Source organism: Paenibacillus pinistramenti (assembly GCF_005869875.1).
GTDB lineage: Bacteria > Bacillota > Bacilli > Paenibacillales > Paenibacillaceae > Fontibacillus > Fontibacillus pinistramenti.
The window spans coordinates 460,550-575,892 of the sequence record NZ_VAWG01000002.1 but is presented as its reverse complement, the minus strand read 5'-3'; the positions used below and the strand labels follow the sequence as shown (position 1 = coordinate 575,892).

110 protein-coding genes (2 of these 110 running past the window's edge) are annotated in these 115,343 nt (G+C 51.4%); 93 read left to right on the top strand and 17 right to left on the bottom strand.

Annotated features, from left to right (window positions below; translation table 11 throughout):
* The 48 genes from nusA to FCN15_RS05175 form a co-directional block, all read left to right on the top strand.
* A protein-coding gene (nusA, locus tag FCN15_RS05410; RefSeq protein WP_138493939.1) for a transcription termination factor NusA crosses the window boundary here: on the top strand, positions 1 to 189 show its end. Its footprint begins 909 nt before the window's first position; only the last 189 of its 1,098 coding nucleotides appear in the window; the start codon falls outside the window, past its left edge; its stop codon occupies positions 187 to 189.
* A gap of 26 nt (positions 190 to 215) precedes the next feature.
* The gene (gene rnpM, locus FCN15_RS05405) at positions 216 to 536 is read left to right on the top strand and encodes an RNase P modulator RnpM (RefSeq protein WP_138493938.1); all 321 of its coding nucleotides are present in this window, start codon (positions 216 to 218) and stop codon (positions 534 to 536) included.
* A complete protein-coding gene (locus tag FCN15_RS05400) occupies positions 526 to 852 on the top strand; it encodes a L7Ae/L30e/S12e/Gadd45 family ribosomal protein (protein WP_138494047.1) in 327 nt (108 codons plus the stop codon). Before rnpM ends, FCN15_RS05400 begins: the two co-directional genes overlap by 11 nt.
* Positions 845 to 3,481, top strand: coding sequence for a translation initiation factor IF-2 (infB, locus tag FCN15_RS05395; RefSeq protein ID WP_138493937.1), 2,637 nt, complete (start codon positions 845 to 847; stop codon positions 3,479 to 3,481). The genes FCN15_RS05400 and infB overlap by 8 nt, the downstream gene beginning before the upstream one ends.
* A gap of 118 nt (positions 3,482 to 3,599) precedes the next feature.
* Complete coding sequence (rbfA, locus tag FCN15_RS05390) at positions 3,600 to 3,950, top strand: 30S ribosome-binding factor RbfA (RefSeq protein WP_138493936.1); 351 nt, start codon at positions 3,600 to 3,602, stop codon at positions 3,948 to 3,950.
* 16 nt (positions 3,951 to 3,966) lie between these two features.
* A complete protein-coding gene (locus FCN15_RS05385; protein ID WP_138493935.1) occupies positions 3,967 to 4,944 on the top strand; it encodes a DHH family phosphoesterase in 978 nt (325 codons plus the stop codon).
* Positions 4,941 to 5,864 (top strand): tRNA pseudouridine(55) synthase TruB, encoded by a 924-nt coding sequence (gene truB, locus FCN15_RS05380; RefSeq protein WP_138493934.1) that lies wholly within the window; start codon positions 4,941 to 4,943, stop codon positions 5,862 to 5,864. Before FCN15_RS05385 ends, truB begins: the two co-directional genes overlap by 4 nt.
* A 93-nt stretch (positions 5,865 to 5,957) precedes the next feature.
* Complete coding sequence (locus FCN15_RS05375; RefSeq protein ID WP_138493933.1) at positions 5,958 to 6,902, top strand: bifunctional riboflavin kinase/FAD synthetase; 945 nt, start codon at positions 5,958 to 5,960, stop codon at positions 6,900 to 6,902.
* Positions 6,903 to 7,092: 190 nt separating this feature from the next.
* Positions 7,093 to 7,362, top strand: coding sequence for a 30S ribosomal protein S15 (rpsO, locus tag FCN15_RS05370; protein WP_138493932.1), 270 nt, complete (start codon positions 7,093 to 7,095; stop codon positions 7,360 to 7,362).
* Between the two features lie 209 nt (positions 7,363 to 7,571).
* Positions 7,572 to 9,674, top strand: a complete 2,103-nt coding sequence (pnp, locus tag FCN15_RS05365; RefSeq protein ID WP_138493931.1) for a polyribonucleotide nucleotidyltransferase — start codon at positions 7,572 to 7,574, stop codon at positions 9,672 to 9,674.
* Between the two features lie 155 nt (positions 9,675 to 9,829).
* Complete coding sequence (locus FCN15_RS05360) at positions 9,830 to 10,864, top strand: polysaccharide deacetylase family protein (protein WP_238996518.1); 1,035 nt, start codon at positions 9,830 to 9,832, stop codon at positions 10,862 to 10,864.
* Between the two features lie 164 nt (positions 10,865 to 11,028).
* On the top strand, positions 11,029 to 12,294 hold the full coding sequence (locus FCN15_RS05355; RefSeq protein WP_138493930.1) for a M16 family metallopeptidase: 1,266 nt from the start codon (positions 11,029 to 11,031) through the stop codon (positions 12,292 to 12,294).
* Positions 12,272 to 12,721 (top strand): dUTP diphosphatase, encoded by a 450-nt coding sequence (gene dut, locus FCN15_RS05350; RefSeq protein WP_238996517.1) that lies wholly within the window; start codon positions 12,272 to 12,274, stop codon positions 12,719 to 12,721. The genes FCN15_RS05355 and dut overlap by 23 nt, the downstream gene beginning before the upstream one ends.
* A gap of 257 nt (positions 12,722 to 12,978) precedes the next feature.
* Positions 12,979 to 13,878, top strand: a complete 900-nt coding sequence (gene dpsA / locus FCN15_RS05345) for a dipicolinate synthase subunit DpsA (RefSeq protein ID WP_138493928.1) — start codon at positions 12,979 to 12,981, stop codon at positions 13,876 to 13,878.
* Positions 13,875 to 14,468, top strand: coding sequence for a dipicolinate synthase subunit B (locus FCN15_RS05340; protein WP_138493927.1), 594 nt, complete (start codon positions 13,875 to 13,877; stop codon positions 14,466 to 14,468). The genes dpsA and FCN15_RS05340 overlap by 4 nt, the downstream gene beginning before the upstream one ends.
* 81 nt (positions 14,469 to 14,549) lie before the next feature.
* Positions 14,550 to 15,584: an aspartate-semialdehyde dehydrogenase gene (locus FCN15_RS05335; RefSeq protein ID WP_138493926.1), complete on the top strand. Its 1,035-nt coding sequence runs from the start codon at positions 14,550 to 14,552 to the stop codon at positions 15,582 to 15,584.
* 124 nt (positions 15,585 to 15,708) lie between these two features.
* Positions 15,709 to 16,926 (top strand): aspartate kinase, encoded by a 1,218-nt coding sequence (gene dapG / locus FCN15_RS05330; protein ID WP_138493925.1) that lies wholly within the window; start codon positions 15,709 to 15,711, stop codon positions 16,924 to 16,926.
* Between the two features lie 58 nt (positions 16,927 to 16,984).
* The gene (gene dapA / locus FCN15_RS05325) at positions 16,985 to 17,878 is read left to right on the top strand and encodes a 4-hydroxy-tetrahydrodipicolinate synthase (RefSeq protein WP_138493924.1); all 894 of its coding nucleotides are present in this window, start codon (positions 16,985 to 16,987) and stop codon (positions 17,876 to 17,878) included.
* A gap of 347 nt (positions 17,879 to 18,225) precedes the next feature.
* Positions 18,226 to 19,905, top strand: a complete 1,680-nt coding sequence (locus FCN15_RS05320; protein WP_138493923.1) for a ribonuclease J — start codon at positions 18,226 to 18,228, stop codon at positions 19,903 to 19,905.
* Positions 19,906 to 20,044: 139 nt separating this feature from the next.
* Complete coding sequence (locus FCN15_RS05315) at positions 20,045 to 20,824, top strand: ClpP family protease (RefSeq protein WP_138493922.1); 780 nt, start codon at positions 20,045 to 20,047, stop codon at positions 20,822 to 20,824.
* Positions 20,821 to 21,054 (top strand): YlzJ-like family protein, encoded by a 234-nt coding sequence (locus FCN15_RS05310; RefSeq protein ID WP_138493921.1) that lies wholly within the window; start codon positions 20,821 to 20,823, stop codon positions 21,052 to 21,054. Before FCN15_RS05315 ends, FCN15_RS05310 begins: the two co-directional genes overlap by 4 nt.
* Positions 21,055 to 21,119: 65 nt before the next feature.
* Positions 21,120 to 23,900 (top strand): FtsK/SpoIIIE family DNA translocase, encoded by a 2,781-nt coding sequence (locus FCN15_RS05305; protein ID WP_138493920.1) that lies wholly within the window; start codon positions 21,120 to 21,122, stop codon positions 23,898 to 23,900.
* A gap of 149 nt (positions 23,901 to 24,049) precedes the next feature.
* Positions 24,050 to 24,928, top strand: coding sequence for a spore cortex-lytic enzyme (sleB, locus tag FCN15_RS05300; protein WP_138493919.1), 879 nt, complete (start codon positions 24,050 to 24,052; stop codon positions 24,926 to 24,928).
* A 123-nt stretch (positions 24,929 to 25,051) separates the two neighbouring features.
* Complete coding sequence (yfmF, locus tag FCN15_RS05295) at positions 25,052 to 26,332, top strand: EF-P 5-aminopentanol modification-associated protein YfmF (RefSeq protein ID WP_138493918.1); 1,281 nt, start codon at positions 25,052 to 25,054, stop codon at positions 26,330 to 26,332.
* A gap of 3 nt (positions 26,333 to 26,335) precedes the next feature.
* Positions 26,336 to 27,619, top strand: coding sequence for an EF-P 5-aminopentanol modification-associated protein YfmH (gene yfmH / locus FCN15_RS05290; protein WP_138493917.1), 1,284 nt, complete (start codon positions 26,336 to 26,338; stop codon positions 27,617 to 27,619).
* Positions 27,620 to 27,654: 35 nt separating this feature from the next.
* Entirely contained in the window at positions 27,655 to 28,383 is a 729-nt protein-coding gene (gene ymfI / locus FCN15_RS05285; protein ID WP_138494045.1) for an elongation factor P 5-aminopentanone reductase, read from the top strand.
* 89 nt (positions 28,384 to 28,472) lie between these two features.
* Positions 28,473 to 28,727: a DUF3243 domain-containing protein gene (locus FCN15_RS05280; protein WP_138493916.1), complete on the top strand. Its 255-nt coding sequence runs from the start codon at positions 28,473 to 28,475 to the stop codon at positions 28,725 to 28,727.
* Positions 28,728 to 29,002: 275 nt separating this feature from the next.
* A complete protein-coding gene (locus FCN15_RS05275; RefSeq protein ID WP_138493915.1) occupies positions 29,003 to 29,773 on the top strand; it encodes a DUF3388 domain-containing protein in 771 nt (256 codons plus the stop codon).
* A 39-nt stretch (positions 29,774 to 29,812) separates the two neighbouring features.
* Positions 29,813 to 30,799: a helix-turn-helix domain-containing protein gene (locus tag FCN15_RS05270; protein ID WP_138493914.1), complete on the top strand. Its 987-nt coding sequence runs from the start codon at positions 29,813 to 29,815 to the stop codon at positions 30,797 to 30,799.
* A gap of 76 nt (positions 30,800 to 30,875) precedes the next feature.
* Positions 30,876 to 31,061: a hypothetical protein gene (locus FCN15_RS05265; protein WP_138493913.1), complete on the top strand. Its 186-nt coding sequence runs from the start codon at positions 30,876 to 30,878 to the stop codon at positions 31,059 to 31,061.
* Positions 31,062 to 31,209: 148 nt separating this feature from the next.
* Positions 31,210 to 31,701 carry a YajQ family cyclic di-GMP-binding protein gene (locus FCN15_RS05260; RefSeq protein WP_138493912.1) on the top strand — a complete coding sequence of 164 codons (492 nt, stop codon included), beginning with the start codon at positions 31,210 to 31,212 and terminating at the stop codon, positions 31,699 to 31,701.
* Positions 31,702 to 31,893: 192 nt separating this feature from the next.
* On the top strand, positions 31,894 to 32,478 hold the full coding sequence (gene pgsA, locus FCN15_RS05255) for a CDP-diacylglycerol--glycerol-3-phosphate 3-phosphatidyltransferase (RefSeq protein ID WP_138493911.1): 585 nt from the start codon (positions 31,894 to 31,896) through the stop codon (positions 32,476 to 32,478).
* A gap of 38 nt (positions 32,479 to 32,516) precedes the next feature.
* On the top strand, positions 32,517 to 33,779 hold the full coding sequence (locus tag FCN15_RS05250) for a competence/damage-inducible protein A (RefSeq protein ID WP_138493910.1): 1,263 nt from the start codon (positions 32,517 to 32,519) through the stop codon (positions 33,777 to 33,779).
* 260 nt (positions 33,780 to 34,039) lie between these two features.
* Positions 34,040 to 35,101, top strand: coding sequence for a recombinase RecA (recA, locus tag FCN15_RS05245; RefSeq protein ID WP_138493909.1), 1,062 nt, complete (start codon positions 34,040 to 34,042; stop codon positions 35,099 to 35,101).
* A gap of 105 nt (positions 35,102 to 35,206) precedes the next feature.
* Positions 35,207 to 35,926, top strand: a complete 720-nt coding sequence (locus FCN15_RS05240) for a regulatory protein RecX (protein ID WP_138493908.1) — start codon at positions 35,207 to 35,209, stop codon at positions 35,924 to 35,926.
* 273 nt (positions 35,927 to 36,199) lie between these two features.
* Positions 36,200 to 37,741, top strand: coding sequence for a ribonuclease Y (rny, locus tag FCN15_RS05235; protein ID WP_138493907.1), 1,542 nt, complete (start codon positions 36,200 to 36,202; stop codon positions 37,739 to 37,741).
* Between the two features lie 100 nt (positions 37,742 to 37,841).
* Positions 37,842 to 38,636, top strand: coding sequence for a TIGR00282 family metallophosphoesterase (locus tag FCN15_RS05230; protein ID WP_203232084.1), 795 nt, complete (start codon positions 37,842 to 37,844; stop codon positions 38,634 to 38,636).
* A 158-nt stretch (positions 38,637 to 38,794) separates the two neighbouring features.
* Complete coding sequence (locus FCN15_RS05225; protein WP_005550495.1) at positions 38,795 to 39,055, top strand: stage V sporulation protein S; 261 nt, start codon at positions 38,795 to 38,797, stop codon at positions 39,053 to 39,055.
* Positions 39,056 to 39,165: 110 nt separating this feature from the next.
* The gene (locus tag FCN15_RS05220) at positions 39,166 to 40,137 is read left to right on the top strand and encodes a dipeptidase (RefSeq protein WP_338044363.1); all 972 of its coding nucleotides are present in this window, start codon (positions 39,166 to 39,168) and stop codon (positions 40,135 to 40,137) included.
* A 216-nt stretch (positions 40,138 to 40,353) separates the two neighbouring features.
* Positions 40,354 to 42,141: a 2-oxoacid:acceptor oxidoreductase subunit alpha gene (locus tag FCN15_RS05215; protein ID WP_138493904.1), complete on the top strand. Its 1,788-nt coding sequence runs from the start codon at positions 40,354 to 40,356 to the stop codon at positions 42,139 to 42,141.
* Positions 42,128 to 42,994 (top strand): 2-oxoacid:ferredoxin oxidoreductase subunit beta, encoded by an 867-nt coding sequence (locus FCN15_RS05210; protein WP_138493903.1) that lies wholly within the window; start codon positions 42,128 to 42,130, stop codon positions 42,992 to 42,994. The genes FCN15_RS05215 and FCN15_RS05210 overlap by 14 nt, the downstream gene beginning before the upstream one ends.
* A gap of 169 nt (positions 42,995 to 43,163) precedes the next feature.
* Positions 43,164 to 43,736 (top strand): phosphate propanoyltransferase, encoded by a 573-nt coding sequence (gene pduL / locus FCN15_RS05205; protein WP_138493902.1) that lies wholly within the window; start codon positions 43,164 to 43,166, stop codon positions 43,734 to 43,736.
* Positions 43,737 to 43,972: 236 nt separating this feature from the next.
* Positions 43,973 to 45,523, top strand: coding sequence for a tRNA (N6-isopentenyl adenosine(37)-C2)-methylthiotransferase MiaB (gene miaB / locus FCN15_RS05200; RefSeq protein ID WP_138493901.1), 1,551 nt, complete (start codon positions 43,973 to 43,975; stop codon positions 45,521 to 45,523).
* A 74-nt stretch (positions 45,524 to 45,597) separates the two neighbouring features.
* Entirely contained in the window at positions 45,598 to 46,011 is a 414-nt protein-coding gene (locus FCN15_RS05195) for a YlbF/YmcA family competence regulator (RefSeq protein ID WP_420819547.1), read from the top strand.
* 134 nt (positions 46,012 to 46,145) lie between these two features.
* Positions 46,146 to 46,547, top strand: coding sequence for a PaaI family thioesterase (locus FCN15_RS05190; RefSeq protein ID WP_138493900.1), 402 nt, complete (start codon positions 46,146 to 46,148; stop codon positions 46,545 to 46,547).
* Between the two features lie 26 nt (positions 46,548 to 46,573).
* Complete coding sequence (locus FCN15_RS05185) at positions 46,574 to 47,356, top strand: NUDIX hydrolase (protein ID WP_138493899.1); 783 nt, start codon at positions 46,574 to 46,576, stop codon at positions 47,354 to 47,356.
* Between the two features lie 106 nt (positions 47,357 to 47,462).
* Positions 47,463 to 48,017 carry a cysteine hydrolase family protein gene (locus FCN15_RS05180; protein WP_138493898.1) on the top strand — a complete coding sequence of 185 codons (555 nt, stop codon included), beginning with the start codon at positions 47,463 to 47,465 and terminating at the stop codon, positions 48,015 to 48,017.
* A 29-nt stretch (positions 48,018 to 48,046) separates the two neighbouring features.
* Positions 48,047 to 49,504 carry a nicotinate phosphoribosyltransferase gene (locus FCN15_RS05175; protein ID WP_138494043.1) on the top strand — a complete coding sequence of 486 codons (1,458 nt, stop codon included), beginning with the start codon at positions 48,047 to 48,049 and terminating at the stop codon, positions 49,502 to 49,504.
* A gap of 330 nt (positions 49,505 to 49,834) precedes the next feature.
* Here the strand turns inward: FCN15_RS05175 and FCN15_RS05170 are convergent, their stop codons facing one another.
* Positions 49,835 to 50,353, bottom strand: a complete 519-nt coding sequence (locus FCN15_RS05170) for a MogA/MoaB family molybdenum cofactor biosynthesis protein (protein WP_138493897.1) — start codon at positions 50,351 to 50,353, stop codon at positions 49,835 to 49,837.
* A 181-nt stretch (positions 50,354 to 50,534) separates the two neighbouring features.
* Here FCN15_RS05170 and FCN15_RS05165 point away from each other — a divergent pair, with 181 nt between their 5' ends.
* The 6 genes from FCN15_RS05165 to FCN15_RS05140 all read left to right on the top strand — a co-directional run bounded on the left by FCN15_RS05165 (position 50,535) and on the right by FCN15_RS05140 (position 57,768).
* Positions 50,535 to 51,632 (top strand): CobW family GTP-binding protein, encoded by a 1,098-nt coding sequence (locus tag FCN15_RS05165; RefSeq protein ID WP_238996516.1) that lies wholly within the window; start codon positions 50,535 to 50,537, stop codon positions 51,630 to 51,632.
* A 215-nt stretch (positions 51,633 to 51,847) separates the two neighbouring features.
* On the top strand, positions 51,848 to 52,180 hold the full coding sequence (locus FCN15_RS05160) for a four-helix bundle copper-binding protein (RefSeq protein WP_138493896.1): 333 nt from the start codon (positions 51,848 to 51,850) through the stop codon (positions 52,178 to 52,180).
* A 368-nt stretch (positions 52,181 to 52,548) separates the two neighbouring features.
* Positions 52,549 to 54,000 carry a PTS mannitol transporter subunit IIBC gene (locus FCN15_RS05155; RefSeq protein ID WP_138493895.1) on the top strand — a complete coding sequence of 484 codons (1,452 nt, stop codon included), beginning with the start codon at positions 52,549 to 52,551 and terminating at the stop codon, positions 53,998 to 54,000.
* Between the two features lie 81 nt (positions 54,001 to 54,081).
* A complete protein-coding gene (locus tag FCN15_RS05150) occupies positions 54,082 to 56,151 on the top strand; it encodes a BglG family transcription antiterminator (protein WP_138493894.1) in 2,070 nt (689 codons plus the stop codon).
* A gap of 19 nt (positions 56,152 to 56,170) precedes the next feature.
* Positions 56,171 to 56,608, top strand: a complete 438-nt coding sequence (locus FCN15_RS05145; protein WP_138493893.1) for a PTS mannitol transporter subunit IIA — start codon at positions 56,171 to 56,173, stop codon at positions 56,606 to 56,608.
* Positions 56,608 to 57,768: a mannitol-1-phosphate 5-dehydrogenase gene (locus FCN15_RS05140; protein ID WP_138493892.1), complete on the top strand. Its 1,161-nt coding sequence runs from the start codon at positions 56,608 to 56,610 to the stop codon at positions 57,766 to 57,768. The genes FCN15_RS05145 and FCN15_RS05140 overlap by 1 nt, the downstream gene beginning before the upstream one ends.
* A 100-nt stretch (positions 57,769 to 57,868) precedes the next feature.
* On the opposite strand, the gene FCN15_RS05135 is transcribed toward FCN15_RS05140, so the two are convergent.
* The 6 genes from FCN15_RS05135 to FCN15_RS19115 all read right to left on the bottom strand — a co-directional run bounded on the left by FCN15_RS05135 (position 57,869) and on the right by FCN15_RS19115 (position 65,218).
* A complete protein-coding gene (locus FCN15_RS05135) occupies positions 57,869 to 58,720 on the bottom strand; it encodes an aldo/keto reductase (RefSeq protein ID WP_138493891.1) in 852 nt (283 codons plus the stop codon).
* A 25-nt stretch (positions 58,721 to 58,745) separates the two neighbouring features.
* Positions 58,746 to 59,729, bottom strand: coding sequence for an aldo/keto reductase (locus tag FCN15_RS05130; protein WP_138493890.1), 984 nt, complete (start codon positions 59,727 to 59,729; stop codon positions 58,746 to 58,748).
* Between the two features lie 134 nt (positions 59,730 to 59,863).
* Positions 59,864 to 60,793: an AraC family transcriptional regulator gene (locus FCN15_RS05125; protein ID WP_138493889.1), complete on the bottom strand. Its 930-nt coding sequence runs from the start codon at positions 60,791 to 60,793 to the stop codon at positions 59,864 to 59,866.
* Between the two features lie 263 nt (positions 60,794 to 61,056).
* Complete coding sequence (locus tag FCN15_RS05120; protein WP_138493888.1) at positions 61,057 to 63,132, bottom strand: ABC transporter ATP-binding protein; 2,076 nt, start codon at positions 63,130 to 63,132, stop codon at positions 61,057 to 61,059.
* A gap of 17 nt (positions 63,133 to 63,149) precedes the next feature.
* Positions 63,150 to 64,895 (bottom strand): ABC transporter ATP-binding protein, encoded by a 1,746-nt coding sequence (locus FCN15_RS05115; RefSeq protein ID WP_138493887.1) that lies wholly within the window; start codon positions 64,893 to 64,895, stop codon positions 63,150 to 63,152.
* A 29-nt stretch (positions 64,896 to 64,924) separates the two neighbouring features.
* Entirely contained in the window at positions 64,925 to 65,218 is a 294-nt protein-coding gene (locus FCN15_RS19115) for a hypothetical protein (RefSeq protein WP_162515292.1), read from the bottom strand.
* Between the two features lie 248 nt (positions 65,219 to 65,466).
* On the opposite strand from FCN15_RS19115, the gene FCN15_RS05110 reads away from it, so the two are divergent.
* On the top strand, positions 65,467 to 65,754 hold the full coding sequence (locus tag FCN15_RS05110; protein ID WP_138493886.1) for a HesB/YadR/YfhF family protein: 288 nt from the start codon (positions 65,467 to 65,469) through the stop codon (positions 65,752 to 65,754).
* 131 nt (positions 65,755 to 65,885) lie between these two features.
* Here FCN15_RS05110 and FCN15_RS05105 read toward each other — a convergent pair whose 3' ends face one another.
* Positions 65,886 to 66,392 carry an ADP-heptose synthase gene (locus FCN15_RS05105; protein WP_138493885.1) on the bottom strand — a complete coding sequence of 169 codons (507 nt, stop codon included), beginning with the start codon at positions 66,390 to 66,392 and terminating at the stop codon, positions 65,886 to 65,888.
* Positions 66,393 to 66,501: 109 nt separating this feature from the next.
* On the opposite strand from FCN15_RS05105, the gene FCN15_RS05100 reads away from it, so the two are divergent.
* Positions 66,502 to 68,280: an ABC transporter ATP-binding protein gene (locus FCN15_RS05100; protein WP_138493884.1), complete on the top strand. Its 1,779-nt coding sequence runs from the start codon at positions 66,502 to 66,504 to the stop codon at positions 68,278 to 68,280.
* A gap of 104 nt (positions 68,281 to 68,384) precedes the next feature.
* Here the strand turns inward: FCN15_RS05100 and FCN15_RS05095 are convergent, their stop codons facing one another.
* Positions 68,385 to 68,828 (bottom strand): DUF441 domain-containing protein, encoded by a 444-nt coding sequence (locus FCN15_RS05095; RefSeq protein ID WP_138494042.1) that lies wholly within the window; start codon positions 68,826 to 68,828, stop codon positions 68,385 to 68,387.
* Positions 68,824 to 69,852 carry a YpdA family putative bacillithiol disulfide reductase gene (locus FCN15_RS05090; protein WP_138493883.1) on the bottom strand — a complete coding sequence of 343 codons (1,029 nt, stop codon included), beginning with the start codon at positions 69,850 to 69,852 and terminating at the stop codon, positions 68,824 to 68,826. The genes FCN15_RS05095 and FCN15_RS05090 overlap by 5 nt, the downstream gene beginning before the upstream one ends.
* 165 nt (positions 69,853 to 70,017) lie before the next feature.
* On the opposite strand from FCN15_RS05090, the gene FCN15_RS05085 reads away from it, so the two are divergent.
* From FCN15_RS05085 to FCN15_RS19280, 4 genes are all read left to right on the top strand, one after another.
* Complete coding sequence (locus FCN15_RS05085) at positions 70,018 to 70,653, top strand: DUF2087 domain-containing protein (protein WP_138493882.1); 636 nt, start codon at positions 70,018 to 70,020, stop codon at positions 70,651 to 70,653.
* Positions 70,654 to 70,776: 123 nt separating this feature from the next.
* Positions 70,777 to 71,229: a DUF3939 domain-containing protein gene (locus tag FCN15_RS05080; protein ID WP_138493881.1), complete on the top strand. Its 453-nt coding sequence runs from the start codon at positions 70,777 to 70,779 to the stop codon at positions 71,227 to 71,229.
* A gap of 270 nt (positions 71,230 to 71,499) precedes the next feature.
* The gene (locus FCN15_RS05075; RefSeq protein WP_138493880.1) at positions 71,500 to 72,717 is read left to right on the top strand and encodes an MFS transporter; all 1,218 of its coding nucleotides are present in this window, start codon (positions 71,500 to 71,502) and stop codon (positions 72,715 to 72,717) included.
* Positions 72,718 to 72,980: 263 nt separating this feature from the next.
* Positions 72,981 to 73,124, top strand: a complete 144-nt coding sequence (locus FCN15_RS19280) for a hypothetical protein (RefSeq protein WP_203232082.1) — start codon at positions 72,981 to 72,983, stop codon at positions 73,122 to 73,124.
* Between the two features lie 62 nt (positions 73,125 to 73,186).
* On the opposite strand, the gene FCN15_RS05070 is transcribed toward FCN15_RS19280, so the two are convergent.
* The gene (locus FCN15_RS05070; RefSeq protein WP_138493879.1) at positions 73,187 to 73,426 is read right to left on the bottom strand and encodes a hypothetical protein; all 240 of its coding nucleotides are present in this window, start codon (positions 73,424 to 73,426) and stop codon (positions 73,187 to 73,189) included.
* A gap of 396 nt (positions 73,427 to 73,822) precedes the next feature.
* Here FCN15_RS05070 and FCN15_RS05065 point away from each other — a divergent pair, with 396 nt between their 5' ends.
* The 3 genes from FCN15_RS05065 (at position 73,823) to FCN15_RS05055 (ending at position 76,337) form a co-directional block, all read left to right on the top strand.
* Positions 73,823 to 74,671, top strand: coding sequence for a hypothetical protein (locus FCN15_RS05065; RefSeq protein WP_138493878.1), 849 nt, complete (start codon positions 73,823 to 73,825; stop codon positions 74,669 to 74,671).
* A 3-nt stretch (positions 74,672 to 74,674) separates the two neighbouring features.
* Entirely contained in the window at positions 74,675 to 75,349 is a 675-nt protein-coding gene (locus FCN15_RS05060) for a hypothetical protein (RefSeq protein WP_138493877.1), read from the top strand.
* A 181-nt stretch (positions 75,350 to 75,530) separates the two neighbouring features.
* Positions 75,531 to 76,337: an SDR family oxidoreductase gene (locus tag FCN15_RS05055; RefSeq protein WP_138493876.1), complete on the top strand. Its 807-nt coding sequence runs from the start codon at positions 75,531 to 75,533 to the stop codon at positions 76,335 to 76,337.
* 221 nt (positions 76,338 to 76,558) lie between these two features.
* On the opposite strand, the gene gluQRS is transcribed toward FCN15_RS05055, so the two are convergent.
* Positions 76,559 to 77,530 carry a tRNA glutamyl-Q(34) synthetase GluQRS gene (gene gluQRS / locus FCN15_RS05050; protein WP_138493875.1) on the bottom strand — a complete coding sequence of 324 codons (972 nt, stop codon included), beginning with the start codon at positions 77,528 to 77,530 and terminating at the stop codon, positions 76,559 to 76,561.
* 177 nt (positions 77,531 to 77,707) lie between these two features.
* Here gluQRS and hrpB point away from each other — a divergent pair, with 177 nt between their 5' ends.
* The 22 genes from hrpB (at position 77,708) to FCN15_RS04940 (ending at position 99,019) form a co-directional block, all read left to right on the top strand.
* Positions 77,708 to 80,236 (top strand): ATP-dependent helicase HrpB, encoded by a 2,529-nt coding sequence (gene hrpB, locus FCN15_RS05045; RefSeq protein WP_138493874.1) that lies wholly within the window; start codon positions 77,708 to 77,710, stop codon positions 80,234 to 80,236.
* 122 nt (positions 80,237 to 80,358) lie between these two features.
* Complete coding sequence (locus tag FCN15_RS05040; RefSeq protein WP_138493873.1) at positions 80,359 to 80,940, top strand: general stress protein; 582 nt, start codon at positions 80,359 to 80,361, stop codon at positions 80,938 to 80,940.
* A gap of 293 nt (positions 80,941 to 81,233) precedes the next feature.
* Positions 81,234 to 82,097: a PRD domain-containing protein gene (locus FCN15_RS05035; protein ID WP_138493872.1), complete on the top strand. Its 864-nt coding sequence runs from the start codon at positions 81,234 to 81,236 to the stop codon at positions 82,095 to 82,097.
* A gap of 64 nt (positions 82,098 to 82,161) precedes the next feature.
* Positions 82,162 to 82,665 carry a PTS sugar transporter subunit IIA gene (locus FCN15_RS05030; protein ID WP_138493871.1) on the top strand — a complete coding sequence of 168 codons (504 nt, stop codon included), beginning with the start codon at positions 82,162 to 82,164 and terminating at the stop codon, positions 82,663 to 82,665.
* 24 nt (positions 82,666 to 82,689) lie between these two features.
* Positions 82,690 to 84,147: an N-acetylglucosamine-specific PTS transporter subunit IIBC gene (gene nagE, locus FCN15_RS05025; RefSeq protein WP_138493870.1), complete on the top strand. Its 1,458-nt coding sequence runs from the start codon at positions 82,690 to 82,692 to the stop codon at positions 84,145 to 84,147.
* 166 nt (positions 84,148 to 84,313) lie between these two features.
* Positions 84,314 to 85,129, top strand: a complete 816-nt coding sequence (locus FCN15_RS05020) for a sensor histidine kinase (protein WP_138493869.1) — start codon at positions 84,314 to 84,316, stop codon at positions 85,127 to 85,129.
* A gap of 64 nt (positions 85,130 to 85,193) precedes the next feature.
* Positions 85,194 to 85,880, top strand: coding sequence for a response regulator (locus FCN15_RS05015; protein ID WP_138493868.1), 687 nt, complete (start codon positions 85,194 to 85,196; stop codon positions 85,878 to 85,880).
* Between the two features lie 260 nt (positions 85,881 to 86,140).
* A complete protein-coding gene (locus FCN15_RS05010) occupies positions 86,141 to 86,503 on the top strand; it encodes a replication termination protein (protein WP_138493867.1) in 363 nt (120 codons plus the stop codon).
* 143 nt (positions 86,504 to 86,646) lie between these two features.
* On the top strand, positions 86,647 to 87,273 hold the full coding sequence (locus tag FCN15_RS05005) for an FMN-dependent NADH-azoreductase (protein WP_138493866.1): 627 nt from the start codon (positions 86,647 to 86,649) through the stop codon (positions 87,271 to 87,273).
* A gap of 219 nt (positions 87,274 to 87,492) precedes the next feature.
* Positions 87,493 to 88,206: an MgtC/SapB family protein gene (locus FCN15_RS05000; RefSeq protein ID WP_138493865.1), complete on the top strand. Its 714-nt coding sequence runs from the start codon at positions 87,493 to 87,495 to the stop codon at positions 88,204 to 88,206.
* A gap of 71 nt (positions 88,207 to 88,277) precedes the next feature.
* A complete protein-coding gene (locus FCN15_RS04995) occupies positions 88,278 to 89,042 on the top strand; it encodes a DODA-type extradiol aromatic ring-opening family dioxygenase (protein ID WP_138493864.1) in 765 nt (254 codons plus the stop codon).
* Between the two features lie 109 nt (positions 89,043 to 89,151).
* On the top strand, positions 89,152 to 89,850 hold the full coding sequence (locus FCN15_RS04990) for a response regulator transcription factor (protein WP_138493863.1): 699 nt from the start codon (positions 89,152 to 89,154) through the stop codon (positions 89,848 to 89,850).
* Entirely contained in the window at positions 89,840 to 90,961 is a 1,122-nt protein-coding gene (locus FCN15_RS04985; protein ID WP_203232081.1) for a sensor histidine kinase, read from the top strand. The genes FCN15_RS04990 and FCN15_RS04985 overlap by 11 nt, the downstream gene beginning before the upstream one ends.
* 169 nt (positions 90,962 to 91,130) lie before the next feature.
* The gene (locus FCN15_RS04980) at positions 91,131 to 91,646 is read left to right on the top strand and encodes a sigma-70 family RNA polymerase sigma factor (protein ID WP_138493862.1); all 516 of its coding nucleotides are present in this window, start codon (positions 91,131 to 91,133) and stop codon (positions 91,644 to 91,646) included.
* A 48-nt stretch (positions 91,647 to 91,694) separates the two neighbouring features.
* Positions 91,695 to 92,372, top strand: a complete 678-nt coding sequence (locus FCN15_RS04975) for an MOSC domain-containing protein (protein ID WP_138493861.1) — start codon at positions 91,695 to 91,697, stop codon at positions 92,370 to 92,372.
* Positions 92,373 to 92,642: 270 nt separating this feature from the next.
* Positions 92,643 to 93,188, top strand: a complete 546-nt coding sequence (locus FCN15_RS04970) for an HD-GYP domain-containing protein (protein ID WP_138493860.1) — start codon at positions 92,643 to 92,645, stop codon at positions 93,186 to 93,188.
* A 147-nt stretch (positions 93,189 to 93,335) separates the two neighbouring features.
* Positions 93,336 to 94,178 carry an aldo/keto reductase gene (locus FCN15_RS04965; protein ID WP_138493859.1) on the top strand — a complete coding sequence of 281 codons (843 nt, stop codon included), beginning with the start codon at positions 93,336 to 93,338 and terminating at the stop codon, positions 94,176 to 94,178.
* Between the two features lie 215 nt (positions 94,179 to 94,393).
* Positions 94,394 to 94,930 (top strand): GNAT family N-acetyltransferase, encoded by a 537-nt coding sequence (locus FCN15_RS04960; RefSeq protein WP_138493858.1) that lies wholly within the window; start codon positions 94,394 to 94,396, stop codon positions 94,928 to 94,930.
* A 38-nt stretch (positions 94,931 to 94,968) separates the two neighbouring features.
* Positions 94,969 to 95,373, top strand: a complete 405-nt coding sequence (locus FCN15_RS04955; protein ID WP_138493857.1) for a hypothetical protein — start codon at positions 94,969 to 94,971, stop codon at positions 95,371 to 95,373.
* Positions 95,374 to 95,391: 18 nt separating this feature from the next.
* Positions 95,392 to 96,138, top strand: a complete 747-nt coding sequence (locus tag FCN15_RS04950) for an SDR family NAD(P)-dependent oxidoreductase (protein WP_138493856.1) — start codon at positions 95,392 to 95,394, stop codon at positions 96,136 to 96,138.
* A gap of 246 nt (positions 96,139 to 96,384) precedes the next feature.
* Positions 96,385 to 98,073: a glycoside hydrolase family 13 protein gene (locus FCN15_RS04945; RefSeq protein ID WP_138493855.1), complete on the top strand. Its 1,689-nt coding sequence runs from the start codon at positions 96,385 to 96,387 to the stop codon at positions 98,071 to 98,073.
* Positions 98,074 to 98,104: 31 nt separating this feature from the next.
* Positions 98,105 to 99,019, top strand: coding sequence for an NAD(P)/FAD-dependent oxidoreductase (locus FCN15_RS04940; protein WP_138493854.1), 915 nt, complete (start codon positions 98,105 to 98,107; stop codon positions 99,017 to 99,019).
* Between the two features lie 81 nt (positions 99,020 to 99,100).
* Here the strand turns inward: FCN15_RS04940 and FCN15_RS04935 are convergent, their stop codons facing one another.
* Positions 99,101 to 99,289, bottom strand: a complete 189-nt coding sequence (locus FCN15_RS04935) for a hypothetical protein (RefSeq protein ID WP_138493853.1) — start codon at positions 99,287 to 99,289, stop codon at positions 99,101 to 99,103.
* A gap of 179 nt (positions 99,290 to 99,468) precedes the next feature.
* On the opposite strand from FCN15_RS04935, the gene FCN15_RS04930 reads away from it, so the two are divergent.
* Positions 99,469 to 99,978 (top strand): GNAT family N-acetyltransferase, encoded by a 510-nt coding sequence (locus FCN15_RS04930; protein WP_138493852.1) that lies wholly within the window; start codon positions 99,469 to 99,471, stop codon positions 99,976 to 99,978.
* A 127-nt stretch (positions 99,979 to 100,105) separates the two neighbouring features.
* Here the strand turns inward: FCN15_RS04930 and FCN15_RS04925 are convergent, their stop codons facing one another.
* Positions 100,106 to 101,338, bottom strand: coding sequence for an MFS transporter (locus FCN15_RS04925; RefSeq protein WP_138493851.1), 1,233 nt, complete (start codon positions 101,336 to 101,338; stop codon positions 100,106 to 100,108).
* A gap of 182 nt (positions 101,339 to 101,520) precedes the next feature.
* On the opposite strand from FCN15_RS04925, the gene FCN15_RS04920 reads away from it, so the two are divergent.
* On the top strand, positions 101,521 to 102,966 hold the full coding sequence (locus tag FCN15_RS04920) for a hemolysin family protein (RefSeq protein WP_238996515.1): 1,446 nt from the start codon (positions 101,521 to 101,523) through the stop codon (positions 102,964 to 102,966).
* A gap of 70 nt (positions 102,967 to 103,036) precedes the next feature.
* On the opposite strand, the gene FCN15_RS04915 is transcribed toward FCN15_RS04920, so the two are convergent.
* Both FCN15_RS04915 and FCN15_RS04910 read right to left on the bottom strand, forming a co-directional pair.
* The gene (locus FCN15_RS04915) at positions 103,037 to 103,975 is read right to left on the bottom strand and encodes a TIGR03943 family putative permease subunit (protein ID WP_162515291.1); all 939 of its coding nucleotides are present in this window, start codon (positions 103,973 to 103,975) and stop codon (positions 103,037 to 103,039) included.
* Between the two features lie 29 nt (positions 103,976 to 104,004).
* Entirely contained in the window at positions 104,005 to 104,883 is an 879-nt protein-coding gene (locus FCN15_RS04910; RefSeq protein ID WP_162515290.1) for a permease, read from the bottom strand.
* Between the two features lie 407 nt (positions 104,884 to 105,290).
* Here FCN15_RS04910 and FCN15_RS04905 point away from each other — a divergent pair, with 407 nt between their 5' ends.
* From FCN15_RS04905 to FCN15_RS04880, 6 genes are all read left to right on the top strand, one after another.
* Positions 105,291 to 106,457: a glucose-1-phosphate adenylyltransferase gene (locus FCN15_RS04905; protein WP_138493847.1), complete on the top strand. Its 1,167-nt coding sequence runs from the start codon at positions 105,291 to 105,293 to the stop codon at positions 106,455 to 106,457.
* Positions 106,454 to 107,557, top strand: coding sequence for a glucose-1-phosphate adenylyltransferase subunit GlgD (gene glgD / locus FCN15_RS04900; RefSeq protein WP_138493846.1), 1,104 nt, complete (start codon positions 106,454 to 106,456; stop codon positions 107,555 to 107,557). The genes FCN15_RS04905 and glgD overlap by 4 nt, the downstream gene beginning before the upstream one ends.
* 33 nt (positions 107,558 to 107,590) lie before the next feature.
* A complete protein-coding gene (locus FCN15_RS04895; RefSeq protein WP_138493845.1) occupies positions 107,591 to 110,029 on the top strand; it encodes a glycogen/starch/alpha-glucan phosphorylase in 2,439 nt (812 codons plus the stop codon).
* Between the two features lie 241 nt (positions 110,030 to 110,270).
* Positions 110,271 to 111,338, top strand: a complete 1,068-nt coding sequence (locus FCN15_RS04890) for a FecCD family ABC transporter permease (protein ID WP_238996514.1) — start codon at positions 110,271 to 110,273, stop codon at positions 111,336 to 111,338.
* The gene (locus FCN15_RS04885) at positions 111,335 to 112,372 is read left to right on the top strand and encodes a FecCD family ABC transporter permease (RefSeq protein ID WP_138493844.1); all 1,038 of its coding nucleotides are present in this window, start codon (positions 111,335 to 111,337) and stop codon (positions 112,370 to 112,372) included. The genes FCN15_RS04890 and FCN15_RS04885 overlap by 4 nt, the downstream gene beginning before the upstream one ends.
* 88 nt (positions 112,373 to 112,460) lie before the next feature.
* Positions 112,461 to 114,500, top strand: coding sequence for a Na+/H+ antiporter (locus tag FCN15_RS04880; RefSeq protein ID WP_138493843.1), 2,040 nt, complete (start codon positions 112,461 to 112,463; stop codon positions 114,498 to 114,500).
* Positions 114,501 to 114,592: 92 nt separating this feature from the next.
* Here FCN15_RS04880 and FCN15_RS04875 read toward each other — a convergent pair whose 3' ends face one another.
* Positions 114,593 to 115,343: the 3' portion of an MDR family MFS transporter gene (locus tag FCN15_RS04875; RefSeq protein ID WP_238996513.1), read on the bottom strand. 704 nt of this gene lie beyond the right edge of the window; the window shows 751 of its 1,455 coding nt (coding positions 705-1,455); its start codon lies off the right edge, out of view; the stop codon is at positions 114,593 to 114,595.

Here is a 115,343-nt window from a genome sequence, read left to right as displayed (position 1 = left end):
GCCCGTGTCATCGTACCGGACTATCAGCTGTCTCTCGCTATCGGCATCAAGGGCCAGAATGCCCGCCTGGCAGCCAAGCTGACAGGATGGAAGATTGATATCAAGAGCGAGACCCAGGCAGAGCAGGAATTCGGCAGACCGATTTCAGCTGGCGAAGAAATGCCGCAGGATTCCGTCTCTGTAGATTGAGTTGTAGCAAGGACGGGGGCAGGAGTATGAAGACAAGAAAAGTACCGCTGCGCAAATGTGTGGCATGCCAGCAGATGATGCCAAAGAAACAGCTCATTCGTGTTGTGAAGACTCCCGAAGGTGAGGTCATGATTGATCTCACGGGCAAGAAGTCGGGACGGGGGGCTTACCTGTGCGGAAGTGCGGCCTGCTTCAAGCTGGCGCAGAAGAACCGTTCGCTTGACCGGGCGCTGAAATCCCCCGTACAATCCGAAATTTATGAGCAGCTGGCCAAGGATTTCGCAGCTGTAGAAGAAGAGTTTATCAGCTCCCGCAGGGGGAGTGAAGAAGATGACGATGAACAATAAAGCTTTGTCGCAGCTTGGGCTGGCCATGCGTGCCGGCAAAGTGGTGTCGGGAGATGAAATCGTCCTGAAAGCCATCCGTTCATCAGAAGCAAAGCTGGTCATTGTGGCCGGTGACGCTTCGCTCAATACCCGTAAGAAATTCCGCGACAAATGCGGAACTTATCGAGTTCCTTTACTGATTGGATTTGATCGGGAAAGCCTTGGATCCAGTGTGGGCAAGCCGGAAAGGGTGGTGCTCGCGCTGACGGATCAAGGATTCGCAAGCCTATTGCGTAAAACCGTGAGTATGACGTCGGAGGTGGAGTATATTGAGTAAACAAGAGAACAAAGATAAACTAAGAGTGTACGAATACGCCAAGTCGCTGAACATGAGCAGTAAGGAAATTATTACGATTCTTAAACGCCTGGACGTTCCGGTGAACAATCATATGAGCGTAATGGAGAACGATGCGGTCTCCAAGGTAGAACAATTCTTCAAAGATATCAAGAGCAGTGCCGCTGCTAAACATGACGGGGGCAGCGGGCATTCTAAAGCTTCTGTATCTTCTTCCGGCAGCGGAGAGCAAGCTGCAGCAAAGGCCCCTGTTGCATCAGCCAAAGAGCAGACACAAAGTATAAGTTCAAGCAATAACAAAAATCAATCGGAAAAGCAGGTAAGCATGAATAATAAAACACAAAACCATTCAAAGAGCGCCGGAGTGGCGACACAAAGCAGAAACAGCCAATCGAATAACTCAAATCAATCCCGTAACGGAAGCGGTTCTTCCGCACAGAACAGCGATCGTCCAGCTTCCTCCCGTCCTCAGGGACAAAGCAATCGTCAAGGCCAGGGAGGCCAGAACCGCGGGCCGCAAAGCGGAGGCGGACGGCCTTCACAACCACAAAACGGCGGTGCACGGCCTTCACAGCCGCAAAACGGCGGTCGTCCGCCGCAAGGTGGAGGACAAGGCGGCGCTCCTCGTTCGCAGTCCCAGCCAAACCGCGGAGGAGATTCAAGCCGTTCCACATTTTCTACAGATAATGACCGCAAGACCAGACGCGATAGCGGGAATAATAACAATAACCGCGGGCAGAAACGGTTCGAAGACGGCAAAGGCGGGTTCCGCGGCGGAAACAACAACAACCGCGGCGGCAAGGGACGCGGCGGCAGAGGCAATCAGCAGCAGCCGGAACGCCGGGAGAAGATCGACAATACGCCTAAGAAAATCATCGTTCGCGGTGAAATGACCGTTGGCGAAACCGCCAAGCTGCTTCATAAAGACGCTTCCGAAGTCATCAAGAAGCTTATCTCTTTGGGAGTAATGGCTACCATTAACCAAGAGCTGGATTTGGATACAATTCTCCTGATCGCAGGCGACTTCGGCGTTGAGGTTGAAGTGAAGATTCCGGTCGAAGACGATCGGTTTGAAGAAGTAGAAGAGAACGACGATCCGGCTGATTTGGAAGCTCGTCCGCCAGTTGTTACCATTATGGGTCACGTTGACCATGGTAAAACGACTTTGCTGGATACGATCCGTTCCACCAGCGTAACCGCTGGAGAAGCCGGCGGTATCACACAGCACATTGGTGCTTATCAGGTTGAGATCAACCACAAGAAGATCACGTTCCTCGATACTCCGGGTCACGAAGCGTTTACAGCAATGCGCGCCCGCGGGGCACAGGTTACGGATATGACGATTATCGTAGTAGCAGCCGATGACGGTGTCATGCCGCAGACGGTTGAAGCGATCAATCACGCGAAGGCTGCTGGTTTGCCAATCATCGTAGCCGTCAACAAAATTGATAAACCGGGTGCGAATCCGGACAAAGTCAAACAAGAGCTTACGGAATATGAGCTTGTTCCGGAAGAATGGGGCGGCGACACCATCTTTGTTAACGTGTCGGCGAAGCAGAAGATCGGTATCGAGGATCTGCTCGAAATGATTCTGCTTGTAGCGGAGGTTAACGAATACAAAGCGAATCCTAATAAACGTGCAAGAGGTACAGTCATTGAGGCCGAGCTGGATAAAGGCCGCGGACCGGTTGCCCGTATCCTGGTTCAGCACGGAACACTGAAGATCGGCGATGCTTTTGTTGCCGGCAACTGCTTTGGTCGCGTCCGTGCCATGGTGAACGACAAAGGCCGCCGTCTGAAGGAAGCCGGACCATCTACGCCGGTTGAAATCACCGGTTTGACTGAAGTGCCTGGAGCCGGCGATCCATTTATGGCCTTCGAAGATGAGCGCAAAGCCCGGTCCATTGCCGATAAACGTGCGATTACTCACCGCCAGTCCGAGCTCAGCAGCAATACTCGTGTTACGCTGGATGATTTGTTCAACGCAATCAAAGAGGGTGAAATCAAAGACCTGAACGTCATTATTAAAGGTGATGTTCAAGGTTCGGTGGAAGCCTTGAAGAGCTCTTTGGCTAAAATTGAAGTTGAAGGCGTGCGTGTAAAAATCATTCACAGCGGCGCTGGTGCTATTACAGAATCGGATATTATCCTGGCTGCGGCATCCAATGCGATTGTAATCGGTTTTAACGTTCGTCCGGAAGCTCAGGCGAAGGCTACCGCCGATCAGGAGAAGGTGGATATCCGCCTGCACCGCGTCATCTATAATGTAATCGAAGAGATTGAGCAGGCAATGAAAGGGATGCTGGATCCGGTCTTCAAGGAAGTCGTTATCGGTCATGCTGAAGTCCGCAGCACGTTCAAGATTAGTAAAGTCGGCACCATTGCAGGCTGTATGGTTACTTCCGGCAAAATTTCCCGTTCTGCCGAAGCCCGCTTGATCCGTGACGGAATCGTAATCTTTGAAGGCAAAATAGATTCCTTGAAACGCTTCAAGGATGATGCCAAAGATGTTGCACAAGGTTACGAATGCGGCATCACGCTTGACGGGTACAATGATGTTAAGGAAGGCGACGTGATTGAAGCCTTCATTATGGAAGAAGTTAAGCATTAATTTGGTTTCCCTGTAAGGGGCCGAGTTAAATCGCAGAGATCGCGGTTCTGACCGCATTGATAAGCACCGGCAGGCAGTATGGCCGGTGCTTTCAAGATAAATAAAGAGGTGTTAATCTATGGCAAACAATCGGCCAGGCCGAGTCGCTGAACAAATCAAGAAGGAGCTCAGTCTGCTTATCCAGAATGAGCTTAAAGACCCGAGAATCGGTTTTGTGACCATTACCGGCGTCGATGTGACAAACGATTTGTCCCAGGCAAAGGTGTACCTCAGTGTATTTGGAAGCGAAGAAGAGAAGCAGGCTTCTCTTAAAGGCATTGAAAGAGCAAGCGGCTTTCTGCGCAGCGAACTTGGGAAACTGATTCGTCTGCGTCATACGCCGGATCTCATTTTCAAATTCGATGAGTCCATTGCTTACGGAAGCCGCATTGAGAAGCTGCTTGGAGAAATTTCGAAAGAAGATAAATAGAACAAAGGAGACGGCTATGCAAATCAGCGGATCGGAGTTTCAGAGTGCTGTAGATTACATCAAAGAGCACGACGATTTTCTAATTGTTTCGCATGTACAGCCGGACGGAGACGCAGTCAGCTCAACTCTTGCAGTGGGCTGGCTTCTCTCATGTCTGGGTAAGAAATACACTATGGTCAATGAAGGCCCAATTCCGCGGCGGATGTCTTATTTGTGGAATGCCGATCAAATCGTTGATCTGTCCAGCACGCCGCTTGAGCGTACATATAAATTTGTGATTTGTGTGGATTGTGCGGATTTTAAGCGGGTCGGGAGAACTAAGGAATATTTTGCGGAAGATGCGGTGCTCCTCAATATCGACCATCATCCAACAAACGATGCATACGGTTCGATTAACCTCATCATTCCTCATGCTGCGGCAACAGCCGAAATTTTATTCGATTTGATCGCATGTGCCGGTGTGGAGCTGGATAAGGAATCGGCGACGGCATTATATACAGGCATGCTGACCGACACAGGCGGTTTCCGTTACTCTAACACTTCGCCTAAGGTAATGGCTGCTGCTTCCAAGCTGCTGGAGTTCGGGATTGACGGACCGTGGATTTCTGAACATTTACTGGAGCAGATGACTTACCCCCAAATGCGCATATTGTCTATAGCTTTAAACAAGCTTCAGCTGACCGAAGACGGCAAAATCGCCTGGGTAATCATTACGGACGAAGATATGCGGGAAGCAGGAGCAATTCATGAGGACCTTGAGGGAATTGTGAATTATCCCCGCAATATTACAGGGGTGGAAGTCGGCATGCTGTTCAAGGTGATTCATGACCAAGCGGTCAAAGTCAGCATGCGTTCTGCAGGAAAGGTAGATGTTGCTGACGTGGCTCAAAGCTTTGGCGGCGGCGGGCATGTTCGGGCAGCCGGTGCCCGGCTCGAAACAACACCTGATGAAGCAGTGACTGCAGTTGTAGAACGGGTGAAGCAGGCGTTATGATGGAATATGAAGGCATTTTGCCGGTCATGAAACCGGCGGGATTTACCTCCCATGACGTAGTAGCTAAGATCCGGGGAATCTTAAAAATGAAGCGGATCGGCCATACGGGCACTCTTGATCCTCAAGTAACAGGCGTTCTTCCGCTGTGCCTGGGCAGAGCCACAAGAATGGTGGAATATCTGCAGGAGCTGCCGAAGGAGTACGAGGCCACCCTGGTGCTCGGGATCGCGACCGATACGGAAGATTTGACCGGGACGGTAACCGAGAGGCTTGAAGAAGGGGTTCAGGTGAACAGGGAACAGGTTCTGCGCGTCCTGGAACGGTTTCATGGCACGATTTCGCAGATTCCTCCCATGTATTCGGCGCTGAAGCAGGACGGCAAACGGCTTTATGAGCTGGCCCGCGAAGGGATAACTGTAGAGCGCAAAGCCAGGGAAGTGACGATCCATGAGCTGGAGCTCACCGGATTAAAGCTTGAGCAGACCTATCCTGAGATTTCGCTGCGGGTGCTCTGCTCAAAAGGCACTTATATTCGCACCCTGTGCGTCGATATTGGCCAGGCGCTCGGGGTTCCGGCCTCGATGTCCGTGCTGAAGCGCACCGTTTCGGCAGGCATTTCTGCAGAAAGCTGCCTGACCTTTGAGGAGATCACCCGCCTTGCGGCTGACGGAACCTTGCAGGATTATTTAATTCCTGTCGATAAGGCTGTTCATCACTTAAGCGCCGTACAGGTTTCGGACGAGAAGGCCAAAGCGGCACTGCAGGGACAGCGGCTGTCGCCATCTGCCGTGCATCCCGTTCCGGAGCGGCAGCAAATCATCAGGCTCTATGATTCCGGGGGCAGATTCCTGGGCATCTATAAGCGGGAAGCTGATTCAGGTGCAATAGCCCCCGTGAAGGTTTTTGCCCAAAATGAATAGATAAAGGCTGTCCAGCCTATTTCCGGATTGCCGGTTTAATAGATTCCTTGCCGGCATACCGGGACAACTTATTGGAATGCAGGTGAGAGGTTTATGGAAACCGTAAATTTATCTTATCCGTTATCGGAGAACGTGGTGAAGCGTTTTGCGGCGCCGCAGGTTTTGGCCCTGGGCCAGTTTGACGGGCTGCACTTAGGCCATCTCAGCGTAATCAAAGCAGCAGCATCCGCTGCTGAGGAGGCCGGTTTGCCTTTGGCCGTAATGACTTTTTACCCTCATCCTAAAGAGGTTATGAAGAAAGGCGATTACGATGGTTATCTGACCCCGCCTGCTGAGAAAGAGCGCATTCTCCGTGAGCTTGGGATTGACTATTTTTATGTGGTGGAATTTAATGAGGAATTTTCGCGGATCAGTCCGGAGGACTTTGTATCCGGTATGCTGCTTCCGCTGAATATACGGACGGCTGTTGTCGGTTTTGACTTCCATTTCGGCTATAAAGGAGCCGGAGATGCCGATATGCTCCGGGAGCTTGGCAAAGCCCAATTCGACGTTCATACAGCACCTCCTTTTCTCATTGAAGGGGAGAAGGTCAGCAGCTCGGGAATCCGGAAATGGCTGCACGAAGGCCGTGTCGATCTCGCAGCCGGCTGGTTCGGGCGGCCGTATAGGTTAAGGGGCACTGTTGTTAACGGAGAGAAGCGGGGCAGAAAAATCGGCTTTCCAACAGCAAACGTTGAGCCTTCTGAACATTTTGTCCTGCCGACAGCCGGCGTATACGCTGTGAAGGCGAGGCTTGAAGGGAATGAGGAGTGGCTGCCGGGTGTGATGAACATCGGAGTGAAGCCAACTTTTCATGAGGGGGTTACCAAGCCTTCCTTGGAGGTTCACCTGTTTGACTTTAATTCCGATATCTATGGAAATGTGCTGACTATTCAGCTCATCTCTTACATCCGGCCCGAGCAGAAATTCTCTTCGATTGATGACTTAATTGCTCAAATTGCCCGCGATGCGGAAACGGCCAGAAAGCTGCTAATCTAGTTTCCGATCTAGTTTCCGGCTTCGGATCAGGAAGAGTTATTATATTATACGAGGTGTGAGTTTACTTTTGCTCCCGGAATATGATATACTTTTCAAAGTGTTCTCCGGAACACATTAACCTTAGCTTGGTTGTCCGTTCTCACCGGCGGCTACGAGGCTATTGGCGATTATATCTAAGGAGGTGAACAGGATGGCATTGACTCAAGAACGTAAATCTCAACTGATCGAAGCGCACAGAACTCATGAGTCCGATACAGGATCCCCAGAGGTGCAAATTGCTATCCTTACTGAGAACATCGTTAACTTGACTGACCACTTGCGTACACACAAGAAAGACCATCATTCCCGTCGCGGATTGCTGAAAATGGTCGGACAACGCCGTAAGCTTTTGGCTTACCTGAAGAACAAAGACGTTAAACGTTACAGTGCTTTGATCGAGAAACTCGGTCTGCGCCGCTAATTTTTAACCTTGCCTGGAAGCAGCCTGGTTGCCGCTGTTACCTTTCGTATGAAAGCGAACGGCGGATTGCCTGGTTGCTTTTTAGTGTAAGTATGAATGCCTTTTAGTGTAAGTTGAATGCTTTTTGTTTAAGTATGAATTGCGCCGACTTTGCAGGAAATAATGGTATAGAACCGAATATAAATTGTAACCTTTGAAGGAGGGATTTCATGGAAAAGCAAGTGACAATGCAGCTTGGAGGAAGACCTCTGGTGCTGGAAACCGGTCGATTGGCCAAACAAGCGAACGCTGCGGTTATGGTTCGTTACGGCGAAACGGCTGTGCTTTGTACGGTAACGGCATCTTCGGAGCCGAAAGACCTCGACTTTTTCCCACTTACAGTTAACTATGAAGAGAAGCTGTACGCGGTTGGTAAAATTCCAGGCGGCTTCATTAAGCGCGAAGGACGCCCAAGCGAGAAGGCGATTTTGGCGAGCCGTTTGACGGACCGTCCGATCCGTCCGCTGTTTCCTGAAGGTTTCCGCAACGACGTTCAAATCGTTAACCTGGTTATGAGTGTGGATCAGGACTGCGAGCCGGAAATTGCGGCTATGATCGGTACTTCTGCGGCACTGAGCATTTCTGACGTTCCGTTTAACGGACCGATCGGCGGCGTAGCGGTTGGACGCGTGAACGGCGAATTTGTCATTAACCCGGATGTTGCCCAGCAGGAAGCAAGCGATATGTATGTCGTTGTAGCGGGAACGAAGGACGCCATCATGATGGTTGAAGCTGAAGCCGATGAAGTGCCTGAAGAGCAGATGCTCGAGGCCATTATGTTCGGCCATGACGAAATCAAGAAGATTGTAGCGGTCATTGAAGAGTTCGTGCAAATTGCAGGCAAGGAGAAGATGGAGGTTAAGCTGCATGCAGCGGATCCTGAAGTCAACCGTGCCGTCCGCGAGTTTGCGGCTGAACGTCTGATTGAAGCTGTTCGAATTGCTGAGAAGCACGCCCGTCAAGATGCCATTGACGCGATTAACGATGATGCGGTAACTTTCTTTGAGCAAGAATACATAGAGTCTCCAGAACTCTTGAACGACGTCAAAGAAGTGCTGCATGATATTGTTAAAGAAGAAGTGCGCCGTCTGATTACCCATGATAAGGTACGTCCAGATGGACGCAAATTGAACGAAATTCGTCCTATTGAATGTGACATCAACCTGCTGCCTCGTACGCACGGCTCCGGTCTGTTCACACGTGGACAAACCCAGGCGCTTAGCATTTGTACCCTTGGAGCACTTGGTGATGTACAGATTCTGGACGGAATTGATCTGGAAGAAACCAAACGGTTCATGCACCACTATAATTTCCCTCCGTTCAGCGTAGGCGAAGCGCGTCCGCTTCGTGCACCAGGCCGCCGCGAAATCGGCCACGGGGCTTTGGGTGAGCGCGCGCTCTCGAAAGTCATCCCGTCTGAAACGGAATTCCCTTATACCATCCGCCTTGTTTCCGAGGTGCTCGAGTCGAACGGTTCGACGTCCCAGGCAAGTATCTGCGCCAGTACGCTGGCCATGATGGATGCAGGCGTACCGATTAAAGCTCCGGTTGCCGGCGTGGCAATGGGTCTCATTAAAGACAAAGAGCATGTTTCGATCCTGACAGATATTCAGGGGATGGAAGACCATCTTGGCGACATGGACTTTAAAGTGGCCGGTACTAAAGAAGGCGTAACAGCCATCCAAATGGATATCAAGATCGACGGCATCGACCGCAATATCTTGAATGAAGCGCTTGAGCAGGCAAGAGAAGGCCGGATGTTCATTTTGGACAAGATGACCGCTCTTATTGCGAAACCAAAAGAAAATCTTTCTCCTTACGCCCCTAAAATTACCGTTATGCAGATTAATCCGGACAAAATCCGCGATGTGATCGGCGCCGGCGGTAAGGTCATCAATAAGATTATTGAAGACACCGGCGTGAAGATCGATATCGAGCAGGACGGACGCGTATTTATCGCTTCCTCCAATCCGGAGATGAACGATAAAGCCCGTTCGATTATCGAAGGGATCGTGAAGGAAGTCGTTGTCGGAGAAATTTACACCGGTACGGTGAAGCGCATCGAGAAATTTGGCGCGTTTGTTGAAATTTTACCGGGCAAAGACGGCTTGGTGCACATTTCCCAATTGTCCACGGAACGTGTTGGCAAGGTAGAAGATGTGGTTGCCATCGGCGACGTCATCACGGTAAAAGTAACGGAAATCGACCAGCAGGGCCGCGTTAACCTTTCCCGCAAAGCGACGCTGACTCCTGAAGCGGTAAAACAAGACTAAAGATCCAGGCCAGTTATCCGCAGGGTGACCGGGAAAGAAAGAGGCAGAATAAGATTCTGGCTCTTTTTTTAATGCTGTTCTCTGCTCCTGCCCACTCATAATCAGTTCTCCATGGACATACTAATGGGACATACAGGCGAAAGGGAGTATGATCCGTGGAGCGCAGCAAAACAAAACTGGTAGTCGTTGCAGCCGGTATCGGCGCCGTCATTCTGCTTGGACAGGTTGGGGGCGTGAAGGAATTCCGGGATATGGCGGTGCTGCTTAATGGAGGACAAGCGGTTCAGCCCGTGTTTGCCCTGCAGCCGGAAAATGGACAAGAAGGCGGGGATACCGCCCTCAGAAGCCAAATACAGATACAAGCAGAGAAACTGAACGAGAAGCCGGTTGACGCTGTAATAGACCGTGTCTGGAAAGCTATCCCCGGATATAACGGGCGCGAAATCGATGTTGAAGCCACTTTCACCAAGACGCTTGAGAAGCGCAAACAGGCCGCCCCTGGCAGTCCGGAAGCTTCTAAGATCTTTTACGTCTACAGGGAGATCAAGCCTTCTGTTGCCTTAGAGGATCTGGGCCCCCAGCCGATTTACAAAGGCAATCCGAATAAGAAAATGGCTGCCCTCATGATTAATGTGGCCTGGGGCAACGAGTACATAAAGCCAATGCTTGATACGCTTGATGAGGAGAAAGTGAAAGCTACCTTTTTCTTTGACGGAAGCTGGCTGAAGAAGAATCCTGATTTGGCTAAAGAAATTCAGGCCAGAGGCCACGAATTGGAGAATCACGCGTACTCGCACCCGAGAATGAGCCAGCTGAGCCGGGAACGAGCCACGCAGGAGATTGTAAAGACGAAGCAGCTGCTCAAAGACACGCTCGGCGTTAACAATACCTGGTTTGCTCCGCCCTCCGGAGATTTCAATCAGCGGACGGTCGAAATTGCGGCTGCCCAAGGATTGAAGACTGTCCTGTGGACGGTGGATACTGTCGACTGGAAAAATCCCGATCCCGCATCCGTAATCGCCAAGATCTCCAGAAAGGCAGGACCCGGTTCCCTGATTCTGATGCATCCCACCGCCTCATCTAAGGCTTCTCTGAAAGGCATTATTGAAGTGCTGAAAGCGAAAGGGCTGAAGCTTGGCACCGTTGCGGAAACCCTGTCTGCGGACCGGACAGATGATCCGAATGGTTGAGCGCATCGATTTTTTTTGATACGATCAGAAAGACTCGCAGCACCGGTGGAAATTCTTAGATGGGAGATAAAGCCGGCGGCGACAGTGGCGGGTGCATGAATGAACTAATACGATGATAATTTGCCGCTGAGGACAGCAGGCAAGGAAGTCTGGGAGGTCCTTTTGTGATCAAGATGCAGCTTAAAAACGGCCTTAGAGTCGTAATGGAGAAAATTCCGTCCTTTCGATCCGTTTCTTTCGGAATTTGGGTGAAGACAGGCTCCCGCAACGAAAAGGCAGATGAGAACGGGATTTCTCATTTTATCGAACACATGCTTTTTAAAGGAACAGAACGTTTCACAGCGAAAGAAATTGCAGAGCAGTTTGATGCGATCGGCGGTAACGTTAATGCGTTCACGTCCAAAGAATACACCTGTTATTATGCGAAGGTGCTGGATCAGCACCTGGAAATCGCGATGGATGTTCTTGCAGATATGTTCTTCCGTTCCAAGCTGGACGGAGAGGAACTGCGCAAAGAGAAGAACGTCATCCTTGAGGAAATCTCGATGTACGAAGATACGCCGGATGACATGGTGCACGATCTGCTTGCAGAGGCTGCGTACGGCAGCCATGCTCTGGCCTTCCCGATTCTGGGCACGGAGGAGCGCTTGCAGCCTATGGATTCAGCCCGGCTGAAGCAGTATATGCAGGATCGTTACACTATAGAGAATACGGTCATCAGCATTGCAGGCAACTACAACGACAATATCATTGAGCTGGTGGAGAAATACTTTGGCGGATTTGAGCTGCAGGGTACTCCGCAGGAGCTGTCTGCACCCGATTTTATGGGGGATATCCGTTTTTATAAGAAAAAGACGGAGCAGAACCACATCTGCCTCGCTTTCCCCGGCCTTCCTTCCGGCCATGAGAAGCAGTATGCTCTGCTGCTGCTGAACAATGCGCTTGGCGGCGGGATGAGCTCCCGGCTGTTCCAGGAAATACGCGAGAAACGGGGCCTTGCTTATTCGGTCTATTCCTATCACAGTTCTTATTCGGACAGTGGTTTATTTTCCATTTATGCGGGTACTGCGCCCAAGCAGACCAAGGAAGTGCTGGATCTCACCAAAGAGCTGCTTTTTGAGATCCGGGATAAAGGCCTGACTGAGGATGAGCTTCAAAAAGGCAAAGAGCAGATGAAGGGCAGCCTCATTCTGGGCTCCGAGGGCACAGGCAGCCGGATGAATCGTCTGGGGAAAAATGAGCTTATGCTCGGCAAGCATTACACGCTGGATGAAATGATCAGCCGGATTGAAGCCGTTCAGATGGAGGATGTGCAGGCTGTTATTGCCAACATGTTTAAGCAGCCTTTTGCGCTCGCCATGGTAGGTTCTTCAGATAAAGTAATATCAGGAATAAGGAGAGATGAGCTTGTCTTATCAAGTACAAATTAAACGCCTTCCGGGCAATGAGGATATTGAGCTGCCTCGAAAAATGTCTGAGCTGGCGTCAGGCTTTGACCTATACGCTGCTGTTGAAGAGGACGTACCTTTGGAGCCGGGCCAGCGCGGCCTGATTCCGGCCGGTTTTGCCTTAGCCATGCCGGCAGGGCTGGAAGCCCAAATCCGTCCGAGAAGCGGCCTTGCCCTGAAAGCGGGGATTACCTGTCTGAATTCCCCGGGAACGATTGATGCGGATTACCGCGGAGAAATCAAGGTGCTCTTGATTAATCTGGGACAAGAGGCTTTTGTCATCAAACGCAATGAGCGCATTGCTCAGATGGTGTTCCAGGCCGTTCCGTCCGTTGAGCTGGAACAGGTAGATGAACTGTCCGACACCGTCCGGGGAAGCGGCGGCTTTGGCCATACAGGAAGAAACTGAACATACGGATAAGGATTGAGAGTTACTGATAAGGATTGAGAGTTAGAGATCAAAGAAGGGCTTTGAACGTTGAACCGTCTTTTGCGCGAATGCATCATTCGTGCGGAAGACGGTTTTTTTTGCTGGACAGCCGGTAGAATGCCTGGACCAGCGGTCAATAGGCAGCAGCTGATGGAACCGGGCTTTTTCACCCTTGAGCCCTGAACTGCATAAGATACATCCATAACAGTAGTCACTGAAGGGAGTGACATCCTATCATGCTTACCGGACAGACGATTGTTTTTCTGGGAGGCGATGCGCGCCAGCTGGAAGTCATCGGAAAATGCACGGAATTGGATGCTAACGTCAAGCTCTCCGGCTTTGATCAGCTGAAGACACTGCCTCAGGGAGTGTCCAGCGAAAGGCTGACCGCGGAGCTGCTGTCTGAAGCGGATGCGCTCATACTGCCTGTTCTAAGCTGCAATGACGGCGGCGTTGTCAGCTCTTCTTTTTCCGAAGAGAAGCTGGTGCTGAAGGAAGAGCTGATTGCTGCGCTCCCCAAGCATGCCTTGATCTATACAGGTGTGGCGAAGCCATACCTGCTTAAGCTGTGTGAAAAGTACGGCATAAAGGTCATTCAGGTGCTCGACCGGGACGAGGTGGCGATTTATAACTCCATTCCAACGGCTGAAGGAGCGCTGATGATTGCCATACAAAACACCGATATCACCATACACGGTTCTGTATGTGCAGTGCTTGGCATGGGGAGAACAGGCTTTACCATGGCGAGAACGCTCCAGGGAATCGGGGCGAAAGTCAGGATGGGCGTGAGGAGGAAAGAGCAGTATGCAAGGGCGGAGGAGATGGGCTGGAACCCTTTCCTGACGCAGGATTTGGCCGATGAGGCGAGCGGCTTTGACTTGATTTTTAATACAATTCCGAATATGATTATCACAGCACAAGTCCTATCAAAACTATCTCCAAAGGCGGTTATTATCGACCTTGCTTCAGCTCCTGGAGGAACGGATTTCCGTTTTGCCGAGAAGCGCGGAATCAAGGCGATCCTGGCCCCTGGTCTGCCCGGAATTGTCGCTCCCCGTACGGCTGGAATAATTATGGCTAATTGCATTTGCCAGTCAATGGAAGAGGAGTTTATGACACGGGGGGATGAACGGTGAATTTTGAAGGCAAAACAGTAGGCTATGCGCTTACAGGTTCGCACTGTACGCTTGAAGAGGTTATGGAGCAGGTTTCGCGTTTCGTACAGCTGGGTGCTAAGGTAATTCCGATTGCTTCGCAGTCGGTAATGACGACGGACACACGCTTCGGCACCTCGGAACATTGGCAAAAGCAGTTGAAAGAATTGACGGGGAATGATATCATTTCTTCAATTGTAGATGCCGAACCTCTCGGACCTTCCGGTAAGCTTGACATTATTGTCATCGCTCCCTGCACAGGGAACACAACCAGCAAGCTGGCTAATGCCATGACGGACAGTCCTGTATTAATGGCAGCCAAAGCCATGCTCCGCAACCATAAGCCCGTTGTTATCGCTGTATCTACAAATGACGGCCTGGGGCTTAACGCGGCCAACATTGCCAAACTGCTCGTAGCGAAGAATTTTTATTTCGTACCGTTTGGGCAGGACAATCCGGCCGGCAAGCCTAATTCGCTGGTTGCGGATATGAGTTTGATTCCTGAGACCTGTTATGCAGCTCTGCAGGGCAAACAAATGCAGCCGATGATTATCCAGCATGTCAAGGCCTGACGGAGACGAAAGGATTATTTTCGAACACTGCAATTAATTATAGAACTATAAACAATAGATCTTTGAGGGGAGACGCACCAGATGAGCAAAACGAAATGGAATGTCGCTGTAGTTGGGGCGACAGGAGCCGTTGGAGAACAAATATTAAACCTACTAGAGAAACGGGATTTTCCGATCGACAAGCTTAAGCTGCTGTCATCCGCCCGTTCCGCGGGAACTGTCGTTACCTTTAAGGGACAGGAAGTTGTCGTAGAAGAAGCTCGTCCGGAAAGCTTCGAAGGAATCGATATTGCGCTGTTCAGCGCTGGCGGCGATGTGTCCAAGGAGCTCGCTCCGCACGCGGTTCGTCACGGTGCTGTATGCATTGACAATACGAATGCTTTCCGCATGGATGAAAATACCCCGCTTGTTGTTCCGGAAGTGAATGCCGAGAAGATTTGGGAGCATAAAGGCATCATTGCCAACCCGAACTGTTCCACCATTCAAATGGTTGCGGCCCTTAAGCCGCTCTATGATAAATTTGGCATCTCACGGGTTATCGTATCCACATATCAAGCCGTTTCCGGCGCAGGTGCCAGAGCGATTGATGAGCTGAAGCGCCAGACCCGGGATATCCTTGAGAACAACGAAACAAACCCGGATATTTTGCCGGTCGGATCCCTTCCGGTTAAACATCAGATCGCGTTTAATGCGATTCCTCAAATTGATAAATTCCAGGATAACGGATATACGCTGGAAGAAATGAAAATGGTTCGGGAAACCAAGAAGATCCTGGGCGACGATTCGGTTGAAGTAACAGCAACATGCGTGCGCATCCCTGTCGTCTACGGGCATTCCGAGTCAGTCTATGTTGAACTGAAGCAGGATTATGATCTAGGCGAAGTGAAACAGCTGCTGGAGGAAGCGCCTGGAATAACCGTCATTGATGATCCTGCCCAGCAGGCCTATCCGCTTGCTGCTGATGCAGCTGGCAAAAATGACGTGTTTGTCGGCCGGATCCGCCGTGATCTGACAAACAGCCGCGCACTCAACCTGTGGATCGTTTCGGATAATCTGCTCAAGGGAGCCGCTTGGAACGCCGTTCAAATCGCAGAACAATTTGTTGCCAAATCTTAATTTGGATTAAACAAACAGACGGCCGAGAAATCGGCCGTTCTTTTCTTAAATACGAGCTTCATAAGCTTGTTCCGTATTTTTATGAGGCTGCATAGCAGTTTTAATTTTTATGGAGGTTAGATCCATGCGCATTTTGGTACAAAAATTCGGCGGCACCTCTCTCGCTGCACCGGAAGCCAGGGAACATGTAATTAGCCATATCAAGAGAGAGCTTGCCGACGGCTTTCGCCTGGTTGTAGTTGTGTCCGCCATGGGGCGTAAAGGCGATCCCTATGCGACCGACACGCTGCTGGACTTGGCTGCTGCTAATGGAGACGCGCTTCCGTCTCGGGAGAGGGATTTATTGATGTGCTGCGGGGAAATGATTTCGGCAGCCGTCCTTTGCAGCCTGCTGGAAGCCCGGTCTATTTCCTCTGTTGTTCTGACCGGTGCGCAGGCCGGGTTCAAGACAGATGAACATTACGGCAGCGCCCGTATACTGGACGTCGTTCCGGACCGCATTTTTAAAGAATTCGAAAGCAAGCAGGTTGTGATCGTAACCGGGTTCCAGGGCGCAAGCCCGAACGGAGATTTTACAACCCTGGGCCGGGGAGGCAGCGATACTTCAGCTACAGCACTCGGTGCTGCTCTGCATGCAGAAATCGTAGATATTTATACCGACGTAAACGGTATTTTGACTGCGGATCCAAGAGTTGTTGAAGATGCCAAACCGCTGGCTTATGTCAGTTATGCCGAGATTTGCAACATGGCTCATCAAGGAGCCAAGGTTATTCATCCGAGAGCGGTCGAGATTGCTATGCAGGCCGGTATTCCGGTACGGGTAAGATCTACGTTCAGCGAAAGCAAGGGGACGCTTGTTGCGAATCCGGAAGGTTTTAAGGATGTGCAGGCCGGTATTGTAGACCGTTTTGTAACCGGAATTGCCTATGTAGGCAATGTGACCCAGATTGTGGTGGAGTCCGGCGAGGGGAGTCACAGACTGCAGCTGCAGGTTTTTAAGGCTATGGCGGAGAATGATATTAGTGTAGACTTTATTAATGTTACCCCTGGCGGAGTCGTCTATACCGTATTCGACTATGAAGCGGACAGAGCGGTAGAGAAGCTGAAGGAGCTCCATCTGCAGCCCCGCATTTTGAGCGGATGTGCTAAAGTGTCAGTTATCGGAGGAGGGATCAACGGTGTGCCGGGCATTATGGCCAAGATCGTGGAAGCCCTGGCTGAACAGGACATTCAGATTCTGCAGTCCGCCGACTCCAATACGACCATTTGGGTGCTTGTTCATAAAGAAGACATGGTGCAGGCGCTAAGAGCGCTGCATAAGAAGTTCGAGCTTCACGTTTAAAGGGTTTAACAGCTACAGCTAAAGCCGCGGGAACAAATTACAGTTAGGAGGAAGTAGTGTGGATTTCGGAAGATTAGTAACGGCAATGGTCACGCCATTTGATGAGAACGGGCAAATTGATTGGGACCAGACTGCCAAGCTTATAGATTATTTAGTGGAAAACCAGAAATCCGAAACGCTTGTCATTAGCGGAACTACAGGTGAATCACCAACGCTGTCTACAGAGGAGAAGCTGAATCTGTTTGACTTTGCTGTCAAGCATGCCGCCGGCCGCTGCAAAATTATCGCCGGCACGGGCAGCAATTCCACTGAGGCGTCCATCAAACTGACGAAAGAAGCGGAGAAGCTAGGCGTGGATGGGGCCCTTATGGTCGTCCCGTATTATAACAAACCGAATCAGGAAGGCATGTACCAGCACTTTAAAGCGATTGCCTCTTCAACCTCTCTGCCGATCATGCTGTATAATGTTCCAAGCCGTACGGTGGTGAGCTTAAATGCGCAGACCATCCTTCGTCTGGCACAGATTCATAACATTGTGGCCGTGAAGGAATGCGCACCGCTGGATCAGGTTGCTGCTATTGCCGCAGCTGCTCCTGCTCATTTTAAAGTGTATTCGGGTGAAGATTCCGTTACGCTGCCGACGCTTGCCGTGGGAGCTTACGGTATTGTCAGCGTAGCCAGCCATATAGCCGGAACGGACATGAAAGCGATGATTGATGCTTATTTAGCCGGAGACGTTCTCACTGCAGCCAAGCTTCACCAGAAGCTGCTTCCGGTCTTTAAAGGTTTGTTTGAATGTCCTCATCCTGTACCGAATCCGGTAGCGGTAAAATACGCTTTGAATGAGCTTGGAATCAAAGTCGGCTCCGTCAGACTGCCGCTGGTTCCAGCCACGGAAGAAGAGCAGAGCCACATCCGTTCCCTGCTTACAGCTCAAGCTGTCCAAGGTTAAAGGACTCATTTGTTCGTTTAACAGGTCTTGATTGAACCGGTGTCCCTTTGGGGCGCTGGTTTTTTTACATACGAGCGGTTCAGCTGGAAATGTAAGCGGCGCGCTTGACTTGTTTTTTGACAAAATAATCATGTATAATGGGTTCAAGTGACTGGGTGCGGTTTATTTTTAAATTTAATATAAGAACAAACTTCCAGAAGAAAGTGATACATGCGCATTGGGGACGCCAGCAGCGGAAGTTTATTCTTCAACTGCGTTTATGTTGTCTTTTTGGGGAGTAAGTCCTTTTCTTATATCGTTAAATCAAAAAAATATGACGTCCAAAATTATAGGAGGGTTAGATCGTCTTGTCCAAAAAAAATAATAATGACAAACTAAGTATCTTCGCGCTAGGCGGCGTAGCCGAAATCGGGAAGAACATGTATGTAATTCAGTATGCCAATGACATTGTTGTCATTGATGCAGGTCTTAAATTCCCTGAGGAGGACATGCTGGGTATTGATATCGTCATTCCAGACATTTCCTATTTGTCCGAGAACCGCGACAAGGTCAGAGGGATTGTATTGACCCACGGCCACGAAGACCACATCGGCGGTTTGCCGTACGTACTCAAGAACTTGAATGTTCCGGTCTACGGAACAAAGCTGACACTCGGACTTGTTGAGAATAAATTGAAGGAAGCGAACCTGCTCGGGGAAACAAAGCGGATTCTGATTGATGCGGATTCCGAGATCCAGCTGGGCAGCACGCTGAAAGTTAGCTTTTTTGCTACAAACCACAGTATTCCGGATTCCGTCGGCGTCTGCGTAGAGACACCTGAAGGGAATGTCGTTCATACCGGTGACTTCAAATTTGACCATACGCCTGTCAACGGACAATTTGCTGATTTGCAGCGAATGGCCGAAATCGGCTCCCGCGGCGTTTTGGCCCTGCTGTCAGACAGTACGAATGCCGAGAAGCCGGGCTTTACCCCGTCCGAGAAGAATGTCGGTGTTGTGCTTGACGACATCTTTAGAAAGGCCGACCAAAGAGTAGTGGTTGCAACCTTTGCTTCCAACGTTCACCGGATTCAGCAGGTTATGGATGCCGCTTACCATACAGGGCGCAAAGTAACGATCATTGGACGCAGTATGGTTAATGTGGTAGGCATTGCTTCCGATCTTGGCTATCTGGATATTCCGGACGGTTTGATCATCGAACCGGAAGAAGTGAACAAGATGGCTGCCGACCGGGTAGTCATTCTGTGCACGGGCTCACAGGGCGAACCAATGTCTGCCTTGACGCGGATGGCGCGTTCCACGCACCGCAAAGTGGATATTTTGCCGGGAGATACCGTAATTATTGCTGCAACACCGGTTCCGGGGAATGAAAAATATGTCGGACGGACAATCGACGAATTGTTCCGCCTTGGCGCAAATGTTATTTACAGCGGCTCCAATTCCGGTGTTCACGTATCCGGACACGGCAGTCAGGAAGAGCTGAAGCTGATGCTGAACCTGATGAAGCCGAAATATTTCATTCCGATCCACGGTGAATACCGGATGCTTCGCAGACATGCTTTGCTCGGTGAAAGCGTAGGCGTTGAGCATGAGAACATTTTCCTTGTAGATATCGGAGATGTAGTAGAAATTCAAAATGGTGTCGCACGCAAAGCCGGCAAAGTTCCGGCAGGCAATGTGCTGATTGACGGTCTCGGTGTAGGCGATGTAGGGAATATCGTCCTGCGTGACCGCAAGCTGCTCAGCCAGGACGGCATTTTGGTTGTTGTCGTAACACTGAGCAAGCAGGATGGCAAAATTGTCTCCGGCCCGGATATTATCTCTAGAGGATTTGTATATGTTCGTGAATCTGAGGGACTTCTGGATGAAGCGAACCGCATCGTCAGCAGTACGCTTGAGAAGCTGATGATCGAGAAAGTGAACGAGTGGGCTTCGCTGAAGACGAATGTTAAAGATGCGCTTGGACGCTTCCTTTATGAGCAAACCCGCCGCAGACCAATGATTCTTCCGATCATCATGGAAGTTTAATCTGCTTGTAACAGTCACACAGTCGCCTCTTCTCCCTGGAAACATTGGACGGTTTCTAAGGGAGGAGGGGCTTTTTTGCATGCTGTGACAGGTTTGTCGGCATACTACTTGTCAAAGAGAAGCCGAAAGGAATGAGAGCATGAGCAGACGTTCTTTGATACAGGGGCCGGACAATGAAACACCGGAGACGATTCCTAACCCAGCTCCGGGGCCTGGCGGTCCGGAGGCAGCCGGGTCACAGGCTATTGAATCCATTCAGCAGCTGGGGCAAACTTCGGTTCCAACTGCAGAAGCATCCGACATTTATTGCTTGACCATCATCGGTCAAATTGAAGGCCATATTATGCTGCCGCCGCAGAACAAAACAACGAAATATGAGCATTTGATTCCCCAGCTTGTTGCGGCAGAGCAGAATCCGAAAATTGAAGGCATTCTAGTTATGCTGAATACAGTGGGAGGGGATGTGGAGGCTGGGCTTGCAATTGCTGAAATGATCTCTTCTCTTACGAAGCCGACAGTCACCGTAGTCATCGGGGGCGGTCACAGCATTGGTGTGCCGATTGCCGTCTCATCTGATTATTCCTTAATTGCCGAAAGTGCCACAATGACCATACACCCCATCCGAATGACCGGACTGGTCATTGGTGTTCCGCAAACCTTTGAATACATTGAGAAGATGCAGGAGCGTGTCGTCAAATTCGTGACCAGCCACTCTTCCATTACGGAAGAGAAATTCAAGGAGCTGATGTTTAAGACCGGCGAACTGAATCGGGACATCGGGACGGCTGTCGGCGGGCATGACGCTGTTAAATTTGGTTTAATTGATGCGGTTGGCGGCATTGGGGAGGCCATGCTCAAATTGAACAGCCTGATTCAGGGCAAGAAGACCTTATCGGATCAAGGAGGTCTGACTCAATGAGCAGTATCTATACCATCGTACCGGAGGAAGCGCTTTGGGAAGGGTATGATCAGCAAGAGCAATTTATGGAGATGGATCTTAACGGAATATTGATGCAGGTGCGGATGGATGCCAATCAGAAAGCTACGATTGTCCGTCTGCTCCGCTGCGGATTAAATGATTATTTGAACCCTGCTCTGGCTCCGGGACAAGAAATTGCCTTTATGCCCATCCTCCTGAATAAGCAATAATGATGCGGGTTTTGTCTAGGTAGCCTCCAGAGAATATGGTATAATATTCATCTGGAGGTGTTCCTGTGGCCGCAAAGAAACGCAAGAAGAAGAAGACAGCCTTAACCCGGACTTTAAAGTATGAAATCTACGGGATCATCCTGATTACCTTGTCTATTATTGCTTTGTCGGGGGAAGCGGCGGTCGGCAGGTCGTTGTCCAAAATGGCGGCTCTGCTGCTTGGTAAATTTTATTTTGTTATTCCTTTAATCGGCATATACGCCGGTCTTACAGTAATGATTCAACGTCACTGGCCAAATAAATGGAGCAGCAGAAAGAGCGGTCTGGTGCTAGCCGTATTGTCTTTTGTGCTGATGAATACCATCACAACCATGGAATTAAAGCAGTCTCCGGCGGGTAATATGACTCCAGGCTGGATTCTAAGCAGAACAGGCTCTGATCTTCAGCAGGCTTTGAGTATGCCGGATTATGGAGGCGCTGTTTCCATTTATAAATTGGATATCAGCGGCGGATACATAGGTGCGGGCGAATTTGCTCTACTTAATATGCTGTTTGGACTGACTGGCAGCAAATTAATCCTGATTGTGATGTTCGCAATCAGTTTTATGCTTATTACGAATTTATCCTTTGTAGAACTGGGAAGACTGGTTCGATCAAGATTATTAAATATGGGTGAGCTGATCGCCGGCAGGCTGCGGACGCTAAGGGCGGTTCCAGCAGGCGGAAAAGTTAAAGCAAAGCCAGCATCAAACAAAAAGACGGGTCCGGCGCCGGTAAATCCGGTTTACGATGATGACGACGATGAAGATTTTGAGGCATCGAGCGAGTCTTTGGCGGATGCAGCGGCTTCCGGGACTGGACGGAAGAAGCCGATCTTTTTCCAGCTGCTGGGTTATAAAGGCAATCAAGAGCTGACAGAAGAGCAGGAAGCGGCTGATTTCGACGAGCCTTTTGAGGCAGGCAGTTCCCCCGCCATTGCTGCGGGCCCTGCTTATGGTAGAGGGGAGTTTAGAGATAAAGAGATAAGCCTCTCCGGGCTTGGAATGGACAGGCCTGCTCCTGCAATCGTAATAAATCCTAAAGAGCAGGAAGAGCGCGGACTTATCATTCGCGACTTCTTCGACCATATCCGTAAGGAAAACGGCGGGTACATTGACGAACAGGAAGACCGCGATTTCTATTCTGCTGATGCTGATGAGGACGCATTGTCCGATGAGGATGAGGATCACGGCTATAGCGGCTCTGAAGCTTCGCGGAGTGATGCAGGCAGTCTGACAGATCAGGACAGCGAAGAAATGGAGCACGCGTTCCATGCTGGCGAGAATACTTCGGCAGGGGAAGAAGGGGGCGGAACCCCGGCCGCTGCAGCTGCTTCTGCTGGGCAGAATGCCGCGGCCGCGGCACCGCCTAAACCTCAGCCTAAGCCGTACAAGCTTCCTCCATTCCGTCTGCTGGCAAGGCCTAATAACGGGAATAAATCCGGTGATCAGGCCGACTATATGGGCACTGCCCGCAAGCTGGAAGCGACGCTGGAGAGCTTTGGCGTTAGAGCGAGGGTGCTTGAGGTTGTACGGGGACCTGCGGTCACCCGTTATGAGATTCAGCCGGATATCGGGGTGAAAGTCAGCCGGATCGTGAGTTTGACAGATGATATTGCTCTCGCGCTTGCTGCTAAGGATATTCGCATGGAAGCTCCGATTCCAGGCAAATCTGCGATTGGTATTGAGGTGCCGAACAGCGAGGTTTCCGTTGTTACGATGAGAGAGGTTATGGAAACCTCGACCTTCCAGGAAGCCGAATCCAAACTATCCATCGCCTTCGGCCGGGATATTTCCGGACAGACGATCGTCGGCAATCTGGCCAAGATGCCCCATTTGCTTGTTGCGGGCGCTACGGGCTCGGGCAAATCCGTATGTATTAACGGCATCATTACCAGCATTTTGTTCAAAGCAAAGCCGGATGAAGTGAAGTTTATGATGGTCGATCCCAAAATGGTCGAGCTTAACGTGTACAACGGGATTCCGCATCTGCTGGCGCCGGTAGTAACAGATCCGAAACGCGCTTCTCTTGCTTTGAAGAAGATCGTTGTTGAAATGGAAAAGCGTTATGAAAAATTCTCCAAATCGAGTACCCGGAACATCGAGGGCTACAACAATTTGATGAAGGATAATCCGGACGCCATCCTCCCTTATATTGTCGTGATCGTGGACGAGCTTGCAGACCTCATGATGGTGGCTGCGAACGATGTAGAGGATGCAATTGCCCGTCTGGCCCAGATGGCCCGGGCTGCCGGTATTCATCTGATCATAGCAACACAGCGTCCTTCCGTTGACGTTATTACGGGGGTTATCAAAGCCAATATCCCGTCCCGTATTGCGTTTGGCGTTTCGTCTCAAGTCGATTCCAGAACGATTCTGGATATGGCGGGAGCGGAGAAACTGCTGGGCCGGGGCGATATGCTCTTCATGCCTATGGGGGCGTCCAAGCCGGTGCGGGTTCAGGGGGCGTTTATGAGTGACCAGGAGGTCGAGACGATTGTTCACTATGTGAGCAGCCAGGGACAAGCTGAATATGACGAGTCTCTTGTTCCTGAAGTCGATGACACCCAGCAGGAGCTGGAGGAGGTGCTTGATGAGCTTTATGATCAGGCCGTGCAGATAATCCTCGAGGCCAAGCAGGCATCCGTATCCCTGCTTCAGCGGCGTATGCGGATCGGTTATACCCGCGCCGCACGTCTGATTGATTCCATGGAGGCGCGGGGGATAGTCGGCCCTTATGAAGGCAGCAAGCCGCGAGAGGTGCTGGTGTCCATGGAGCAGTACAATCAGAACCGAATTAGTTCATAACGTTTAAGAGAAAGGCGTCCTGCTGTTGTGCCGGGACGTCTTTTTTGCTATTCTGCCTTCCTCAAAAGATGCATAGGAACGGAATGTGGTTGTCATACTAAAGTTACCCACACTTGGTTAAACCACAGAGAAAGGTAGAGCTAAAGCGTATGACAAATATGAGAAACTGGATTTCAGCCGGTTTAATGCTTACACTGGTCAGCATGGTTGTCGGATCGATTTATTTCCATGAGCCGGAAGACCAGGGACAGGAGAGCAGCCAGTCCTCAGCAGAGCTGTCCACGCCTGCGTTCTCTTCCCAGATCATGCAGGTCGGTGCCTATGGGCAGGATGTGTATGAACTGCAGGGACGGTTAAAGTTTCTTGGTTACTACAATGGGGATCTGGACAGCCATTACGGTACGACAACCCGGGATGCGGTCTACACTTTTCAGAAGAAGTTTGGAATTAAGCCGGACGGCGTTGCCGGGGCAAAAACAAAGCTGAAGCTTTATAATGCCACTAAGAACTGGAAGCCGCAGGCCTCCTCTTACAATCCGAACCCCGATACTGCAGCCGGTAAAGCGGGCAATGCTGGAGCCCATACCGGAACCACTGCCGGAAATACCGCAGGCAATGCGGGCGGAGGTGAAGAGAAAGCAGCGTCGCTTGGTTCAGCAAATGCTTTGAACTTAACTGAAAATGATCTGAACATAATGGCCAATGCAGTCAACGGCGAAGCGCGCGGTGAGCCTTTCGAAGGGCAGGTGGCAGTAGCGGCGGTCATTTTGAACCGTGTCAAATCGCCTGATTTTCCGAATACTGTCTCCGGCGTTATTTTTCAGCCCGGTGCCTTTACAGCGGTTGCAGACGGACAGATCTGGCTGACGCCTAACGAATCTTCTAAAAAGGCTGTACGCCAAGCCCTGAATGGCTGGGATCCTACCGGCGGCTGCATCTATTACTTTAACCCTGAAACTGCAACCTCCAAATGGATCTGGAGCCGGCCTCAAGTGAAGACAATCGGGCAGCATATCTTCTGCATGTAATGAGGCTTAAAGAAGCAGCCGAGCGTTCGTCTTGGTTGCTTCTTTCGTGTTAATTGGTATAGAATGGAACTACATTTTTCTGGGCATAAATGAATTTCAGTCTTTTGAAAAGGGGTTTTGACCTTGACAACAACTCTGTTTGAACGGGGACAGGTGAACCAGATTCGGGTGCACGTGCTGCCCACCAAACGTTTCAAAACGTTTGCCGTTTCGCTTTATGCCGGCGTGCCGCTTAAGGAAGAGACCGTGACCAAGGCCGCATTAACGCCGTTTGTGCTTCGCAGAGGGACGGCTTCTTATCCGGAGACCACGCTTTTCCGAGAACAGCTTGAACATATGTACGGGGCCGGCTTCGGCTTTGATATTTATAAACGGGGAAATTACCAGATCGTCACGTTCCGGATGGATACCATCAACGACTACTTTGTTCAATCGGCCGATTCGCTGCTGCAGCAGACCTTCTCATTCCTGGGTGACGTGTTCACCAATCCGCTGACCGAGAACGGGGGATTCCGCAGCTCCTACGTGAAAGCGGAGAAAGACAATGTGCGCAAGAAGCTTGAATCCATTATTAATGATAAAGCCCGGTATGCGGCAGAACGCTGCATGGAAGAGATGTTTAAAGGGGACGTTTACCGCCTGAACCCGCTTGGCAGCAGAGAGCAGCTGGAGGGGATCACCGAGCAGAGTTTGTACCAATCCTACAGCGACTGGCTGCAAAACGCCCATCTCGATCTCTATGTGGTAGGCGATACCACGCTTGAGGAAGTCACAGCTCTAGTTGAAAAATACTTCCGGCTGAGCCGAACCAGCTCTCCTGAATACAGCCATGACGCAGTTGAGTTCCGCAAAGGGGAGGTAAACAGCGTCATCGAACGCCTGAACGTTAACCAGGGCAAGCTGAATATGGGCCTCCGGACTGAGATTACGTATGGGGATGACCGTTATGCCTCGGCGCTCATGTACAGCGGTATTCTCGGCAGCTACCCGCATTCCAAGCTGTTTGTCAATGTGCGGGAAAAGGCCAGTTTGGCTTATTACGCCTCATCGCGCTACGACGGCCACAAAGGTCTGGCAACTATTCAGTCGGGCATTGAAATCCAAAATTACGAAAAGGCGCTTAACATCATCAAGGAGCAGCTGGAGAGCATGCGCCAGGGTCAAATCAGCGAACTTGAAATGAGCCAGACCAAAGCGATGATTCGTAACCAGCTGCAAGAAATGCAGGATTCCGCTTTTGAGATGATCGCCTATGATTTTAACCGTGTGCTGTCAGGTAAAGACCGGCCGGCTGAAGAGCTGCTGGCCCAGGTTGAAGCGGTAACCCAGCAGGATATAGTGGATGCGGCTCAAACCTTCCATTTGGATACGATCTATTTCCTGACGGGCCAGAAGGAGGAATAACCGGTGGAGAAAATTACTTACGACAAGCTGCAGGAGACACTCTATCACGAGAAAATGGATAACGGGCTTGAGGTGTATGTACTGCCGAAGCCTGGTTTTTCCAAAACGTACGCTACCTTCTCGACGAAATACGGGTCCATAGATAACCACTTTAAAGTCGAAGGCCAGGACGAAGTGAAGGTTCCCGACGGCATTGCTCATTTCCTTGAGCACAAAATGTTTGAAGAGCCGGAAGGAGATATTTTTTCAACTTTCGCATCAAACGGTGCCTCGGCAAACGCCTTTACCAGCTTTAACCAGACTGTATATCTGTTCTCGGCAACCGATCACGTTTATGAGAATATCGAAACGCTTGTTAACTTTGTTCAGAATCCTTACTTTACCGATCAGAACGTAGAGAAGGAGAAAGGTATCATCGGACAGGAAATCAATATGTATCAGGACAATCCGGACTGGCGCGTCTATTTCGGGCTAATTGAAGCCTTCTATAAGGTGCATCCTGTGCACATTGATATTGCCGGAACGGTTGAATCCATCGGCACGATCACCAAAGAGACGCTGTACACGTGCTATAACGCTTTTTACCATCCAAGCAATATGCTTCTGTTTGTTGTCGGCGGTGTAGAACCGGAACGGGTGCTGGAGCTGGTGAGAGAGAATCAAGTCAAGAAGGATTACAAACCGCAGGGCAGTATCGAGCGTATTTTTGATCAGGAGCCGAACGCCGTCGCCGAAGCCAAGAAAGTCATCAAACTGCCTGTGTCCCTGCCGAAATGCCTGTTTGGCTTCAAGGACACCCGTGTCGGGCTTGCCGGCGAACAGCTGATCCGCAGAGATCTGGTGACGAAGCTGATGCTTGATCTGCTGTTTGGCTCCAGTACCAAGCTGTATCAAAAGCTGTATGATATGGAATTGATCTCGGACAGCTTCGGCCATGAGTTCAACAGTGATACTAACTATTCCTTCTCGGCGGTTGGCGGGGATACAAGAGATCCGGACCTGCTGATTTCCACAGTGAAAGAGGAAGTGACAAAGCTTGCTGAAGCCGGTTTCGAACGTTCTGATTTTGAACGGGCCGTGAAGAAGAAGATCGGCGGCTACCTGCGGATGCTGAATTCCCCGGAAAATATTGCCCATGAGTTTACGCGCTACCGCTTCCGCGGCGGCGACCTGTTCTCAATTGTTCAGTTGTATGAATCCATAACACTTGATGAAGTGAATGAGCGGCTTAAGGAGCACACGGACTGGAATCAGCTGGCCGTATCGCTTGTGGTAAGCCCTGAGTGACAGCATTGAACGGGAGAGAGAAGACGATTGGAGAAATGACCGTCTTAGTGACGGGAGCCAGCAGGGGAATTGGCGCTAAAATCGCGGAGCGGTTTGCTTCAGTCGGCATGAATATTGTCATTCATTACAGCAAATCGCATGAAGCGGCGAATGAAGTGGCAAGACAGTGTATGGAGTTAGGGGCTAAGGTCTACACCGTTTCAGCGGACCTCAGAAAAACCGGGGAAATCGCCAGAATGCGGGCAAGACTCGAAGACCATGGCATTTATCCGGATATTCTGGTGAACAATGCCGGTGTCGCGAAGTATGGAATGTTGACCGACGTTACTGAGGAAGAATGGGACGAAGTGATGGACGTCAATTTGAAGGGCGTATTTTTGTGCAGCCAGGCGTTTATGCCTTACATGGTCAGCCAGCGGTTCGGGCGGATCATTAATGTTAGTTCCGTTTGGGGAATCTCGGGGGCTTCCTGTGAGGTTGTCTACTCTGCCGCCAAAGGCGGGGTTAATGCCTTCACCAAAGCGCTTGCCAAGGAGCTTGCGCCTTCTGGAGTAACGGTAAATGCGGTCGCCCCCGGGGCTGTTCAGACGGATATGATGAGCGGATTCTCGGCTGAAGAGATCCGGCAGCTGGAAGAGGAGATCCCTGCGGGCAGACTGGCAGCGCCTGATGAAATATCTTCGCTTGTTTATTTTCTGGCTTTGCCGGAGTCCGGCTACATTACAGGACAAATCATCAGTCCGAATGGAGGATGGGTGACTTAGCCGGATTGATCTGAATAAATAAGCCCTCTTTATCACATATTACGAGTGTTAATCAAATTCATTCGCTAAGTGATGGGAGGAGTACTGACATGTCATCCGTATTGAATAACTTTGATTCCTGGAAGAAGTTCCTTGGTGAACGTATCCAACACGCTGAGAATTCCGGGATGAGCGAAGAGACCATTGCAAATTTGGCATATGAAATTGGGGGCTTTCTCGAAGATAAAGTCGATCCGCAGAATGCTTCCAACCGTGCGCTCAAAGAGCTTTGGGAAGTCGGCGACGAGAACGAGCGCAGAACGATTGCCAGGCTGATGGTCAAATTAGCGAAGAAAAACTCATAAGCAAGCGGCAGCCTTCGAGTACTACTCCGCTTCCAAGCTGGGCAGAAGTAATTGTCCTAAAGGTACTGCAAGCATGAGTGGCGGAAAGCTCCCGGAAGGGAGCTTTTCGTACTTTTTGCATGTCTTCCCCGCTTGCCCAACTTGCCATTCAATATCATTTTTTATATCATTAAAAATGATGTGTTGTTCGTGATCAACGACGACTTTGATCGAATTTGAAGGAATTATGCCTGAAGTTGTCGAATAATTCATGAAGGAAAGAAAGGGTGTGCGTTTTGGGAGATAAACAACAGTGGTATCTGGAATATACCATACATAAGAACCGTCCGGGCCTGCTGGGGGATATTGCCTCCATGCTGGGGATGCTAGAGGTTAATATTTTAACCATTAACGGGGTTGAGGGGAAAACCCGCGGCATGCTGCTTGAAACAGACGATGAACGGAAAATTAAGCTGCTTGGGGATATGCTGGACACGGTTGGCAGCATTACCGTTTCGGCTTTGCGGCATCCAAAGCTTGTCGATATTTTGGCTGTCCGGCATGGCCGCTACATCGACCGGGATTCGGATGATTTGAAAACTTTCCGGTTTACACGGGATGAACTTGGGTTGCTCGTTGACTTTTTGGGTGAATTATTTAAAAGGGAAGGCCATCAGGTGATCGGTTTGCGCGGCATGCCGAGAGTGGGCAAAACGGAATCGATTATTGCCGGCAGCGTTTGTGCAATGAAGCACTGGACCTTTGTTTCTTCGACGCTTCTTCGGCAGACGGTACGCAGCCAGATGTCTGAAGAGGAGTGTAATCCTTCAAATGTGTTTATTATTGATGGAATCGTGAGTACACTGCGTTCAAATGAGAAACACTACCAGCTGCTCCAGAACATTATGTCCATGCCTTCTACGAAGGTTGTGGAGCATCCGGATGTTTTTATGAAGGAATCTGATTACGGATATGACGATTTTGACATTATTATTGAACTGCGAAACAATCCGGATGAGGAAATCGTTTATGATACGTTTGTTACGGTCTACAACGAAGATGTGTGACTTATAAACAGCCAAAATTAGTAATAGGAGGTGATGGTTATGTCAGATTTAGGCCAGCAATTGAGAGAAGCGCGTATGGCACGCGGCTTATCGCTGGATGATGTACAGGAAATGACAAAGATTCGCAAAAGATACTTGGAGGCCATCGAGGCCGGTGACTATAAAGTTCTTCCAGGAAGCTTCTATGTCAGGGCATTCATTAAGACCTACGCAGAGGCTGTCGGGGTTAATGCAGATGATCTGCTGACCGAGCATCAGAGCAATGTGCCTTCCGCAGATCCGGAGCCGGTGATGGAGCCGGTGCTTCAGCGAAGAAGGACAAAGCCGGCATCTGAAGGAAATTCCAAATGGCTGCCTACTTTGCTCATGTGGTCATTTTTAGTTGTCATTGTTGCGGTGATCTACTTAGTTGTGATTAATAACAACAAAGGTGACGGGAATCAGGCCGCTGATCCAACGCCGGTTACAAGCGGAGAGATAGATCCCAGTTCCGCAGCAGGAGGGGCGGTTCAGGCAAGTTCAGTGCCTTCTGCGGCTGTCAGCAGCGATGCTTCAGCTACTCCTTCAGTCTCTCCTTCGCCGGATCCTTCCTCCAGCGAAGCTGCAAGCAGTGCGGACAGCTCGGCGGCGCCGGCTGTGGACGGCGTTGTAGTGACCCAGGATGGCAAAACAGGCAGCGCGCTGCAGTTTAACGTTCAGAGCCCTAACCAGGCTCCCGTCCCGGTTCAAATTACGGCCAGCGGCGGAAGAAGCTGGGTAGAGGTCCGTCAAGGCGATAAGAACGGCGACAAGCTCTTCTACGCAACGATGGAGGACGGAGATACGATCAGTTATAACCTGGACAGCCAGGGGATGTACATTAAATCCGGTGCTTCTCCTTATACAACGATAACGGTTGGGGGACAGCCGGTTGTTGATGACCGGAATACAGCCAAAATCCAGCTCAGCCTGGTTTCCGGGGATACTGCGGGAACAGATGGCGGGAACTCCCTGAATACAGGAACGGAGGAGTCTACGCAGCCATAGCTGCCGTATAATGCCTGTCTTTATGGGAAAGAATAACCTTGCTGCTGCTTAGAGTCAGAGTTAAGGTATTCTGGAATTGAAGAGAGGTGTGAACATCGTGACTACAAGCTGGATTGTAGCCGGACTTGGGATTATCGTATCTTTGATCGGTTATTACCTGACGCCCAGTGCATGGGGATACGGAATTTTAGGTTTTGGTTTGGCTCACATCGTGCTTGGAATTTTGAATATGTTCAGAACTCCTGCACGAAACACACGTTAGAATCGGATGCCAAGAGCAGGCCCTTTCCCTTCAGAAAGAGGCCTGTTTTATTTTATACCCTGGTGGTTAAATAAGGTGGGAAATGGACTTGGCAGGCCGTTTTTTCTATAATAGATAACATTACTATAGAGAAAAGGAAAGTGATCGCATGGCTTCTGAAAGTTCATTTGACATTGTTTCAAAATTTGACATGCAGGAATTAACGAACGCTATTCATCAAACAGAACGGGAGATCGAGACACGCTTTGATTTCAAGAACAGCAAGAGCAGCTTGACGCTTGAGAAGGATGCGCTAGTTATCGTTTCAGATGATGACTACAAGCTTGGAGCCGTGATCGATATTCTGCAGTCCAAGATGATCAAACGCGGGCTTCCGATCAAAAATCTGGACTACGGCAAGGTTGAACCTGCTTCCTTGGGAACCGTGCGCCAGCGCATAAAGCTTAAACAGGGAATTGAGCAGGATATTGCCAAGAAAATCAATGTGCTGATCCGTGATTCCAAATTAAAAGTGAAAAGCCAGATTCAAGGAGACTCCATCCGGGTGACGGGCAAAAGCAAAGACGATCTTCAATCGGTCATGGCTTTGCTTCGAAACGCTGACCTTCAACTTGACCTGCAGTTCACGAATTTCAAGTAAAGGCTCGTGTAGGCATTCCTGGAAAATCCCTCAAAATGGATATTTTGACTCTTATTTTGCCGTATATTATACTTGTTAAGATCTATTGGCTAAACTATAGTCTGCATTTATTGGGGGAAATATGGTGAACGGCTTATTAAAGAAAGAAGCAAGCAGAGGCAGAGTCCGGAACGGCTGCAGGGAGGAAGAAGCGTGAATTTACCGAATAAAATTACATTGTCCCGGATATTTCTAATACCGCTTATGCTGGTGTTTTTGCTGATCGACGAGAAGAATTTCAGCACCCTTCATTGGGGAGCTTATACGCTGCCTTTAAATCAGCTGATTGCTGCGCTTTTGTTTATTCTTGCGGCAAGCACGGACGGTATTGACGGTTATCTTGCCCGCAAGAACAATATGGTGACTAACTTGGGCAAACTTTTGGATCCGCTGGCGGATAAACTGCTTGTAGCAGCGGTTCTTATTTCGCTGACTGCGATGGGCAAGTGCAACGCGTGGATTTCGGTTATTATTATCAGCCGTGAATTTGCTGTTACAGGCCTGCGTGAGGTTGCTCTGCTTGAGGGCTCCGTAATTGCTGCGAGCAAATGGGGTAAAGCGAAGACTATCACTCAAATTATTGCCATCAGTGCATTGCTGCTGAATAATTTCCCGTTTGAATGGCTGAATATCCCGTTTGATGACATCGCGATCTGGCTCGCTGCGGTGATTACGATTTACTCGGGTATTGACTATTTTGTGAAGAACAAAAACATCCTTTCCCTGTCCAAGATCTGATTGAATCCATAGCGAATGCAGCAAAGGGAGTGAAGTGTTTGAAAGCCGAAATTATTGCTGTGGGAACCGAGCTGCTGCTTGGTCAGATTGTTAACAGTAACGCGCAGTATTTGTCGCAGGAGCTTGCGGCGCTTGGTATTGACGTTTTTTTTCAGACCGTGGTTGGTGATAATCTGGACCGTCTGAAGCAAGCGATTCTTACGGCGCAGGAGCGTGCGGATATTCTCCTGTTTACCGGTGGTTTAGGACCGACCTTGGACGACTTGACTAAAGACGCAGTAGCCGCTGTCTTGGGACGCTCGCTTCATATCGACCGTGTGGCTATGGATCATGTGGAGCAGTTCTTCAAAGAGCGTTCTCGTCCTATGACGGAGAATAACAAACGCCAGGCTTTGTCTATTGATGGAGCGGCACCCCTGCCGAATGCTACGGGCCTTGCGATCGGCAACGCCTTATCGGAGAATGGCAAGCATTACATACTTTTGCCTGGCCCGCCCAAAGAAATGATCCCGATGTTTGAGGAGCAGGCCAAAACCTGGATTATGCAGCATGTGCTGACAGAGGAGAAGCCGCTGTACTCACGGATGCTTAAGTTTGCGGGAATCGGCGAATCTGCACTGGAAACCGAACTCTTAGATCTGATAGAGGGACAAAGTGATCCGACAATAGCTCCTTATGCCAAGGAAGGCGAAGTTTCGGTCCGCATCTCTACCAAAGCATCTTCAGTTAGTGAAGCGGATGAAAGGCTTGATGCTTGTCAGCTTCAAATCCAGAAGAGACTGCCGGACAATTTGTATGCAAATGAAGATGTTCCGATTGAAAAAGCAATTGTTGATCTGCTTACGGAACTTGGGTTGACAGTCGCAATCGCAGAAAGCTGTACTGGCGGGCTGCTCATGGGCAATATGACATCGGTACCCGGCTGCGCTACTGTTTTTAGAGGCGGCATCGTTTGTTATTCCAATGAAATGAAGGAGAAGCTGCTCAATGTCCCTCGCGATTTGCTGGAGGGGGAGAATGCGCCGGGAGCGGTCAGCAGTGAAACGGCCGAGGTGCTTGCCGAGCAGGTAAGAATGGTGATGGATGCGGATTACGGGCTGTCCGTCACGGGAGTTGCCGGGCCGGCTTATTCAGAACGGAAACCGGTTGGTCTGGTCTACATCGGAATATCCGAACGGGACGGACAGACAACCACCCATGAACTGCACTTTAAGGGGAATCGGGATACCATCCGGATCCGTTCGGCTAAGACGGTTCTCTACCATCTATGGCTGAAATTAAAGGAACGGTCTCAAAGCTGAGGTCGGTACCGGGATCACAGTTTGTTTTGCATACCGAGAGGTTATCATTTATAATGAGGTCAGCGGAAGAACCGCAGCAACTTTAATGAGATTGCTGCGGTTCTTTTTTTGTATATTTGGCAGATCCTGGAGGTGCATCCAACCCAAAACCCCAAGAAAAACGAATGTATGTTCGAAAAATGCTTGGCAAAAGCACTAAAACGAGGTATAATTTAAGTAGTAAGAACAGTAAGGTTACTCTTATTAAGGATGTGAGCTGATTGTCAGATCGTCGTGCAGCGTTGGAAATGGCGCTTCGTCAAATAGAAAAACAATTCGGTAAAGGTTCCATTATGAAGCTGGGTGAATCCACGCATATGCAGGTGGAAATTGTCCCTAGTGGATCTTTGGCTTTAGATATCGCTCTTGGTACAGGCGGGTTCCCTCGCGGACGTATCATCGAAGTGTACGGACCGGAATCCTCCGGTAAAACTACGGTAGCACTCCATGCTATTGCTGAGGTACAGAAAATCGGCGGACAAGCTGCATTTATTGACGCAGAACACGCTCTCGATCCTTCTTATGCCAGCAAGCTTGGCGTAAACATCGATGAACTGCTGCTCTCTCAGCCGGATACAGGCGAGCAGGCTTTGGAAATCGCTGAAGCACTTGTGCGCAGCGGTGCTGTAGATATTATTGTCATTGACTCTGTTGCGGCCCTGGTTCCGAAAGCGGAAATTGAAGGCGAAATGGGCGATTCCCACGTAGGTCTTCAAGCGAGACTGATGTCTCAGGCTCTCCGTAAATTGTCCGGTGCAATCAGTAAATCGAAGACGATTGCGATCTTCATCAACCAGCTGCGTGAGAAGGTCGGCGTTATGTTCGGCAACCCTGAAACAACTCCGGGCGGCCGGGCTTTGAAATTCTATTCTACAGTCCGTCTTGATGTACGTCGTGTGGAGACGATCAAAATGGGTAACGACATGGTCGGTAACCGTACGCGGGTGAAGGTCGTCAAGAATAAGGTAGCTCCTCCTTTCAAACAAGCCGAGCTCGATATTATGTATGGTGAAGGCATTTCGCGTGAAGGCAGTATTGTCGATATCGGGGTTGAGATGGATATCGTGGACAAGAGCGGCGCCTGGTATTCTTATGCTGGCGAACGTTTAGGCCAAGGCCGTGAGAATGCTAAGCTGTTCCTGAAGGAACATAAAGAAATTGCGGATGCGATTGAACTGAAGATTCGTGAGGCAAGCAGTTTGACTACGGTTGTCCCACCTGCTTCGTCGGAAGAGGAAGAAGCGGAGAAGATGGAAGAGCAAGCGCTGTTTGAAGCTGAATAAGGTTTAATATTAGTGGATGAGCGCTCTGTAGCAGATCAGAGCGCTTTTTTTCGTATGAAATCGATAGAAATGTCTAAGTTATAGGTAACGGGGAGAGATGGTGAAATGCGGGGTCAACATGAAGAGCGGCCAGCCGATTCGCTGGCTTCCTTTCCCGAGCAGCAGCTTGAAATCACAAGTGTAAAGCAGCTGCAGGGCTGGAAGAACCGTCAGCGTTACCAGATATGCTTCTCGGATCATTGCCTGGAAGTGCATGAAAACACAATGATTAAGTTTCGAATGCTCAAGGGGAGCCTATTCTCAAAATTGGAACTGCAGGAAATTGTCCAGACGGATGAGAAGCAGCAGGCTTATGCGGCTGGACTTGGCTTTTTGGGACGAAAGCCCCGGACGAAATACGAGATGCTGGCCCGTTTGAAGGAGAAAGGCTGGGAAGAAACGGTAGCTGAACAAACAGCGGAGCGTTTAGAGCAGGAAGGATATATTAACGACGCCCAGTACGCCAGGGAATGGACGCAGCAGCGCCTGGAGAGCAGAGGCAAAGGGAAGATGTGGATCAGGCAGGAATTGCGGCAGAAGGGCATCTCCAAGCCTCATATAGAGGCAGCCCTGAATCAGGTCAATGAAGATGCGGAGCTTGAAAGCGCAAGAATGCTGGCCCAGAAGCGGTGGGAACGTTCTGCCGGCGAAGAAGAAGGAGCGCGCAAACGCAAAATTGCGGCTTTCCTGCTGCGGCGCGGATACAGCGGAAGTATTGTATCAAGTGTAGTACGGAATTTGGGAGAGCTTGACGAGTGGATGGGGCAGGAAGAAGAGTTCTTCTGAGGAACATGCTGGAATAAACGGTCTATAACGTGTCACAGCTTGACAATTTCTTTGGCGGAATAATAAAATGGACAAGAATCCTATAGACATTTTTCTTTCCGAAATGTACTTTCTATAATGATTCTAATTGTGCCTCAGCCTGCGGGTTCAGTTTCCATCAGGAGAGGACAAATAGCACATGAGCAGTATGTGAGAGAACTAAAGGGAAAAGTAATTTGAAAACTGCACACTCCCAAGGAATGCCTTGGAGAAAACAACGGGGAGGTGAAAGACATGCCAACGTGGCTTTCGATCATTCTCGTTGTCGCCGCTTTATTCTTTGGGTTCGGGATTGGATATTTTATCCGCAAATCTCTTGCAGAAGCTAAAATTTCCAGTGCAGAACAGGCCGCACTCCAGATTGTGGATAACGCGAAGAAAGAAGCAGAAGCACTGAAGAAAGAAACGGTCTTGGAAGCAAAGGATGAAATCCACAAGCTTCGGACCGAAGCTGATAAAGACATTCGTGAACGTCGGAATGAAGCCCAACGACAGGAAAGACGATTGTTGCAAAAGGAAGAGTCGCTGGATAAGAAGATTGAATCATTAGAACGCAAAGAAGAACAGATGGCCGGCAAGGAGAAGCGTATTGAAGAAACGCAGCAGCAGATTGAACTGCTGTATAAGAAACAGGTAGCTGAGCTTGAACGGATCTCCAATCTTACGATGGAGGAAGCCCGCAGCGTTATTCTGAATAACGTTGAGCAGGAAGTCCGTCATGAAACTGCCCAAATGATCAAAGATATTGAGCAGCAGGCGAAAGAAGAAGCAGACAAGAAATCCCGCGAGATTATTACGCTTGCTATTCAACGCTGTGCGGCGGATCATGTGGCTGAAACCACAGTATCTGTTGTAACACTGCCAAATGAAGAGATGAAGGGCCGGATTATCGGCCGTGAGGGCCGCAATATCCGCGCTCTCGAAACGCTGACTGGTATTGATCTTATCATCGATGATACGCCTGAAGCGGTTATTTTGTCAGGATTTGATCCTATTCGCCGTGAGATTGCCCGCAATGCGCTGGAGAAGCTGGTTGCGGATGGCCGGATTCATCCGGCTCGTATCGAAGAGATGGTCGAGAAGTCCCGCCGCGAGGTGGATGAACGGATTCGGGAGTACGGGGAACAAGCAACCTTTGAGGTTGGTGTTCACGGTCTGCATCCAGATTTGATCAAGATTCTGGGTCGCTTGAAATTCCGGACAAGCTATGGTCAAAATGTGCTCAAGCATTCGATGGAGGTCGCATACTTGGCAGGATTGATGGCCGGCGAGCTCGGGGAAGATGTTGTTCTGGCAAAACGTGCCGGTCTGCTCCACGATATCGGCAAAGCGCTTGACCATGAAGTCGAAGGTTCCCATGTGGAAATCGGCGTTGAATTGGCCAAGAAATATAAAGAACATCCTGTGGTTATCAACAGTATTGCTTCCCACCACGGCGATGAGGAAGCAACTTCCGTTATCGCTATGCTGGTTGGAGCAGCGGATGCGCTGTCTGCAGCACGTCCGGGAGCCCGTCGTGAGACGCTTGAGACTTATATCCGGCGGCTCGAGAAGCTGGAGGAAATTTCCGAATCCTTTGAAGGTGTTGAGAAATCCTATGCGATCCAGGCCGGCCGCGAGGTCCGTGTCATGGTTCAGCCGGAGAAGATTGACGACGCTGAAAGCTTCCGTCTTGCCCGCGATATTACCAAGACGATTGAAAATGAACTGGATTATCCAGGACATATTAAAGTTACGGTTATTCGCGAAACACGGGCGGTTGAATACGCCAAGTAAAGGAAATTGCCCAGGCGGCCCTTCAGGGCCGCCTTTTTCTTTTTGTCATAGGCATCCTAAAAATAACACCAATAACCAGAGATTAGAGGGGGACAACACGTTGAAAGTGCTGTTTATCGGGGACATCGTTGGCCAGACAGGGCGGAAGGCACTGAAGGAATCGCTGCCTCAGCTGAAGAGTAAATACAACCCGGACATTATCATTGCCAATGGTGAAAATGCAGCATCAGGGCGCGGGATTACCGCTTCCATTGCCAAGGAATTTTTCGACTGGGGCATTCATGGGCTGACGATGGGGAATCACACTTGGGATAACAAGGAAATATTTGATTTTATTGATGATGAACCAAGAATGATCAGACCGGCGAACTATCCGCCCGGAACACCAGGAAGAGGCTATACCGTGATCAAGAACGGAAATAAGGAGCTGGCGATCGTCAATCTGATGGGCCGCACCTTCCTGCCTCCGCTGGATTGCCCTTTCCGGGCGGCGGATGACATCGTGGACCAGCTGCGGAAGAAGAACAAGTTTATCCTTGTGGATTTTCATGCAGAGGCTACCTCTGAGAAGATCGCTATGGGCTGGCATTTGGATGGACGCGCATCCATGGTCGTCGGAACACATACTCACGTTCAGAGCAATGATGACATTGTGCTGCCGGAAGGAACGGCTTATATAACGGATGTTGGTATGGTGGGGTCCAGAGAAGGCGTGCTCGGTATGGAGCGTGATGCAGTCCTCCGTAAATTTAAAACTCAGCTTCCGGTAAGATTTCAGGTGTGCAGCGGTAAATGGCAGTTCCATGCGGTCGTGGCAGACCTGGACAACCAAACCGGCAAGGCCAAGTCGATCACCAAGATCCGTCTTCTTGAGGATCAGTGGACGATGAATTAGCCTGTTAAGATTCTCTAGTCAGCTGGGGCGGAGTTGAGATTGTTTTTTGCAGGTGCTTCCCAAAAGCAGGAATTATTCCGTATCTCCCGAATATGATCTAACAGATCATCTGTCAAGGTAGTGGAAACCAAACTATTAATCACAGGGAGGTACTTACCATGGAAGTATTAAAAGTTTCAGCAAAATCCAACCCCAACTCCGTTGCCGGCGCGCTAGCCGGTGTGCTTAGAGAGCGCGGCGCTGCTGAACTTCAGGCGATCGGGGCAGGTGCGCTTAATCAGGCGATTAAAGCGGTGGCCATTGCCAGAGGCTTTGTGGCTCCAAGCGGAGTCGATTTGATCTGTGTTCCTGCGTTTACGGATATTGTGATTGACGGAGAAGACCGGACTGCAATCAAGCTGATTGTGGAACCGCGGTGAATGAATTTTTGACAGCACCTGTTTGCCATGAGGCAGACAGGTTTTTTGCGTTCCTCCCTTGAGGGACGTTCGTTAGCCGGCAGCAGGCAGTTTTTTTATCAGAAAGGTGTGTGAATAGTTTGAAATTTGGCGTTATTGATTTTCATTGTGATGCATTGGGCAAGCTCCAGCAGCATCCGGACATCTGTTTTGAGGAAGATGAGAGACTGGATGTTTCGCTTCACAAGCTTAAACAAGGCAGTGTGGGGCTGCAGTGCTTTGCGGTGTTTATAACAGATGACCCCGAACAAGCGCGGATTGGGCGCGTGCTGGAACAGCTCAGCTTGTTCCGTTCCAGGGTGGAGAAGGCCGGAATAGCCCTGGTAGCCAGCCGGCAGGAGCTTGCGGCGTTAAATGCAGCCGGAGGGATCGGAGGCATGCTGTCCCTGGAGGGCGCGCACGGCCTGGAGGGCAATCTGAACTACCTGCAGAGCTGCTATGATCTGGGGGTCCGGTTTCTGGGCATCACCTGGAATCATGCCAATTGGGCTGCCGACGGGGTGATGGAGCTGCGGGGCGGCGGTTTTACAGAGAGGGGCAAAGAGCTGATCCGGCGATGCCATGAGCTCGGTATTGTACTGGACGTGTCGCATTTGTCGGTAAAGGGGTTTTGGGAACTGACAGAAGCCGCTGAGCAGGCAGGAAGGCCATTTATTGCTTCTCATTCCAACAGTATGGCGGTGTGCAGCCATCCCAGAAACTTATCGGATGAGCAGATAAGGACGATTGTCCGCCTGGGCGGCCGGATCGGCCTGACGTTTGTACCGCCGTTCGTTAAACCATCCGGTCCGGTGAAAATGACGGATTTGCTGCCTCATTTGGAGCATTTGTGCTCGCTCGGAGCTGAGAACCACATCATGTTTGGGTCTGACTTCGATGGTATCGAAGAGCATATTCTCGGCTTGGAGGATGCATCCAAATATGCTGCCTGGAAAGAGCTGCTGCTGAAATACTACTCCGGGCAGCTTGTAGACAAGTGGCTGAGCGTGAATGCACTGCGATTTTTGCAGACTTGGCTTCCAGCAATAAAGAAAGCGCTTTAATTAATCACAAACCGAGAACGGTTTAATCGAAAACTACTATATGATTTGGGCGCGAAAACGCTTGCTTTTTACCCTGTACGGACATAAAATTGACATGATTATGAAACAGATCTTTCATATTTTTGCGAGGGATTGTCCTTTCGCACCTTGATTTTTTGAAATATTCATGCAATTTTATCATTCTTCTGATGCGATACGATTAAAGGGGTGGGCGGTTTGATTAGTCAATTGTCATGGAAAATCGGCGGGCAGCAGGGTGAAGGCGTAGAAAGTACAGATCGTATTTTTTCAACAGCATTAAATCGTTTGGGGTATTATTTGTACGGTTACAGACATTTTTCATCCCGTATTAAAGGCGGTCACACGAATAACAAGATTAGAATCAGCACGAGTCCGATCCGGGCCATTTCTGATGACTTGGACATTTTGGTTGCTTTCGATCAGGAAAGCATTGATCTTAACGCGCACGAGCTTTGTCAGGACGGTGTGATTGTGGCGGACGCCAAATTCAATCCTACCGTACCGGAAGGCAGCAGCGCAAAGCTGTTTGCGGTTCCTATTACAGCTATCGCAGAAGAGCTTGGTACTTCCCTAATGAAGAATATGGTGGCTTCCGGCGCATCCTGGGCACTTCTTGGACTGCCGCTGGAAGTGTTTAATAAAGCGGTTGAAGAAGAATTCGGCCGCAAAGGCCAGGCAATTGTAGACAAGAACGTAGAAGCTGTTAAGCGCGGTGCAGAATATGTGCTCGAGCTGGCCGGAGGGCCGCTTGAACGCTTCAAGCTGGAGCCTGCTGACGGCAAAGAGAAGCTGTTTATGATCGGCAACGACGCGATTGGCCTTGGGGCAGTAGCTGCAGGCTGCCGGATCATGAGTGCCTACCCGATTACTCCGGCTTCGGAGATCATGGAATATCTGATCAAGAAGCTTCCAAAGTTCGGCGGAACGGTCGTTCAAACAGAAGATGAGATCGCAGCGATTACGATGGCGATTGGCGCGAACTATGCCGGTGTGAGAACGATGACGGCATCCGCCGGCCCGGGACTTTCGCTCATGATGGAGGCGATCGGCCTTGCGGGAATGACGGAAACTCCGGTGGTCATTGTAGATACGCAGCGCGGCGGCCCAAGTACGGGGCTTCCGACCAAACAGGAGCAAAGTGATATCAATGCTCTGATTTATGGCACACATGGTGAAATTCCAAAGATTGTGCTGGCTCCAAGCTCCATTGAGGAATGCTTCTATGACACGATTCAGGCCTTCAATCTGGCGGAGAAATATCAGGTGCCGGTCATTCTGGCCACGGATCTTCAGCTGTCGCTGGGCAAGCAGTCCTGTGAACTGCTGGATTACAGCAAAATTGTGATCGACCGCGGAACGCTGGTGGATGAAGTGCCAGAGCGGGAAGACGGCAGCTTGTTCAAACGATATGAACTTACGGAAAATGGGGTATCACCCCGGGTTATCCCCGGCGTGAAGAACGGCATCCACCACGTTACCGGTGTTGAGCATGATGAATCCGGCCGTCCTTCGGAAAGTCCGGTAAACCGCCAGAAGATGATGGATAAACGCCTTGGCAAGCTGGATAAGATTCAGGTAGATAATCCGATTCATGTTCAGGCGCCCCATCAAAATCCTGATCTGCTGATTGTCGGCATGGGTTCAACCGGCGGCACGATTGACCAGGCCCGTGAAAGACTGGAAGATGAAGGAATTACGACCAACCATATTACGGTCCGTTTGATGCACCCGTTCCCGGTAGAGGAGATCCAGCCTTATCTGGAGCAGGCGAAACAGGTCGTGGTTCTGGAAAATAATGCAACCGGGCAGCTTGCAGGTCTGATCAAGCTGAATGCCGGATACAGCGATAAGCTTGTTAACATGCTTAAATACGACGGCACACCATTCCTGCCATCTGAAGTTTACAGCAAATGTTTGGATGTGCACAGCCAGGCAGCATTAGAGAAACAAAGCGGGGAGTTGGTTAAACATGGCAACTTTTAAAGAATTCCGCAACAATATTAAACCGAACTGGTGTCCCGGATGCGGGGACTTCTCCGTACAGGCAGCGATCCAGCGGGCAGCAGCCAACGTTGGCCTTGAGCCCGAGCAGCTTGCAGTGATTTCGGGGATCGGCTGCTCCGGCCGGATCTCCGGATACATCAACGCTTACGGCCTGCATGGCATTCACGGCCGCGCACTGCCGATCGCCCAAGGCGTTAAGCTCGCCAACCGTGAGCTGACTGTAATCGCCTCCGGCGGTGATGGAGATGGATTTGCCATTGGCATGGGCCATACCATTCATGCGATCCGCCGCAATATTAATATCACCTATATTGTTATGGATAACCAAATTTACGGCTTGACCAAAGGTCAGACCTCTCCCCGCAGTGCGGAAGGCTTTAAGACGAAGAGTACGCCGGAGGGCTCCATTGAGTCAGCATTGTCACCGCTGGAACTGGCCCTTTCATCCGGCGCAACATTCGTAGCCCAGTCGTTCTCCAGCGATTTGAAGCAGCTGACGGCACTGATTGAAGAAGGTATTAAACATGAAGGCTTCTCCTTGATTAACGTGTTTAGTCCTTGCGTAACGTTCAATAAAGTCAACACTTATGACTGGTTCAAAGAGAACATCACCAACCTGGATACTGTTGAGGGCTATGATTCCAGCAACCGGATTCAGGCGATGACCAAACTGATGGAAACCGGCGGCCTGCTTACAGGTCTGATCTATCAGAACAAGGAACGCAAGAGCTACGAGGATCTCGTGCCTGGCTTCCGCAAAGAAGCACTTGCCGGACAAAATCCGGAGATCACGGCCGAGCAGTTCAACCAGCTGGTGGCCGAGTTTAGATAAGGCTGACGGATAATAGGTCATTTTGGTATAGAAGCTGGTCATACTGGCTATAACAAGATTGTCACAAGGCACCCTGGCGGGTGCCTTTGCCTTTTGTGTCGAAAGTTGTATAATGGGTAAGGATATTTTCGTGAGTGAAAAAAAGAACCGTATAGGAGTGAACTTCACGATGAGTAAAATCGTACCTGTAGGCGTCTCCGGACGTCATATTCACCTGACTCAAGAACATATTGAAGCTTTGTTTGGCGAAGGCTATCAGCTTACGGAGTTTAAACCGTTGTCCCAGCCGGGACAATTTGCTTCAAACGAGCAAGTTGCCGTAATCGGACCGAAGGGTGAATTTTCCAAAGTCCGCATTTTGGGACCTGCCCGCCCAGCTTCCCAGCTTGAAGTTTCGCGTACGGATTCCTTTGCGATCGGCGTTCCGGCTCCAGTCCGGGAATCCGGCAATATTGAAGGAACACCTGGCATCAAGGTTAAAGGCCCTAAAGGCGAAATTGAACTGGATAAAGGCGTAATCGTTGCTGCCCGACATATTCATTTCCATACCTCGGACGCTGAGAAATGGGGAATCAAGGACAAGCAGCTGCTGAAGGTGCGTGTCGGCGGCGAACGCGGCGTTGTTTTTGAAAATGTTATTGCCCGTGTATCGGATTCCTTTGCACTGGACATGCATATTGATACGGACGAAGCGAATGCAGCCGGTGTGAAGAACGGCGACAGCGCTGAAATCGTTGAATGATAAGATTTACCTGCCTGTTTTAATCTGATCAGAGCAAGCGGCAGCGTATAATAGCGGCGGTTCGGAATTCCGGACCTGCCGCTTTTTTATTATCCGGATTTGGAGATAACAGCCGGAACTGCAGCACGGCCATGCGGCTAGAAATAGCAGGTCAGGCATGTTATAATTTGATGTAATGCATTTTTAAACTATTGTCCGCTTTCGGATAAAGATAGAAGTTAGGAGTGAGCCGCAACATGGCTAAGGAAACTAAGGATTACTCCAAGTATTTTGATTTCTCGGATGCGAAAATTCTGCATGAAGATGAGAACGGGAAGAAGATCCGCATCCGCGGGCGCGAGATTCAAATCTTCTCTGAACCGAATCATAAGCAGGAGAAGCAGCGCGGCAAAGAAGCCGTGCAGGTTCATTATGATACAGCAGTGCCGGAAGAGCTGCGTCTGATCGGTGCCGGCAAACATTATATCGTGTACACCTTTGGCTGCCAGATGAACGAACACGATTCGGAGACCATCAAAGGTCTGCTCGAGCAGATGGGCTACAAGCCGACGGAAGACCGCAAGGAAGCCGACATTATTCTGCTGAACACATGCGCAATCCGTGAGAATGCGGAAGACAAGGTGTTCGGGGAGCTTGGCCACCTCAAGCATCTGAAAACGGAGAAGCCGGATATGCTGCTTGGCGTATGCGGCTGTATGTCACAGGAAGAGACAGTGGTGAACCGGATCCTGCAGAAGCATGGGTTTGTGGATTTGATCTTTGGCACCCACAACATTCACCGTCTGCCTTATCTGATTCACGAATCGCTGATGAGCAAAGAAATGGTCGTGGACGTCTGGTCCAAGGAAGGCGACATTATTGAGAACCTGCCGAAGAAGCGGGAAGGCATGCGCGCCTGGGTAAATATTATGTACGGCTGTGATAAGTTCTGTACGTACTGTATCGTTCCGTTCACCCGGGGCAAGGAGCGCAGCCGCCGTCCGGAAGACGTAATCGCCGAGGTCCGGGAATTGGCGCGCCAGGGCTTTAAGGAAATTACGCTGCTCGGGCAAAATGTGAATGCTTATGGCAAGGATTTTACAGATATTACGTATTCTTTCGCCAATTTGATGGATGATATCCATAAGATTGATATTCCGCGGATCCGGTTTACGACTTCACATCCACGTGATTTTGACGACCATTTGATCCAGGTGCTGGCTCAGGGCGGGAACCTGGTGGAGCATCTTCACCTGCCGGTGCAGTCCGGAAGCACAGAAGTTCTGAAGATGATGGGACGCAAATACTCCCGCGAGCATTATCTGGAGCTGGTCCGCAAGATCAAGGCGTCCATTCCGAATGTATCGCTGACCACAGACATTATCGTGGGATTCCCGGGCGAAACGGATGAACAGTTTGAAGAAACATTGTCGCTGGTCCGTGAAGTGGGCTACGATTTCGCTTATTCGTTTATTTATTCACCGCGTGAAGGAACGCCAGCAGCATCGATGAAGGACGACATTCCGATGGAAGTGAAGAAAGATCGGCTGTACCGGCTGAACAATGCGATCCAGGAAAGCAGCCGCGAAAGCAATGAACAGTTCAAAGGCCAGGTCGTTGAAGTGCTTGTTGAAGGGGAAAGTAAAAACAATGCTCAAGTACTCGCAGGGCGCACACGCACCAACAAGCTTGTCCATTTTGAAGGCGGGCCTGAACTGATCGGGACTTTTGTGCATGTGGAGATTACAGATTCACTGTCCTGGTATATTAAAGGCAAGATCATTAATGCACCAATGGCTGCCGTATAAGATAAACAGGCAAGGATACGAAGGGAGGAATTCTGGTGGCAGAACTTTATGACATGTCTGACGCTAAAGGCGGAATGCCGAATTCTGCTCCGCAGCGTATGTTTGCAAGAAATGAGATCCTGCAGAAATCGAAAGAGCTCGCTGAGCTGATCGGTGAAAGTGAAGAGGTACGGGTCTTTAAACAGGCTGAGCAGCAGATCGAGAATCACGAACGGATTCAATCGCTTATTTCGCAAATGAAGAAGAAGCAGAAAGAAATCGTGGCTTTTGAAAGCATGCGTAATCAAGATATGGTCACCCGAATTGAGAAGGAAATCGATGAGCTGCAGGCTGAAATCGATGCGATTCCGCTAGTGACCGAATATCAGCAAAGCCAGGCGGATATCAACTATTTGCTTCAGTTTGTAGTGTCCGCGATTCAGGATACGGTTTCTCAGAAGCTCAATGTGGAATCCGGTACGGAGGCACCTCCTAGCCGGTGTGATTAACAGCAGGCGAAGTGCGGGAGGAAGCCTTCCGCACTTTTTGCTGTATGCATCCGAACAAGGTCAAACTTCAGCCCATAAAATATTTGAAGTACATACATCTGTGAAGATATTCATATAAGCAAGGAGGCAGAGAAATGGATTGGACAGATTTGCTGAACCGTAATAACCAGACCTTTTGGGGCTTCCTTGGGATGGAGCTGCTGCATGCCGATGCAGCGCGTGTAGAGCTCGGCCTAGAGGTGAAAGAACATCACCTGAACTCCAAGGGGATCGTGCACGGAGGGGTGCTCTCCTCCTTAATGGACCAGGCAATGGGAGTCCTGGTTTCGGCTGCCCGGAACGGAGTTGAGGGAGTGACTACCCATCTGAATGTTAACTTTGTAACGGCGATGGGAACAGGCCGGCTGGTCGCCAGCGCTTATCCGGTGCATGAAACCTATCGTACGATGACTATGCGGGCGGAGATCCGTAACGAGCAGGGAGAGCTTGGCTGTGTGGCAACCGCCACTTTCCGGCTTCCCAAGCAGCAAGCTTAAGATAAACATAAACGACAGTGTGGGTGATGGAAATGAACGATGACCAGGATAAAGCCAACAATTATAACCCTAAAAAATACCGCACACCGGATGGAGTTCCTGCCGATATCGTGATGTTTACTTTAACCAAGCAGGAACGCCGTTCCTCGACCAAATCGCTGCCGCTGTTTGAGCTGAAGGTGATGCTGATCCGCCGGAGAAGCTGGCCGTTTGCAGGGGCCTATGCGCTGCCGGGAGGCTTTTGCCAGGAAAATGAATCGCTTTATGAGACGGCAAGCCGGGAGCTGGAAGAGGAAACGGGAGTGGACGGCGGCCATCTGGAGTATTTGGGGGTTTACAGTACGCCGGGGCGCGATCCCAGAGGGTGGATTATCTCGCACGCTTTCTACTCACTGGTTGAAGAATGGGTGCTGGAGAAACGAAAGGCGGCGGATGACGCCCAGGCCGTCGGCCTGTTTACGATCCAGGAGGCGCTGGAAGAGCTTGAGCTTGCCTTCGACCATCGGGAGATTATCAAAGATGCTTACCAGCGGATTCAGGAGCAGATGCTGCAGACGACGATCGCCAAGCAGTTTCTGCCGCCGCATTTTACACTGAGCGAGCTCTATCAGGTTATACGGACTGTGGTGCCTGATTTTGAGGAGCTGAATTTTATCCGTAAGGTTACATCAACTAGAAGCAGGCAAGGTATACTGGAAGAAGTATTTGACGAGAACGGTAAAAGGCTGCTGTCCAACCAATATTCGCAGCGTCCGGCACAGCTTTACCGGTTCACAGATTTTACGCCCCGATTGAGTATTTATACTTAACGGGATGAAATAGTTTGCAGGAGAACAGTTTGCAGAAGAACAGTATGAGAATCACAGCATGAGAAGCACAGCAGCCTGTCATTTATTGAGAGAGGAGCTGAAGTGAATGAATGCTTTAATCGTGATTGATTTCACGAATGATTTCGTGGATGGAAGTCTGCCGGTAGGTGAACCAGGTATTCAAATTGCGCCGGTTGTTGCGCGTTTGACCGAAGCTTTTGCAAGTAAAGGCGAATATGTCGTGATGGCTGTGGATCTGCATGAGAAGGGGGATCCGTATCATCCGGAAACAAAGCTTTTTCCCCCGCATAATATCAGAGGGACGCAGGGAAGAGAGCTGTATGGTGAGCTTCAGCCGGTTTATGAGAAGCATAAAGAAGACATTTATTGGATGGACAAGACAAGATACAGCGCATTCTGCGGGACGGATCTCGAGCTTAAGCTTAGAGAAAGAGGTGTCAGCGAGATCCACCTGATTGGGGTATGCACGGATATTTGTGTGCTTCATACCGCAGTAGATGCTTATAATAAAGGGTTTAAAATCACGGTTTACGAGGACGCCGTAGCCAGCTTCAATCCGGCAGGACATGAGTGGGCATTGGGCCATTTTTCAGGGAGTTTAGGGGCAAGGGTGATAAGCAGCTCCGAAGTGCTGAAATGAGGAACGCGGCAGAGAGAGGAATGAACGAGATGCAAACGACTGGCTTGGCGCTGCATACGGATAAATATCAAATTAATATGCTGTACGCGCATTGGATGAATGGGAGTCACTTACGAAAGGCAGTGTTTGAAGCGTATTTCCGCAAGCTGCCGTTTGGCAACGGTTTTGCCGTGTTTGCCGGGCTTGAACGGATCGTTAACTATTTGGAGAACCTGCATTTTACGGAGGAAGATCTAGCCTATTTGGCCAAGCAGGAAGAGAATTATAAGCCTGAATTCTTAAGAATGCTCCAGGAATTCCGTTTCCAAGGAAACCTGCTGTCGATGAAAGAAGGGGCGATCGTCTTCCCGAACGAACCGCTGATCCGCGTGGAAGGGACAATCATGGAGGCGCAGCTCGTTGAAACGGCTCTTCTTAACTTTATGAACTTTCAGACCTTGATTGCAACGAAAGCCTCACGGATTAAACAGGTTGCCCCCAATGACGTACTGCTGGAGTTTGGAACAAGACGTGCCCAGGAGGCCGATGCCGCAATTTGGGGAGCGAGAGCGGCTTATATTGCCGGTTTTGACGCGACTTCGAACATGCTGGCGGGTGAGTATTTTGGCATTCCGACCAAGGGAACGCATGCGCATTCCTGGGTTCAGGGCTTTGAATCCGAGGAGGAGGCCTTTGAGCTGTATGCCAAAGCGCTGCCGGATCAGGTAACGCTCCTGGTCGATACGTATGATACCCTGAAGAGCGGCGTACCTAACGCGATCAAGACCGCCAAATGGCTGGAGACTCAGGGCAAACGGATGAGCTCCATCCGGCTGGACAGCGGCGACCTTGCGTATTTGTCCATACAGGCACGTAAGATGCTGGATGATGCCGGTTTGTCTTATGTAAAAATTGTGGCCTCAAACGATCTGGATGAACACACGATCTTTAACTTGAAGGCCCAAGGCGCGCGGATTGATATCTGGGGTGTAGGAACCCAGCTGATTACGGCAGCGGATCAGCCTGCTCTCGGCGGCGTCTACAAGCTGGTTGAGCGGCAAAGAGGCGACGAGATGGTGCCGACGATTAAAATTTCCGGCAATCCCGAGAAGATCAGCACGCCTGGCAAGAAAGAAGTATACCGTCTGATCAGCCGAAATGATCATAGGGCGCTGGCAGATTATATTACCTATCCGGCGGAAGTCATTTCAGAGGACCGGAATAACAAGCTTCGCCTGAAGCACCTGCTGAATTCTACGCTGCAGAAGACCGTCAAGAATTTCGATGCAATGAGAATGCTGGAGCCGGTTTATGTGGACGGCAAACTCGTATACGAGCTGCCCGGGCTTGATGAGGTCAGAAAATATCATCAGGCACAGCTCTCCTTGTTCTGGCCGGAATACCTGCGCAAGCTGAATCCGGAAATTTACCGCGTCAGCTTGAGCGAAGAGGTCTGGAACAAGCGTCAATCGATGATTGAAGCTTATCTTGAGCAGCATGAGGAATAGAAGGGAATAGATGGAATAGACCGGAATTGATGGAAGAGATGCGGACAGAGGAAGCTGGATAAGAATCGAAGTCCGATACAATACAAAGTCCGATACAAAACAAAGTCCGATACAAATAGTAGCCAGATAAGAATACGAGTCAGATAAAAATACAAGAGCTGCCGTTCTGGAACCCAGGGCGGCAGCTCTTGCTTTTGCTTTGGTTCGTACACGCCGCCCAGATCAAATTATTTCTCGGGAAAGCGCAGAAGGCGATAAGATTTGACGATGGTTGAATAAATTCGACACCAGCTTTAAACTGCCGCCGGTTCGGCCCGGAATGCTAAGCTTTTAGGCTTTGTACAGTTCACGCATAATATGGCGGAGCTCCGGCAAAATAATCCGTTCCATGGCGAGCTTAACAGCACCGCTGGAGCCGGGCATCGAGAAAATGGCGGTTTCGCCGATCACTCCGGCCATTGCGCGGCTTAGAATGGCGGCAGAGCCAATGTCCTCGGTAAAGCTCAGATAGCGGAACAGCTCCCCGAAGCCCGGCAGTTCCTTGCCGAGACTGAGCATGCTTCGCACCGCTTCATAGGTCGTGTCCCGCGGAGAAATGCCGGTGCCGCCGGTGAGCAGCACGGCCTCAATCTTCTTGTCCTCGGAGGACTCATGCAGCAAGTTCCGGAGCGCTTCGTAATCGTCCTTGACGATCCGGTAATCAACGACACTGAATCCGCCGTTTTCCAGAAGCTCCATCATGAGCTTTCCGCTTGTATCGTTGTCCGGTGAGCGTGTGTCCGAAACCGTAATAACCTGACAGGCGACGGAGGCCGGCGCCTGCTGCTTATGTTCATCTACAGATCTCATAACGATAACCTCGCCTTCCATAACAGTTTTTTACTCTATCTTTATATTCTATCTTATTATTCTATCTTATTATTCTATTATACCTTAAACCCAATTCCATTTGGTTGCATCCGCCCGGCTGCTATAGTACACTCGCTTTCAGACTAGTCATAACGTACAGATTTCTAAGGAGGACCAGAAATTGCAGGCTGCAGAAGAAACATTTGTAACCCCGGTATACCTGTTGTCGGGTTTTTTGGGAAGCGGTAAAACAACCTTGCTGTCAAAGCTGATTGATTATTGGCAGCAAGCCGGCATGAAGCCGGCCGTTGTCATGAACGAATTGGGAGAAGTGAATCTTGACGGGCTGCTTGTGAAGCAGGAGGTGCCCATGGAGGAAATGCTCGGGGGCTGCATCTGCTGTTCCAGCAGAGGCGATCTGGGCTATACGCTGGCTTCCCTCATTCAGAAAGAGCACCCGGATGTCATAGTAGTCGAAGCTACAGGCGCGGCGAATCCGATGGAGGTGCTGGATGCGGTAACCGAAACAGCTCTCTATATGAAGCTTGAGATCATGCCGGTCATTACCGTGGTAGATTCAGCCTATCTGATGGAGCTGTTCGAGAGCCAGCAGGGAAAGACCTACCGGCTCATGCAGGAGCAAATCCGCTGCGCTTCGGTTCTGATCATGAACAAGACGGATCTGCTAAAGGCCGGCCAGGAGCAGCAGCTGCTGGAGCTTTTAAATAAATCGAACCCTTATGCCAGAAAAATTCCGGCGGTGAAATGCGAGGTTGATTTGGCCGCATTGCTGGGTAACAGTGAGACAGCTGCTGACACCCAAACTGCTCCTCACAACCACAACACGGATCATGAACAGGAACGAGGAGAATCTCAGACAACGGCTGATGAAGAGCATCCAGGCCATCCAGGCCATGCTGATCATGCAGCCCATGCTATTCATGCTCCTCATGCTCCCCATGCTCCCCATGCTGCTCATAGTCACGTCATGGTTTATACCCATTATCTCAGCTCCCCGGTTGACAGCCAGGAATTCGAGGATTTTATCGCGGGGCTGCCCCGGGACGTATACCGTGCTAAAGGCGTCCTCAGTTTCTCTGATACGAGCAGCCGGTTCCTTTTCCAATACGCATATCGGGAACCTGACTTTATGAAGATTACGCCGCAAGGGGATATTCCGGACGTGGTAGTGTTTATTGGCGAGCATTTTAATAAAGAGGAGTTGACATGCAAGCTTCGCAGGCTTGAGGAGAAGACAGAGCTCTCCCGCGAAAAATAGTCCCTTAGAGCCTTATACATCGGCTCATCGGTTTGTGTGATTTTACTGACTATTCAGCGCACGCGTATCTATTCATATTCATTGGATCTGCAGCCGGCAGGCATTCTTTGCTTGTTTCAAAATCAATTGAACAAGGTAATTAGACTACGATAAGGTTTACCGTTTCATGATGAGAACAATCCGAGAATCCCTGACAGGAGGAGATCATAATGATAATGAGTCACCAGGAATACCGCAGCTGTATTGAAGCCTGCCTCGAATGCATGAATGCCTGCAACTACTGCTATGTATCCAGCTTGAAAGAATACGATCTGGCCATGCTCCGCGACTGCATTCGGCTGGATCGTGAATGTGCGGACATCTGCATGTTTGCAGCCGACGCGCTGTCCCGAGATACGATGTTTGCTGCAGAAATCTGCGAGCTGTGTGCGAAAGCCTGCGAGGCTTGTGCGGAAGAGTGCGCCAAACACGAACATGATCACTGTCAACAATGTGCTGAAGCCTGCCGGCGCTGCGCAGAAATGTGCCGCTCGATGACCGCAGCTTAAATCGTTATTTAGGTGAACTATTAACTAGATAAACAGATAATGAAGCAAGCAGCAATGAGGTCAGCACATAAGCTGGATGATGCGCAGCATGCTTTGCTTTAATCCGGTTGATGACTGTTAACAGCAGGTCGTTGACCGGTTTTTTTGTGCGAAGGGGATCGCTGCAGCTGCACTTAAGAGGTGAAAATGCTGATCTGCCAAGGGGAATTACAGCTTATTAATATTTTTAAAACCTGTCAACAATATTGATGACGAAAGCGAATTTTCATTTGATTGAGAAAGAAAGCGCTTTGAATTACCATTAAGTCAAGGATAAGACAACAAGACATTCGCAAATTATCCTATTAGTTATAAAGGGAGGCTCCAATATGGCAGCAGCAGTTACTGAAAATAATTCCGGAGGATTACGGGTTGGTGTTCAAAAGTTTGGCCGTCTTCTGAGCGGTATGGTTATGCCAAACATTGGCGCTTTTATCGCGTGGGGCCTGATTACGGCTCTCTTTATCCCGACTGGCTGGATTCCTAATGAGTATCTGGCAAAGCTGGTCGATCCTACGATCAAATATTTGCTTCCGCTTCTGATCGGTTATACCGGCGGTGAAATGATTCACGGGAAACGCGGTGCCGTAATCGGTGCGATTGCAACGATGGGCGTTATTATCGGTTCCGATATTCCGATGTTCCTCGGTGCGATGATCGTAGGTCCGATTGCCGCATGGATTCTGAAGCAGTTTGACCGTGCGATTGAAGGCAAAATCCGCGCCGGTTTCGAAATGCTGGTCAACAACTTCTCGATCGGCATCATCGGCGGCTTGATTATGCTGGGAACGTATTCCGGTATCGGGCCAGCCGTTGAAGGATTGACAACCGTTCTTGCGAACGGCGTTGAAGCTCTTGTGAACGCAAATCTGCTTCCACTGGTTAACATTATTATTGAACCGGCAAAAGTCTTGTTCTTGAACAATGCTATCAACCATGGCATCTTGAGCCCGATTGCGGCTGAAGAATCAGTTCGTACAGGTAAATCCATTCTGTTCATGCTTGAATCCAATCCAGGCCCTGGCCTTGGCGTATTGCTGGCCTATTGCTTGGTTGGCAGAGGTTCCGCGAAACAGTCTGCTCCAGGCGCTGTAATCATTCACTTCCTGGGCGGTATTCATGAAATTTATTTCCCTTACATTCTGATGAACCCTCGCCTGATTCTGGCTGTTATGGCCGGCGGCGTATCCGGTACGTTCATGTTCCAATTGCTTGGCGCAGGTCTTACAGGCCCAGCTTCTCCAGGCAGTATCATCGCTTACTTCCTGGTAACGCCAAAAGGCGGTTACTTCGCAATGCTCGCCGGTGTAATCGTCGCCGCGGTGGTTTCGTTCCTTCTGTCTGTACTGCTCCTTAAAACTTCGAAACAGAAAGAAGAAGAAAGCATTGAAGAAGCAGCAGCAAAAATGAAAGACATGAAAGCAGCAGGAATGACCAAAACAGCTGCAGCAGTTACTGGCGCAGATCAAGCAATCAGCGATGCAGCCGTTCAACTGAAACCTGAAGATGTTCACAAAATTGTATTTGCCTGCGATGCAGGTATGGGTTCGAGTGCAATGGGTGCTTCGGTGCTGAGAAAGAAGATGCAGCAGGCTAACGTTAATGTAACGGTCGTCAACTCTGCAATTAGTGAGATTCCGTCCGATGCGGATATCGTCATCACGCAGAAGACTTTGACAGACCGCGCCAAAGGTAAAATTCCTACAGCCGAGCACATCTCTATTGATAATTTCTTGAAGAGCCCTGAATATGACAAGCTTGTCGACCGCCTCAAAGGGTAAGATATAGTAAGGGTAAAAATAGAGAATGAGAAAGCGCCGGCGCCAGCCGGCGTTATTCTCCTTTCTCAAGGGAGGTGCGGAGTGAACAGACTCACCGCTAGGCAAAGGCAAATCCTTACCTTCCTGCTGGATAGGAAAGAAGAGACCACTGCTGCCGAAATCGCGGAAGAAGCCCAGGTGAGTGTCAGAACCGTCCACCGGGAAATGGATGGGATCGAGTCCTACTTGGAGGCATTCGATCTCCGGCTCAAGAAGAAATCCGGCAAAGGCATTGAGCTTGAAGGCTCATCCGAGTCCATGAATAAATTGTCTGCCGCGCTCAAAGAAGAAAGGCCAGCCGAATATTCGGGTGAAGAACGAAAGCTATATATTCTTCTGTCTCTCCTGCAGGCGGATGAGCCGGTGAAGCTGTTTGCGCTTGCCCATTCCCTGAGAGTGACGGTACCGACGGTTTCGAATGATCTTAACGAGCTTGAACCCTGGATCGGCAGATTCCGGCTGGAGCTGATCCGCAGGCGTGGTTATGGAGTTGAAATTGAAGGACGTGAAGAGAATAAACGGAGGGCAATCTGCCAATTGGCGGAGGAAAATCTTGATCCTTCCGATCTGCTTGGAGCGACTGAGAATCAGCCCCCTCTTCTGCAGCGGCTGCTGAAAATCGCCGGTAAGGATTATTTTATGGCCGTGGAAAGCGCTCTGTGGAATAAGGGCTCAGAATGGCTGGATGAGCTGAGTGAGAAGGCCTACACGCATCTGCTGCTTTCTTTATCCGTCACCGTTTCAAGGATTATTCAGAACAAACGGATCACGGAGACAGATGATGAATCTGGCCTTTACGGTTTTCGGCCCCGAAATGTGGAGGATGCCAGAAACATCGTGAAGGAGCTCTCCGAGCTGCTGGACATTCATTTTTGTGAATATGAGATTGTCTATATCGCCTTAATGCTTGATGCCCTTGAGGACTCAGCGACCCAGAATTATTTGGCCCAGGTTGATCTGGTGCATACGGAAATCGTGAACCAGCTGATTCTGAAGGTTGCCCAGAAGACCGGGTATCCGCTCCAGGGCGACAAATCGCTCAGGGAAGGGCTGCTGCAGCATATTGATCCCGCATTAAAACGGTTAAGGGAAGGATCGCGGATCCGCAATCCTCTGTTAACCTCGATCCGCAAGGATTATGAACCGCTGTTCCAGTCGGTCAAGGAAGCGGTAATGGAAATGGAGTCCGCGCTGGAAGTGCCTGATGAAGAAATCGGCTTTCTGGTGATGCACTTTGGGGCTTCGATCGAAAGGCTAAAGCGGCTGCAGCGTGATGTCCGGGCGATTCTGGTCTGCAGCAGCGGAATCGGCTCGGCTAAACTGCTTGCGACCAGGCTGGCCAAAGAAATTCCGCAGATCAAAGTGATCCGGAACAGCTCCTGGTATGAAGCCGCCAGAATCCCGGAGGAAGATTACGATCTGATTATTTCAACCATTGATCTTCCGCTTCCCCAGACCCGTTATATCCGCCTGAGTCCCCTGCTTACCAGAGAGGACATCGAGCGGTTAATCGACTACATCAAGAATACAACCCTGAAGCAGGGGGAAGATTCTTCTGCAGCCGTTAAGAGCTCCAACAAAAATGAAGAGGAACCGGGCTGGGCCGTGGGACGGATCAGATCGCTGCACACCATACTTACGGAAATTCTGGTCATCGTTGATCAATTCCGGCTGCAGCCTATTGATACGAAAGGGAAGGGGCTGGAGCAGGTGCTGCTTGAAGCGTGCCGCTCTCTGGCCGAGGCTTCTGTGCTGATCCATCCGGAGAAGATCACAAATCTCTTGATTGAGCGGGATCTGTTGGGAAGTCTGGTCATCCCTGATAGCTCGCTGGCGCTGTTCCATACGCGGAGCACCGACATTTTGCAGCCTTCGTTATCGCTGTACCGCCTTAGTCAGCCAGTAAAAATGGATCAGCAAACGGACATCACCGTTATTCTGATTATGCTTGCCCCTTGGGAGCTGCCGAAGGAATCGCTCGAGGTGCTGAGTGAAATCAGCGCCCTCCTGCTTTGGCCGGAGCTGATCCGGTTGATGGAGCAAGGCAGTGAACAAGAGGTGAAGCAGTTTCTATCCTCAGAGCTGATGGGGTATTTTAAGAATAAAATATAGAGAAAAGGTGGAGTTTACCATGAGTATACTGTCAAAAGATAAAATTCTATTGTCTGCAACTGCTGCTGATAAAGTTGAAGCGATCCGGATTGCCGGAGAGCTGCTTGTTAAGGCGGGTCATGTCGAGCCGGTTTATGTTGACCATATGATCGAACGGGAAAATATTGTCTCCACTTACATGGGCAATGGGCTTGCCATTCCGCACGGCACCAAAGAAGGCAAGGACGTGATTCATTCAACGGGTTTGTCGATCGTCCGCTTCCCGGAAGGCGTGGATTTCGGAGGAGATGAACCTGCGTTCGTCGTAATCGGCATTGCGGGCGCCGGCGGCGACCATATGCAGATTCTGACCAACGTGGCCATGATCTTCAGCGAGGATGAAAGCTTGGAAATGGTCATGAATGCGCCGACGGAAGAGGCAATTATGGCGATTTTTGAAGGAGGCCTTGAAGACTAATGAAAGCTGTACATTTTGGAGCAGGGAATATCGGCCGCGGGTTTATCGGATTGCTGCTGTCTCAGGCAGGTTATCAAGTGACTTTTCTGGATGTGAATGAAACGCTTGTGAATCATTTGAAGGAACAAGGTGAATATCCGGTGGTGCTCGCGGGTGAGCAGCGGGAAACCCTCATCGTCCGCAACGTCACCGGAATAAACAGCGCAGCAGAAGCAGAGGCGGCGGTTCAGGCTGTAGCGGAGGCGGATATTGTAACCACTGCGGTCGGCGTTAATATTCTTAAGCATATCGCCCCAACGATCGCTGCCGGGCTGAAGGAACGGCTGAAGGCAGGTTCTCCAGCTCCGCTTCATATCATTGCCTGTGAAAATGCGATTGGCGGCAGCACCCAGCTCAAAGAGCATGTGTATGCCCTGCTGGATGAGGAAACCCGCGGGAAAGCGGACAAACTCGCGGCCTTCCCGGATGCCGCTGTTGACCGGATTGTTCCGCTGCAACAGCATGAGAATCCGCTGGAGGTGGAAGTGGAGCCCTTTTTCGAGTGGGCTGTCGATGCTTCGCAAATGATTCCTGGCTATCAGAAGATTGAAGGCGTACATTATGTGGACCGCCTGGAGCCATACATTGAGCGCAAGCTGTTTACGGTTAATACCGGCCACTGTTCGGCTGCTTACCGCGGATACCTGAAAGGGTATGAAACGATTCAGCAGTCTATGGAGGATGCGGGAGTTGCAGATGAGCTCTACAGTGTGCTCAAAGAAACCGGTGCTGTTCTTGTTGCCAAGCACGGTTTTGATGCGGCCGAGCATGAAGCTTATATTCAAAAAATCATGCAGCGCTTCCGCAATCCTGCGCTGAAAGATGAGGTCGCCCGGATTGGCAGATCGCCAATCCGCAAGCTTTCGCCAAATGACCGGCTGGTGTCGCCGGCCCTGCAGGCTTTTGACCGCGGGTTGTCTTATGAAGGCTTAGCCAAGTCCATGGCTGCAGCGATGCTGTTTGATGTGCAGGAGGACCCGGAAGCCGTTCAGATTCAGCAGTCTCTGAAGGAAAGCGGCGTAAGCAAAACGTTAACTCATTTTACCGGCATTCCTGCCGACCATCCGGTTCATCAGGCTGCTATGAAGCATTATGAGCAGCTGAGCAGCTCAACCAAATAGAACAAAACAGGCTGTCCGTTTCTTTCATGGGCAGCCTGTTTATTAGGGGATTTTTATTAAAGTGACCACACTATATGACCACACGAAATTACTACATTACTTAAATATCAAGTTTGCGCGTACCAATCCATTTTACCATTTCCGGGTCCCGATGGGAGAAGAACAGGCTTTCCTTTGTATCCATTGCAGCGATCGAGCTCATATCCTCCTCACTCAATTGGAAATCAAAGATATTGAAGTTCTCCTCGATTCTTTCCTTACGAACTGATTTCGGAATGACAACCACTTCCCTTTGAGTTAACCAGCGCAAAACCACCTGAGCCACGGATTTGTTATGTTTCTCAGCAATGGTTGTAAGCACTTCATTCTGGAACATGTTGTTTCTGCCTTCCGCAAAAGGACCCCAGGATTCAATCTGCACCTGATTCTCCTTCATAAATTGGGCAGATTCAATTTGCTGACAGAACGGGTGGGTTTCGACCTGATTGACTGCAGGTGTAATTTCATTATGAAGAATGAGGTCAATCAGGCGGTCGCTGTGGAAGTTGCTGACGCCGATTGCCTTAACTTTTCCTTCCCGGTACAGCTCCTCCATGGCTCTCCAAGAGCCGTGAACGTCCCCAAAAGGCTGATGGATTAAATACAAATCCAGATAGTCGAGCTGAAGTCTTCTCAGCGAAGCCTCGAATGCTTTTTTGGTGCGCTCATATCCGGTATCCTGTACCCAGAGCTTGGTTGTAATGAATAGTTCTTCTCTCGGCACGCCGCTTTGTTTGATTGCTCTTCCTACAGCTTCTTCATTAAGGTAGGAGGCCGCTGTATCAATCAGCCGGTAGCCGGCGGAAATGGCATCAAGCACACTTTGCTCGCATTGATTCAAATCTTGAATTTGGTAAACACCGAAGCCAAGGATTGGCATTTTAACACCATTGTTTAAAGTTACATATTGCATAAGAATTCTCCTTTTCTAAATAAAATTATTTGCCCACGCGATTTGCATATTCAGCCGGATAACGATCTCCGGCAATCTCAATTTTAGAGAGAGCTTCATTTAAATCAGTGAGTTCTAGAGCGGAGAGGTTAACTTCTGCTGCCCCTAAATTTTCTTCAAGCCGCATCCGTTTTCTTGTACCCGGAATAGGAACGATCCACGGCTTTTGGGCCAGTACCCAAGCCAATGCCACTTGAGCCGGTGTTGCTTTTTTTTCTTTAGCTATTTGTCCAATTAAATCGATTAATACTTGGTTGGCCTCCAGATTCTCTGGCTGGAAACGGGGAACAATATGGCGGAAGTCAGAGTTATCAAAAGTAGATTCTTTATTGATCGTTCCGGTAAGAAATCCTTTGCCAAGCGGACTGAAGGGCACAAAGCCGATCCCGAGTTCTTCCAAGACGGGCAGCAGCTCGTCCTCCGGATTTCTCCACATCATGGAATACTCACTTTGGATGGCAGTCAGAGGAAGAACGGCATGAGCCCGGCGAATGGTTGCAATTCCGGCTTCGGAGAGTCCCCAATGCTTCACCTTACCTTCACGAATTAGGTCTTGTACAACTCCGGCGACCTCTTCGATGGGTACGTGCGGATCAACGCGATGCTGATAATAAAGATCAAGGGTTTCGACTTGAAGACGTTTGAGCGACCCTTCAACGGATTGTCTAATGGTTTCGGGTCTGCTGTTAAGCACTTGTTTGCCGTTGTCCATTTGAATGCCGAATTTTGTAGCAATGACTACTTTGCCCTTAAGAGGGGCCAGAGCCTCGCCAACAAGCTCTTCGTTCACATAAGGACCGTACACTTCAGCGGTATCAAAGAAGGTTACTCCGCGGTCGAAGGCTGCATGAATCAGAGCGATCATCTCTTTCTTGTCAGAAGCAGGACCATAACCATGACTCATTCCCATACAACCGAGACCAATGGCGGACACTTCCAGACCATCACTGCCTAATTTGCGCTTTTGCATTCCCTGGTTCACCCTTTCGTCAGTTACATTAGCCATTAAATCGTTTAGCTATTCCTTCTTCCTAGATCTATTATGCTACGAACATGCAGACGACCGGTATCCTGATTGTATTGAATGATTGCCTATTTATATCATCAGTCTGCCAGGAAAGCCATACTTTTGGATGTATCGTAAATCTCCTTGATCTGCTTGATATCCGATTTGGGAGGAGCACCGAACAAACGGGAATACTCCCGGCTGAACTGGGAGGCACTTTCGTACCCGACCCGGAAGGCAGCCTCTGATGCTTCAGCGGATTCCGACAGCAGTAGACGGCGTGCTTCCTGCAGCCGGAGCTGCTTTTGAAATTGAATAGGACTCATGCCGGTCACCTGTTTGAAGTTCCGATGAAAGGAAGGGATACTCATATTGGCAGTTTCGGCAAGCTCCTCCACACGGAGGGGTTGATCGAAATTTCGGGTGATATGTTCAATCGTTTCCATGATCCGGTAATTGTTACTGCCTTCCATTGCGATTTGTCCCAGGACTGCGCCGTACGGACTTTGAAGAAGGGCGTACAGCACTTCTTTTGTGATCAATGGAGCAAGAAAGGGAATATCGCTTGGCCGGTCAAGTAATTTGACCAGTCGAAGTGTTGCATCCATAAGAAAAGGCTCCATCTGACCCACAAACAGGGCACGGTTTGATTGATCTTTTGGCCTGATGATCAGGTTTGCCTCGTTGATGATTTCCAGGATCTGTGAATGTGTAAATTCCAGTTTGATGCTCAAATACGGAAGCTCAGGCGCAGCTTTAATAATTTTCCCTACAACAGGAAGATCCATAGAGGCAATGAGGTAATCGGCAGGTCCGTACTCAAAACGCTCCTGGGCCAGATATACCTCTTTCAATCCTTGTGCAATGACGCAATAACACGGTTTAAAAACCCGGTGGGAAGGCTCGGCCAATCTCGAGTTTTGAATGATATGTAAAGAGGGAATGGGGGTTTCGTGCACTCCGTCCTTGATGGAATACTTTTGTATAAGCTCAGCCAGTTCCCTTTGCTGCTTGAAAATATTGTCCATTCCAGCACCCCTTTCTTAGTTCTGTTTAATTATAAACGATGGAGGGCATAACGGCAGTGTCAGTGACAGGAATAGAAAAAGCTGCAGCCCATCTTAAAAATACTGAAGGCAAGCCCCTTTGGCTTGCCTTCTTGCGCATATGCAGCTGCTGACGATACTATGATTCAAAGATTTCTTTTAATCAATACCTTTTATTCAATACCTTTTTATTCAATACTTTTTTAATCAACACTTGAGTCCGATGCTTTATTTTCACCAAATTACTACGACAAATTCGGCAGCATGGCCGCAGGTACACCGCCCGCTTCGCCGCCTGCTTCCGGTGAATCCGTCAGCCCGCCTTGGAGGCGGTACATTTGATAGTAGCGGCCGCCTAAAGCAAGCAGCTCGTCATGACTGCCGCGTTCCACGATTTCGCCTTTATGCAGCACCAGGATCTGGTCTGCACTGCGGATCGTTGACAGGCGGTGCGCAATGATAAACGTGGTGCGCCCTTTCTTGAGCACCTCCAGCGCGGACTGGATCAGCGCTTCCGTCTCCGTATCGATGTTGGCGGTCGCCTCATCGAGAATAAGGATGGCCGGATCGAACGCCAGCGCCCGGGCGAAAGAGATCAGCTGCCGCTCGCCGGCGGAGAGCGTGCTGCCTTTTTCCACGACAGGCTCATCAAGGCCGCCCGGCAAATGGGCGAGGATGCGGTCCGCTCCGACGTCCTTCAGCGCTTTCTCAACCGTTGCACGGGAGATCCGGCTGTCGCCGAGACTGACGTTGCTGGCAATGGTACCGGTGAACAGGTACGGATCCTGGAGGACAATGCCCATATGTTGGCGGATCCACTGCTTCGGCAGGGTGGTCACCTCCTGGCCGTCGATGCGGATCGTGCCTTTCTGCGGATCATAGAACCGGAACAGCAGGTTGATGATCGAGCTTTTTCCCGAGCCGGTGTGGCCGACCAGAGCAACGGTTTCACCCTGCTTCGCGCTGAAAGTGATATCTTTCAATACATAATCCTTCTTGTAAGCGAAAGAAACGTGGTCAAATTCAACATCGCCCTTGTAGCGCGGCATGCCGCCGTCTGTTACGTCAACTCCCGGTACATCCATCAGCTCAAATACGCGCCCGGCGGATACGAGGGAGGAATCAAGAGCGGCCAGCTGGTTGACCATGCCGGTGATCGGCTGGAATAAGCGTCCCAGCACATCTACAAAGGCATATAATACACCCAGCGAAACGATACCTGTGCCGGACAGATAGGAACCGCCGAAATACCAGAGTACAACTGCAAAGGCTAGGTTCCGGATTACGTTAACCAGGTTATGGGAGGTCAGCGCGTTCAGGTTGAGCATTTTGTTCTGATGTTTCATATAGTCGTCGTTCAGGGCTTCAAACTCTTCGCTCGTCTGCTTCTGGCGTCTGAAGACGCGGATCACAGGCATGCCCTGGATCGATTCATTAATAATGGCATTGATTTCACTCAGTCTGGAGCGGATGATGGTGTTGTATTTGGTCGCGAATTTGCGGTACAGCACAACCCAGCATACAATGACCGGAATGACGAACAAGCAGATGAGGCCCAGCCGGTAATCCAGTAGGAACAACGCAACGTAGACGCCGAGCATATTAATGATCCCCGAGAAGAAGTTGGATAAGACCGCGATAAACAAATCTTTGACAGCTTCGGTGTCGTTTGTCACCCGGGATACAACCTTGCCGGCCGGCAGATTGTCAAAATAGTTAACCGATAGCTTCTGGATATGACCGTACACGTCGATCCGCAGCTTCTGTATGACTTTGTTAGCCGAGGACTGGAGCCAGTAGGTCTTGCCGAATTCCATCACGATGGAGACGAGAAGGAAGCCGAAGTAGGCGAGAACCAGGGTCCGGATGCCCGGGAGCTCCGGTTTGTAGAAGGCATACAGCTCTTTGGCGGACAGCTTCACGGCTGGATATTGCACGCTTTCTCCGCCTTTTGTAATCGTCAGCACGCCGTTCTCATAGGAGCGTTCGCCAGAGGTGTCCGGCACGGCGGCACTGACGAAGTAGAACGGGTGGCCGGCCTGCAGAAGATGCACCTCTGCGCCTTTGGCCTCGTCCGGTTCAAAACGGTCGCCTCTCTTATACAAGCGGCCGTTATAGCTGACGGCTTCGTCCGAAGCCTGGGTGGTCTCGTAAAAAGACTTCTCAATCGCCAGCATGTGATTGTCGATCATGTTCCTGGCGATAAACGGGCCGGCCAGATCGGCCGCCACGCCGACCGCCAGCATGATAAGCGCCAGAATAAAAGTCTTCTTGGCGGTTAATGCGTATTTAAACAAGGCTTTGCCTGTCTTTGTTTTCATTGGGGGTAAACACCTCTCTAATCTGTCAGGTTGGATTCGACCTGCTGCCGCTCGTACTGCTCGCGGTACCAGCCGCCTTTAGCCAGCAGCTCTTCGTGTGTCCCTTCCTCGGCGATCCGGCCTTTCTCCAGCACGATGATGTGGTCGGCGTGTTCGATGGCGGAGAGCCGGTGCGTAGCGATCAGGGTCGTCTTGCCGGAGCGCTTGCTCCGGATGTTCTCGATGATCCGGGCTTCGGTTCTGGCATCGACGGCCGACAAGGCGTCGTCGAGAATCAGAATCTCCGGATCGGCGATAAAGGCGCGGGCCAGCGACACGCGCTGCTTCTGGCCGCCCGAGAGGGCGACGCCTTTTTCACCGACCAGCGTATCCAGCCCGTCAGACAGCGTATGAAGGTCGCCGTCGAAGGAGGCGGTGCGGATGGCGTCCATAATCAGCCCGTCATCAGCGTCTGGACGGCCGTATTGAATATTCTGCCGGACGGTTTTGGAGAACAGGATCTGCTCCTGCGGCACATAGCCGATCCAGCTGTGCAGCTCATCCTTGGCAATGGACTGGATGGGCACTCCCGACACCAGCAGTTCACCCGTGCCAAGCGGGTATTCGTGCAACAGCTGCTTCAGCAGCGTCGATTTGCCGGCTCCGGTCCGGCCGACAATGCCCAGTGTTTCCCCGCGTTTCAGCGCGAGCCGGACATGCTCCAGATTGTTCAGGGTTGACGTCGGGTACCGGAAGGTGACGTCTCTGAACGCAATGGAATCCGGACTTTGCACATGGACTGGAGCAGCGATGTCCTCGACGTCGGGCTTCACGTTCAGTGTTTCATTCACCCGGTCCAGCGAAGCGCCGCCGCGCTGCATAATGTTGATCAGCTCACCGATCGCGAACATCGGCCAGATCATCATCCCGAGATACATGTTAAAGGATACGAGACTGCCCAGCGTCAGCTCATTGTGAAAGACAAGATACATGCCGTAGGTCAAGCTGATAACATAGCTCAGGCCTACGAACAGGCGGATCGTCGGTTCAAAGTAGGCGTCTACTTTGGCTACCGCAAGATTTTTCTGATAGACATCATTCGTAATCTGCTCAAACCGGGCCTCGTCGTTCCGTTCCTGCACATAAGCGCGGATTACGCGCACACCGGCAACCGACTCAAGCACCTGGTCGTTCATATCGCCGAAGGCGTCCTGGGCCAGCGTGTAGCGTTCATGGATGACCTTGCCGTATATCTTCATGGCCAGCGCAATAAAGGGAAGCGGAATAATGGCAGCCAGCGTCAGCTTCCAGCTGATCAGCGTCGACATCGCGATAAAAATAACGGCCAAGAACGCCGTAGAGTCCGTCAATGTGAGCATCCCGAACCCGGCCGTCTGCGCGACAGAGCGCAGGTCGTTGGTGGCGCGCGCCATCAGGTCGCCGGTCCGGCTGCGTTCAAAGAACGGCGGAGTCATCCGCAGCAGGTGGTTCATAAAGCGGGTTCTAAGCAGCCGCTCCACCAGGTTGGAGCCGCCGAACAGCTTGTGCATCCAAACGTAAGTGATCAGATAGATCAGAACCAGCAGGCCCAATATGGATAAAATATAAGCCGTCAGGGACTGCCAGGTGATGGAGCCGCCCACAATATCGTCAATGGCGCTGCCGAGCAGCCGTGGGGGAGCAAGCTCCAGAATGCCTACACCGATCAGAAGGATAAGCCCGATCGTGTAGCGCTGCTTCTCCCGGCGGAAGAACCAGCCTAAATTTTTCAATACCGAAAACATGAAGTGTAACCCTCCTCATTAAGTCGTTCTCATCCAAATTCTCTTTCGCCAGCACCTTGGACAAATACTCCGGCCCGGCAGCCGCCTAACACGGCCCGGACCTTGAAATAAATAAAGGGACACATCGTCCATTGACGATATGTCCCTGAATAACCAAACATATGCCGGAGCGCGATTGGAAGCAATCGTGTCCGCTGATACAGCCGGGTAATGGCGTGATGGTTAAAGGAAGCGCAGTAATCTATGGCTTTCTTAACCTCTTGCATGCGGGATTGCTTCGATATTTGGTTGCTTGGTCCGATAAGCCAGATCATGGTTATCATTCATGAGATAAATAAACATCGAGCGCACCCTTTCTTCCGACTGGAAATATTTGATAATGGTTACTGACACAAGAATCTTAACACCGGCTTTTCAACCTTGTCAAACGTAAAAAACGATTATAATCAATTTGGCCTGTTTGGCAAACAGGAGGTTCATAGGCTAAAATAAGAAGGAAAGAGAACCTGATTTAGAAGAGACAGCCTGATCAGTATAGCAGCAAGGGCTGGTTGAGAAGGAGAGAGACGCCATGATTCATGTTGCTCAAGACGCTGCCGAATGGTACAAGAAAGAACTGGAACTCACGGAGGGGCAGGCGGTCCGTTTCTTTCCCCGCTACAGCGCCGGCGGGCATGTTCACCCCGGATTTTCCCTCGGCATTGATACAGCAGAGCCAAAGAAGCCGGGATTGTCCGCGACGGTCGGCGGCATCCTTTTTTATATGGAGGACCAGGATTTGTGGTATTTGGACGGCTATGATTTGAAAGTGAGCTATGATGCGGAAGCTGATGATATTGTTTATGAGTATGTTCAATAAGGACAACTGAAACAGACAAGGCAGAGCCGAACTGGCAGAACAGCTGTAACATTCATTGGAGAGTATCAGGCAGAAGTGGAAAAGCCCGCGCTGGCGCGGGCTTTTGCTGTACCGGCAGGCAAGAGCCTATCCTAGCTGAACACGTTATGTTCCATTGCAAACTCGAAATCCTGGATGTCAAACACCTGAACCGGAACCTCGGCCTCAATGATTCTGCGGATCAGCTCGAATTGGTCAGTCAGAATCGGGGCATTCTCTCTTTGGGCAGTTAATATGATTTCCGTTTCGATTGGGTCCAGGTATTCTCCGTACTGCTCATTGTCAACGGCGTTGACAACCGTCCAGGTAATATGCTCATCAAGCAGGATGGAAGAGGTCTTTCCCCATGGCATAATTAAAATTTTATCGATCCGTTTCCGGTTTAAGGGCTCTTCCATATAAGCAATCAGCTCATTAATTTTGCCTTTGACGTACCTGTCGTCGTCCGGGTCGTTCATGAGCGGTTCAGTGCTGCTGCTGAATTCGTACAATTCCATGATCGTATTGTAGGGCACAATATATTCAACAGGTCCGGAAGGTGCCAGCAATTCACCGTAGATCGCGACCATTACAGCTTCAATGACAAATCGGCGTGTCATGGTTACCCTCCTAAAGCGATTACATCGTTATTCGGCTGACGCCGCTGCTCACAGCCTGCTGCTGCAAGTTTTTATTATGGAGTATAACACACAAGGGAAGTGCACTCAATTGAATCCGTTTAGAGCCTATTTTGTATTTGTTAAGCCTTATTGGAAGTGGATTGTTCTTACGCTGCTGATCGGCCTGCTGAAATTCGGCATTCCTTCACTGCTCCCGCTGCTCTTGAAATATGTGGTCGACGACCTGCTTATGAACGGGCAGCTGACAGCCGCCGAGCGGATCCACGGACTTGCGCTTGCGCTCGGGGCAGCCATGTTCCTGTTTGTTGTGGTAAGAGGGCCGGTTGAATATTTCCGCCAATATTTTGCCCAGCTGATTACAGCCCGAATTCTGTTTGACCTGCGCAGCAGACTGTATGAGCATCTTCAGAAGCTCTCGCTGCGTTATTATCAGAGCACCAAGGTCGGTGAAATCATTTCACGGTTCATTAATGATGCCGAACAGACCAAGAACATCGTGGAAGTCGGCATGATGAACGTCTGGCTCGATATGTTTACCCTCCTGTTTGTGCTTGGATTTATGTTTTATCTGGACCCGGTCTTGACGCTTGTGTCGATTTCGGTGCTGCCGCTCTATGCCATATCCGTAAACCTGCTTTATAAACGCTTGAAAAAGCTGACCAAAGACCGCTCCGCAGCGCTCGCCGGCATTCAGGCCTACCTTCATGAACGGATTCAGGGCATTGCCGTCATCCGCAGCTTTGCGCTTGAGCGCCATGAGGGCACCCGCTTCCGGGGCATCAACGGACGGTATCTGGACAAAGCGCTCAATCAAAGCAGATGGAATGCCTGGACTTTTGCCATTACCAACACCTTAACGGATATCGCGCCGCTGCTGGTGATCGGGTATGGCGGCTATCATGTGATTCAGGGCGGCTTGACGCTAGGCACCTTTGTAGCCTTCTTCGGCTATTTGGACAGGCTGTATGCGCCGCTCAGACGGCTGATTAACTCCTCGTCGGTCTTGACGCAGGCATCAGCTTCCTGGGAGCGGGTTCAGGAGCTGCTCAACCAGCCTTATGACATGGATGATGCTCCTGAAGCAGAAGAGCTTAAGGCGGGTCCGGCCGGCATCGCCTTTGACCAGGTCTGGTTCAAATACCAGGACGAGAACGACTGGGTGCTGAAAAATATCTCTATGGAGATCAAGCCCGGACAGACTGCCGCGTTCGTCGGCATGAGCGGCGGCGGCAAGTCGTCTCTCGTTGGCCTGATCCCGAGATTCTATGATATCCAGAAGGGCCGGGTAGCCGTCGGCGGGAGAGATGTAAGGGAGCTGACGATGCACAGCCTGCGCAGCCGGATCGGCATGGTGCTGCAGGAGAATTTCCTATTCAGCGGCTCAGTGAGAGACAATATTCTCTTTGGCAGACCCGGCGCCAGCGATGAAGAGATCATTGCCGCAGCCAAAGAGGCCAATGCGCACGATTTTATTATGGAGCTGTCCGGCGGCTATGACACCGAGGTCGGGGAGCGGGGCGTGAAGCTGTCCGGCGGCCAGAAGCAGCGAATTGCAATCGCACGCGTCTTTCTGAAGAATCCTCCGGTGCTGATTCTGGACGAGGCCACCTCGGCACTGGACCTCGAGTCGGAGAATCTGATCCAGCAGTCGCTGCAGCGGCTTACAGAGAGCCGGACAACGCTGATCGTTGCCCACAGGCTGTCGACGATCACCCACGCTGATGTGATCTATGTGATGAACCATGGCGAAATCGCGGAACAAGGAACCCACGCGGAATTGATGGAGCTGGATGGGATTTATGCCCGGTTATACAAGATTCAGCATTTGAATCTGGGCCAGCAGGAGGGGGACGAGCAGCAGGATTAGAGTAAACAACAATAAAGCAGCGGCAGTCTTGGACGGAAAATAAGTCCAGGACAGCCGCTGCTTCTTTATTGGAGCGGGCTTTGCTCTTCATTCTCTTAAGGCCGCTAACTCCGGCCAATGAGCAGGGACAGGATGCCGGCGGCGATCAGCGGGCCGACCGGCACACCTTTGAAGAAGGCGACCCCGATGATGGTGCCGACCAGAAGGCCGGTCACGACAATCGGCTGGCTGGCCATCAGCCCGGCGCCCCGGCCGCCCAGATAAGCAACCAGAATGCCCACGCCGATGGCGAGCAGGGATTTCCAGTTCAGAAAGGACTGCCAAACCGATTCCATCGGGATTTTTCCGCTTGCCAGCGGAGCCATCACCCCGATCGTCAGCACCAGGATGCCGAGGGTCAGGCCGTATTTTTCAAGAAAAGGAAAGGCGGAGTGCAGTTTGGTGACCCGCAGCAGAAGCAGCACAAGCACGGCGACCGTAACCGGCATGTTGCTGCTGAATATTCCCAGTGCAGCAAGAAGCAGCAGAAGGAGCGAGGTGACGTCAATCTGCGCCATGCGGACCCTCCGCAGCCCGTTCATCTTCATCTCCCGCAAGCTTGGCAATAATATGGTTCGCAATCAGCTTGCCATGGCCCCGCCCGGTTTCGATAAATACTTCGTTAGCGTTGCGCCCTGAAGCCACTACACCAGCCACGTACAATCCCGGAACGTTGCTCTCCATGGTGGAGAGATTGAAGACCGGTTTGTCCATATCCTCGGACATGGCAATGCCGGACTCAGACAACAGCCCGCGGTCAGGACGGAAGCCCGTCATGGCTACGACAAAGTCGTTCTCAAGCTTGTTAAGACTGCCGTCTTCAAGCGATTCTACAACCACATGATCGCCTTGAATCTCAACTACACGAGAGCGCGTGATCGTCTGAATCTTCCCTTTGCTGACCAGCCCGTCGAACAGCGGCCGCACCCATGGTTTAATATTTCCGGACAAGTCATCGCCGCGGTAAATGAGGGCAACGGAAGCGCCGACCCGCTGAAGCTCCATGGCGGCATCCACCGCCGAATTGCTGCCGCCGATTACGGCCACCCGCATGCCGGCATACGGATGGGCTTCGCGGAAATAGTGCGTCACCTTGTCACTGTCCTCACCGGGAATCCCCAGCATATTCGGATGATCGAAATAACCCGAGGATACCACGACATTCCGTGCCTTCAGCTCACGTCCTTCCCCAAAACGGCGCTGCGTCTTGATGGTGAAAGTACCGTCCTGCCCCTTTGTGATGGACTCGGCCTCTTCATAGGTAGCAATTCGCAGGCCATAGTGCTCGGCTACCCTGCGGTAGTAGACAAGCGCCTCATGCCGGTAGGGCTTCTCGTTGGCCGATGGAAAAGGGATGTCGCCGATCTCCAGCAGCTCGGCTGTACTGAAGAACTGCATGTTTACAGGGTAGAGAAAGATGGAGTGAACGATATTATGCTTCTCAACAATAAGAGCGGATAAGCCTTTTTTCTGACATTCAATGGCAGCGGACAGGCCGCAGGGTCCTGCTCCGATAATGATAACGTCTTCCATATTTAGTAATCCTCCTTGTGCAAGCCAGCTCAATAACTGTTAAAATCAACATGTAACCATTTTAGCTTATTGCAGGTTATTTTCAAACCGTTCAGGCTTGACACTTCCGTGTAGTTTCCCTACAATCTAATTAGATAATAATCTAATTGATGAGAGGGATTAAAGATGCAGCTGGATAAAATGGTTGCTTATCACAAGGCTATGGGCGATCCGACCCGGATCCGGATGCTTGTCCTGCTGGCGGAGCAGGAGCGCAGCGGCCAGGAGCTGGCCGAGCTGCTTCATTTATCGCAGCCGACGATTACCCACCACGCCGCCAAGCTGCGGGAAGCCGCGCTGATTATGGAGCGCCGGGACAAGAACACCGTTTATTTTAAAGTTGATCCTTACTTTATTGAGAACGGGGCTGCGGCTTCTGCGGCCTATATTTTAAAGCGAAAGGGGAGCAGTCCTATGGAGAACCAACCGGAACAGACAGATCAGACGGGACAGACGGGACAGACAGAACAGGAGACGCTCAAGCAGGCGGTTCTCAGAAACTTCTTTGCCAAAGACGGCCGTTTGAAGCAGATTCCGTCCCAGCTTAAGAAGAAGGTTATTGTACTTGAATACTTTGCGGAGCAGCTCACTCCCGGTCGGAAATATGAAGAGAAGGACATCAACGAGTTCATTAAGCGTTATCACGATGATTATGCGACCTTGAGAAGGGAGCTCATCATGCACCAGTTCATGTACCGGGAGAATGAAGTTTATGAGCTGAATCCAAGAACGATGTGGACCTCCTGGCAGCAGCTCCGCTAGATTTGAGTGGCGCTTAATGAACAATTTGTGACGTTTGCGGGAAACAGGAGAATAGAGGGAGTAATCGGATATAATAGTAGTGTAAGCGTTTTCCTTACGATTAGATAAAGGAGGTTCCAAGTCATGTTCTTCCGGAAAAAGAAACTAACGGCCGCCGAACCTGTCCATGTATCAATTGAAGAGATTCGCCGGGCAGTCCTGCAATTTGAAGATGATATGCCGGGTTCGGTCAACAGGCTGGCCCTTATTCAGAACGATGGCAGTTTGGATACCAACCGACTTACACGCTACCTGGGCGGCCCAAGCCGAAGCAAATTTTATTTGTCCCGTGAAACCTTTGAAATTTTCGAAGAAGCGGAGAAGCATATTCCTTATTACCTGGACCTGGTTCAGCTCGCCGTTGATGATTACGTGAATGAAACCGGCAAGCTCCCGCTGCTCGAAGGAACAAGGGAAGGGGAAGTAGACTACCGGGTATTAATGAAGGAGCATTATTTAAAAGAATTTCCGCCTCTGCCGCTTTATTTGACAGATCAGGAGCTTATGCTGAGCCGCCATCCCATCAAGCTGCATTGAGAAGTCAAGCTGCATGGAAAGATCAAACTGTATTGAGAGAGGCGGCGAGAACAGGAATAAGTTTAAGAGTTAGGCCGAGTCAGCCTGAGAAGGCGGAAGCGGTCTTTTTTTCGCTTGATGCCGGTCCTGCTTCGTTAAATGAAAATATGTATATTTGTACATATAAAATGAGCTTTGTTACATCCTTTTGCCTGCGGCATGGTGCTATAATCATAAAACGGGTGATTTCTTCATGGGAACGGAAAGCTTGAACTAACAGGGGGTGACACCATGGATTTACCCTGGAAAAAAAACCTCTATGTGCTTTGGGGCGGCGTATTCTGCACCAGCACCGCTTATTCAATGGTTATTCCCTTCCTGACCTTGTTCATTAACAAGGATCTGGGAGTGACCTCCAACGTCTCCTTCTGGTCGGGACTTTTGTTTGGAATGACCTTTCTGGCAAGCGCCTTGATCGCGCCGTTTTGGGGTTCACTGGCCGATAAATACGGCCGGAAGCCGATGCTCCTTCGTTCAGGCTTCAGCTTATGTGCCGTGTACATCCTGATGTCTCTGGTGCAAAATCCTTACGAGCTGCTCGGCGTCCGCATCTTGTCCGGCCTGCTTGCGGGTTATGTGCCTTCTGCCATTGCGCTGGTCGGCACGAACACCCCAGAGAAGCATGTCGGCTATGCGCTGGGCATTATGGCAACGGCGAGCGCTTCCGGCAGCATTGTGGGTCCGATGCTGGGCGGAGTGCTGAGTAAATATATCGGTTACAGGGAATGCTTCCTGATTGCTGCATTTGTCGTGCTCTTGTCGGCGATCATCGCCTGGATCGGCGCCAAAGAAGAGAACTTCGACCGCAGCCGGACAAGATCCCATGTCCTGGATGATATAAAGGAAGCTTCGGCCAACCGTCCTTTAATGCGTCATCTGGGTGTAGTGCTGATCGTCACAGCGTCCGTGATGGTGCTGGAGCCGCTGCTGACGCTTTATGTGCTTGAATTGGGCTCCTCTAATGAGGATGCTTCCTTAAGCTCGGGGATCATTTTCTCGGCGGTGGGAATCGCTACCGTGGTAGCCGCGCCCATCTGGGGGAAGATCGGCCAGAAGATCGGTTACCGTAAGACCTTGATGATCGGCCTTCTCGGCGGCGGAATCGGAAATGTGCTGCAGCTGTTATTCCATAACCTTGCCGGGTTCGGCATCCTCCGGTTTGTGTACGGATTGTTCTTTGCGGCTGTCTATCCGGGTCTGAATGCTCTGATTGTGAAAGCGACAACGCCGGCGTTCCGTGGCAGGGCGTTCAGCCTCAACCAGTCCGCCAGCCAGCTGGGCAATATGGCGGGGCCGATTGCGGGAGGAGCTTTAGGAGGCGTAGTGTCTATTCCTACTGTGTTCCTGCTGAATGGCGCCCTCCTTACGGTAACAGCGGCTGTGCTGAAATTTAAACAGCGCAAAATGCCGCGTACAGCGCATATAATGGATGAATCGGACGAATCCTGATTTTTCAAAAAAATTTTCTTTCATATCCAGACAGCAAGCGCCAGAACCCGTGTCATCCGGTGGACGGCGCTTCTTTTTTATTATTTCAGACAGGCCTGATAAGTGAATTCCATGTCGGGAAGGGGCGGTTTGTCAGGAAAACTGCGGCGTTTTAAACAATATAAAACGGTTAAATATGGAATATCCGGGGATAAGGGGAAATCAATGATTCACTATTCTTCACAGGATTCTTCGGAAGTTCATAGAATCAGGAGGGGTATATCGTGGCTATCGACCGTTTTATTCTGAGAAAGCTTGACCAATGCCGGGAAGAGAGCATCCGCCGCAACTTGCTGAACCTGTTCTTGATCCGGATCGAGAAAGCATGGTATGAGGAAGAGACCCACAGAGCGGCACTCCTGCCGTGAACTGTGGGCCTCTGTCTGGCATCTCTTCAGGAAGGTCTCTGAGGCAATACTAGAATTCCTTCTTAGTAGAGCGAAAGGGCCAGCGAATCGAATTCACTCTTGCTGTGAAGAATCGCTTCAGAGCCTTCAATCTCAATGCTGATCAGGGAATGCAGACACTTCTGCAGCGCCTGTTTGCCGTTGCGGATTTTATGATCGAGTGCGCTTGTAAGCAGTCTAAGTGTTCGTTGAATAGGCTGTTTATTGTCGGTACTGAAATAGACGGGAATGAGTTTGTTATCAAAATGAATAACGGTTTTCACTCTAATCACCTCGATAATTTTAATTTCATTAGTTAAATTGTAGAATCTTTTCCTTAAAGCTAGATTAAGAAACTTTAACAAAATGATTAAATCATAGAGAAGAGATGACGTAAGGTCGTCTCTTCTTGCTGTTTGTTTACCCCTGGAGGCGGGGGATGACACGTTATTTCGGCTACAGCTTTAGATCTTGTCGTTTTGTTTTATATCTACATAACGGATGATAGATGCGCTTGGTTTCATTTTTATGGATAAAAGCACAAGAAAAAAGAATCTGTCTGCCACAATTTTGCGACAAATTGGATCAACCTTTAGCAGGAAGAACAATGGTATGATGTAAGAACATTCACATTAGCAGCGGGAAGTAAGCGGAAGAAAAGGGATGAGGGAGGCGGCTGAATGCTGATTACTAATGAAGTAAGCGGTAATGAGGTGAGCGGTAATCCGGTCGCTTTAAGTACGAAAGAGCTGTTCTTTCTCGCCGGGATCCTGGGTTCGGATCGTCTGCTCGGTGTGGAGGACCCGTTTGCGGGCTACCTGGCGGATGAAATTGCAGAGGAATGGGAGAAAGCGAAGGATTCCCTGCTGGAGAAGGGATATTTGACCTGCGGCAGTACGGACAATGAGCTGACCATGCTGTCTGAGGTGTTTGCGAGGGTGGCCATCGCCGGTTTCGCTGAGCGGGCCTGCTGGATCCGCTATGAGCATGACGAAGAAACGTTCGAGGGCTATTTGCACGTTACAAATGAAAAAGTCATTGAGGTAGCCCGCGGGGGAGAGAACGGCGATATATACCGGTTAAGAGAGCTTGGAAATGTGGAACAAACCTCGATTTCTCTGGTAGACAGGATGAAATGGCGGACGGATTCGCTGTCCGACCTGCCAGCACTGCTGCTGTCCCGCAGGAAATTTAACGAGCTGTATAAACAAAGCGGTGCGATGGATCTGGAACAGCTGAGCAATGAATTATTCAAATCAACCGGGGATATTGAAGCCTCCTGGGCGCTTGCCAAATCACTGAAAAATAAGATCAGCGAGGGTGAGCTTCAGCTGTCGATCTGGAACGAAGAAGGCTGGGAGAGTCAGGGCGCGGCCTTTATCGTCGGCCCGTCCATGAATTGGCTGATCCGGATGAGCTTAAGGGATGAAGAGGACTGGCTGGTGGCTACGCCTGCAACGAGAAGACAGCTTCAGGATATGCTGCTGCTGTGGCTGGAAGAGCCTCCTGAACGAGAGGAAAGGGGATAATTTATGCATATTCGTATAGAACCCGAGCAGCTGCGGTCTGCGGGCAGCGGCCTTCAGCGTTCCGCGGAGCAGCTTCATACTATCGCCGAGCATATAAACCGTTTGCTGGTATCCTTCAGCCAGGACAATGAATCCGCTTGGGCTGCCGTAAATGCCAAATGGGAGCAGGCCTGCCGCTTGTCCGAGCAGTTTGGCCATGAGCTGCTTCGTTTGGGACAAGGCCTTCAAGTGCGCTCTGCCCTTGATGAAGAAGCAGACCGCGGGGCTGGAAGCGCAGATGCAAAAGGAAGAGTTTCTTTCGGACAAGCGGCCGCGCTGTACCGGACACTTCAGCTTGGGACGGATTCACTGATCCTTCCTTCGGCCAAATTTTCAACCGGGGTCATATCGAATCCCAGATCAGCGATAGAAGCGGTAAGACGGAAAGGGGCCGAACCCGGATACCGCATTCAGAATGCCGGGTGGGATAGGAGCTTGAACAGCATCGCCAAACCAGGGAACTCCAGTTCAAGTAACTCCAGTTCAAGTAACTCTAGTTCAAGTAACTCCAGCCCGGCGGATAACCGGATTCTGTTTCCGGGTTTGTCCCGAAAGTCAGCCGGAGGGAAAATGCTGCTGAAAGAGGCTGCACTAAACCCGCAGCCGTGGGTCTTTACAAACCCGGCTTCCGGCTTATAGCACATAAGGTGAAATGAAGCGGACTGAGCATGACGGGTCTGCTTTTTTGTCCTTTCACACGGGAGTTATTTCGTCATGCTGATTTAGCCAGCCCCTGTTTTGGGTAATACTGAGTTACCAGGTTAGAGGTAACAGACGTTTCTGATCGGTCATATATAAACAATAAAGGAGCGTGCGGGAAATGGTAGAGCAGACCTTCGTAAGACGGAGATTTATTGGCAAGACGGCCATTGTGACTGGGGCAGGGTCAGGAATTGGCAAGGCCACTGCGATTCAGCTCGCAAAGGAAGGCGCGAAGGTAGCCCTCTTTGACCTTAACAATCAGCGTATCAAATCAACGGAAAATGAAATCAATAAAATTTTTAGCGGTGTGTCCCGGGCATTTGATGTGGACGTATCTGACGAAGCCAGAGTCGAGGAGGCCGTCAAGCAGGCTGCTGAGTATTTCGGCGGAATTGATATCTTGTTTGCCAATGCGGGCATCAACGGTTCCTGGGGACCGATTGAGGATATGAAGCTTGAAGATTGGGAGCGGACGCTGCGCATCAATTTGAACGGCACTTTCCTTTCGGTAAAGCATTCGATTCCCTATATGAAAAAGAGAGGCGCAGGAAGCATTATTATTACCAGCTCCATCAACGGCTTGGACCGTTTTGCCGGCTGGGGTGCTTCGGCCTACAGCACAACCAAAGCGGGACAGGTCGCTTTCGCCAAGATGGCAGCGCTGGAGCTTGCCAAATTCAAAATCCGGGTGAACGTGATCAGTCCCGGCGCAATTGCAACGAACATTGATGAAACAACGGAATTCAGCGAAGATTTGAAAGAAATTGTAATTCCGGTAGAATATCCGGAAGGCAGCCAGCCGCTGGCAGATGGTCCGGGACAGCCTGAGGATGTGGCGGAACTCGTATGTTTCCTGGCATCTGACGAATCACGGCACATCACCGGAGCCCGTGTCAGAATTGACGGTGCTGAAGCGCTGCTGTAAATGGCAGTTATTAAACACGAATGCAATAATTGTGGACACCAGGATAGAGGCCTTAATGAATCCTACTTGAGGGAAAATTGAGGAAAAATAGAGGGAAACTTGAAGGAAATAAAACTGAAGATATAACGAAGCCGGATGAAGGATTTCCCTTATCCGGCTTCGTTTTTTTATAGGTATTTTTATAGGTGAAGTTTACCAGTGGTGATTATCAGCGGTTCTTATCAGTAATGTTTGTCGGCGGTCAACCGTTCAATCATTTCTGAGGTGAGCGTAAAAGGCTGCCTGGCTATGCGGTCAAGGGCAAAGCCGGAGATCAACTCGGAGGCCTTGACCGGTTCAGGCCTGTCCATCAGGCCGCTGATAAAGGCAAGCCAGCCGATTATTCTTTCGGCAGGGATGCCTGAGCGGCGCAGCCCGGCAAGGCTCAAATCCCCGTGGCGCTTGGCGAGCCGGCGGCCGTCCTCGCCGAGGAGGAGTGGAGCATGAGCAAACTCCGGCGGGCTCCATCCAAACGCTTCATAAAGCGCCAGCTGGCGGGGCGTCGAATCCAGCAGGTCACTGCCGCGAAGGACATGGGTAATGCCCATTGCAGCATCGTCAACCGTAACAGCCAGCTGGTAAGAGAACATGCCGTCCGCCCGCTTGACGATGAAATCTCCGCCGCTGGCCGGCGGAAACTGCTGATATCCGGCGATCCCATCCTCAAAGTCATAACGCTCGTCCCGGAAAGCAAAACGGGTAGACGGAGCTTTATGCTGCTCTCTGCTTGCCTGCTCTTCCCTTGTCAGCCTCCGGCAGGTGCCGGGATAAACAGGCCCTTCCGAGGCCAGCCCGTGAGGGGCGCCGGCGATCTGCAGAAGCTCTGCCCGGCTGCAATAGCAGGGATAAAGCCGTTCCTGCCGATCCAGCTGCTGCAGCGCTGCTTCATATAGCTCAAGCCGCTCGCTTTGCGTATAAGGCCCGAACGGGCCGCCTGCTTCCGGGCCTTCATCCCAGTTCAGTCCAAGCCATCTCAGGTCCTCCATAATCGTTTGAACAAGCTCAGGTCTTGAGCGCTGGATGTCAATATCTTCTATGCGGAGCACATAAACACCGTTCCCCGAGCGGATCTGCAGCCAGGAGAGAAGAGCAATTTTGGCATTGCCCAGATGCATCATTCCCGAGGGGGTTGGAGCGAAACGCCCTCTTATCATAGTTAATCACTTCCTAAACCGGTCAGTATTAATCCAGAATGTTCCGTTATTAAGCCGCTTTCCATCCTTTTATCTTAGCAAAAGAAGCCGGGCTTTGCACCGCTGCCTGCTTTTGACAGGCCTTGGCCGCCCGCTTATGATAAAGAACAGCAGAAATGAAAGAACAGGAGTATAGGCATGAAATTACCGGTTGATGAATGTCTGCCTTTGCTGGCAGAGGTCTTGAAGGAAGACGGAAACGCTGTTCTGATTGCAGAGCCGGGGGCCGGCAAAACAACAAGAACACCCTTGGCTCTTCTTAAGGAGCCGTGGCTGAACGGGCTTGGAATAATCATGCTGGAGCCGCGGCGCCTGGCGGCGCGTTCAGCAGCGGCTTATATGGCCCGGGAGCTTGGGGAGCAGGTTGGCGAGACCGTCGGCTACCGGATCCGTATGGAGAACAAGACGGGACCCAGGACGCGAATTACAGTAGTGACGGAAGGTATTCTAACCATGATGCTGCAGAAGGACCCGGCGCTTATGGAGACAGGCCTTATTATATTTGACGAGTTTCACGAACGGAATCTCCATTCCGATCTGGGCCTGGCGCTGGCCAGGCAGAGCCAGCAGCTGCTGAGAGACGACCTCCGGCTGCTGGTCATGTCGGCAACATTGAAGGAAGGCCCGGTCGCCGGGCTGCTTGGCGGAGCCAGAGTTGTGCGCAGTGAAGGGCGGGTTTATCCGGTGGAAACCCGGTATCTGCCTGAGCGAAGCACAGCCCCGCTGGAGATGCTCGTCCGGCAGACGGTCAGCGCGGCTTTGAAAGAGCATGACGGCAGCCTGCTGGTCTTTCTGCCGGGCATCCGCGAAATCCGCCGCGCCGAGCAGCAGCTGGCAGGAATTGAGTTAAACGGCGCGAAGGTTGTGTCCTTATATGGAAGCATGTCTCAGGATGAGCAGCAGGAGGCGGTCAAAGCGCTGCCGGATGGAAGGCGCAAAATTGTGCTCGCAACCTCGATTGCAGAATCCAGCTTGACCGTTGAGGGCGTTACGGTCGTGATCGACAGCGGGCTTCGGCGTACAGAGCTGTTCTCGCCCCGGACGGGAATGGGACGCCTGACTACGGTCAAGGCGGCCCGGGACTCGGCCGACCAGCGGCGCGGGCGCGCGGGACGGACCGCGCCCGGCGTGTGCTGCCGCCTGTGGACGGAGGAGGAGGACAGGCAGCTGCGTGAGGAGACGCCTCCGGAAATGCTGGAGGCGGATTTGTCACCGCTTGCGCTGTCGCTGGCGGTGTGGGGTTCGCCCCCGTCCGAGCTCGACTGGATTACGCCGCCGCCCCAGGGGGGCTATGCGGCGGCGGTGAGGCTGCTCACGGAGCTGGGCGCGCTCGGCGAGGACGGGAGGGTCACGGAGTCCGGCCTGGAAATGGCCGGACTTGGCCTGCATCCGCGCCTAGGCCGGATGCTGCTTGAAGCCAGACGTCTCGGACGCGGACGTCTGGCCTGCCTGCTCGCCGCACTGCTCGAGGATTCCCGCCAGCTCCGGGCTGGCGGGAATGACGCCGACGTGCGGCGGGCGCTGGCTGCGCTGCTGGGCGCAGCACGCAGCGCAGGCACTGCGGGCGCGGCTTCGCCCGCCGCGCCCGGCAGGCAGGCAGCGGCGGCCATGCAGCCGCTGCTGCTCCAGAGCCGGCGCTGGGCGCAGCAGCTTGGCGCCGGCGGGGAGCCGCTTCCGTCTGCGGCGGAAGCGGAAGAGGAATGCGGACTCCTGCTGTCGTTCGCATTCCCGGACCGGATCGGCCAGCTGAGACCTGGCGGCCGGTACCTGCTGAGCGGCGGACGCGGCGCCGCTTTCCCTGCCGGCTCTCCGCTCGCCGGCACCCCGTATATCGTCGCTGCAGATGTGGACGATGAAGGCACCGAGAGCCGGATCCAGTGGGCAGCCCCGCTGGATGAACGCCAGCTCGAGGCCTGCTGGCGCTCCCGGATGAAGGAATCCAGACGGGTGGTCTGGGATGAGGAGACCGGGTCTGTCAGGGCTTGGCATACGGTCATGCTTGGTTCCATTGTCTACAGGGAACAGCCCGATCCCAAACCTTCTGCCCAGGATATCGAGCAGGCTCTGCTGCAGACTCTTCAGAACGGAGGGATAGGACTGCTCCCCTGGAATGCCAAAGCCCGCCAGCTGCAGGAGCGGATCATGTTCCTTGGCCGGTTTGTTACAGACGGGGAATGGCCGGATGTATCAGATTCAGGGCTTGAGCAGATGGCTGCAGATTGGATCGGTCCCTATCTGCAGGGCTTCCGGCGGAAGTCGGATCTGCAAAAGCTCCATCTGATTCCCCTGCTGGAGAGTCTGCTGACCTGGGAACAGAAGCAGCAGCTCGACCGCGAAGCGCCGGCTTCAATCACCGTTCCGAGCGGATCGAAAATTCCGGTCTCCTATGAAGGGCCTCAGGCGCCTTATATTTCGGTCAGGCTTCAGGAGATGTTTGGACTGATGGATACGCCTAAGCTGGCGTTCGGCCGGACACCGTTAACGATTCACCTGCTGTCCCCTGCCGGGCGCCCTGTCCAGGTCACTTCGGATCTGCGGAGCTTTTGGACCCATACGTATTTCGAAGTCAGAAAGGATCTCAAGGGACGCTATCCCAAGCATTACTGGCCGGATGATCCTCTGGCGGCGGAAGCTACCAGGAAGGTCCGCCCGAATGGAAGCAGGTAGCGGCTGACGCCCGGCAGCTGAGCTGTGCAGGCCCGGCCATGGGAGCTCCTGAACGTTTGAGCCCAAGCCTTTACCGGGTATAAGTTAGTAGTACGACCTACCCGTTTAAGGAGGCGATTAACATGACCAGGAAAATTGTTGGCGTATTCGAAACGGAACAAGAAGCTGCTGCGGCTGTTGCCGCGCTTGTGCAGCAAGGATATAACGCAGAAGGAATTTCTGTCCTCTCCCGGGACCGCAGCAGCAGCGAGGAGCTTGCTGAAGAGACGGGAACCAAGGCTGCGGACGGCGCGGCTGCCGGGGCAGCCGCCGGAAGTGCCTTGGGCGGCGTAACCGGACTCCTCGCCGGTTTGGGCCTGCTCGCGATTCCAGGCCTGGGCCCGATTCTGGCCGGCGGTCCGCTGGCCGGTGCATTGGCAGGCGCTTTGTTTGGAGCCGGAGCGGGCGGCCTCGTCGGCGGATTGGCCGGACTGGGCATCCCCGAAGACGAAGCCAGAGAGTATGAGAGCTATGTGAATGAAGGCAAAATTCTCGTGCTCGTGGACGAAGAGGAAGCCGGACGGCGGACCAAGGTATATGATGCGTTCCGGGACAATCGAGCAGTGAATGCTCATCGCTTTGATGATGTGGACCCCCGGCAGATTGGAGCAAGCGCCCAGATCGGCACCGGCGACTTCAAGGCGGACGGGTATACGCACAAATAAGCATTCCAGTCCGCTCCTGACGGACAGAAACTTCATCCGCGAGATGCAGGCCGCAAGCTTTTTGACGCTGGCATGTTAAGAAGAATTTAGATATTGACGAAGTATAGAAGCCTGTTTTTGATGTAGACACACAAATTCAAATCTTCTAATTGGCGTGTTACCATACCAGTGAAATGGGCATGAGCCAAGGAAAACTTTCTATTTAGCCTGCAGGCGGAGTTTTCCTTGGCTCTTTATTTTTGCATAATGTCCATTCCGGGTGGCCATTAATATCAGGACAGGAGGCGGCAGCGATGAAGGAAGCAGGAGTATTGGAAGTGCAAAGGATCATCGGCAACAATGTCGTCATGGCTAACACGGTGAATTCGAACAAAGAATATGTGCTGCTGGGCAAAGGCATCGGTTTTATTGTGAAGAATGAAGGCACTATAGATGTGAACGACCCGAGGATCGAGAAGCGGTTTAAGCTCGAGGACCGTGAGCAGTGGAGCCAGTATCAGAGTATTCTGGAGGACTTCGACCCAAAGGTCATCGAAATTACGGATCAAATCATCGAGGGCATTGCGAAGGAGTTTCCGGGCAAGCTGAATGACAAGGTCTACCTGGCTCTTCCGAGCCATATTCAGTTTACGATCTACCGGATCCGCAACGGCATGGATATTATCAATCCGTTTCTGCTGGAGACGAAGCTTTCTTTTCCGAAAGAATATGAGATCGCTTCCAAAATTGCCGAGAGGATCGGCGAAGAGTTCCAGATTGAAATACCGGAGGATGAGATCGGATTTCTGACTTATCATGTTTATTCTGCGGTCAGCGACGTCCCGATCGGCCAGCTGGTCAAGGCTTCCAATATTGTCGGGAAGCTGCTTGAAGTGATTCAGCAGGAGAAACAGGTGCATTTTGAACAGGGCAGCTTAAGCCACGTCCGTCTGATGCTGCATCTTCGTTATTCGATTGAACGGGTTCTGCAGGGCAATTCGGTGGAGAATCCCTTTGTCAATCATATACGTGTCGAATACCGGGAAGAATATGCGCTCGCCCAGAGGCTGGGAAGAATTATGGCGGAGCAGCTGGACCGGAATGTGCCGGAAGAAGAAGTTTGTTACATGGCCATGCATTTATACCGCTTGTTTCAAAGAAACAGACGAAACCCGTGAATCATCTGCTTGTAATGTCCAGCCTGCTGGAACACAACATGAGAGACTGGAGGAGAAATATTAGATGTTCTCGAAGTGGAGGAGCAGAAACTTCAGTAAGCAAGCTGTTGAAATCAAAGCTCCGGTAAGCGGGAAAGCTGTTCCTCTGGCTGACGTGCCTGACGAAGCTTTTGCTGCCGGACATATGGGTCTTGGCGCAGCCATTGAGCCGAATGAAGGCAGGCTTATTGCTCCTTTTAATGGTACCGTAGCGCATGTGATCAAGTCAAATCACGCCGTTATGCTGGAGCAGGAGGGTACAGGACTGCAGTTTCTTTTTCATATCGGTATCAATACCGTCGCCCTGAAAGGGGAGGGCTTCACCAGCCACATCTCCGCAGGGCAGAAAGTGAAGCAGGGCCAGCTCTTAATTGAGTTTGATCTGGACAGAATAAAGGAAGCGGGTTATCCGGTTATTACTCCCGTTATCCTAACGAACGCGGCTGAGCTTGCCGAATCGGTTCATCCTGTTACCGGTAAGGTAACGGCCGGGCAGGACATTCTTCTGACTGCGGTTCTGCAAAAATAACATAAATGAAAGGATGTTGATAATATGCTGGCTTTTCTTCAAAAGATCGGGAAATCCCTTATGCTTCCGGTAGCTACGCTTCCGGCGGCGGCAATCCTTCTGCGGTTCGGCAGTATTGATTACGTCAAAGATTTTCATTTCGGTGAAGCAGGCAAGTTTCTGAACCAGTATATCGCGCCATTTCTGGCAGCAGGCGGGGGGACGATCTTCGACAACCTGCCGATGATCTTTGCAATCGGGGTTGCGATCGGTCTGGCCGGTGATGCGGTAGCTGCGTTGTCCGCTGCCATCGGTTATCTGATCCTGCTGCAGGTTCTCGCCAAGGTGCCGACGGTCTTTACCAGCATTATGAGCGCGGACGCGAAGCTGGATATGGGCGTATTGGGCGGGATCTTTACAGGCTGTATTGCGGCATTCCTCTATAAAAAATACTACAATATCAAGCTGCCGGACTGGCTCGGATTCTTCGGCGGCAAACGCTTCGTACCGATGGTCACCGCAGGCTCCATGGTCGTGATCGGCATTATCTTTGGCCTGATCTGGGGTCCGGTTCAGGAAGCGCTCGATACGTTCGGCAACTGGATTGTTGATCTTGGCGGCGTTGGCGCCGGTATTTACATGCTGGCGAACCGTCTGCTTGTTCCTTTCGGCTTGCATCATATTATCAACTCCATCGTCTGGTTCCAAATCGGCGACTTTACCGATGCAGCAGGCAAAGTGGTTCATGGCGATTTGAACCGGTTCTTTGCCGGAGACCCGACTGCGGGCATGTTCATGACCGGTTTCTTCCCGATTATGATGTTTGCGCTGCCTGGTGCGGCTCTTGCGATCATTCATACGGCAAGACCGGAAAGAAGAAAAGCGGTCGCTTCCATCTTTATCGGTGCAGCCGTGGCATCCTTCCTGACAGGGATTACGGAGCCGCTTGAGTTCTCCTTTATGTTCGTTGCGCCGTTCCTTTATGCGATTCATGCTGTTCTGACCGGCGTAGCCGGATTTCTCATGTACTCCCTGGGCGTCAAGCTTGGGTTCGGCTTCTCGGCCGGGTTCATTGACTATGCGCTTAACTACAACCTCTCGACCAAGCCGCTCGTCCTGATCCCGGTTGGCCTTGTCTTTGCGGTTGTGTACTACTTCCTGTTCCGCATCCTTATCGTGAAGCTGAACCTGAAAACGCCGGGACGTGAAGATGAGTCTGAGCTCTCCGCCAGCAGCGAATCGGCTGTGGCCGGAGCAGTGGCGGCTGCGGACAGCCAGGCGGCCAAAATTCTGGCAGCCATCGGCGGATCTGGCAACGTAGAATCCGTGGATGCCTGCATTACCCGCCTGCGCCTTGTGGTCAAAGACGACAAAGCGGTAAGCGATTCGACGCTGCGCGGACTGGGCGCTTCTGGCGTCATGCGTCTGGGTAAAGGGGCTGTGCAGGTTGTGTTCGGCCCTAAATCGGAAGGCATTAAAGATGAAATTAAGAAGCTGCTGTAGTCAGCCTGAATAGGTATTTACAGCGAGCTGAAGCAGCAAGCCGGAGCCGGGGCAGATCCCATGCTCCGGCTTGTTTCCGTTCCGGTAACTTCCGGTTCTTTGCCTTCACCGCGGGTTTGTCGTATATTCGTAAGATATAGAAACAATGCTGCAGGGGAGTTAAACTATGTCCTACAAACAGATCAAGTGGCTCATTTTGCTGCTGCCTCCTTTGCTGATGGGAACGTGGGAGCTGCTGCGGCATACGGTTCTTATGCCTTATTTTTCAATGAATGCCGGCAATGCAGTGACACCTGTGCTTCTGTTTATGATTGTGCTGGCGCTGCTGCTGCCTTTATTCAGAAGGCTGGAGAAGCTGCAGGAGGACCTTCACCGGGAACGGCTGGTCAAATCCGAGCTGGAGGCAAGGGAAAGGCTGGCCAGAGAGCTGCATGACGGGATTGCGCAGTCGCTGTTCCTGCTTGCCGTTAAGCTGGATAAAGCAGAGAAAGCGGGCAGAAGGGGAGAAGACATTCAGCTGGACGAGCTTAAGCGAACCGTACATAAAGTAAATGATTATGTCCGCCAGTCCATTTCCAGTTTACGATACCCGGCTGAGGAGACAGCGGTCATAGGCGGAACTATGCCGGGACTGGTGGCGGATCTGGAACAGGACATTCCGATCCGGATCCGGCTGGACTGGCGAATGGAGGAGCATCTGCTCACCACGAAAGAGAAAGTGGAGCTTATAGCCTGCATCCGGGAGGCGGTCATCAATGCCCGCAAGCATTCAGGCCAATCCGAGGTTCGGATCCAAGGGGAAGCGCTGAATACCGGCTGGCGGGTTCAAATTACGGATAACGGACCTGGCATAACGCCGGAAGATCTGTCCAAGCCGGGAAAATACGGACTCCGCATCCTGCAGGAACGGGCAGCCAAGATGGGCTGGAAGGTTCAGCTGGAGAGCGGACAAGGACATACGACGGTAATGATTGAGAAGTGAACAAGAAAGAGAAGAAGGAAGAAGCAAAAGGAAGAGCAGAAGGAAGAAAAGGAGATTTTGAACCATGAAGGCAAGAGTATTGGTGGTTGATGACAACGAACTCGCCAGGGAAGGAATCTGCGATATTTTATCCGAGGATGAGGCGTTTGAGGTCATTGGCACGGCATCCGGCGGGCGAGAGGCCATTGCGATGACCGAGCAGTATATGCCCGACTTGATTCTCATGGATATTGGCATGCCGGATCTGGACGGGCTGGAAGCGACGCGGACGATCAAGCTGCGTTTTCCTTATATAAAAATTGTCCTGGTCACCGTATCCGATGATGCGGCTTATTTATTTGAAGCGCTGAAGCAGGGGGCACAGGGGTTTCTGCTGAAAAATCTGTCCCCGTCGACCTGGATCGAATACCTCCACGCCGTCCTGAACGATGAGGCCATGTTCTCAAGCGAGCTGGCGATGCAGATTCTGCGCGAAATTCCGGCCGCCCCCAAATCAGCGCGGGAGGACGAGCAGCCGCTTACAGCGCGGGAAAGGGAGATTCTGCAGTGGGTGGCGCAGGGCATGACGAACCGGGAGGTCGCGGAGGTGCTCGAAATCTCCGACCAGACGGTTAAGAATCATCTGAAGAACATCATGCACAAGCTGCAGCTCGAGAACCGCGTTCAGCTCACACGCTATGCGGTGGAGAGGGGCTGGGTGAAGGCGAAACGCGACCACCGCGACCCCAAGGGCCATCGTCCCCAAAAATAAACGGATTTACGCCTTGCGGCCATCCTGAAAATGGATGAGCCGCTTTTTTTGCACTCAAAAACCTTCCCTATTTATACCATTACAACATATGAAAAATTCACAATAGAAAACCCATTCCCGCCTCTTAGTTCATACCTGCTTCCCCATACCATCCGCCTCCATAGCCTCAAAACATTGAAAAAGGACAGAATTGACCCTGTTCTGAATATTTCATACAATTAAATTCATGGATAAATATAGGACAAGAACGGAGGAGCATCATGGCCTTTATGATCGCGCAGCGCGCTTTTTTAAAGTTATATTTGCTGAAGCTGGTTGAGGAGCACCGCGGGTACGGCTATCAAATGCTGGAGGAGCTGAAGACGGAGTTTGCGCCTTTCGGGTACGTGCCGCCGCAAAGTGAAATTTACCGGGCGCTGCATGAGCTGGTTCAAGAAGGGGTGCTGTACCGGACCAAGAAGCTGAAGGGCGGCGATCCGGGCGTCGATTTCCAGGAAATCGTGTTGTACCATTTTACGGATGGAGGGATAGAGAAGGCCCAGCTGTACCGCAAGCAGGTCAAGACAGATCTGGACCGCTGCCTCGGGATTCTGAACAAAGCGGCCCGGGACCATTTTGCCTGAACCGGCTGTCCAGCCTTGCTTCTTTCCTGAGAACAACTAAATATTTGTTATTAAAAAATTATTTGTTGACAAGTGAATAATAACCACTTACTATACTATTTATAGTTATAAAATAAATATAAGTAATCCTCAGGAGGGAAACTATGTCACACGTTCTGTTTATTAAAGCTAACGGCCGTCCAGCCGAGCAATCCGTTTCTGTTAAATTATACGAAAGCTTCCTTCACAGCTACAAAGCTGCTCATCCGGAAGACGCGGTAACCGAGCTTGATCTGTTCGCTGCCGACCTTCCTTACTACGATAACGATATGCTGACCGGCCTGTACAAGCTGGGCAATGATATTCCTGCAGCACCAGCTGAACAAAAAGCCGCTGACCTGGCTAACACATATCTGGATCAATTCCTGGCTGCAGACAAAGTGGTATTTGCATTCCCGCTCTGGAACTTCACCATTCCTGCCCAGCTGCTGACTTACCTGTTCTATTTGAACCAAGCTGGCAAAACGTTTAAATACACAGCCGAAGGTCCTGTCGGCCTTGTAGGCGAGAAGAAAGTCGCTCTGCTGAACGCACGCGGCGGTGTTTATTCCGAAGGCCCTATGGCCGCTATGGAAATGTCGCTGAACTACGTGAAGAATGTTCTGGCGTTCTGGGGCGTTCAAAACCCTGAAACGATTGTGGTGGAAGGCCACAACCAATTCGCTGACCGCGCCGAAGCTATTGTTCAGGATGGCGTTAAACAAGCCGCTGAGCTGGCAGCACGTTTCTAATTCAGCCTCGCGCAGCATGGAATAATCTTATATTGATATGGAATAATCTTATATTGATATGGAAAAATCATAAGGAGAGCCGTCAACAGACGGCTCTCCTTATTTGTTTTTGCCGGGCAGTCTCCGGGGCTGAAGTTAATTTCTGGCTGAACTCAACTTGCTTAGACAGGGTGAATACAATTATACTCAGAGATATTTTTAGAAGGAGCTGCACACGTCATGAACCCAAGCTTGGAACCGGCAATCAAAATGGTTATCGCACTTTTATTCGGCTTGCTGATCGGGATAGACCGCCAGCTCAAGCAGAAGCCGCTCGGCGTCAAGACAAGTATGGTCATCTCTATCGCAAGCTGTCTGATCACAATTGTGTCCATCGAATCCTTTCATAAATTCGGCGGGCCGGAGCATCCTAACATGGATCCTATGCGGCTTGCCGCGCAGATCGTGAGCGGGATAGGCTTTCTGGGCGCCGGGGTTATTCTGCGCAGAAACAATGACGCGATTTCGGGACTGACCTCCGCTGCAATGATCTGGGCAGCCTCGGGTCTTGGGATTGCAGTCGGTGCCGGGTTTTATAAAGAGGCGGCAGTTGCGGTTGTGCTGCTCATTATTTCTGTTAACCTGGTTCCATTTCTCATTAAACTGGTCGGTCCGACTAATCTGAACAAGAGAGACGTTAACATCAAGATTATTATGAAGGCCAACGACAGCGTGAGCAGGATGATCCGTACCATTGAGAATACTCACTTTGTAAAACTGGAGGACAAGTCGAAGGAACACCGGATCCGCAATTTAAAAATCAAGGACCTGGACGGTGAGCGGCAGCAGGTCAGCATGGTTCTGACCGCCCAGCGGAAGGAATTTGCGACGGAAATCTATTACTTTATCCGCCATTTGGACTATGTGATCAGTGTAGAAGTAGAGCAATTATAGGTTTGACATTAGGAGCAATCAAAAGTATACTTACTAACAAAAGGTAATTTACTTAATGGAGGTGTGCTGCTTTGATTTCTCCTTTATTTCTGGCTCATGGTTCTCCGATGCTGGCCATTGAAGATAAATCATATACCCGTTTTCTCAAGCAGCTGGGCGCTGAATTGAAGCCTGATGCGATTGTTATTTTTACGGCGCACTGGGAAACCGAGACAATAACGGTCTCTTCCCATAATGAGGTTTATGAAACGATCTATGATTTCTACGGATTCCCGGATGAGCTGTACACGCTGAAATATCCGGCCAAAGGAAGTACAGCCGCTGCCAAGCAGGTGACGGATTTTTTCACAGAGCACGGGATACAATGGGAATCCGACCAGACCCGGGGACTGGATCACGGCTCGTGGACGATGCTGTATCATATGTTCCCTGCCGCTGACGTGCCAGTCGTCCAGATATCTGTCAATCCTTTCTTAAGCCCTGCCGTCCAGCACAGCATTGGTGCAGCGCTTAAGGAGCTTTCGAATCAGAACATTCTTGTCATCGGAAGCGGAGTTACCGTGCATAATCTCCGGGCAGTGAACTGGGATGCGGACAAATCAGATGCCTGGGCCGTTGAATTTGACGAATGGCTGGTTCAGCAGATGAAGGAGAATCAGCTGCAGAAGCTGTTCCGGTACCGGACTGAAGCACCTTATGCAGAGCTTGCGGTTCCCCGGGCAGAGCATTTTGTCCCGCTCTTCATAGCGATGGGAGCAGGCGACCTGTCTCGGGCGCAGGTTATCTACCGGGATTATGAATTCGGGAATTTGAGCTATATGTGCTTGAGCTTTTGATCATCAAAATGGAAATGCCTGCGGCGGCTCGCCTAAGAGCCGCCGTTTTGTTGTGCGGTTATCTCATGTTAGAATAATAGCTATTATAGAGATAGAAGGATGGTTTCCATTGGATAAACAGATTCTGATTGTAGATGACGACGATAAGATCGCCAGACTGGTTGAAATCTATCTGGTGAACGAAGGTTTTGCAGTGTCGAAAGCGTCGGACGGCTATCAGGCGCTAGAGATTATGGATCGTGAGGATATACAGCTGATTATCCTGGATGTCATGATGCCGGGGATGAACGGAATAGACGTTTGTATCCGCATCCGCGAGAACCATACGACTCCGATCCTGATGCTGAGCGCCAAAGACAGCGATATGGACAAGATTAACGGCCTGATGACCGGGGCGGATGATTATATGGTGAAGCCCTTTAACCCGCTGGAGCTGGTGGCCAGAGTAAAGTCGCTGCTGCGGCGTTCCTCTTACCAGAACCCTTCCGCTGCCTCCCCGCCATCGGAACATGTGATCAAAGTCGGGCCGCTTCAGTGTGACAAGGAGACCCATTCTGCTACCGTGTACGGCTCTCCGGTCAAGCTGACGCCAATTGAATTTGGCATCCTGTATCTGCTTGCCAGCCATCCCGGGCGCGTCTTCAGCTCGGAGGAGATTTTTGAACTGATATGGAAAGACAAATATTTTGATTCCAACAACTCGGTCACGGTGCATATCAGCCGGCTGCGGGACAAGCTGGAGAAAGAGATGGAAGGGGAAAAGCTTATTCATACCGTGTGGGGGGTAGGTTACAAACTTGAAGGCTAGCTTGCGTGTATTGGCTTGGCTGTTCTGGACAGCCATCTCCTCGGTAATCGCCTTTCTGCTGTTTGTGCTGCTGGCGAAATCGGTATTTATGTTCTATCCCTCCATCAACGTGCAGTCCATTCTCATCTGGGTGAACCGGTATATCGGCTATCCGGAGGCTTATTACTATGCCGCTGTGCCGATTGTGCTGCTGTTCTCGATCTATTTCTTCCGGCGGGAAATGCGTCATAGAGAGCGTCATTATCTGGACCAGCTCATTGAAGAGGTACATTTAATCGGACATGTCGGCCCGGATCATAAGATTACGGTGCGTTCCGTCGGGCAGCTGGGCCAGCTGGCGGCGGATATTAACAGCATGCTGGACCGCCTGAAGCAGTCCGTTGAAGAGGAGCGCCGCGCCGAACAGACCAAGAATGAACTCATTACCAACATTTCGCACGATTTGCGGACACCGCTTACCACCATTACCGGATACCTTGGTTTGGTCGACCAGGACAAGTACCGTGATGAGGTGGAGCTCCGTTATTATATGAACATGGCCTATGAGGAATCGATCCGTTTGAAGAAGCTGATGGAGGACCTGTTTGAATACACCCGCCTCAGCAACAAAGGCAATAAAATGCAGTGGGCCAGGATCAACGTTGCGGAAATGCTGAACCAGCTGGTAGCCCAGTTCGGCTGGCAGCTTCACGAGCACCATATGGAAGCCAGGCTGGCCCTGGAGGGTCAGCTGGTGATTTGGGGGGACGGCGACAAGCTGAGAAGAGTGTACGAGAATCTCATTACGAACGCGATGCGTTACGGACAGGAAGGCCGTTATCTGGACATCCGTGGCCGGGTGGAAGGCGATGAGGTTGTCACAGAAGTGATCAACTACGGGGAGCCGATTCCGCAACGGGACCTGCCGTATTTGTTCGAACGCTTCTACCGCGTGGAGAAATCAAGAGCCCAGCATACGGGCGGCTCGGGAATTGGTCTGGCCATAGCGAAAAATATTGTGGAGCTGCATCACGGCACAATTTCGGCCGATAGTGACGAGCAGCGGACCGTCTTTACCGTTCGCTTCCGCAAGAAATTCAGCCCTCTGGAGCAGACGGAGCAGGAGCAGTAAGACGCTGCCTGATGCCAGGCCTATTTGCTTGTAAAGTGAATCTTAATAAATTCTTTATAATTTCTTAGCGGTACAGAAAGCTCTGATTGGCATAATAAATGCAGACCTGTGTGATTTCAGGTTTGCGGCGCCAGCCTGGCGCCCGGATTGGATCAGAGGAGGCAAAGAAATGAAATCTGACAGTCTGGATAATGTTTACAGGGAATATCAGATGGATGTTTACCGTTATTTACTGGGTTTATGCAAAGACCACTTTACAGCAGAAGACCTGATGCAGGAGACCTTTTACCGCGCATTTATACATTTGGACCAGACGAAGAATGACAAGGTGAAGCCGTGGCTGATCCGGGTGGCTTACCATGCTTTTATCGACAAAACCCGGAAAGACAGCCGGATGAAAATGTACGATTCGGATTATTTCCGTTCGCTGCCGGATCTCGATACGCCGGAGGCGCGGCTGATGAGCTCGGAGAACAAAGAGGATTTGTACGAAAGGCTCGGCCGTCTACCGGCGCAGCAGCAGGAAGCCATCATTCTTTATGATATTCACGGCTACTCCTACCGGGAGGCGTCGGAGATGATGGGAATGAAGCTGTCGCGCTATAAAATCGTGCTGTACCGCGCCCGCCAGCGCCTCAAGCAGGATTGCCTGAACAGCAGCCAGTCTTTCCTCGAAGTGATATAATAGTGCATTATAGCTGTTACTAATCGTAATCGGGAAGAGGCGGACTAAATGAGCGAGCAGTATCGTTTGCAATCGCTGAATATCGGCAGACCCGTGCTGCTGCAGGGACATTCGAAGGAAGTCATGTCCGGGTTTGGCAAAGTGCCGACGGAGGAACGCATTTATCTGTCAGCTGTCAATCTGGAAGGAGACGGTCAGGGAGACACCGTCAATCATGGAGGCGTGGACAAAGCCGTTTGTGTTTATTGCTACGAGCATTATCCTTACTGGGAGAAGCGTCTTAACCGCAAGTTCCCGCCAGGCGCGTTCGGAGAGAATGTGACGCTGGAAGGCTTGACCGAGGAGGATGTGAGGATCGGCGATATTTTTGAATGGGGAGAAGCTGTGGTACAGGTCAGCCAGCCGCGGCAGCCCTGCTACAAAATCGGCGTTTATCATCAGCTTCCTGAATTTACAGCTTATGTCGAGCAGACCGGCTACACGGGCTTTTATTTCCGGGTGCTTAAGCCGGGCTTTGTCAGCAAGCGGGACGGCCTGACGAGATTGGAGAAGGACAGCCTTGGCGTCAGCATTGCTTATGCGAACCAAGTGAAGTACCGGAATAAGTCAGATTTAAACGGAATCCGGAAGGTGCTCGAAGTCCCAGCCTTATCGGACAGCTGGCGCGCCACGTTCAACAAGCGGCTGGCGAAGCTGGCTGAAGGACAGGCGGATCAAAATCGATAAAAAAACTTAAAACTGTGCAGACTAGAAAGAGGCGCCCTTACGGAGAACCGGTAATGGAACCTCTTCTTTTTTTTCAATCATCCCGATCATTTGGCAGCGTTTGATCTGTGCAGGATATTTGACCTATAATGATGGATGGTTTTGGAAAACTTATAAAAAGGAGAAAAAAATGAATTATGGAGGGAAAGGAGAAACGTGAAAGAAAAGGAGGATATAACCCCTGGAGGGACTGCGCTGGAAGAAACTGATTCATTGTACTGGATCAGGAGGATGCGGAACGAAAGCCCGGATATTTTCTCACATGGCTTCAGGGTGGCAGCCTTTGCTGATCTTCTCGGACGCGGCCTGCAATTATCCGAAAGAGAGCTGGAGAACCTTAGAAGAGGATGCTTTCTTCACGATGTCGGAAAGGTCATGATGCCGGACGGTATTCTGGCCAAGCCGCAGCCGCTGAATGAGAAGGAGAGAAAGACGCTTGAGCTGCATGCAGTGCTGGGAGATTTGATTGTGTCCGGCATCAGCGGGCTTGATCCTTCTATTGCGAAGACCGTCAGATCGCATCATGAGAGATGGGACGGGACCGGATATCCGGATCGCTTGAGAGGTGAGGATATCCCTTTATATGCCCGGATTTGCAGGATTGCCGATGCTTTTGACCATATGCTTCAGGAAATTGCTATACATACAAACAGCAGGGAAGTTCTGATAGAAGCTAGAAGCAGATTGAAGCAAGGATGCGCCAAGCAGTTTGACGAGAATTTGGTTACCGTATTTCTGAATATTCCGGATGACAAGCTGGGTGTTTATTCAGGGTAAGCCTGCGTTCCCGGTATTTCCCGGTGTTCATGGTGTTCGGGTATTCCTAGTTTCTCCGGTGTGCCGGGCGTTCCGGACGGCCGCTTCACTTTAGAAATAAAAAGGTTCATAATAGGACAAGAAACCGATTTGAAGGAGGATCATAGAATGCCTAATTCACTGCAGGACAGAGTTACCTTAAACAATGGAGTTGAAATGCCCTGGCTTGGACTCGGGGTGTTTAAAGTCAAAGAAGGCGACGAAGTGGTAGAATCGGTTAAAGCCGCTGTTAAACATGGTTACCGCAGTATTGATACTGCATCTGCTTACAGGAATGAAGAAGGCGTTGGACAAGCCGTCAGGGAAGCGGTTCAGGAGTTCGGAATCGCCCGTGATGAACTGTTCATTACCTCCAAAGTGTGGAATCCCGATCAGGGGTACCAAAGCACGCTGGATGCATTTGATTCAACGATGAGCAGGCTGGGGCTCGACTATCTGGATCTTTATCTGGTTCACTGGCCTGTCAAAGGCAAATACAAAGATACCTGGAGAGCGCTTGAGAAAATATATAAGGACGGCAGAGTCCGGGCCATTGGCGTAAGCAATTTTCATGTGCATCACCTTGAGGATCTGCTGGCAGAGGCTTCGGTTGTTCCTGCCGTGGATCAAATCGAGTTTCATCCGTATTTGTCCCAGCCGGAGCTGCGTGAATACGCGCCTGCCAAGGGAATCCAGCTGGAAGCCTGGTCACCGCTTGCTCAGGGGCACATTCTGAAGGACGAAGTAATCGGCAGGATTGCGGCCAGTTACGGCAAGACGCCGGCCCAGATTGTACTGCGCTGGGATGTGCAGCATCAGGTCGTGACGATCCCGAAATCGGTTAAGAATGAGCGGATTATTGAAAATGCTTCTATCTTCGACTTTGAGCTGTCGGACAGCGATATGAAAGCGATTGACGAGCTGAACAGGAATGAAAGAGTCGGCTCGGATCCGGATAACTTTAACTTCTAAACAAGGGGCAGCGGTCAGGCTGCCAGCCGGCAAACCGGGCGGATACCGTCCGGTTTGTTTTTTGTGCGGAGAGGCATTTTCGATTATCCTGGTTCTGGAAATCTTGCAAAAATGTTATGATTAATAGGGCATCAAGCATACATAGACCCTATTCCCGCTGAAGGAGGCCAGGGACGCAAGTTTAATTCTTCGTAAGATGCAGGAGGATTGCTGGTATGATCATAGTAAGAGAAATGAAACTGGAGGAATCCGCGCTGCTGTCCCAGATTGACCGTTCGGAATATATTGGGAAAATCTATCGCCAGACCGCATCCGGAGTAGAGGAAAGCGAAGCCGGACACGAATGCGGCACATGGGACGAGGCGTCTCTCCAGAAACTGAAGCAGCGTTATGAGGAAGAGCTGCAGGCTGGCGGGAAGGCATTCGGGGCGTTTGAGGATGGCCTTCTCGTTGGTTTTGGAGTGCTTGCTCACAAGTTTCGCGGCAAGGACAGGGACCGGCTGCAGCTGGACCTGATGTATGTGACCCGCTCGCACCGGCGGATGGGGCTGGGCAGAAGAATCATGGATGAGATTAAGAAGGAAGCGGTGCGCCGGGGAGCCCGTTATTTGTACATTTCATCAACGGAGACGGAATCAGCGGTTCATTTCTACCGGCATTCCGGCAGTGTGCCGGCAGACGAAATCGATCAGGAGCTGTTTGCCCTTGAGCCGGAAGATATCCATATGGTTCTAAAGCTCGATGACGTCTAGGAGAACCGTTTCCGGCTAGGACTTGGAGGAGAGCGAAGTTGAGAAGCAATAAAGGGTATTTCTATTTTTTGATCTGGATCGCAGCGGCAGTGCTTCTGCTCTATTACGGCAACGGCTGGCTGGAACAAATGAAGCATAGAACGAATGTTACCGCTGATAAAAATTTTGCCATCCTTGGAGAGACGGCCTATGCCTTGGTGCTCGGCGCCTGTCTGAGCCTGCTGCTCGGGCTTCCGGGCCGGTTCAAACCTCACAAGCCGCTGCTGCTTGCGCTGTTTGCCCCCTGCTTCATTCTGTTTATTTATGCAGTAGCAGCTCAGGTTGTGGAGCTGCCGAAGCTTCCCTGGTACTCGGAAGTGACCCGGTATGAAGGCCGTTTCTTCTTTGGCGTAATAAGCGGGTTGTCCCTGGTACAAGGTTTGTTTGAAACCCGGAGAAAATAAGCAGCAGGAGGCGAAGATATGACATTTGAGAATAAGACAGTCGTCGTTACAGGAGCCGCTCAAGGGATTGGAAAAGGCGTCGCCGAAGCCTATGCCCGGGCCGGCGCGAGGGTGGTGCTGGCTGATACCAACGCCGAGCTGGGCGCCGCAGCGGCTGCGGCAATCCGGCAGGAAGGGGGAACCGCAGCGTTTATTGCCTGCAATGTGAAGTCTGAAGCAGAGGTGCGGGACCTGATGAAGCAGGCGGCTGAAGAGCACGGCAGTCTGGATATTCTGATCAACAATGCCGGACTTGGCATCTGGAAGCCGCCGCTTGAGCTTGAGCTGGAAGAATGGGATCACGTCATGAATACCAATGTGCGGGGATGCTTCCTCTGCGCGCGCGAAGCCGCCAAATATATGATCGGCTCAGGCGGAGGCTCGATCGTCAATCTGGCCTCAACCCGGGCGCTCATGTCTGAGCCGAACAGTGAAGCTTATGCGGCTTCCAAAGGAGCAATCGTGGCTTTAACCCATGCACTGGCTGTTTCCCTGGGACCAAATGGAGTTACGGTCAACTGCATCAGCCCCGGCTGGATTGAGAACGGGGATTATGAGGCGCTTCGCCCCGAGGATCATCAGCAGCATCCGGCAGGACGTGTCGGCCGGGCCGATGATATCGCACGTGCCTGCATGTATTTGACTTCCCCGGATAATGATTTTGTGACCGGCGTGAATCTGGTCGTCGACGGCGGAATGACCCGGAAGATGATATACGTGGAGTAGATGAGTACTGTCTATATAAGCTTGGCTTCATCTGAAGACAGGCTGGAGAGCTGAGCCGGGAAGGCGTTGTCCTCCCCGGTTTTTTTTGCTGGGGAAGAGGGGGAAATAATCAGGCATCGTTAATTGCTTGCGGGAATGGTTAAAAATATAGAAGGATGCAAACAATGGTACTTTAGAAGACATGATGAGAAGGGCCGGAGAGCAGGTAGATCGGAACCGGTCCTGCGGTTAGGAGGAGGAAGCAGCATGAAAGAGAGATGGTGGAAGGAAAGTGTCGTTTATCAGATTTATCCGGTCAGCTTCAAGGACACAAACGGCGACGGCATTGGCGATCTGCGCGGGATTACTTCCAAACTGGATTACCTGAAGGAGCTTGGCGTCGACGTCATCTGGGTGTGTCCCATTTATAAATCTCCAAACCATGATAATGGTTACGATATTAGTGATTACTGTGCAATTATGGATGAGTTCGGGACAATGGAGGATTTCGACCGGCTGCTGCGGGAGGTTCACGCACGGGGCATGAAGCTGATGATGGACCTGGTTCTGAATCATACTTCCGATGAGCACCCATGGTTTATAGAATCCGCCTCTTCTAAAGACAATCCGAAACGCGATTATTATATTTGGCGCAAGGGGAAAAACGACGGTCCCCCGAACAACTGGGAATCTTACTTCAGCGGCTCCGTCTGGGAATACGACGATAAGACGGATGAATATTATCTGCATTTATACTCCAAACACCAGCCCGATCTGAACTGGGAAAATGAAACCGTTATTGAAGAGCTGCACAACATGGTGCACTGGTGGCTGAAAAAAGGAGTCGACGGATTCCGTTTCGACGCAATCGCCCATATCGTAAAGGCCCAGGGGCTGCCCGATGCAGTTAATCTGAGCAATACTAAAACGGTGCGCGCTTACGAGCTGTTCTCCAATTTGGAGAAAGTCCACACCCTGCTGCAGAACCTGAATGATAAAGTGCTGTATTTCTACGATATTATGACCGTCGGGGAAACCTCGGGGCTTGGACCGGAGCAGGCTCTGGACTACGTTGGGGATACGCGGCGCGAGCTGAACATGGTGTTCCAGTTTGAGCATATGTTTCTCGATGCGGTCTCGCCGGGCAGCGGAAAATGGGACTACAAGCCCTGGAACCTGCTGGACTTGAAGAAGGTCATGAGCTTGTGGCAGACGGTGCTGCACAACTCCGGCTGGAACGCGAACTACTGGAATAACCATGATCAGCCCCGTTCGGTCAGCCGGTTTGGCAACGACAAGGAATACCGCGTTGTTTCGGCCAAAATGCTGGCCACCTTTATTCACACGCTCGAGGGGACGCCTTACATCTACCAGGGTGAAGAAATCGGGATGACAAATGCGGATTTCAGCTCCATTACTGATTACCGCGATGTGGAGACGCTCAATTTGTATCAGGAGCGGAAGCTGGCCGGTGTTCCGGAGAATGAGCTGATGGCAATGATCAAGCGGAAGAGCCGGGATAACGCCAGAACGCCCATGCAGTGGGATGCGACGGAGAATGCCGGATTCACAACCGGCAAGCCGTGGATTAAGGTTAACAGCAACTATAAAGAGATTAACGTAGCTGAGGCCCATAAGGACCCGAATTCCATCTATCACTATTATCGCAGGCTGATCGCGCTGCGCAAGCAGCATAAGGTCATTGTATACGGCGAATACAAGCTCCTGCTTCCGCTCCATACGGAGATTTATGCTTATACCCGGACGGTGGAGGAAGAGGGCATTCTGGTGATTTTAAATTTCTTTGACGGGGAGCCTGTCTGTGAGCTTCCTTCGGAGTTTAAGGACAAGGCAATCGAACTGCTGATTTCCAACTATGAACCGGTGCCGGGCGAACAATTCAGCAAGCTGAAGCTTCGGCCATACGAGGCGAGAGTGTATAAATACAATATTTGACCGGATATAAACAGGAGAGAGGGACAAAGAGATGATCTATGATTGCATCATTGTAGGAGGGGGAATTGCGGGCCTGCAGGCGGCCATACAGCTGGGCCGTTATACGGTGCACCAGATCCTGGTAGTGGATTCCGGGGAAGGAAGATCCACGCTGTGCCGTGAATATCATAATATATTGGGCTTTCCGGAGGGAGTGTCCGGACAAGAGCTCAGAAGCAGGGGAAGACAACAGGCGGAAAGCTTTGGCGTTACATTTGCAGACGATGCCATTGTCCGCGCTGTGAAGGAAGAAGAGGGATTCCGGCTGACCGGAGCAAGCGGGGAAAGCTATGCGGCACGAACCCTGCTCTTGGCGACCGGAATCGTGGACCGCTGCCCGGATATTCCAGGCCTGGAGCCGGCTTTTGGCAGGAGCGTCTATGTATGCCCGGACTGCGACGGGTACGAAATACACGGCAAAAGGACCCTGGTTATCGGTTCGGGTAATCCTGGAGCCCACATGGCGCTGCTTCTGGCGGAAAGGGCAAAGAGCCTGGTCTATATCAACCATGAGAAAGAGCATGTGGATGAACAGAACCACCGGCTGATGCATAAGGCGGGCATCCGGTACATGGAGCAGGCCGTAGAGGAAATTCTCCATGAGAAGGACGGCTATATTCAGGGAGTTCTCCTTGATGACGGGGCCTTGCTGGAGGCTGAACGCGCCTTTATTGCGTTTGGCCGCAATCATGTGCGGTCAGAGCTTGCGGAGCAGCTAGGCATTAAGCTTCACCACAACCGCCATGTTGAGGCCGATCCCCGTTCGAAGATGACAAACATCGAGAATGTCTGGGCGGCGGGTGACCTCGGTGTTCATTCGGAGCTGGTTACCGCTGCGATGGGCGACGGGGCTGTTGCGGCCATATGGATTAATAAGACGCTGCGCAAGATGAAGCAGAGTAACTAAAAACAGCAAGCCGGTCCACATCCCGTGTGGGCATTCCGGCTTGCTGTTTATTATTTGATACGGCTAAACGGCTGCGGCAGGTCAATCCATACGGTTCTCAACGGACTTCATGCGGTTTTGGTCGTCATCCTGGCGGTCATGGCTGAATTCTTGTCCAGCCGGAGCCTCCCCTTTTTCCATAACGCTTCTTGCAAAGTTAGCAAATTCCTGCTTCTGCTGGGTCATTTCCTGTTTGATCTTCAGCAGCTCATCCGGGTCTTGAGTGGTCATTGTTCTGCCTCCTTCTAAGAAATAGACGTGCACGCTTTATTATGACCCGCTGCGCCTCCGCTCAAACTTTCCTGATGCACATAGATTTTTTTGTGTTATATTGAGGATATTTAATAAAAATAGAGACAGGCCTGCCTAAGCACTGCCTGTTTGTTCAACTGAAGTGGAGGATACGAGGGATGCCTGAAATCAATTACACCATTAAAGATGCCGAAAGAAGCGATTTGAGCCGGATTGTGGAGATTTACAATTCCACCATTGCAGGCCGCCAGGTAACCGCCGATTTGGAGCTTATTACTACGGAGAGCCGGATTCCCTGGTATGAAGAGCACAGCCCGGAGCACCGCCCGCTGTGGGTGATGGAGATTGACGGGAAGATCGCCGCTTGGCTGAGCTTTCAGTCTTTTTACGGGCGGCCGGCCTATTTGGGAACTGCGGAGATTAGCATCTACATAGCGGAAGAGTATCGTTCTAAAGGACTTGGCAGTATTCTTGTTCAGCATGCGGTCGATAAATGTCCGGAGATCGGCGTACATACGCTGCTGGGTTTTGTATTCGGCCATAATGAGCCTAGCCTGCGGCTGCTCTCCAAGTTCGGTTTTGAAAAGTGGGGCCATCTGCCAAGAGTCGCCAACATGGACGGAATCGAAAGGGATCTGGTCATTGTAGGTCTTCGAGTCGCCGAATAAATAAATACAGAAACGGAAAAAACCGTTCCTAAAATGTAATGGCGGATCACACTTCCATTACATCTATGGAACGGTTTCTTTATTGTCAGGACCGGGCTTCCGGTACGTTAAAGTTTTTCATTCGCCTTCATCCGTTTTGGCCGGAGGCTGTTCTTCTGCGGTACAGGAGGATCAGCAGAGCCGAGCCTGCAAAGGCAGCGGTCACCAGCCACAACGGAATGCGGGGATCGATTTCATAGGCCCATCCGCCGATAATGCCCGCAGGGGAAGTCAGCAGCAGGATGAATACAGACAGCATCGAGAACATTTTGGCCCGCTTCTCATCGTCAATCGCATTTTGAACGGCGGCCTCCAGATAAGGCGAGCTGATCATCAGCCCCACAGCCGCCAGCACGGTGCTGAGTCCTACCCAATACAGATTGCCTGTTGGATAAAGGACAAGCATGACGTTCGACAGAACGGACAGCCAGAAGCCTGCCGTCATGGCCCGGGTTTCAGCTGAGGAGGATATTTTTGGCATAATCAGCCACAAAGCAAGCAGCATCACCGCGGAGGAGACGGCCGGGAACAGGGAAATGATGCCGCTGCCGATGTGCAGATAATCCGCGAGATACAGGGACAGGTACGTCGTTTTGAGCGTGGACTGAAAATTAAACAGAATATACACGCCGAAGATCAGCAGCAGGCTTCTGTTGCGGAAAATTTCCCCGACCGACTGCCAGTAATCCAGCAGAATCTCCTTAAATCCAAGCTCCCTCGTTTCCTTCATTTTGCGGAGCCCGATCTCCGTCTCCTGAGTGGTTAAATGACGCCCGACAAACTGGATGGTCATCATCACGCAGGCCAGCACATACATGATACGTACGCCGGGTACAAGTCCGTAGTGCGCGACCAGCAGGCCGCCAAGCGGGGCAAAGAGCCCGCCGATGACGCCGATAATCTGCAGCAGCGTGAAGACGTAGGTCCTGTCGGACGGCTTAGAGTCCTCAACGATCAGGCAGTAGAAAGCGGTATTGGGAACACGCTGAAATCCGTTCAGCAGGGCTGCGGCCAGGAAGATCCAGAGATTGTGCGAGACGGCCCACAGAAGGGTGGCAAGGGTCCAGCTCAGCAGATCGAAATACAGAATCGCTGCCTTCCGGCCCATCCTGTCGGTCAGGTAGCCGCTGATTAAAGAAGAGAACACCTGGACGATCAAGCCGATGGTCGTAACCCAGCCGATTGCCGTCTCGGTTAAGCCCTGCTCGTACATGTACAGGGTGGCATAGGTAGAGAACATGCTGTAAGGAATTAAGAATAACGGCTCAAAGGCCAGGCATCCCCGGCTGTTTCCCTGGAGCCGGCTGAATAGGGGTCGCATGGGTTCAGTCCTCCGGTCTTTATGTAAAAGCTAAAATTAACGTTATACGTCATGTTCATTAAATCATGGTAAATCTTACTATAGACCCGGTGGGAGTACAACTGTCAATTACAGGTGTCATTTACAGGCTGAACGTTGTTAACCGCTTAGAAGCGGGTAATGGTAAGAAACAGAAGTTCTGAATGACGGGAGGTGTGTCCCCGGGGAAGACGGACTGTCCGTTAATTGTCCGCGGATTGTCCGCTGGTCCAGCCCGGGGAGAGCTTATGGATATCATCAAACTGATTACGGTTATACTGCTTATTTTATGTACCGCATTCTTTGTGGCATCCGAATATTCGGTTATCCGCGTGCGGATATCGCGGATTGACCAGCTGGCTGCTGCGGGGAACAAGAAAGCGGCGGCGGTTCAAAGTATTCTCAGCAAGCTGGACGAATATCTGTCCGCCTGTCAGCTCGGTAATACGCTGACTGCGCTGGCGCTTGGCTGGATCGGCGAATCCACCATTGAGCACCTGCTGGCGCCGCTGTTTGAGCTGCTGCATGTACCGGCTTCAATCGAAGCGGTGGCCTCCTTTCTGATCGCGTTTATGCTCCTGACCTTCTTTGAAGTGGTGGTGGGCGAGCTGGTGCCTAAATCGTTTGCGATCCAGCTTGCTGAGCCGATGGCCATGTTCTTCAGCCGTCCGCTGATCGTATTCTACAAGCTGACTTATCCGATCAACTGGTTCCTGAGCCGCTCCTCGCGCCTCATTACCGGCTGGTTCGGCGTGAAGCCCGCTGGCGAGCATGAGACGATACAGACGGAAGCCGAGCTTCGGCTTGCGCTGTCGGAAGGGTACAAGAGCGGACAAATTAATCCGTTTGAATACCGGTATTTGAATAATATTTTTGAGCTGGATAATTTGGCCGTACAGGGAATTATGGTTCCGAGAACAGAAATTGAAGCCGTTCCCAGAGATATGCGGCTGGATGAGTTCGTGAAGTTTGAGGACAGTTCAAGATATGCGTACTACCCGGTGACGATTGACCGGGACAAGGACAGAATCGTGGGACTCCTGGATACGCGGGAGCTGCAGGGGTTATTTTTAAGAGGCAAAGTAAGCGGTTCTGAGCCGGCCGGAGATTACGCCAAGCCGATCATTCAGGTGATTGATACTATCCGCGCCCAAAGCCTGCTGCTTAAAATGCAGAAGGAAGGCATCAAGATGGCGGTTCTGCAGGACGAATTCGGAGGAACCACTGGCATTGTGACGATCGAGGATATTCTGGAGAGCATCGTTGGCGAAATCGACGACGAGCCAGGCGAGGTTCAGCAGGAAGAAGACGTGGTGAAGCTGGAGGACGGCTTATACCGGATCAGTGCCAAGGCTCCCCTGCATGAAATTAACAACCGTCTGCACGCAGGCCTGGAATCCGGTGAAGCACATACACTGGGCGGCTGGATGCTGACCCGCAAATATGACCTGGTAACGGGAGGAAAGGTCAGCTCGAAGAATTATCAGTTTACCGTTGTCGAGATGGACCGCGGGCAGCTCAAGTGGATTGAAGCCCGCAAGCTCTCAAGAGAAGAAATGCTGAACAAAGCCGGCAGCCAATCCGGCAAAGTCAGCAGTTCGGCGCATTAAGAGCCTTAAAGAACTTAACGACCTTAACGATCTTAACGACCTTAACGACCTTAAAGAAGCGGCCGCCGGCTTACTGGGCATTCTCCTTCTGGATTAGCGCAGACACCGCATCAGCGTGGGAATTTTCGTCGGAATACACATAGGGAACGGCTGGCTGGTTAACCTGGACGACGCGGGCTGCATCAATGATCAGCCCTTCCTGTCCTCCTGTATCCGCCTTGAGGGTACCCGTTACCCTGACCCAGGCGTCCTGCTCGGGGGAGGCCATGCCGGCGGGAAGCTGGATACTAACACCAAAGGGAAGGGCGTCGGCGGTGCAGCACAGCACGAGGAAGCGGCCCACGGCAAACTCCTGTCCGTTTTGGCCGATGGATTTATCCTTATACACGAACCCGGTCAGAGCAATCGTTCTTCCGGCAAACTCCTGCTTGAACAGCTCAATTGCGGCTAACGTTTCCGCGTAAATGTCCGGGTTCACTTCGATCACCGGTTCAGCGTACAGAAGCTCCGCGAGCTGCGCAAGCTCCGTATTCTTATTTCCGGGAGCCAGGAAAGCCTTGCCGGGACCTGACTCCTGCCGAAGCAGGCCGGATTGGAACGCTGAGGAAGCAAGGTCTTTGCTCACATGTTCGTCCAGCAGAGGTACAGTATAGGAAAAGCCTTTGGCTGCAGCAGCGCTGCTGCCAAGCGCCCGGTCCGGCAGCAGGATGCCCAGGCCGAGCGGCAGGATAAACAGCCCGTAGACGAACATTTTGCTCAGGAGCGATTTGGGGGCTTCATGGCTGCAGCCGCATACCGGGTCGTCATCGGGCGCGATCGTTCTATAGGCTGTAAAGACGGCCATCAGCCCGAGCAGCACCGGGCACCAGAACATCCATTTTTCCGTGCGGGGAGCCAGATAATCATGCAGCGAGTTTGTTTTTACAAGAGCTCCTGTAAACAAGGCTAAGCCAAACAGAAGGGCTGCTTGTATGCCGTAATGGATTCTGGGCGACACGGACCTGTTCATAACGGACCTCCATCCAGTCATAAATTGTATTAGGTAATAAAGTAGCGTTCTACAAGGAAGCAGGCTGTGAAGACAAGTGGAGGGACGATGAGCACCAGGGCGATCACAAATCTAGCTTTGAAGGCCGACAGGAGCATCAGCACATTTTTGAAATCCAGCATAGGTCCGAGTACGAGAAAGGACAGCAGAGCTCCATGAGAGAAGGTATGCATGAACGTTGAGGCCACAAAGGCATCCGAAGTGGAACAGAGCGAAAGAACAAAACCGAGCCCCATCATCAAGGCGTACGAGGATACCGGCCCGGCTCCGGCCGCCGCCAGCGTATCACGGGCTACAAACGTCTGCAGGGCTGCGGTCAGAAGACAGCCAAGCAGCAGATACTTGCCGGCGTCAAGGAAGTCATCAGCGGCGTGCTGGAACAGGGCGGCGGTCTTTCTGCGCAGGGGATAGTTCCTTCTAAACAACTTGATCTCGTCATGAAGATGCCCGGAATGACCGGCAAGCGTATGTTTGAGCGGATTGCTGCGGACAGCAGCAGACAGGATGAATCCGGCTGACACAGCCACAAACAGAGCGGCGCCGAGCCTTGCATATACCATCTCCGGATGGCCTTCGAATGCAATGGCGGTCGCTCCGAACACAATGGGATTGACAACCGGGCCTGACAGCAGAAATACGGCAGCCGCGTAAGCCGGCATTCCCTTCTGAACCATCCGTTTGACCAGCGGAATCATCCCGCATTCGCAGATTGGGAATACGGCGCCGAGCAGACAGGCTGCCGCGATACCTGCAAGCGGATTCTTCGGCCATCTCCGTCCCAGAAAATCTTCAGGAATCAGAAGATGAAACAGAGAGGAAGCGAGCGCACCAAACAGGAGAAATGGCACCGCTTCGAGAAATATACTCAAGAAGTAAATTTTAAAAGTGCTAAGATATTCATTCCCCGCCATATTATGCAGTTTAGGCAGTATGACTACCAGGCAGGCTGCCAAGACGCAGAAAGGAAGGATCAGGGAGAAACGTTTGAGAACTGCCGTGGTATTCATCGTTTACGCACACTCCGATACGATTGTCATTCTTGTCCTCTATCACGAGTATATTTGGGCTTGCTGCCGAATATAACTTCCATTCTAGTATGCTCTCAATAGCTGTACTTTTCCTTGCAGATTAATAAGGCGCAATAAAGGTTAAACATCATTATTCAATTCATTTGGCTGGCTCTTGAGCCCGGCTGATTGGCTGGTTTGTGTCTTGCTAAGAGACTTTACGGATTGACCGGTTAGGATGAATAGATGCTGGAGGAGGCGCTGTCAGAATGAAGAAAGAAGTCGTAGCTATGCTGCTTGCGGGCGGACAGGGAAAACGCCTGAAAGGGCTGACCAAATCTCTTGCCAAGCCTGCAGTTTATTTTGGAGGCACATACCGGATTATCGATTTTCCGCTCAGCAACTGTACGCACTCAGGGATTGATACCGTTGGCGTATTGACCCAGTACGAACCTCTTGTGCTCCATTCCTACATTGGGGTCGGAAGCGACTGGGATCTGGACCGCAGAGGGGGCGGGGTGTTCGTGCTGCCTCCGCATGAAAGGGAGAACGGCAGCAGCTGGTACCAGGGAACGGCGGATGCCATTTACCGGAATTTGAATTTTATCGAGCAGTTCAATCCTGAGCATGTCCTTGTCCTTTCAGGGGACCATATTTATAAAATGGATTATAACGAAATGCTTCGGTTTCATAAGGAAAAAGATGCGGACTGCACCATTTCCGTCATTGACGTGACGGTAGAAGAAGCGACGCGGTTCGGCATCTTGAATACAAATGATGACCTCAGCATTTATGAATTTGAAGAGAAGCCGAAGCAGCCGAAGAGCACGCTGGCATCCATGGGCATTTACTTGTTCAAATGGGATGTTCTCCGGCGCCATCTGATCGAGGATGAGAACAAGGCCTCCTCTTCGTTCGACTTTGGGAAGGATATCATTCCTCTGATGCTTGAGAACAGCATGAAGCTGTACGCCTACCCTTTCAAAGGATACTGGAAGGATGTGGGGACGATTCAGAGCTTGTGGGAAGCAAATATGGATCTCTTGTGCGACGAGCCGAAATTGAAATTAAACGATCCAAGCTGGCGGATCTATACGAGAAGTCCTAACCAGCCTGCCGAGTTTATTGCTCCGGGCGCCAAGCTGAACAATTGCATGATTAACGAGGGCTGTGTCGTGCACGGGGAAGTTATTCATTCCATTCTGTTCTACGGCGTTGAGGTCGGCGAGGGAAGCGTCATCAAGGATTCGATTATTCACCCGAAAGTAAAGATCGGGCGCAATGTCCGAATCAATAAAGCTATCATCAATGAAAATATCGTGATCGAGGACGGAACGGTCATCGGATCTGATAGCGGCGACGAGATCGTCCTTGTGAATTCGGAAGAAGACTATGCAGCCCGCTCCGGGCGCGGAAGGGAAGTGACCAACCCATGAAAGAGCTGATTGGCGTCATTAATCTGGATGATGAGCTGGATCAATTGAATGAATTGACTTACTTCCGGTGCGGGGCTGCGGTTCCTTTCGCCGGCCGCTACCGGCTGATTGATTTTATCCTTTCGAATATGACGAATGCCGGGATCGTGGATATCGCCTTATTTGTACGGCGCAAATACCGCTCGCTCATGGACCATTTGGGGGAGGGGAAATCCTGGGATTTGGACCGGAATCACGGCGGATTGTTTATTTTGCCGCCAGACTGGAACGATCCGACAGATACCTCGCTGGGTGACCTTCAGCATGTGCACAACAATATGGATTTCTTCCACCGCAGCTCCGGCAGTCATATGGTGCATTCGGGAAGCCGGCATATCAGCAAGGTAGATCTGAGGGAGGTTTACAAGCAGCATATCAGCAGCGGCAATGACGTTACGCTTGTGTACAAGAAAGTGGAGGAGCTGCGGCCCGAGCACGAGGCCTGCCTCAGAATCGACGTGGATGAGCAGGGGCAGGTGACGGACATTCACAAGGAGCTCGACCACTCTAATATTTATATTGAGATGTTCATTATTGATAAATACAAGTATCTGGAGCTGGTCAAGGACTGTATTGCCCACGGCAAGAACCAGTTCTTCCGTGACGCCATCCAGGAGAACCGGGACCGTCTCAAAATAGGCGCCTATGCGTACGACGGCTATCATGCAGTCATTAACTCTGTGGAAAGCTATTTTGCCAACAGCATGGATCTGCTGAACAGGGAGAACTACACAGAGCTGTTCCGCGATCAGCCGATCAGCACGAAGATCAAATACGAGGTGCCGACCCGGTACACAGAGAATGCGGAAGTTAAGAACTCACTGGTTGCGAACGGCTGCACAATTGCCGGGCAGGTCGAGAACAGCATTTTGTTCCGCGGGGTCCAGATCGGCAAAGGCGCCCGCATCTCCAACTCCATCCTCATGCAGAAATGTGTAATTGAAGACAATGCAGTGATAGAAAATGTCATTATGGATAAGGACGTGCACTTGTCCCGGGGAGTCACCTTGATGGGCGACACGCGGAAGCCTTTTGTCATCGCGAAGAGCAGTCAAATCTAACCGGGATACGTGCTGGTCAGGAGGAGAAAGCCATTGTTTAAAGATAAAGATACTTTCAAGCGCGCCTTAACAAGGCAATTGGTTGACAAGCTTGGCCGGCCTTTGGAGGAAGTATCGGAGGCTGACGTCTACAAAGTGCTCAGCGGAATGATCCGCGAACAGATTGGCCGGGACTGGGCGCAGACGAACACCGTATACAAGGAGCAGAAGGAGAAGCAGGTTTATTATTTTTCCATGGAGTTTCTGATTGGCAGGCTGCTGGGCAACAATCTGCTGAATCTCGGGGTACTCGAAACGGTCCGGGACGGACTTAAAGAGCTGGGTTTTCCCTTCGGAGAGGTTGAAGAGCAGGAAAGTGACGCGGGGCTGGGCAACGGCGGGCTGGGCAGGCTTGCGGCCTGCTTTATGGATTCCCTTGCTTCTCTCCAGTATGCCGGCCATGGAACTGGAATCCGCTATAAATACGGTTTGTTCGAACAGAAAATTATGGACGGCAACCAAGTGGAACTGCCGGATTACTGGCTTCAGAAAGGCAATGAGTGGGAGATCCGCCGGCCCGACAAGCAGGTAGAGGTCCGGTTCTGGGGAAATGTCGTTACCCGCGAAGTGCAGGGCAGGCTGATCTTTGAAACGATCCAGTATGAATCGGTCCGCGGCGTGCCTTATGATGTGCCGATTATCGGCTTCGGGAATCCCCATATCAATACACTCCGGCTGTGGAGCGCCGAGTCCATGATGGACCCTTTCCGCCAGCCTTCCGGGCAGGACGGCAGTTATTACAGGTACCTGGACTACAACCGGTCCGTGGAATCCATCTCCGAGTTCCTGTACCCGGACGATTCCCATTATGAAGGCAAGCTGCTGCGGCTCAAACAGCAGTATTTCTTGTGCTCGGCCGGTGTGCAGAGCGTCCTGCGCACATTCGGCAAGCTGAATCTGCCGCTGACCGAGCTGCCGGAGAAGGTTGCAATCCAGATCAACGATACACATCCGACGCTGGTCATTCCGGAACTGATGCGCCTGCTGATCGACGATAACGGGTTCGGCTGGGATGAAGCATGGGAGATCACCAATAAAGTGGTGGGCTATACCAATCACACTATCTTAAGCGAGGCTTTGGAGAAATGGCCGCAGCAGATGGTCAAGGAGCTGCTCCCGCGCATTTACATGATCATCGAAGAGATTGACCGCCGCTTCCGGATTCAGCTGAATGAACGTTATCCCGATCAGCCGGACAGAGTGTCCCGCATGGCCATCATTGAACATAATCAAATCCGCATGGCCCACCTGGCCATTCACGGCGGACACTCCATTAATGGAGTAGCCGCGCTGCATACGGAGATATTAAAGAAGCGGGAAATGAAGGATTTTTACGAACTGTATCCGGAGCGGTTCAATAACAAGACCAACGGAATTACGCACCGCCGCTGGCTGATGTATGCGAATCCGGACCTTGCCGCACTGGTTACCGAATGTATGGGCTCAAGATGGATCAAACACCCGCAGGAGCTGAACGGGCTGATCAAGTGCTGCAAGGATGCCGCCTTCCAGAATGAGGTCGCCAAGGTCAAGAAGCAGAACAAAGAGCGGCTCGCCGCCTACATTCTGGAGAAGCAGGGCATTACCGTAGATCCGAACTCCTTGTTCGACATTCAGGTCAAGCGCCTGCACGCTTACAAGAGACAGCTCCTGAACGTGTTCCATATCATTCACTTGTATAATCAGCTGAAGGAAAATCCGAATATGGATATTGTGCCGCGGACCTTTATCTTTGGAGCCAAAGCGGCGCCAAGCTATTACCTGGCCAAGCGGATTATCAAGCTGATCAATACGGTAGCCGCTCGGATCAACGGGGATAAGGCGGTTCGAGATGTGCTGAAGGTGATTTTTCTGGAAAATTATTCGGTATCCCTCGCCCAGAAGATCATCCCGGCTGCAGATGTCAGCGAGCAGATCTCCACAGCCAGCAAAGAGGCCTCAGGCACAGGAAACATGAAGTTCATGATGAACGGAGCTTTAACCGTAGGAACGATGGACGGGGCTAACGTGGAAATGCACGAAATGCTGGGGGATGAGAACATGTTCATCTTCGGGCTCAGCGCGGAGCAGGTGCAGAACTTCTATCAGTACGGCGGGTATTCGGCCTGGGATATGTATAACAGCGATTCCCGCATCCATGAGGTCATGGACCAGCTGATTGCGCCGGGACCCGTGTGCAGCCAGGAGAATGAATTCCGCGACATTTACCAGTCGATTCTGGACCATAATGATGAATACTTTGTGCTGAAAGATTTTTCAAGCTATATCGAAGCGCACTTGAATATTGATCTGGCATACCGGAATCAGTCAGACTGGCATCAGAAAGCCATCCTTAATATTGCGCATTCCGGTAAATTCTCCAGTGACTGCACCATTCGGGAATATGCCTCGGAGATTTGGAAGATCAGTCCGGTCAAGAGGCGGCAGATTTAACGCTATGCAGCGGGGAAGGGAAGCTGGCACTGCTAACCGCTAGGCTTGAGTCAGACTTTTGTCAGATATTAGTCAGGCATTAGTCAGATTTGAGCCCGGCTTGAGCCGGCTTCCCGGCCCGGCAGGCAAAAAAGATTGACCCTGAGAATGATTATCAATAAAATGAAAGCTGTATGACTTGATCGTTAATTCGTCTTGTATACATAATTTCTCAGCAAGCAAGGCAGATAGGAGCAGATGGATGATGGAAGCAACCTCATCAAGCGCAGCTGGAGGCCGGCCGGATGACCAGAAGAAGCATAAGCCCAAGGGCCGGCCGCTGGCAGCTGTCACAATTCTGATCAGCGGAGCGGTACTTCTGGTGCTCGCGCTGCTGGTTTCGATTTCGGTCGGTTCAATTTCTATCCCGCTAAGAACTGTCTGGCAGGCCTTGTTGCACTTTAATCCCGATGTGAACGATCATCTGGTTATCCGTGAAGTGAGGCTTCCGCGTGCATTGGCAGGCGTAATGGTAGGCGCAGGCCTTGCCGTTTCAGGAGCGGTTATGCAGGGGATGACCCGCAATCCGATTGCGGACCCGGGACTGCTGGGGCTGAACGCCGGCGCAGGCTTCGTGCTGGCCGCGGTCTTTGCCCTTTATCCCAATATGTCTTATAACACGTTAATTCTGTATTCTTTTATTGGTGCAGGGATTGGAGCAGGAATGGTATTCGGAATCGGCTCCTTGTCCAAGAAAGGCCTGACGCCGATGAGGCTGGCGCTGTCAGGCGCGGCAGTCAGTGCGCTGCTGTCCGCTTTGGCGGAAGGCATCGCCGTATATTTCAAGATCGGACAGGACCTGGCGTTTTGGTACGCGGGCGGTCTGGCGGGCATTCACTGGACCCAGGTAAAAATCATGTTCCCCTGGGTTGCAGCCGCTTTGATCGGGGCAATTCTTCTATCCCGCTCGATTACGGTGTTAAGTCTCGGCGATGAGGTGTCCTCCGGTCTGGGACAGCGGAATGGGCTGATCCGCCTCGGAGGAACGGTGGTCGTTCTGGTGCTGGCCGGTGCAGCGGTGTCTGCGGTCGGCGCCATCGGCTTCCTCGGCCTGCTGATTCCGCACATTGTGCGCTATCTGGTTGGAGTGGATTACCGCTGGGTGATTCCTTGTTCCGGCATGTTCGGCGCGCTGCTGATCGTGCTGGCCGATATCGGCTCGCGGATTATCAATCCGCTGCAGGAAGTGCCGGTCGGCGGCCTGATCGCCCTTATCGGCGTCCCGTTCTTCCTGTATCTCGTCCGTAGAGGAGGCAGGGAAATGCGATGAAGAACACAACTCCTCCTTACGGACATTTAGTCAAAAGGTCCAGAAAGACCGTTTGGCTGGCACTCCTTCTTCTGGCCGCACTTGCGGCCGTGTTTCTGATCAGTATGAATCTGGGAGCGGTGAAGCTGACTCCGGCGCAGGTCATTCATACCTTGTTCGGCGGGGGAGACGCCCGCGAGCATCTGATCTTGTTCAAGCTCAGGCTGCCGAGAATCGTCATTGCCGTCCTCATTGGGGGAGGGCTTGCCGTTTCCGGCGCGATCATGCAGGGGCTGACCCGCAACCCGCTGGCAGAGCCGGGGATACTGGGCATTAATGCTGGAGCAGGCCTTGCGATCCTGATCTATGCGGCCTATTTCCCGGTTGTGACGCTCGGAACGGCTTTTATGATGCCGCTGTTCGCGCTTGCCGGCGCCATGCTTACAGCTGTGCTGATCTACAGCCTGGCCTTTAGACGATCCGAAGGTCTGTCACCAACAAGTCTGGTGCTGAACGGCATCGGGATTGCCGCAGGCGTCAGCGCTGCGATGATCGTAATATCCGTCCGGCTGACACCGGAGAAATACCAGTCTGTATATATTTGGCTGGCAGGAAGCATCAGCGGGACAACCTGGGATTACGTACTGGCGCTGCTGCCCTGGATTCTGGTACTATTGCCTTACGTATTCTACAAGTCAAGGGTGCTGAATGTGCTGTCACTTGGAGATAAAACAGCTCTTGGACTGGGTGCCAATCTGGAAAAAGACCGCTTCGGCCTGCTCGCCGCGGCCGTATGCCTGGCAGCCGCCTGCGTCGCTTCCGGCGGTTCGATCAGCTTTGTCGGCTTAATCGGACCGCATTTGGCCAGACGCCTGGTTGGCCCCAATTACAAGCACCTGCTGCCGGTCTCCGCTCTGCTGGGAGCCCTGCTGGTGCTGATCGGCGACACGATCGGCCGTTCCGTCATGCACACCGGCGAAGTGCCGACCGGCATCGTAGTGGCCGTGATCGGTGCCCCTTATTTCCTGTACCTGCTTGCTAAAGCAAAGGCATAAGGAAATAGGAATAAGAAGTGCAAAGCCGCCCGTTCCCGCTGGGGGACGGCGGCTTTATTTATAAAAATGGAAAGGGGCTGCCTGTCCCATGGAAATATTTTTTACAGTACTTATATTACTGGGGCTGGTCGGCGTATCAAATCTGCTTAACCGGTTTGCGCCGTTTGTGCCGGTGCCCTTGTTCCAGATCGCGCTGGGCGCGCTGATCAGCCTGATCCCGCCGTACATTCATCTCCCGCTGAATCCGGAGCTGTTCTTTGTGCTGTTTATTGCTCCGCTGCTGTATAACGACGGGAAAAAGACACCGCGCGGCGAGCTCTGGAGCCTCCGGGCTCCAATCCTCCTGATGGCGCTCGGTCTTGTCTTTGCGACCGTCGTGGTGGCCGGATATTTCATCCACTTCCGGATTCCGTCCATTCCGCTTGCAGCGGCGTTCGCGCTGGCCGCGATCCTGTCGCCGACCGATGCGGTGGCCGTCAGCTCGCTTGCCGGCCGGATCAAGCTGCCGAAGAGGATTATGCGCCTGCTGGAGGGAGAATCGCTGATGAACGACGCTTCCGGCCTGGTTGCTTTTAAATTTGCGGTGGCGGCTGCTGTGACCGGTGTATTCTCACTCGCAAATGCCACGCTCAGCTTCCTCCTGATTGCAATTGGCGGCCTGCTGATCGGCGCAGTCCTGGCGCTGCTCATCTTCCGCCTGCAGGCATGGATACGCAGCCTCGGCATGGAAGATGTCACGCTGCTCATGCTGGTGCAGATTCTGACGCCATTCCTGATTTATCTGATCGCAGAGGAGGCAGGCGTCTCCGGCATCCTTGCAGTCGTTGCGGCAGGGATTGTGCATTCAATTGACACCGACCGGATCAGCTCGCCTCATTACCGGCTGCGGATTACGTCCGACAGCACCTGGTCGGTCATTTTGTTCCTGCTGAACGGTCTTGTGTTCGTCATTCTGGGCCTTCAGCTGCCGGATGTGGCCCGTGTCATTTTTAAAGATCCGTCCTTTGATAACGGTCAGGTGCTCGGATATATCGCCGAGATTTCCCTGCTGCTGCTGGCTTTGCGCTTCGCATGGGTGTATGTGTTCTGGAGAGCAGGCAGCGGAGACCGGGAGCAGCAGGAGAATACCGAACTCGATCAGCACCGCTTCAAGACCTCGCTGCTGACCGCTCTGTCCGGCGTCCGGGGGACGGTTACGCTGGCCGGTGCTTTCTCCATCCCTTACATGCTGGGGAGCGGGGAGGTTTTTCCAGAGAGGGATCTGATCATCTTTATCGCGGCGGGAGTTATTCTGTTTACCCTGCTTGCAGCCAGCATTCTGCTCCCGCTGCTTTCGCGGAAGGCGGATTCGGATTACAGCCATGAGGAGGAGAAACAGCAGGAGGTTGCCGCCCGCGTTGCGCTCCTGAAGAAGGCGATTGCGATTACGAAGGACGAGATGACCGGCGAGAATCAAAGAGCCGCGATGGAACTCATTTCCTACTACAATCAGGAAATCCGCGAAATGCAGTCCCTGGTTGTTCAGGATATCGACAAGTTCCGGGAAACAGAATGCGAGGTTCGGCTGCTTGGCGTCAAAGCCGAGCGGGCGGAAATCGAGGCGCTGGTGAAGCGGGGAGAAATTACAGCAGAAGTCGCAGCCAAATTCTTCGACATGATGGATGAGATGGAATATATGCTGACCACCCGGAGAAGATTCAGAATGCGGATCTCGTTCCTCAGGCTCATCTTCCGCCGGATCTTCAACAAGCTGTTCCGGCCTTCGGCCATGACGAAGGAGAAGAATAAGCTGGATGAGTATAAGAACGCCAAGGTCAAGACCTGCCAGGCAGCGATTGAAGCCATTTCCGGCAGCCTGTGTGCTGAAAATCGGATGGTCTCTTCCGGGGTCATTACACGTTATAAGGAAATGATCTACAGGCTCACCGCTTCACCTGAAGGGATGGAATCCAAGGAGTTCAAAGAGTACAAGAAAGAGCTGAGAATGAAAGCCGTCCAGGCTGAAAGGGACGAGGTGCAGACCATGTATGAGAAAGGCAGCATCTCCCGGTCTGTGGCGAACAAGCTCCGCCAATTTATCAACATGGTGGAGGCTTCCCTGCTGGATGAGGAGCCGGAGCACGGCTAAGACAGCTAAATGAAATAACCGCAGAGGCGCAAGAGCCCTGCGGTTATTTTTGGCGTGCGGAGATGATTTGCAGCGCCAGCTTTGGCCCGAAGTTAAGGCTGCACTTCCCGCTGCTGCTCCACAACCTTCTTATGGGAAGGCAGAAACAGCGAGGAGATGACGATGGCGATGCCAATGATAAAGACGAGCACAAACACCAGATGCATGCCGTGGGCAAGCGCGGCGCTGCTTATTTTTCCACCCGTACCCGCCGCACTGCTTGAGCTTCCTTGTCCATCGTTCACAATGGAGGTGTTGAAAATAGTCCCGAACACGGCTATTCCCACCGTTTGTCCAATGGAGCGCATCAGCGTATTCGAGGCGGTAGCCGCGCCGCGCATCTGCCAGCCTACAGCGGACTGGATCAGTACAGTCGTCGGCGTCGTTGCGTACCCCATGCCGAGCCCGATGACGATCATAATCCCTACAAAATACCAGTAAGGCGATCCGAGTTCCAGAGCCAGCAGCCAGGTGCCGCCAAGAGCAATGAAGACAGAGCCTGCAACCGCCGTCAGTTTGGAGCCAATCTTGTACATGTAGCGTCCGGCAAACGTGGCTGCAAGCGGCCAGGCGATCGACATCGGCATGAGCGTCAGGCCGGAGCTGGTAGCGCTGTGGCCCAGAATATCCTGAATCCACATCGGCAGATAAACGTTCACGCCTATTACGACCGCGCTCGATAGGAAGCTTACGAGATTGGAGACCGAAATGACCGGAATCCGGAACAGGGAAGGGGGCAGCATCGGCTCCTTCACCCTGCTTTCAATAATCCCGAAGAGGATAATGAAGATAACGGCAACCCCA

Excerpts from the sequence above, each read along its gene's own strand:
- FCN15_RS05110 (WP_138493886.1), top strand. The coding sequence starts at position 65,467 with ATGATTCATGTTGCTCAAGACGCTGCCGAATGGTACAAGAAAGAACTG.
- rbfA (WP_138493936.1), top strand. The coding sequence starts at position 3,600 with ATGGCAAACAATCGGCCAGGCCGAGTCGCTGAACAAATCAAGAAGGAG.
- FCN15_RS05180 (WP_138493898.1), top strand. The coding sequence starts at position 47,463 with ATGAATGCTTTAATCGTGATTGATTTCACGAATGATTTCGTGGATGGA.
- pnp (WP_138493931.1), top strand. The coding sequence starts at position 7,572 with ATGGAAAAGCAAGTGACAATGCAGCTTGGAGGAAGACCTCTGGTGCTG.
- FCN15_RS05385 (WP_138493935.1), top strand. The coding sequence starts at position 3,967 with ATGCAAATCAGCGGATCGGAGTTTCAGAGTGCTGTAGATTACATCAAA.
- pduL (WP_138493902.1), top strand. The coding sequence starts at position 43,164 with ATGAGTAAAATCGTACCTGTAGGCGTCTCCGGACGTCATATTCACCTG.
- FCN15_RS05090 (WP_138493883.1), bottom strand. The coding sequence starts at position 69,852 with ATGGAAGACGTTATCATTATCGGAGCAGGACCCTGCGGCCTGTCCGCT.
- FCN15_RS05315 (WP_138493922.1), top strand. The coding sequence starts at position 20,045 with ATGAGCAGACGTTCTTTGATACAGGGGCCGGACAATGAAACACCGGAG.
- FCN15_RS05000 (WP_138493865.1), top strand. The coding sequence starts at position 87,493 with ATGAACCCAAGCTTGGAACCGGCAATCAAAATGGTTATCGCACTTTTA.
- FCN15_RS05135 (WP_138493891.1), bottom strand. The coding sequence starts at position 58,720 with ATGCAATATGTAACTTTAAACAATGGTGTTAAAATGCCAATCCTTGGC.
- FCN15_RS04915 (WP_162515291.1), bottom strand. The coding sequence starts at position 103,975 with ATGAACAGGTCCGTGTCGCCCAGAATCCATTACGGCATACAAGCAGCC.
- FCN15_RS04930 (WP_138493852.1), top strand. The coding sequence starts at position 99,469 with ATGCCTGAAATCAATTACACCATTAAAGATGCCGAAAGAAGCGATTTG.
- FCN15_RS05040 (WP_138493873.1), top strand. The coding sequence starts at position 80,359 with ATGACCAGGAAAATTGTTGGCGTATTCGAAACGGAACAAGAAGCTGCT.
- FCN15_RS05130 (WP_138493890.1), bottom strand. The coding sequence starts at position 59,729 with ATGCAAAAGCGCAAATTAGGCAGTGATGGTCTGGAAGTGTCCGCCATT.
- hrpB (WP_138493874.1), top strand. The coding sequence starts at position 77,708 with ATGAAATTACCGGTTGATGAATGTCTGCCTTTGCTGGCAGAGGTCTTG.
- truB (WP_138493934.1), top strand. The coding sequence starts at position 4,941 with ATGATGGAATATGAAGGCATTTTGCCGGTCATGAAACCGGCGGGATTT.
- rnpM (WP_138493938.1), top strand. The coding sequence starts at position 216 with ATGAAGACAAGAAAAGTACCGCTGCGCAAATGTGTGGCATGCCAGCAG.
- FCN15_RS05160 (WP_138493896.1), top strand. The coding sequence starts at position 51,848 with ATGAGTCACCAGGAATACCGCAGCTGTATTGAAGCCTGCCTCGAATGC.
- FCN15_RS04890 (WP_238996514.1), top strand. The coding sequence starts at position 110,271 with ATGATGGAAGCAACCTCATCAAGCGCAGCTGGAGGCCGGCCGGATGAC.
- FCN15_RS05195 (WP_420819547.1), top strand. The coding sequence starts at position 45,598 with ATGCCGAATTCTGCTCCGCAGCGTATGTTTGCAAGAAATGAGATCCTG.
- FCN15_RS05170 (WP_138493897.1), bottom strand. The coding sequence starts at position 50,353 with ATGAGATCTGTAGATGAACATAAGCAGCAGGCGCCGGCCTCCGTCGCC.
- FCN15_RS05155 (WP_138493895.1), top strand. The coding sequence starts at position 52,549 with ATGGCAGCAGCAGTTACTGAAAATAATTCCGGAGGATTACGGGTTGGT.
- FCN15_RS05145 (WP_138493893.1), top strand. The coding sequence starts at position 56,171 with ATGAGTATACTGTCAAAAGATAAAATTCTATTGTCTGCAACTGCTGCT.
- FCN15_RS04905 (WP_138493847.1), top strand. The coding sequence starts at position 105,291 with ATGAAGAAAGAAGTCGTAGCTATGCTGCTTGCGGGCGGACAGGGAAAA.
- FCN15_RS05020 (WP_138493869.1), top strand. The coding sequence starts at position 84,314 with ATGTCCTACAAACAGATCAAGTGGCTCATTTTGCTGCTGCCTCCTTTG.
- FCN15_RS05210 (WP_138493903.1), top strand. The coding sequence starts at position 42,128 with ATGGCAACTTTTAAAGAATTCCGCAACAATATTAAACCGAACTGGTGT.
- FCN15_RS05085 (WP_138493882.1), top strand. The coding sequence starts at position 70,018 with ATGCAGCTGGATAAAATGGTTGCTTATCACAAGGCTATGGGCGATCCG.
- FCN15_RS05055 (WP_138493876.1), top strand. The coding sequence starts at position 75,531 with ATGGTAGAGCAGACCTTCGTAAGACGGAGATTTATTGGCAAGACGGCC.
- FCN15_RS05030 (WP_138493871.1), top strand. The coding sequence starts at position 82,162 with ATGTTCTCGAAGTGGAGGAGCAGAAACTTCAGTAAGCAAGCTGTTGAA.
- FCN15_RS04965 (WP_138493859.1), top strand. The coding sequence starts at position 93,336 with ATGCCTAATTCACTGCAGGACAGAGTTACCTTAAACAATGGAGTTGAA.
- FCN15_RS04880 (WP_138493843.1), top strand. The coding sequence starts at position 112,461 with ATGGAAATATTTTTTACAGTACTTATATTACTGGGGCTGGTCGGCGTA.
- FCN15_RS04975 (WP_138493861.1), top strand. The coding sequence starts at position 91,695 with ATGAGCGAGCAGTATCGTTTGCAATCGCTGAATATCGGCAGACCCGTG.
- FCN15_RS04950 (WP_138493856.1), top strand. The coding sequence starts at position 95,392 with ATGACATTTGAGAATAAGACAGTCGTCGTTACAGGAGCCGCTCAAGGG.
- FCN15_RS05120 (WP_138493888.1), bottom strand. The coding sequence starts at position 63,132 with ATGAAAACAAAGACAGGCAAAGCCTTGTTTAAATACGCATTAACCGCC.
- rpsO (WP_138493932.1), top strand. The coding sequence starts at position 7,093 with ATGGCATTGACTCAAGAACGTAAATCTCAACTGATCGAAGCGCACAGA.
- FCN15_RS05185 (WP_138493899.1), top strand. The coding sequence starts at position 46,574 with ATGGAAATGAACGATGACCAGGATAAAGCCAACAATTATAACCCTAAA.
- rny (WP_138493907.1), top strand. The coding sequence starts at position 36,200 with ATGCCAACGTGGCTTTCGATCATTCTCGTTGTCGCCGCTTTATTCTTT.
- gluQRS (WP_138493875.1), bottom strand. The coding sequence starts at position 77,530 with ATGATAAGAGGGCGTTTCGCTCCAACCCCCTCGGGAATGATGCATCTG.
- FCN15_RS05105 (WP_138493885.1), bottom strand. The coding sequence starts at position 66,392 with ATGACACGCCGATTTGTCATTGAAGCTGTAATGGTCGCGATCTACGGT.
- FCN15_RS19115 (WP_162515292.1), bottom strand. The coding sequence starts at position 65,218 with ATGATAACCATGATCTGGCTTATCGGACCAAGCAACCAAATATCGAAG.
- FCN15_RS05010 (WP_138493867.1), top strand. The coding sequence starts at position 86,141 with ATGGCCTTTATGATCGCGCAGCGCGCTTTTTTAAAGTTATATTTGCTG.
- dapG (WP_138493925.1), top strand. The coding sequence starts at position 15,709 with ATGCGCATTTTGGTACAAAAATTCGGCGGCACCTCTCTCGCTGCACCG.
- FCN15_RS04925 (WP_138493851.1), bottom strand. The coding sequence starts at position 101,338 with ATGCGACCCCTATTCAGCCGGCTCCAGGGAAACAGCCGGGGATGCCTG.
- miaB (WP_138493901.1), top strand. The coding sequence starts at position 43,973 with ATGGCTAAGGAAACTAAGGATTACTCCAAGTATTTTGATTTCTCGGAT.
- FCN15_RS05125 (WP_138493889.1), bottom strand. The coding sequence starts at position 60,793 with ATGGACAATATTTTCAAGCAGCAAAGGGAACTGGCTGAGCTTATACAA.
- FCN15_RS05065 (WP_138493878.1), top strand. The coding sequence starts at position 73,823 with ATGCTGATTACTAATGAAGTAAGCGGTAATGAGGTGAGCGGTAATCCG.
- nagE (WP_138493870.1), top strand. The coding sequence starts at position 82,690 with ATGCTGGCTTTTCTTCAAAAGATCGGGAAATCCCTTATGCTTCCGGTA.
- FCN15_RS05175 (WP_138494043.1), top strand. The coding sequence starts at position 48,047 with ATGCAAACGACTGGCTTGGCGCTGCATACGGATAAATATCAAATTAAT.
- FCN15_RS05190 (WP_138493900.1), top strand. The coding sequence starts at position 46,146 with ATGGATTGGACAGATTTGCTGAACCGTAATAACCAGACCTTTTGGGGC.
- FCN15_RS05140 (WP_138493892.1), top strand. The coding sequence starts at position 56,608 with ATGAAAGCTGTACATTTTGGAGCAGGGAATATCGGCCGCGGGTTTATC.
- FCN15_RS04945 (WP_138493855.1), top strand. The coding sequence starts at position 96,385 with ATGAAAGAGAGATGGTGGAAGGAAAGTGTCGTTTATCAGATTTATCCG.
- FCN15_RS05060 (WP_138493877.1), top strand. The coding sequence starts at position 74,675 with ATGCATATTCGTATAGAACCCGAGCAGCTGCGGTCTGCGGGCAGCGGC.
- sleB (WP_138493919.1), top strand. The coding sequence starts at position 24,050 with ATGACAAATATGAGAAACTGGATTTCAGCCGGTTTAATGCTTACACTG.
- FCN15_RS05400 (WP_138494047.1), top strand. The coding sequence starts at position 526 with ATGAACAATAAAGCTTTGTCGCAGCTTGGGCTGGCCATGCGTGCCGGC.
- glgD (WP_138493846.1), top strand. The coding sequence starts at position 106,454 with ATGAAAGAGCTGATTGGCGTCATTAATCTGGATGATGAGCTGGATCAA.
- FCN15_RS05240 (WP_138493908.1), top strand. The coding sequence starts at position 35,207 with ATGCGGGGTCAACATGAAGAGCGGCCAGCCGATTCGCTGGCTTCCTTT.
- FCN15_RS04980 (WP_138493862.1), top strand. The coding sequence starts at position 91,131 with ATGAAATCTGACAGTCTGGATAATGTTTACAGGGAATATCAGATGGAT.
- FCN15_RS04920 (WP_238996515.1), top strand. The coding sequence starts at position 101,521 with ATGACGGGAGGTGTGTCCCCGGGGAAGACGGACTGTCCGTTAATTGTC.
- FCN15_RS05310 (WP_138493921.1), top strand. The coding sequence starts at position 20,821 with ATGAGCAGTATCTATACCATCGTACCGGAGGAAGCGCTTTGGGAAGGG.
- FCN15_RS05260 (WP_138493912.1), top strand. The coding sequence starts at position 31,210 with ATGGCTTCTGAAAGTTCATTTGACATTGTTTCAAAATTTGACATGCAG.
- FCN15_RS05270 (WP_138493914.1), top strand. The coding sequence starts at position 29,813 with ATGTCAGATTTAGGCCAGCAATTGAGAGAAGCGCGTATGGCACGCGGC.
- FCN15_RS05005 (WP_138493866.1), top strand. The coding sequence starts at position 86,647 with ATGTCACACGTTCTGTTTATTAAAGCTAACGGCCGTCCAGCCGAGCAA.
- FCN15_RS05035 (WP_138493872.1), top strand. The coding sequence starts at position 81,234 with ATGAAGGAAGCAGGAGTATTGGAAGTGCAAAGGATCATCGGCAACAAT.
- FCN15_RS05015 (WP_138493868.1), top strand. The coding sequence starts at position 85,194 with ATGAAGGCAAGAGTATTGGTGGTTGATGACAACGAACTCGCCAGGGAA.
- FCN15_RS05335 (WP_138493926.1), top strand. The coding sequence starts at position 14,550 with ATGAGCAAAACGAAATGGAATGTCGCTGTAGTTGGGGCGACAGGAGCC.
- FCN15_RS05075 (WP_138493880.1), top strand. The coding sequence starts at position 71,500 with ATGGATTTACCCTGGAAAAAAAACCTCTATGTGCTTTGGGGCGGCGTA.
- FCN15_RS05115 (WP_138493887.1), bottom strand. The coding sequence starts at position 64,895 with ATGTTTTCGGTATTGAAAAATTTAGGCTGGTTCTTCCGCCGGGAGAAG.
- FCN15_RS04885 (WP_138493844.1), top strand. The coding sequence starts at position 111,335 with ATGAAGAACACAACTCCTCCTTACGGACATTTAGTCAAAAGGTCCAGA.
- FCN15_RS05375 (WP_138493933.1), top strand. The coding sequence starts at position 5,958 with ATGGAAACCGTAAATTTATCTTATCCGTTATCGGAGAACGTGGTGAAG.
- FCN15_RS05280 (WP_138493916.1), top strand. The coding sequence starts at position 28,473 with ATGTCATCCGTATTGAATAACTTTGATTCCTGGAAGAAGTTCCTTGGT.
- FCN15_RS04960 (WP_138493858.1), top strand. The coding sequence starts at position 94,394 with ATGATCATAGTAAGAGAAATGAAACTGGAGGAATCCGCGCTGCTGTCC.
- FCN15_RS05225 (WP_005550495.1), top strand. The coding sequence starts at position 38,795 with ATGGAAGTATTAAAAGTTTCAGCAAAATCCAACCCCAACTCCGTTGCC.
- FCN15_RS04970 (WP_138493860.1), top strand. The coding sequence starts at position 92,643 with ATGCGGAACGAAAGCCCGGATATTTTCTCACATGGCTTCAGGGTGGCA.
- FCN15_RS05080 (WP_138493881.1), top strand. The coding sequence starts at position 70,777 with ATGTTCTTCCGGAAAAAGAAACTAACGGCCGCCGAACCTGTCCATGTA.
- ymfI (WP_138494045.1), top strand. The coding sequence starts at position 27,655 with ATGACCGTCTTAGTGACGGGAGCCAGCAGGGGAATTGGCGCTAAAATC.
- FCN15_RS04940 (WP_138493854.1), top strand. The coding sequence starts at position 98,105 with ATGATCTATGATTGCATCATTGTAGGAGGGGGAATTGCGGGCCTGCAG.
- FCN15_RS04935 (WP_138493853.1), bottom strand. The coding sequence starts at position 99,289 with ATGACCACTCAAGACCCGGATGAGCTGCTGAAGATCAAACAGGAAATG.
- dpsA (WP_138493928.1), top strand. The coding sequence starts at position 12,979 with ATGCTTACCGGACAGACGATTGTTTTTCTGGGAGGCGATGCGCGCCAG.